107 protein-coding genes, 1 tRNA gene and 1 pseudogene (1 of these 109 running past the window's edge) are annotated in these 111,296 nt (G+C 65.5%); 53 read left to right on the top strand and 56 right to left on the bottom strand.

Annotated elements, in window-relative coordinates; all coding sequences use genetic code 11:
• The 6 genes from EYB42_RS04515 to miaA form a co-directional block, all read right to left on the bottom strand.
• Positions 1–1,493, bottom strand: partial view of a dipeptide ABC transporter ATP-binding protein gene (locus tag EYB42_RS04515; protein ID WP_135448656.1) — the 5' portion only. The gene continues 589 nt to the left of window position 1, outside the view; the window shows 1,493 of its 2,082 coding nt (coding positions 1–1,493); it begins with the start codon at positions 1,491–1,493; its stop codon lies off the left edge, out of view.
• 81 nt (positions 1,494–1,574) lie between these two features.
• Positions 1,575–2,738, bottom strand: coding sequence for an ABC transporter permease (locus tag EYB42_RS04510; protein ID WP_135448654.1), 1,164 nt, complete (start codon positions 2,736–2,738; stop codon positions 1,575–1,577).
• Positions 2,739–2,746: 8 nt separating this feature from the next.
• The gene (locus EYB42_RS04505; RefSeq protein WP_135448652.1) at positions 2,747–3,826 is read right to left on the bottom strand and encodes an ABC transporter permease; all 1,080 of its coding nucleotides are present in this window, start codon (positions 3,824–3,826) and stop codon (positions 2,747–2,749) included.
• A 113-nt stretch (positions 3,827–3,939) separates the two neighbouring features.
• Positions 3,940–5,574: an ABC transporter substrate-binding protein gene (locus tag EYB42_RS04500; RefSeq protein ID WP_135448650.1), complete on the bottom strand. Its 1,635-nt coding sequence runs from the start codon at positions 5,572–5,574 to the stop codon at positions 3,940–3,942.
• Positions 5,575–5,842: 268 nt separating this feature from the next.
• Positions 5,843–6,658: an AraC family transcriptional regulator gene (locus EYB42_RS04495; protein WP_135448648.1), complete on the bottom strand. Its 816-nt coding sequence runs from the start codon at positions 6,656–6,658 to the stop codon at positions 5,843–5,845.
• Positions 6,659–6,826: 168 nt separating this feature from the next.
• Complete coding sequence (miaA, locus tag EYB42_RS04490; protein ID WP_135448646.1) at positions 6,827–7,693, bottom strand: tRNA (adenosine(37)-N6)-dimethylallyltransferase MiaA; 867 nt, start codon at positions 7,691–7,693, stop codon at positions 6,827–6,829.
• Positions 7,694–7,773: 80 nt separating this feature from the next.
• Here miaA and pyrH point away from each other — a divergent pair, with 80 nt between their 5' ends.
• The 12 genes from pyrH (at position 7,774) to lpxB (ending at position 19,636) form a co-directional block, all read left to right on the top strand.
• Entirely contained in the window at positions 7,774–8,505 is a 732-nt protein-coding gene (gene pyrH, locus EYB42_RS04485) for a UMP kinase (protein WP_135448644.1), read from the top strand.
• A 103-nt stretch (positions 8,506–8,608) separates the two neighbouring features.
• On the top strand, positions 8,609–9,175 hold the full coding sequence (gene frr / locus EYB42_RS04480; protein WP_135448642.1) for a ribosome recycling factor: 567 nt from the start codon (positions 8,609–8,611) through the stop codon (positions 9,173–9,175).
• Between the two features lie 15 nt (positions 9,176–9,190).
• Positions 9,191–9,925: a polyprenyl diphosphate synthase gene (uppS, locus tag EYB42_RS04475; RefSeq protein WP_371685733.1), complete on the top strand. Its 735-nt coding sequence runs from the start codon at positions 9,191–9,193 to the stop codon at positions 9,923–9,925.
• Positions 9,922–10,734 carry a phosphatidate cytidylyltransferase gene (locus EYB42_RS04470; RefSeq protein ID WP_276605849.1) on the top strand — a complete coding sequence of 271 codons (813 nt, stop codon included), beginning with the start codon at positions 9,922–9,924 and terminating at the stop codon, positions 10,732–10,734. The genes uppS and EYB42_RS04470 overlap by 4 nt, the downstream gene beginning before the upstream one ends.
• A complete protein-coding gene (dxr, locus tag EYB42_RS04465) occupies positions 10,734–11,918 on the top strand; it encodes a 1-deoxy-D-xylulose-5-phosphate reductoisomerase (RefSeq protein WP_135448638.1) in 1,185 nt (394 codons plus the stop codon). Before EYB42_RS04470 ends, dxr begins: the two co-directional genes overlap by 1 nt.
• 2 nt (positions 11,919–11,920) lie before the next feature.
• Positions 11,921–13,246 (top strand): RIP metalloprotease RseP, encoded by a 1,326-nt coding sequence (gene rseP / locus EYB42_RS04460; RefSeq protein ID WP_135448636.1) that lies wholly within the window; start codon positions 11,921–11,923, stop codon positions 13,244–13,246.
• 156 nt (positions 13,247–13,402) lie between these two features.
• Positions 13,403–15,763 (top strand): outer membrane protein assembly factor BamA, encoded by a 2,361-nt coding sequence (gene bamA / locus EYB42_RS04455; protein WP_135448634.1) that lies wholly within the window; start codon positions 13,403–13,405, stop codon positions 15,761–15,763.
• 2 nt (positions 15,764–15,765) lie between these two features.
• Positions 15,766–16,308, top strand: a complete 543-nt coding sequence (locus EYB42_RS04450; RefSeq protein ID WP_135448632.1) for an OmpH family outer membrane protein — start codon at positions 15,766–15,768, stop codon at positions 16,306–16,308.
• Between the two features lie 92 nt (positions 16,309–16,400).
• The gene (fabZ, locus tag EYB42_RS04445; RefSeq protein WP_135448630.1) at positions 16,401–16,862 is read left to right on the top strand and encodes a 3-hydroxyacyl-ACP dehydratase FabZ; all 462 of its coding nucleotides are present in this window, start codon (positions 16,401–16,403) and stop codon (positions 16,860–16,862) included.
• Entirely contained in the window at positions 16,859–17,665 is an 807-nt protein-coding gene (gene lpxA, locus EYB42_RS04440) for an acyl-ACP--UDP-N-acetylglucosamine O-acyltransferase (RefSeq protein WP_135448628.1), read from the top strand. The genes fabZ and lpxA overlap by 4 nt, the downstream gene beginning before the upstream one ends.
• A complete protein-coding gene (locus EYB42_RS04435; protein WP_276605848.1) occupies positions 17,662–18,465 on the top strand; it encodes an LpxI family protein in 804 nt (267 codons plus the stop codon). The genes lpxA and EYB42_RS04435 overlap by 4 nt, the downstream gene beginning before the upstream one ends.
• Before the next feature lie 52 nt (positions 18,466–18,517).
• Positions 18,518–19,636, top strand: a complete 1,119-nt coding sequence (gene lpxB, locus EYB42_RS04430; RefSeq protein WP_135448783.1) for a lipid-A-disaccharide synthase — start codon at positions 18,518–18,520, stop codon at positions 19,634–19,636.
• Here lpxB and EYB42_RS04425 read toward each other — a convergent pair.
• Together EYB42_RS04425 and mnmA are read right to left on the bottom strand one after the other, a co-directional pair.
• Entirely contained in the window at positions 19,596–20,090 is a 495-nt protein-coding gene (locus tag EYB42_RS04425) for a DUF2059 domain-containing protein (protein ID WP_135448626.1), read from the bottom strand. The two genes, lpxB and EYB42_RS04425, sit on opposite strands and share 41 nt — an antisense overlap.
• Positions 20,087–21,232: a tRNA 2-thiouridine(34) synthase MnmA gene (mnmA, locus tag EYB42_RS04420; protein ID WP_135448624.1), complete on the bottom strand. Its 1,146-nt coding sequence runs from the start codon at positions 21,230–21,232 to the stop codon at positions 20,087–20,089. The genes EYB42_RS04425 and mnmA overlap by 4 nt, the downstream gene beginning before the upstream one ends.
• Positions 21,233–21,356: 124 nt before the next feature.
• On the opposite strand from mnmA, the gene sciP reads away from it, so the two are divergent.
• The 5 genes from sciP (at position 21,357) to EYB42_RS17695 (ending at position 26,996) form a co-directional block, all read left to right on the top strand.
• Positions 21,357–21,635, top strand: a complete 279-nt coding sequence (gene sciP, locus EYB42_RS04415; RefSeq protein ID WP_135448622.1) for a CtrA inhibitor SciP — start codon at positions 21,357–21,359, stop codon at positions 21,633–21,635.
• Between the two features lie 97 nt (positions 21,636–21,732).
• Complete coding sequence (gene ctrA / locus EYB42_RS04410) at positions 21,733–22,443, top strand: response regulator transcription factor CtrA (protein WP_135448620.1); 711 nt, start codon at positions 21,733–21,735, stop codon at positions 22,441–22,443.
• Positions 22,444–22,515: 72 nt separating this feature from the next.
• Positions 22,516–24,630 (top strand): NAD-dependent DNA ligase LigA, encoded by a 2,115-nt coding sequence (ligA, locus tag EYB42_RS04405; protein ID WP_135448618.1) that lies wholly within the window; start codon positions 22,516–22,518, stop codon positions 24,628–24,630.
• Positions 24,627–26,711: an ATP-dependent DNA helicase RecG gene (gene recG, locus EYB42_RS04400; protein WP_135448616.1), complete on the top strand. Its 2,085-nt coding sequence runs from the start codon at positions 24,627–24,629 to the stop codon at positions 26,709–26,711. Before ligA ends, recG begins: the two co-directional genes overlap by 4 nt.
• 162 nt (positions 26,712–26,873) lie before the next feature.
• Positions 26,874–26,996 carry a hypothetical protein gene (locus EYB42_RS17695; RefSeq protein ID WP_256371613.1) on the top strand — a complete coding sequence of 41 codons (123 nt, stop codon included), beginning with the start codon at positions 26,874–26,876 and terminating at the stop codon, positions 26,994–26,996.
• A 129-nt stretch (positions 26,997–27,125) separates the two neighbouring features.
• Here EYB42_RS17695 and EYB42_RS04395 read toward each other — a convergent pair whose 3' ends face one another.
• On the bottom strand, positions 27,126–27,569 hold the full coding sequence (locus EYB42_RS04395; RefSeq protein ID WP_135448614.1) for an iron-sulfur cluster assembly scaffold protein: 444 nt from the start codon (positions 27,567–27,569) through the stop codon (positions 27,126–27,128).
• A gap of 61 nt (positions 27,570–27,630) precedes the next feature.
• Between EYB42_RS04395 and hisI the strand changes: the two genes are divergently transcribed.
• Positions 27,631–27,990: a phosphoribosyl-AMP cyclohydrolase gene (gene hisI / locus EYB42_RS04390; protein ID WP_135448612.1), complete on the top strand. Its 360-nt coding sequence runs from the start codon at positions 27,631–27,633 to the stop codon at positions 27,988–27,990.
• Between the two features lie 45 nt (positions 27,991–28,035).
• On the opposite strand, the gene gluQRS is transcribed toward hisI, so the two are convergent.
• The 4 genes from gluQRS to gyrA all read right to left on the bottom strand — a co-directional run bounded on the left by gluQRS (position 28,036) and on the right by gyrA (position 33,273).
• Complete coding sequence (gluQRS, locus tag EYB42_RS04385; protein ID WP_135448610.1) at positions 28,036–28,875, bottom strand: tRNA glutamyl-Q(34) synthetase GluQRS; 840 nt, start codon at positions 28,873–28,875, stop codon at positions 28,036–28,038.
• On the bottom strand, positions 28,863–30,191 hold the full coding sequence (gene trmFO / locus EYB42_RS04380) for a methylenetetrahydrofolate--tRNA-(uracil(54)-C(5))-methyltransferase (FADH(2)-oxidizing) TrmFO (protein ID WP_135448608.1): 1,329 nt from the start codon (positions 30,189–30,191) through the stop codon (positions 28,863–28,865). The genes gluQRS and trmFO overlap by 13 nt, the downstream gene beginning before the upstream one ends.
• A 72-nt stretch (positions 30,192–30,263) precedes the next feature.
• Positions 30,264–30,575, bottom strand: coding sequence for a hypothetical protein (locus EYB42_RS04375; RefSeq protein ID WP_205909957.1), 312 nt, complete (start codon positions 30,573–30,575; stop codon positions 30,264–30,266).
• Positions 30,565–33,273: a DNA gyrase subunit A gene (gene gyrA, locus EYB42_RS04370; RefSeq protein WP_135448606.1), complete on the bottom strand. Its 2,709-nt coding sequence runs from the start codon at positions 33,271–33,273 to the stop codon at positions 30,565–30,567. Before gyrA ends, EYB42_RS04375 begins: the two co-directional genes overlap by 11 nt.
• Positions 33,274–33,462: 189 nt before the next feature.
• Between gyrA and EYB42_RS04365 the strand changes: the two genes are divergently transcribed.
• Both EYB42_RS04365 and EYB42_RS04360 read left to right on the top strand, forming a co-directional pair.
• Positions 33,463–33,732 carry an usg protein gene (locus EYB42_RS04365; RefSeq protein ID WP_135448604.1) on the top strand — a complete coding sequence of 90 codons (270 nt, stop codon included), beginning with the start codon at positions 33,463–33,465 and terminating at the stop codon, positions 33,730–33,732.
• Between the two features lie 65 nt (positions 33,733–33,797).
• A complete protein-coding gene (locus tag EYB42_RS04360; RefSeq protein WP_135448601.1) occupies positions 33,798–34,832 on the top strand; it encodes a lysine-2,3-aminomutase-like protein in 1,035 nt (344 codons plus the stop codon).
• An 81-nt stretch (positions 34,833–34,913) separates the two neighbouring features.
• Here EYB42_RS04360 and rocF read toward each other — a convergent pair whose 3' ends face one another.
• On the bottom strand, positions 34,914–35,837 hold the full coding sequence (rocF, locus tag EYB42_RS04355) for an arginase (RefSeq protein ID WP_135448599.1): 924 nt from the start codon (positions 35,835–35,837) through the stop codon (positions 34,914–34,916).
• A 180-nt stretch (positions 35,838–36,017) separates the two neighbouring features.
• Here rocF and EYB42_RS04350 point away from each other — a divergent pair, with 180 nt between their 5' ends.
• The 3 genes from EYB42_RS04350 to EYB42_RS04340 all read left to right on the top strand — a co-directional run bounded on the left by EYB42_RS04350 (position 36,018) and on the right by EYB42_RS04340 (position 39,298).
• Positions 36,018–37,988 carry a heme lyase CcmF/NrfE family subunit gene (locus EYB42_RS04350; protein WP_135448597.1) on the top strand — a complete coding sequence of 657 codons (1,971 nt, stop codon included), beginning with the start codon at positions 36,018–36,020 and terminating at the stop codon, positions 37,986–37,988.
• Entirely contained in the window at positions 37,985–38,458 is a 474-nt protein-coding gene (locus EYB42_RS04345; protein ID WP_135448595.1) for a cytochrome c-type biogenesis protein, read from the top strand. Before EYB42_RS04350 ends, EYB42_RS04345 begins: the two co-directional genes overlap by 4 nt.
• A gap of 66 nt (positions 38,459–38,524) precedes the next feature.
• The gene (locus tag EYB42_RS04340; RefSeq protein ID WP_135448593.1) at positions 38,525–39,298 is read left to right on the top strand and encodes an enoyl-CoA hydratase-related protein; all 774 of its coding nucleotides are present in this window, start codon (positions 38,525–38,527) and stop codon (positions 39,296–39,298) included.
• An 83-nt stretch (positions 39,299–39,381) separates the two neighbouring features.
• Here EYB42_RS04340 and ilvN read toward each other — a convergent pair whose 3' ends face one another.
• The 4 genes from ilvN to EYB42_RS04320 form a co-directional block, all read right to left on the bottom strand.
• A complete protein-coding gene (ilvN, locus tag EYB42_RS04335) occupies positions 39,382–39,942 on the bottom strand; it encodes an acetolactate synthase small subunit (protein WP_135448591.1) in 561 nt (186 codons plus the stop codon).
• 83 nt (positions 39,943–40,025) lie between these two features.
• Complete coding sequence (locus EYB42_RS04330; protein WP_135448589.1) at positions 40,026–41,261, bottom strand: glycosyltransferase family 87 protein; 1,236 nt, start codon at positions 41,259–41,261, stop codon at positions 40,026–40,028.
• 3 nt (positions 41,262–41,264) lie between these two features.
• The gene (locus EYB42_RS04325; RefSeq protein ID WP_135448586.1) at positions 41,265–43,010 is read right to left on the bottom strand and encodes an acetolactate synthase 3 large subunit; all 1,746 of its coding nucleotides are present in this window, start codon (positions 43,008–43,010) and stop codon (positions 41,265–41,267) included.
• A 312-nt stretch (positions 43,011–43,322) separates the two neighbouring features.
• Positions 43,323–44,231, bottom strand: a complete 909-nt coding sequence (locus tag EYB42_RS04320) for a calcium/sodium antiporter (RefSeq protein ID WP_135448584.1) — start codon at positions 44,229–44,231, stop codon at positions 43,323–43,325.
• A 618-nt stretch (positions 44,232–44,849) separates the two neighbouring features.
• On the opposite strand from EYB42_RS04320, the gene EYB42_RS04315 reads away from it, so the two are divergent.
• The gene (locus EYB42_RS04315; RefSeq protein ID WP_135448582.1) at positions 44,850–45,956 is read left to right on the top strand and encodes a TRAP transporter substrate-binding protein; all 1,107 of its coding nucleotides are present in this window, start codon (positions 44,850–44,852) and stop codon (positions 45,954–45,956) included.
• A gap of 73 nt (positions 45,957–46,029) precedes the next feature.
• Here EYB42_RS04315 and EYB42_RS04310 read toward each other — a convergent pair whose 3' ends face one another.
• The 4 genes from EYB42_RS04310 to EYB42_RS04295 all read right to left on the bottom strand — a co-directional run bounded on the left by EYB42_RS04310 (position 46,030) and on the right by EYB42_RS04295 (position 50,252).
• The gene (locus EYB42_RS04310; protein WP_135448580.1) at positions 46,030–47,868 is read right to left on the bottom strand and encodes a TRAP transporter large permease; all 1,839 of its coding nucleotides are present in this window, start codon (positions 47,866–47,868) and stop codon (positions 46,030–46,032) included.
• On the bottom strand, positions 47,865–48,470 hold the full coding sequence (locus EYB42_RS04305; protein WP_135448578.1) for a TRAP transporter small permease subunit: 606 nt from the start codon (positions 48,468–48,470) through the stop codon (positions 47,865–47,867). Before EYB42_RS04305 ends, EYB42_RS04310 begins: the two co-directional genes overlap by 4 nt.
• Positions 48,471–48,828: 358 nt before the next feature.
• Positions 48,829–49,656, bottom strand: coding sequence for an arginyltransferase (locus tag EYB42_RS04300; RefSeq protein ID WP_135448576.1), 828 nt, complete (start codon positions 49,654–49,656; stop codon positions 48,829–48,831).
• Positions 49,657–49,775: 119 nt separating this feature from the next.
• Positions 49,776–50,252 (bottom strand): DUF2852 domain-containing protein, encoded by a 477-nt coding sequence (locus EYB42_RS04295; RefSeq protein WP_371685732.1) that lies wholly within the window; start codon positions 50,250–50,252, stop codon positions 49,776–49,778.
• 284 nt (positions 50,253–50,536) lie between these two features.
• Here EYB42_RS04295 and EYB42_RS04290 point away from each other — a divergent pair, with 284 nt between their 5' ends.
• Together EYB42_RS04290 and EYB42_RS04285 are read left to right on the top strand one after the other, a co-directional pair.
• The gene (locus EYB42_RS04290) at positions 50,537–53,314 is read left to right on the top strand and encodes a [protein-PII] uridylyltransferase family protein (RefSeq protein ID WP_135448574.1); all 2,778 of its coding nucleotides are present in this window, start codon (positions 50,537–50,539) and stop codon (positions 53,312–53,314) included.
• Positions 53,301–53,576, top strand: a complete 276-nt coding sequence (locus tag EYB42_RS04285; protein ID WP_135448572.1) for a hypothetical protein — start codon at positions 53,301–53,303, stop codon at positions 53,574–53,576. Before EYB42_RS04290 ends, EYB42_RS04285 begins: the two co-directional genes overlap by 14 nt.
• A gap of 32 nt (positions 53,577–53,608) precedes the next feature.
• On the opposite strand, the gene EYB42_RS04280 is transcribed toward EYB42_RS04285, so the two are convergent.
• Together EYB42_RS04280 and edd are read right to left on the bottom strand one after the other, a co-directional pair.
• Positions 53,609–54,256: a bifunctional 4-hydroxy-2-oxoglutarate aldolase/2-dehydro-3-deoxy-phosphogluconate aldolase gene (locus EYB42_RS04280; protein WP_135448570.1), complete on the bottom strand. Its 648-nt coding sequence runs from the start codon at positions 54,254–54,256 to the stop codon at positions 53,609–53,611.
• 151 nt (positions 54,257–54,407) lie between these two features.
• Entirely contained in the window at positions 54,408–56,213 is a 1,806-nt protein-coding gene (gene edd / locus EYB42_RS04275) for a phosphogluconate dehydratase (protein ID WP_135448568.1), read from the bottom strand.
• Positions 56,214–56,346: 133 nt separating this feature from the next.
• Here edd and EYB42_RS04270 point away from each other — a divergent pair, with 133 nt between their 5' ends.
• Entirely contained in the window at positions 56,347–57,579 is a 1,233-nt protein-coding gene (locus tag EYB42_RS04270) for an RSP_2647 family RNA methyltransferase (protein ID WP_135448566.1), read from the top strand.
• 22 nt (positions 57,580–57,601) lie between these two features.
• Complete coding sequence (locus EYB42_RS04265) at positions 57,602–58,144, top strand: RSP_2648 family PIN domain-containing protein (RefSeq protein ID WP_135448780.1); 543 nt, start codon at positions 57,602–57,604, stop codon at positions 58,142–58,144.
• Positions 58,145–58,204: 60 nt separating this feature from the next.
• On the opposite strand, the gene EYB42_RS04260 is transcribed toward EYB42_RS04265, so the two are convergent.
• The 7 genes from EYB42_RS04260 to EYB42_RS04235 all read right to left on the bottom strand — a co-directional run bounded on the left by EYB42_RS04260 (position 58,205) and on the right by EYB42_RS04235 (position 63,779).
• A complete protein-coding gene (locus EYB42_RS04260; protein ID WP_135448564.1) occupies positions 58,205–58,888 on the bottom strand; it encodes a M48 family metallopeptidase in 684 nt (227 codons plus the stop codon).
• A gap of 13 nt (positions 58,889–58,901) precedes the next feature.
• Complete coding sequence (locus EYB42_RS04255; protein WP_135448562.1) at positions 58,902–59,516, bottom strand: DedA family protein; 615 nt, start codon at positions 59,514–59,516, stop codon at positions 58,902–58,904.
• Positions 59,513–59,866 (bottom strand): hypothetical protein, encoded by a 354-nt coding sequence (locus EYB42_RS04250; protein WP_135448560.1) that lies wholly within the window; start codon positions 59,864–59,866, stop codon positions 59,513–59,515. Before EYB42_RS04250 ends, EYB42_RS04255 begins: the two co-directional genes overlap by 4 nt.
• Complete coding sequence (locus EYB42_RS04245; protein ID WP_135448558.1) at positions 59,863–61,044, bottom strand: vWA domain-containing protein; 1,182 nt, start codon at positions 61,042–61,044, stop codon at positions 59,863–59,865. The genes EYB42_RS04250 and EYB42_RS04245 overlap by 4 nt, the downstream gene beginning before the upstream one ends.
• 136 nt (positions 61,045–61,180) lie before the next feature.
• Entirely contained in the window at positions 61,181–61,351 is a 171-nt protein-coding gene (locus EYB42_RS17255; protein ID WP_167850920.1) for a hypothetical protein, read from the bottom strand.
• A gap of 34 nt (positions 61,352–61,385) precedes the next feature.
• Complete coding sequence (locus EYB42_RS04240; protein ID WP_135448779.1) at positions 61,386–62,705, bottom strand: DUF2927 domain-containing protein; 1,320 nt, start codon at positions 62,703–62,705, stop codon at positions 61,386–61,388.
• Positions 62,706–62,939: 234 nt separating this feature from the next.
• Positions 62,940–63,779, bottom strand: a complete 840-nt coding sequence (locus EYB42_RS04235) for an AAA family ATPase (protein ID WP_135448556.1) — start codon at positions 63,777–63,779, stop codon at positions 62,940–62,942.
• A 171-nt stretch (positions 63,780–63,950) separates the two neighbouring features.
• Here EYB42_RS04235 and dksA point away from each other — a divergent pair, with 171 nt between their 5' ends.
• Positions 63,951–64,373, top strand: coding sequence for an RNA polymerase-binding protein DksA (gene dksA, locus EYB42_RS04230; protein WP_135448778.1), 423 nt, complete (start codon positions 63,951–63,953; stop codon positions 64,371–64,373).
• A gap of 76 nt (positions 64,374–64,449) precedes the next feature.
• Positions 64,450–65,646, top strand: a complete 1,197-nt coding sequence (locus EYB42_RS04225) for an FAD-dependent oxidoreductase (RefSeq protein WP_135448554.1) — start codon at positions 64,450–64,452, stop codon at positions 65,644–65,646.
• A gap of 42 nt (positions 65,647–65,688) precedes the next feature.
• Here the strand turns inward: EYB42_RS04225 and xth are convergent, their stop codons facing one another.
• From xth to EYB42_RS04210, 3 genes are all read right to left on the bottom strand, one after another.
• Positions 65,689–66,468, bottom strand: a complete 780-nt coding sequence (xth, locus tag EYB42_RS04220; protein ID WP_135448552.1) for an exodeoxyribonuclease III — start codon at positions 66,466–66,468, stop codon at positions 65,689–65,691.
• Positions 66,469–66,514: 46 nt separating this feature from the next.
• Complete coding sequence (locus tag EYB42_RS04215; protein ID WP_346763297.1) at positions 66,515–67,069, bottom strand: hypothetical protein; 555 nt, start codon at positions 67,067–67,069, stop codon at positions 66,515–66,517.
• A gap of 233 nt (positions 67,070–67,302) precedes the next feature.
• Complete coding sequence (locus EYB42_RS04210) at positions 67,303–67,629, bottom strand: HesB/IscA family protein (RefSeq protein WP_135448777.1); 327 nt, start codon at positions 67,627–67,629, stop codon at positions 67,303–67,305.
• Positions 67,630–67,705: 76 nt separating this feature from the next.
• Between EYB42_RS04210 and EYB42_RS04205 the strand changes: the two genes are divergently transcribed.
• Entirely contained in the window at positions 67,706–68,869 is a 1,164-nt protein-coding gene (locus EYB42_RS04205) for a deoxyguanosinetriphosphate triphosphohydrolase (protein ID WP_135448550.1), read from the top strand.
• Between the two features lie 38 nt (positions 68,870–68,907).
• Here EYB42_RS04205 and EYB42_RS04200 read toward each other — a convergent pair whose 3' ends face one another.
• Positions 68,908–69,372 carry a disulfide bond formation protein B gene (locus tag EYB42_RS04200; protein ID WP_135448776.1) on the bottom strand — a complete coding sequence of 155 codons (465 nt, stop codon included), beginning with the start codon at positions 69,370–69,372 and terminating at the stop codon, positions 68,908–68,910.
• Positions 69,373–69,549: 177 nt separating this feature from the next.
• On the opposite strand from EYB42_RS04200, the gene ypfJ reads away from it, so the two are divergent.
• From ypfJ to EYB42_RS17690, 4 genes are all read left to right on the top strand, one after another.
• On the top strand, positions 69,550–70,413 hold the full coding sequence (ypfJ, locus tag EYB42_RS04195) for a KPN_02809 family neutral zinc metallopeptidase (RefSeq protein ID WP_135448548.1): 864 nt from the start codon (positions 69,550–69,552) through the stop codon (positions 70,411–70,413).
• Between the two features lie 50 nt (positions 70,414–70,463).
• Positions 70,464–70,547 (top strand) — tRNA-Leu (locus EYB42_RS04190).
• 525 nt (positions 70,548–71,072) lie between these two features.
• Positions 71,073–71,669, top strand: coding sequence for a Hint domain-containing protein (locus EYB42_RS04185; RefSeq protein WP_346763296.1), 597 nt, complete (start codon positions 71,073–71,075; stop codon positions 71,667–71,669).
• A gap of 176 nt (positions 71,670–71,845) precedes the next feature.
• Positions 71,846–73,936, top strand: coding sequence for a Hint domain-containing protein (locus EYB42_RS17690; protein WP_135448544.1), 2,091 nt, complete (start codon positions 71,846–71,848; stop codon positions 73,934–73,936).
• Between the two features lie 3 nt (positions 73,937–73,939).
• Here EYB42_RS17690 and EYB42_RS04175 read toward each other — a convergent pair whose 3' ends face one another.
• The 7 genes from EYB42_RS04175 to EYB42_RS04145 form a co-directional block, all read right to left on the bottom strand.
• Positions 73,940–74,548 (bottom strand): nucleotidyltransferase family protein, encoded by a 609-nt coding sequence (locus EYB42_RS04175; RefSeq protein WP_135448542.1) that lies wholly within the window; start codon positions 74,546–74,548, stop codon positions 73,940–73,942.
• Between the two features lie 109 nt (positions 74,549–74,657).
• Complete coding sequence (locus EYB42_RS04170; RefSeq protein ID WP_135448540.1) at positions 74,658–77,081, bottom strand: GcvT family protein; 2,424 nt, start codon at positions 77,079–77,081, stop codon at positions 74,658–74,660.
• An 84-nt stretch (positions 77,082–77,165) separates the two neighbouring features.
• Positions 77,166–78,467: a branched-chain amino acid ABC transporter permease gene (locus EYB42_RS04165; protein WP_135448538.1), complete on the bottom strand. Its 1,302-nt coding sequence runs from the start codon at positions 78,465–78,467 to the stop codon at positions 77,166–77,168.
• The gene (locus tag EYB42_RS04160; protein WP_135448535.1) at positions 78,464–79,474 is read right to left on the bottom strand and encodes a branched-chain amino acid ABC transporter permease; all 1,011 of its coding nucleotides are present in this window, start codon (positions 79,472–79,474) and stop codon (positions 78,464–78,466) included. Before EYB42_RS04160 ends, EYB42_RS04165 begins: the two co-directional genes overlap by 4 nt.
• A gap of 53 nt (positions 79,475–79,527) precedes the next feature.
• Positions 79,528–80,238 carry an ABC transporter ATP-binding protein gene (locus EYB42_RS04155; RefSeq protein WP_135448533.1) on the bottom strand — a complete coding sequence of 237 codons (711 nt, stop codon included), beginning with the start codon at positions 80,236–80,238 and terminating at the stop codon, positions 79,528–79,530.
• Positions 80,231–81,022, bottom strand: a complete 792-nt coding sequence (locus tag EYB42_RS04150) for an ABC transporter ATP-binding protein (RefSeq protein WP_135448531.1) — start codon at positions 81,020–81,022, stop codon at positions 80,231–80,233. Before EYB42_RS04150 ends, EYB42_RS04155 begins: the two co-directional genes overlap by 8 nt.
• A 98-nt stretch (positions 81,023–81,120) precedes the next feature.
• Positions 81,121–82,317, bottom strand: a complete 1,197-nt coding sequence (locus EYB42_RS04145) for an ABC transporter substrate-binding protein (protein ID WP_135448529.1) — start codon at positions 82,315–82,317, stop codon at positions 81,121–81,123.
• Positions 82,318–82,494: 177 nt separating this feature from the next.
• Between EYB42_RS04145 and EYB42_RS04140 the strand changes: the two genes are divergently transcribed.
• Together EYB42_RS04140 and EYB42_RS04135 are read left to right on the top strand one after the other, a co-directional pair.
• Entirely contained in the window at positions 82,495–83,607 is a 1,113-nt protein-coding gene (locus tag EYB42_RS04140) for a PQQ-dependent sugar dehydrogenase (protein WP_135448526.1), read from the top strand.
• A 114-nt stretch (positions 83,608–83,721) separates the two neighbouring features.
• Positions 83,722–84,126 (top strand): DUF805 domain-containing protein, encoded by a 405-nt coding sequence (locus tag EYB42_RS04135; protein ID WP_135448524.1) that lies wholly within the window; start codon positions 83,722–83,724, stop codon positions 84,124–84,126.
• Positions 84,127–84,144: 18 nt separating this feature from the next.
• Here EYB42_RS04135 and EYB42_RS04130 read toward each other — a convergent pair whose 3' ends face one another.
• Positions 84,145–85,167: a GlxA family transcriptional regulator gene (locus tag EYB42_RS04130; protein WP_135448521.1), complete on the bottom strand. Its 1,023-nt coding sequence runs from the start codon at positions 85,165–85,167 to the stop codon at positions 84,145–84,147.
• Positions 85,168–85,323: 156 nt separating this feature from the next.
• On the opposite strand from EYB42_RS04130, the gene EYB42_RS04125 reads away from it, so the two are divergent.
• Positions 85,324–86,694, top strand: a complete 1,371-nt coding sequence (locus tag EYB42_RS04125) for a class II 3-deoxy-7-phosphoheptulonate synthase (protein ID WP_135448519.1) — start codon at positions 85,324–85,326, stop codon at positions 86,692–86,694.
• Positions 86,695–86,746: 52 nt separating this feature from the next.
• Here the strand turns inward: EYB42_RS04125 and EYB42_RS04120 are convergent, their stop codons facing one another.
• On the bottom strand, positions 86,747–87,277 hold the full coding sequence (locus tag EYB42_RS04120; protein ID WP_167850918.1) for a PAS domain-containing protein: 531 nt from the start codon (positions 87,275–87,277) through the stop codon (positions 86,747–86,749).
• A gap of 238 nt (positions 87,278–87,515) precedes the next feature.
• Between EYB42_RS04120 and EYB42_RS04115 the strand changes: the two genes are divergently transcribed.
• Genes EYB42_RS04115 through EYB42_RS04105 form a run of 3 tightly spaced genes read left to right on the top strand, consistent with a single transcriptional unit; the run spans position 87,516 to position 89,551 of the window.
• Positions 87,516–88,400: a YicC/YloC family endoribonuclease gene (locus tag EYB42_RS04115; protein ID WP_135448775.1), complete on the top strand. Its 885-nt coding sequence runs from the start codon at positions 87,516–87,518 to the stop codon at positions 88,398–88,400.
• A gap of 3 nt (positions 88,401–88,403) precedes the next feature.
• The gene (gene gmk / locus EYB42_RS04110) at positions 88,404–89,036 is read left to right on the top strand and encodes a guanylate kinase (protein WP_135448514.1); all 633 of its coding nucleotides are present in this window, start codon (positions 88,404–88,406) and stop codon (positions 89,034–89,036) included.
• Entirely contained in the window at positions 89,033–89,551 is a 519-nt protein-coding gene (locus EYB42_RS04105) for a gamma carbonic anhydrase family protein (protein ID WP_135448512.1), read from the top strand. Before gmk ends, EYB42_RS04105 begins: the two co-directional genes overlap by 4 nt.
• Before the next feature lie 3 nt (positions 89,552–89,554).
• Here EYB42_RS04105 and EYB42_RS04100 read toward each other — a convergent pair whose 3' ends face one another.
• The gene (locus EYB42_RS04100; RefSeq protein WP_135448510.1) at positions 89,555–89,905 is read right to left on the bottom strand and encodes a hypothetical protein; all 351 of its coding nucleotides are present in this window, start codon (positions 89,903–89,905) and stop codon (positions 89,555–89,557) included.
• Positions 89,906–90,084: 179 nt separating this feature from the next.
• On the opposite strand from EYB42_RS04100, the gene EYB42_RS04095 reads away from it, so the two are divergent.
• Positions 90,085–91,092, top strand: a complete 1,008-nt coding sequence (locus tag EYB42_RS04095) for a sensor histidine kinase (protein WP_135448508.1) — start codon at positions 90,085–90,087, stop codon at positions 91,090–91,092.
• Positions 91,093–91,449: 357 nt separating this feature from the next.
• Here EYB42_RS04095 and EYB42_RS04090 read toward each other — a convergent pair whose 3' ends face one another.
• The gene (locus EYB42_RS04090; protein ID WP_135448506.1) at positions 91,450–92,382 is read right to left on the bottom strand and encodes a nucleoside hydrolase; all 933 of its coding nucleotides are present in this window, start codon (positions 92,380–92,382) and stop codon (positions 91,450–91,452) included.
• 140 nt (positions 92,383–92,522) lie between these two features.
• On the opposite strand from EYB42_RS04090, the gene EYB42_RS04085 reads away from it, so the two are divergent.
• Positions 92,523–94,019 carry a S1 family peptidase gene (locus EYB42_RS04085; protein WP_135448505.1) on the top strand — a complete coding sequence of 499 codons (1,497 nt, stop codon included), beginning with the start codon at positions 92,523–92,525 and terminating at the stop codon, positions 94,017–94,019.
• On the opposite strand, the gene EYB42_RS04080 is transcribed toward EYB42_RS04085, so the two are convergent.
• The 3 genes from EYB42_RS04080 to EYB42_RS04070 all read right to left on the bottom strand — a co-directional run bounded on the left by EYB42_RS04080 (position 94,003) and on the right by EYB42_RS04070 (position 96,669).
• Positions 94,003–95,001 (bottom strand): Fe(3+) ABC transporter substrate-binding protein, encoded by a 999-nt coding sequence (locus tag EYB42_RS04080; protein ID WP_135448504.1) that lies wholly within the window; start codon positions 94,999–95,001, stop codon positions 94,003–94,005. The two genes, EYB42_RS04085 and EYB42_RS04080, sit on opposite strands and share 17 nt — an antisense overlap.
• Before the next feature lie 106 nt (positions 95,002–95,107).
• Complete coding sequence (gene mazG, locus EYB42_RS04075) at positions 95,108–95,911, bottom strand: nucleoside triphosphate pyrophosphohydrolase (RefSeq protein ID WP_276605847.1); 804 nt, start codon at positions 95,909–95,911, stop codon at positions 95,108–95,110.
• A 116-nt stretch (positions 95,912–96,027) separates the two neighbouring features.
• Positions 96,028–96,669: an outer membrane protein gene (locus EYB42_RS04070; RefSeq protein ID WP_135448503.1), complete on the bottom strand. Its 642-nt coding sequence runs from the start codon at positions 96,667–96,669 to the stop codon at positions 96,028–96,030.
• Between the two features lie 189 nt (positions 96,670–96,858).
• On the opposite strand from EYB42_RS04070, the gene EYB42_RS04065 reads away from it, so the two are divergent.
• A complete protein-coding gene (locus EYB42_RS04065) occupies positions 96,859–98,022 on the top strand; it encodes a M20 aminoacylase family protein (protein ID WP_135448502.1) in 1,164 nt (387 codons plus the stop codon).
• On the opposite strand, the gene EYB42_RS04060 is transcribed toward EYB42_RS04065, so the two are convergent.
• Entirely contained in the window at positions 98,007–98,396 is a 390-nt protein-coding gene (locus tag EYB42_RS04060; protein ID WP_135448500.1) for a hypothetical protein, read from the bottom strand. The genes EYB42_RS04065 and EYB42_RS04060 overlap by 16 nt on opposite strands.
• 71 nt (positions 98,397–98,467) lie before the next feature.
• Between EYB42_RS04060 and EYB42_RS04055 the strand changes: the two genes are divergently transcribed.
• The 8 genes from EYB42_RS04055 to EYB42_RS04025 all read left to right on the top strand — a co-directional run bounded on the left by EYB42_RS04055 (position 98,468) and on the right by EYB42_RS04025 (position 104,945).
• Positions 98,468–98,701: a hypothetical protein gene (locus tag EYB42_RS04055; protein ID WP_135448498.1), complete on the top strand. Its 234-nt coding sequence runs from the start codon at positions 98,468–98,470 to the stop codon at positions 98,699–98,701.
• Entirely contained in the window at positions 98,656–98,868 is a 213-nt protein-coding gene (locus tag EYB42_RS17805) for a DUF6636 domain-containing protein (RefSeq protein ID WP_394346483.1), read from the top strand. Before EYB42_RS04055 ends, EYB42_RS17805 begins: the two co-directional genes overlap by 46 nt.
• 229 nt (positions 98,869–99,097) lie before the next feature.
• Positions 99,098–100,501, top strand: a complete 1,404-nt coding sequence (locus EYB42_RS04050) for an aminotransferase (protein ID WP_240783957.1) — start codon at positions 99,098–99,100, stop codon at positions 100,499–100,501.
• Positions 100,502–100,602: 101 nt separating this feature from the next.
• Positions 100,603–101,568: an agmatinase gene (speB, locus tag EYB42_RS04045; protein WP_135448496.1), complete on the top strand. Its 966-nt coding sequence runs from the start codon at positions 100,603–100,605 to the stop codon at positions 101,566–101,568.
• Complete coding sequence (locus EYB42_RS04040; RefSeq protein ID WP_240783956.1) at positions 101,565–102,044, top strand: DUF1499 domain-containing protein; 480 nt, start codon at positions 101,565–101,567, stop codon at positions 102,042–102,044. The genes speB and EYB42_RS04040 overlap by 4 nt, the downstream gene beginning before the upstream one ends.
• A 124-nt stretch (positions 102,045–102,168) precedes the next feature.
• Positions 102,169–103,224: a peptide chain release factor 1 gene (gene prfA, locus EYB42_RS04035; RefSeq protein ID WP_135448494.1), complete on the top strand. Its 1,056-nt coding sequence runs from the start codon at positions 102,169–102,171 to the stop codon at positions 103,222–103,224.
• The gene (prmC, locus tag EYB42_RS04030) at positions 103,221–104,075 is read left to right on the top strand and encodes a peptide chain release factor N(5)-glutamine methyltransferase (RefSeq protein ID WP_135448492.1); all 855 of its coding nucleotides are present in this window, start codon (positions 103,221–103,223) and stop codon (positions 104,073–104,075) included. The genes prfA and prmC overlap by 4 nt, the downstream gene beginning before the upstream one ends.
• Before the next feature lie 180 nt (positions 104,076–104,255).
• Positions 104,256–104,945 carry a DUF4167 domain-containing protein gene (locus tag EYB42_RS04025; RefSeq protein ID WP_135448490.1) on the top strand — a complete coding sequence of 230 codons (690 nt, stop codon included), beginning with the start codon at positions 104,256–104,258 and terminating at the stop codon, positions 104,943–104,945.
• Between the two features lie 110 nt (positions 104,946–105,055).
• On the opposite strand, the gene EYB42_RS04020 is transcribed toward EYB42_RS04025, so the two are convergent.
• Genes EYB42_RS04020 through EYB42_RS04000 form a run of 5 tightly spaced genes read right to left on the bottom strand, consistent with a single transcriptional unit; the run spans position 105,056 to position 109,831 of the window.
• Positions 105,056–105,814, bottom strand: a complete 759-nt coding sequence (locus tag EYB42_RS04020; RefSeq protein ID WP_135448488.1) for an SDR family NAD(P)-dependent oxidoreductase — start codon at positions 105,812–105,814, stop codon at positions 105,056–105,058.
• Between the two features lie 17 nt (positions 105,815–105,831).
• Positions 105,832–106,647, bottom strand: a complete 816-nt coding sequence (locus EYB42_RS04015; protein WP_135448486.1) for an ABC transporter permease — start codon at positions 106,645–106,647, stop codon at positions 105,832–105,834.
• Between the two features lie 11 nt (positions 106,648–106,658).
• The gene (locus tag EYB42_RS04010) at positions 106,659–107,513 is read right to left on the bottom strand and encodes an ABC transporter permease (RefSeq protein WP_135448484.1); all 855 of its coding nucleotides are present in this window, start codon (positions 107,511–107,513) and stop codon (positions 106,659–106,661) included.
• A 4-nt stretch (positions 107,514–107,517) separates the two neighbouring features.
• Positions 107,518–108,678: an ABC transporter substrate-binding protein gene (locus EYB42_RS04005; RefSeq protein ID WP_135448482.1), complete on the bottom strand. Its 1,161-nt coding sequence runs from the start codon at positions 108,676–108,678 to the stop codon at positions 107,518–107,520.
• Between the two features lie 31 nt (positions 108,679–108,709).
• Positions 108,710–109,831 carry an ABC transporter ATP-binding protein gene (locus EYB42_RS04000; protein ID WP_135448480.1) on the bottom strand — a complete coding sequence of 374 codons (1,122 nt, stop codon included), beginning with the start codon at positions 109,829–109,831 and terminating at the stop codon, positions 108,710–108,712.
• A 99-nt stretch (positions 109,832–109,930) separates the two neighbouring features.
• Here EYB42_RS04000 and EYB42_RS03995 point away from each other — a divergent pair, with 99 nt between their 5' ends.
• Positions 109,931–110,722 (top strand): helix-turn-helix transcriptional regulator, encoded by a 792-nt coding sequence (locus tag EYB42_RS03995; RefSeq protein WP_135448478.1) that lies wholly within the window; start codon positions 109,931–109,933, stop codon positions 110,720–110,722.
• Between the two features lie 61 nt (positions 110,723–110,783).
• Here the strand turns inward: EYB42_RS03995 and EYB42_RS03990 are convergent.
• Positions 110,784–111,179, bottom strand: a pseudogene (locus EYB42_RS03990) (IS5 family transposase); the annotation flags it as partial.
• Between the last annotated feature and the right edge of the window lie 117 nt (positions 111,180–111,296).

The following is a 111,296-nucleotide window of genomic DNA, read 5'->3' as shown; positions in this document are numbered from 1 at the left end:
CGGGGCAGCTTCACAAGGTCGAGAAGCTCCAGCATGCGCTGGTGGCGTTCGGCATCGGACTTGCCGTACTTGAAGATCTCCAGCGCGCGGATGATCTGGCGGCCCACCGTCATCGAGGGGTTCAGCGTGTCGAACGGATTCTGGAAGACCATCTGCACCGAAGACACCGTGTCGGTATTGCGCTTCTGGATCGGGGTCGATTGCACATTCTCGTCAAACAGCATGATCGAGCCGGAGGTCGCGGTTTCCAGACCCATCAGCACCTTGGCGAAGGTGGACTTTCCGCAACCGGATTCGCCCACGATGGCCAGCGTTTCGCCTTCATGCGCCTCGAAGGACAGCGTTTCGTTGGCCTTGACGACCTTTCTTGCGCCGCCTCCGAAGGCGCCGGTCGAGACGGCGTAGTATTTCTTCAGATCCTGCATCTTCAGCACGACGCGACCGATCGGGGCCCGCTCCTTGACGTCGCGCTTTGCCGGCGGGGCGTCCCAGTCGATTTCCTGCCAGCGCAGGCAGCGGGTTTCGTGGCGGTCATCACCGGGGACGGGGAACATCGGCACATCGGCTGCGTCGCAACGGCCCTTCTGGAAATAGTCGCAGCGCGGCCCGAAGTTGCAGCCCGGCGGGCGTTCGTGAGGCAGGGGGAAATTCCCCGGAATGCTGATCAGGGGCCTTGCGTTCTTGTCGGCGCCGGGCAGGGGGATGGAGCGGAAAAGCGCCTGGGTGTAGGGGTGGCGCATCTTGTCGAAGACCTCGGTCACGCTGCCGGTCTCGACCGCCTCGCCGGAATACATCACGCAGATCCGGTCGCAGACATCCAGGACGAGGCCGAGGTTGTGGCTGATGAACAGCATCGATGTGCCGTATTTCTCGCCCAGTTCCTTGACCAGATCGACGATGCCTGCCTCGACCGTCACGTCAAGCGCGGTGGTGGGTTCGTCAAGGATCAGCAGCGCAGGCTTGGCCATCAGCGCCATGGCGATGACAATGCGCTGCTGCTGGCCGCCGGACAGCTGATGAGGGTAGGAATGGATGATCCGGTCAGGGTCGGGCAGGCGCACGTCGGCGACGATCTGGCGGGCAAGCTTCCAGGCCTCGTCCTTCGGCATGCCGGAGTGGATCATCGGCACCTCGGCCAGCTGCGCGCCGATCTTCATAGCCGGGTTCAGGCTGGCCATGGGTTCCTGATAGATCATCGCGATTTCCGAGCCGCGGATATGCCGCAGTTCCTCGTCGCTCATCCTGGTCAGATCGCGGCCCTTGAACCTGATGCTTCCGCCGGTGATGCGGCCGGTCTTGCCCAGTTCGCGCATCACGGCCAGCGCCACGGTGGATTTTCCGCAGCCGGATTCGCCCACCAGCCCCATCGCCTCGCCGGCCATGACGGTGCAGGAGAAATCCATCACCGCGGGGATTTCGCGCAGGCGGGTGAAGAAGGAAATCGAGAGATGGTCGATTTCCAGGATCGGTTGCGAGGGGTCCCAGTCAGGCATGGCATACTCCTGTGACGGGCGGCAGAGCGGGGGTTTCACACCCCCGCACCCCCGTGGGATATTTGAGCAGAGAGGAAGACATCAGTCCCTCAGGCTTTCTTCGCGCAGGCCATCGGCCAGAAGGTTCAGGCCAAGCACAAGGCTCATCAACGCCAGCGCGGGCACCAGGGCGGCGTGGGGGAACATGGAAAGGGTCTTGCGCCCGTCGTCGATGGTCGAGCCCCAGTCAGGGCTGTCGGGCGCGACACCGAGGCCGAAGAAGCCCAGCGTGCCCAGCAGGATCGTTGTATAGCCGATGCGCAGGCAGAAATCGACGATGAGGGGGCCGCGCGCGTTGGGAAGGATTTCCCACAGCATGATGTACCAGGGGCCCTCGCCCCGGGTCTGGCCGGCGGCGACGTAATCGCGGGATTTGAGATCCATCACGATGCCGCGCACGATGCGGAAGACAGTGGGGGCGTTGACGAAAACGACCGAGACGAAGACGTTCAGCATGTTGGGCGACATGGTCCAGACGCCCAGCGGGTCGGCGTTGAAGGCAAGGCCCGAATAGGCCCAGGCACCGATGATCAGCACCGCTCCGACATAGAGGTTGCGTTTCATCGGGTCGGTGAAGAAGCGCGCGTTCAGAAGCACCGTCAGGAAAATGATCGGGAACAGGAACAGCAGCGCCGCCAGCACCACCGGTATGCCGGTCTGGCGGATCTCGGGCGTCACGAGGAGGTAGAAGAGCAGGATCACCGGGAAGGCCAGGACGAGGTTGGCCAGGAAGGACAGACCCGTGTCCAGCCTGCCGCCGAAATAGCCCGCCGGAAGGCCAAGCGTGATCCCGACCATGAAGGCGAAAAGTGTGGCTGCGGGGGCGATCTTCAGCACCTCGCGCGCGCCCATCACCATGCGGCTGAACACGTCGCGCGCCAGATGGTCGCCGCCGAAGAGGAAGTGGCTGTATTGCCCCTCGGCCGCGTTGGCGAGAACGGTGCCCATAGGCTTGTTCTTCATGCCCGAGATCTGCAGATAGGGGTCGAAGGTGATGATGTGGTCGGCCAGAAGCGCCGTGAATACCCAAAACATCACGATGCCGAAACCGATCATCCCCACCGGACTGTCGAACAGTTTGCCGTAAAGCCCCAGCCTGCGCTTGAAGGCGATCGAGACGGCGAAGGTCACCACCAGCGCGATCCAGACCGGCAGGAACTGCGCGATCACGCGGCCAAGGATTGCGGTATAGGTCAGGTCTTCCATCTTGCCCCCTACGACAGCCGGATGCGCGGGTTCAGGAACACATAGCCGATGTCCGAGATCAGCTGGGTCACCAGCACCACGAACACCGCCACGACTGAACAGCCGAGCAGGAGGTTGATGTCGTTGTTGCCCGCGGCCTGAACCAGCGTCCAGCCGAAGCCCTTGTAGTTGAACAGGGTTTCCACGATGACGACACCGTTCAGAAGCCAGGGGAACTGCAGCATGATCACCGTGAAGGGTGCGATCAGCGCGTTTCTCAGCGCGTGTTTCAGCACCACCTGGCGGAAACTGGCACCCTTCAGCCGGGCCGTGCGGATGTATTGCGCGGTCATCACCTCGGTCATGCTCGCCCGCGTCATCCGGGCAATGTAGCCAATGCCGTAAAGCGCAATGGTCATCACCGGCAGCGTGAAGCTCCAGAAAGTGATGCGGTCGGGCGAGGCGGCGCCTTGGAACAGCACCTTGCCCTCGATCAGACCCCAGTCGGCCAGAAGCGGCGACAGGCCCGTGACCGGCGAGGCAAGGAGCGCGACCAGAATCACGCCCGAGACGTATTCCGGCGTCGCCGTGGTGGCGATGGAGAAAGTGGACAGCACGCGGTCGGTCCGGCTGCCCTCGCGCATTCCGGCCACCACCCCGATGATGAGGGATGAGGGGATCATCACGATCATCACCCAGAGCATCAGCCAGCCGGTTGCCGACAGCTTTTCGGCAAGGTTCGGCAGGACGGGGCCGCGGAAGAAGGTGGAATGTCCCCAGTTGCCCTGAAGGATGCCGCAATAGCGCGGCGCAGCGGTCGGGTCGGTGCCCGCGGCAAAGCAGCGGCCCCGGGGCACGCCCTTGTCATCGACCCGTGTCCAGCCGGGCACCACGCCCAGCCACTGGCCATAGCGCAGCAGCACCGATCCGCCGTGGCCATTCTGTTCGATCCAGGCGGCAACCGATTCGTCAGTCATCCGGACCGAGCCTTCGCTGCGGGCCAGTTTTTCCAGGTTCGGCGGCAGGTTGGTCAGGTAGAAGACGATAAATGTCAGGACAAAGGCCGTAAGGAGCATCAGTCCCAGGCGGCGGAGGATGAAGATGAGCATGTGTCTGGCTCTGCTCCCTGCGGGCTGGGCGGCCGACAGCGCGGGCGCACGGGCGGGAATGGGCTGGCCGGCGCGCCGGGCGCACCCGAAGGCGCGCCCGGCCGTTCACCGAATCAGGCGAGCGACCACTTGTAGTGCTGGTGCTCGTTCGAGGGGTGCCGCTCGACGTTCACGCCCGGCCGGGCATGGGCGAACAGCGAACGCCAGTAAGGCTGGATGATGTAGCCTTCGTCCTGAAGGATTGCTTCCAGCTTGGCCATCACCTCGCGGCGGGCGTCGGCATCTGCCAGGGCCAGCGCCTCGACCATGAGCGCGTCGAACTCGGGGTTCGCCATTCCCGTCTCGTTCCATGATCCTGTCGAGGTATACGCCAGCGACATGTTCTGCACTGCCAGCGGGCGGTGGTTCCAGGTCGTCGAGGAGAAGGGATACTTCTGCCAGTCGTTCCAGAAGGTCGAGCCCGGCATGACCGTGTGCTTGACGTTCAGCCCGGCATCCTTCAGCTGCGCAACCACGGCGGCGGTGGTCGCCGCCTCGAAGCCGTCGTCAAGCGAGATGATCTCGAATTCGGCATTGGCCAGACCGGCGGCCTCGATCGCTGGTTTCAGCCCAGCGGGGTTGATCACCTGCGGCGGCAGCTTGGCATATTCCGGGTGCACAGGGCAGGCATGGTGGTTTTCCGCCGTGGTGCCCAGGTTGTTGTAGCCCAGTTCCAGGACGACCGCCGGATCGACGGCCAGCTGGATCGCCTGGCGCACGGCCTTGTCCTTGTAGAGGTCGGACGTGGCCGAGTTCATCCGCACGACGATCGTTGCAGCCGTCACCACCTCAAGCTTGTTCCAGCCCAGAGCGTCGAGCTGTTCGATGAAGTCGCCGGTGGTTTCGTAGTTGCAGTCGATCTCGTCCGAACCGGCCAGCGCGACCATGGTCGAAGGGTCGGTGCCGAAGTCGATGTAGTGGATCTCGTCCAGGGGGGCGGTGCCGCCCCACCACTGATGGTTCGGTGCGCGCACCAGCACGGCCTTCTGGCCGACCGAAACTTCCTGCGGCACATAGGGGCCGGTGCCGATCGGGTTTTCGGCCGGATCCTGCCCGTCGATGAAGCTGGAATGCACCACGGCGCAGGGATAGTCGGCGACGTTGGGCACGATCGCCACGTCGGACTGCGAAAGGTTCAGCTGCACCGTGTAATCGTCAAGCTTGACCACGGCGCCCTCGCGCAGCTGCTTGGTCTCCGGGTCGGCAAGCGCCACGAAGCGGCTGGCGGTGGCGTTGCCTTCCACAGTGCCATCGGCCCAGCGGGCAAAGTTGCGCACAACGTCGTCTGCGGTGAAATCGTCGCCGTTGTTCCATTTCACGCCCTGACGGACCTTCAGCGTGTATTGGGTTGCGTCGGCATTGGCTTCCCAGCTTTCCAGCAGGCGCCCCTCGAAGGTTCCGTCGGCGTTGTACTGGATCAGGTATTCCAGCCAGCCGCGATAGATGTTGGAAATCTGCGGCCAGTCCGCCAGGCGCGGATCCTTGGTGCCTTTGACTTCCATCGCGCAGCGGATGATGCCGCCGATCTTCGGCTCTTGCGCCTTTGCCGGAGCCGAAAGCCCGATCAGACCGTAGGCGGCGGCGGCCGACACGCCAAGCGCGGTGGAACGGGTCAGGAATTCGCGCCGGCTGATCTTGCCGGCCCTGTACTCCTCGGCATGCATCAGGGCCCCCGGGTGCAGTCCGGCCTTGGCCTTGGTCGTGGTCATTTTGTGTCTCCCTGTAAGGTCTTTTTTAGGTTCTTGTTCCGGCCGCGACGGAACCCGTTCTGCCTCTGGCGACCATCTGACGGTCACCCAGGGCAGTGCTGCGTTCCCCGCGCCCCCGTCTGCCATTGCGCAACTTTTTGCGCCGCGCGTCAACGACTGCTTTCGTCGCATTGCACAACATTTGCGACATGAATCCGTCGAAAAACATTTGCCTGCTGTCGCAATCTGACAACACATGGGACCGGTTGCACCCGGAACGCAGGTCTGCTCAAGGCAATCGGCGGAAAGCGGTCGGCGACTTGCCCGTCAGGTGCTGGAAGGCGCGGGTGAAATAGGCCGGCGAATTGAAGCCCAACTGTTCGGCGATACGCGCCACGGGCAGCTTCGTCTCGGTCAAAAGCTTGCGTGCCTCGAAGATTCGCCGATCCTGCAGCAGGGCGATGGCGGGGCGGCCGCAGGCGATGTTGCAGCAGCGCGTAAGGTGCGTGGGCGTCACCCCCAGAGCGGCGGCAAAATCTGCCACGCCCATGCCGGTGCGGAAGTTCCGTTCCAGCAGCGCCGTGTAGCGTGCGACAAGGCGCCGGGTGGCATCAGGCCGGGCGGATTCGGGTTCGGCCTTCTTCGCCTGGCGTTCCAGCCATACGCCCAGAAGTCCCACATAGGCCTCGGCGGCACGGTCATTAGCGGGGGTATCGCTTTCCAGTTCCCGCAGGATCGAATCGAGCAGGACGTTCACTTCCTGCTGGGCGTGAACCTCGCGGATGCGCAGGTGCAGGGGCGCCTTCGGCAGGGTGACCTTTGGATCGCGCCCGAAGAAGACGGCCGTACCGAAGACCTGCGGCCCGGCCTCGAATCCGTGCATCACCCCGGCGGGGATGAAGATCGCGTTGTGCGCGGTGTATCCGCGCGTCACCCCGGAAATGGTGATGCGGCCCTGACCCTTGGTGAACCACAGCAGGCAGGGTTCGGAAAGCGAGCGCATTGCTTCGACCCGCCAGCGCCCGCCGGCGGCAAGGCGCGGGATGGCGACAAGACGCAACTGGGACACGGGGCGTTCGATCGGGACGGGCGCGGGCTTGTTCATGGCAACGGGTCCGGCGGTGGATGACCGCAAAAGTAAAGCAGCCGTCCGGGCACAACCCAAGCGAAATTCTGGGCAAGACGCTCAAGTTATCCACAGGTGTTGCAGGTTCCTGTGGGTAAGCCTGTGGATCGCCTTCAGTTCGCGTCAAGTTCGCCCCGCAACCCATGATCAGGGAAGGGAAAGAACCGTCCAGTCCTTCATGTTCGATCTGAACCATGTCCTTTGCCGCTTCGCATATTGCCGGCTGGCCAGAGCAGCAGCAGCGACGGCTTGCTCCAGCGTCAGGTGACCTTGCAGGTGCGCAATCAGCTCTGGCCCTCCGATCGCCTTCGACGACGGTCGGCGGGCATCCCAACCGGCCAGGTTCGCCCGCGCCTCGTCCAGGGCGCCGGCCGCCATCATCTGCGCAAAACGGCGGTCGATGCGGTCGTTCAACCATGTTGTTTCGGGCATCAGGACAAGGGCTTCGGCCGACCTTCGCGGCAGCAGGGGCGGTGGCGTCTCGTCCTGCCAGGAGGCCAGCCCCCGGCCTGTGGCCCGCCAGACCTCCCAGGCGCGCTGGACACGGACCCCGTTCAGCGGGTCGATCCGGGCGGCTGTTTCGGGGTCAAGCTCGGCCAGCAGCGCCGCCCGCCCCTCGGCGGCCATCCGCGCGTCGGCCTCGGCGCGTATCGCGCGCGGGATCTCGGGGATCTCGGCCAGCCCGCGGGTCAGCGCGGTGAAGTTCAGCCCCGTTCCGCCGACGATCACCACCGGTCTTGCGAGCAGCGGCTTCAGCTCGCGCAGCCAGTGGCCGACCGAATAGGGCTGATCGCGCGCAACATGGCCGTACAGCGCGTGGGGCAGGGCGCTTTCATCCGCGGGCGAGGGGCGTGCGGTCAGGATGCGCCAGTTGGCGTAGACCTGCAACGCATCGGCATTGACTATCGTTCGGCCGTCGCGCGCGGCAATTTCCATCGCCAGCGCAGACTTGCCGCTGGCGGTCGGCCCTGCGATCAGCACGGGAGCCTCGCGCGAAATCCGGTCGATCAACATCGGAACCCCGGTTGAACCCGCCGCGGTTTTGCGACATTTTGCGCGCCAGTCCAAACACAAAACGAAATGCAGGGGGCGCCATGTCCGACACAGCCGGGGCCGCGGTCAGATACAGCCGCGTGATGCTGAAGATCTCGGGCGAGGCGCTGATGGGCGACCAGGGCTATGGCCTGCATCCGCCGACGGTGAACCGGATCGCCGAAGAGGTGAAGTCGGTCCGCGACATGGGTGTGGAAATCTGCATGGTGATCGGCGGCGGCAACATCTTTCGCGGCCTGCAGGGCAGCGCTCAGGGGATGGAGCGGACGACGGCCGATTACATGGGGATGCTGGCCACGGTGATGAACGCGCTGGCCATGCAGTCGGCGCTGGAGGCGATGGGGGTCTTCACCCGCGTCATCTCGGCCATACCGATGGATCAGGTCTGCGAGCCCTACATCCGCCGCCGCGCCGTGCGGCATCTGGAAAAGAAGCGGGTGTGCATCTTCGCGGCCGGAACCGGGAACCCGTATTTCACCACGGACACGGCGGCAACGCTCAGGGCCAGCGAAATGGCCTGCCAGGCGATCTTCAAGGGCACCAAGGTCGATGGCGTTTATGACAAGGATCCGAAGAAGCACCCTGATGCACGGCGCTACGACCATGTGACCTACGACGAAGTGCTTGAGAAGCACCTGGGCGTCATGGATGCGACCGCGATCGCGCTGGCCCGCGACAATGACCTGCCGATCATCGTCTTTTCGCTGGACGAACCCGGCGGTTTCCGGGGAATTCTGGCCGGGCAGGGCACCTATACCCGCGTTCAGGGCTGAGGCCCGCCCCCGCCGCTTAGGCCTATTCCCCGGCCCGGTGGCTCTGCTATAAGCCGGAAGCCCCGATGCGCCCAGGGGGCCCACGAAGTGAAGGACATGACCCATGGCTCATGAAGAGATCGAGATCGACACCGACGACCTGCAGCGCCGGATGGATGGCGCCATGACTGCGCTGAAGCAGGAATTCGCCTCGCTGCGCACGGGTCGCGCCAGTGCCTCGATCGTCGATCCGATCCAGGTGGAAGCCTACGGTCAGATGACCCCGATCAACCAGCTTGGCACGGTGAACGTGCCCGAGCCGCGGATGGTGGTGATCAACGTCTGGGACAGGGCCCTGGTCGGCAAGGTGGAAAAGGCGATCCGCGAATCCGGGATCGGCATCAACCCGGTCACCGACGGGCCGCTGATCCGCCTGCCGATCCCGGAACTGAATGAGGAGCGCCGGCGCGAACTGTCGAAGGTCGCGGCGCAGTATGCCGAACAGGCCAAGATCGCCATCCGCAACGTCCGCCGCGACGGGATGGACCAGATCAAGAAGGCCAAGGCCCTGGGCATGAGCGAGGATGATCAGAAGATGTGGGTCGACGAGGTGCAGGAAATGACCGATCGCGCCATCGCCGCCGTAGACAAGGCGCTGGAGATCAAGCAGGCCGAAATCATGCAGGTCTGACGGAGGGACGGGCCGGTGTCGAAGGATCTGGCGGGCGAAGTCGGGCTGAGGCCGGTCAATCACCTTGCAATCATCATGGACGGCAACGGCCGCTGGGCCACTAACCGGGGCTGGCCGCGTCTTGTCGGTCATCGCCGCGGTGCGGAACGGGTGCGCGACATTGTCAAGGCTGCCCCCGACCTGGGCATCCGCTGGCTGACGCTGTACGCCTTCTCGACCGAGAACTGGAAGCGGTCGACCGAAGAAGTGCTTGGCCTGATGGCAATCTTCGCCCGCTACATCGAGCGCGAGGCCGAGCGCCTTGCCAAGGCGGGGGTCCGGGTCCGGTTCATCGGCGAACGCGGGCGCCTTGATCTGAAGCTGCAGCGCCTGATGGCCGGGATCGAGGCGCGCACGGCTGGCTGCGATCGGCTGAACCTGACCATCGCGGTCAACTACGGTGGCCGTGACGAGATTGTGCGCGCAGCGCGCAAGCTGGCCGAGCAGGTGGCGGCTGGCCTGCTGGATCCGCGCGATCTGACCGAAGGGGCCTTCGCCGGGGCGCTGGATACGGGCGGCCTGCCTGACCCCGACCTTGTGATCCGCACCAGCGGAGAGACAAGGACAAGCAATTTCCTGCCCTGGCAGGCGGCCTATGCCGAATACGAATTCACCGGCACGCTCTGGCCCGATTTCACGGCCGAGGAACTGGCCGGGATCATCGCGCGGTTCGGCAATCGCGAGCGGCGGTTCGGGGGCGTGCTGCGGTGAGTGGGGTGCCGGCGCCTTCCGGCCGATGGTCTGACCTGCGGACCCGAATCCTTTCGGCCATATTCATGGTGTCGGTCGGTGCGGTCGAGATCTGGCTGGGCGGCACTGCCTTTGCCGCTCTTGTCATCGTGCTGACGGCGCTGATGGTCTGGGAACTGGCAACCATCACGGCCCCCCTGCGACGCCGGACGCCGGTGACGCTGGCGGTGGCGACCGGTGGGGCGCTGGCGGCCGCACTGGTCCTGCGCAGCGAAGTGGCGGTGCTGTTCCTTGTGGCGCCGACGCTGATGCTGGTGCTGACCCCGCGCCGCGACCGTCGCCTTGCAGGGGGCTATGCGCTGGCGATCATGCTGGCGGGCTACGGCCTGGTCACCCTGCGCCAGGAGGCCGGAACAATCGCCATCCTGTGGCTTGTCGCGGTGGTCGTAGCCTCCGACGTTCTGGGCTATTTCGCCGGGCGTCTGCTGGGCGGGCCGAAGTTCTGGGAACGGATCAGCCCCAAGAAGACCTGGTCGGGCACGGCGGCGGGCTGGATCGGTGCCGGGCTGGTGGGGCTTGCCTTTTGGCAGGCCGGCTATGGTGGCTGGCCGCTGGTGCCCTTGTCGATGCTGGTGGCCTTTGCCGGGCAGATGGGCGACATCCTGGAAAGCTGGGTCAAGCGGCGCGCTGGGGTCAAGGATGCCTCGCGGCTGATTCCCGGACACGGCGGCGTACTGGACCGCTTTGATGCGCTGATCGGCGCCGTGGTTCTGGTGATGCTGCTGCAACTGGTCTTTCCGGTCACGCCGATGATCGGGGGGCCGGGCTGATGCGAAGCATTTCGATCTTCGGGGTCACGGGCTCGATCGGAGAGCAGACGGTGGATCTTGTCCGCCGCGCTGGGGGGGCCGAGGCCTACCGGGTGGTTGCACTGACCGGCGGGCGCAACATCGCGCGGCTGGCCGAACTGGCGCGAGAGCTGCGCGCCGAGGTCGCGGTCTGCGCCGACCCGTCGGGCCTTGCCGAACTGCGCGACAGGTTGGCAGGTTCGGGTGTGGCGGCGGCGGCCGGGGCCGAGGCGATCGCCGAAGCCGCCGACCGCCCGGCAGACTGGGTGATGAGCGCGATCGTCGGTGCGGCGGGACTGGTGCCCGGGTTCCGGGCGCTGCGTCACGGGAAAAGCCTGGCCCTCGCCAACAAGGAAAGTCTGGTGACCGCAGGGCCGTTGCTGATGGCCGAGGCAGAGGCGCGAGGCGCGCGCATCCTGCCGGTTGACAGCGAACATTCGGCGATCTTTCAGGCCCTTGCGGGCGAAGACATCGCGACGGTAGAGCGGATCATCCTGACCGCTTCGGGCGGTGCGCTGCGCGACTGGCCGTTGGAGGCCCTGGCACGCGCCACGGTGCAGGAGGCGCTGGCCCATCCCAACTGGGCCATGGGCCAGAGGATCACCATCGATTCGGCCAGCATGTTCAACAAGGCGCTCGAGGTGATCGAGACGCGCGAGTTCTTCGGGGTGGAACCCGAACGGGTCGAGGTCATCATCCACCCGGAATCGCTGATCCATTCCATGGTCGGCTTCCGTGACGGGGCCATCATGGCGCATATGGGCGCACCGGACATGCGCCATTCCATCGGCTATGCGCTGAACTGGCCGGTTCGGGCCGACCTGCCGGTCGCCCGGCTGGATCTGGCGCAGATCTCTACGCTCACCTTCCGCGCGCCCGACCTCACGCGATACCCGGCGCTGCACCTTGCGCGTGCGGTGATGGAACGGCGCGGGCTTGCAGGCGCGGCCTTCAATGCGGCGAAGGAAGTGGCCCTTGACCATTTCCTGGCCGGTGGAATCGGCTTCATGGACATGGCCGGGGTGGTCGAGGCTTCGCTGGATGCGCTGGAGCCCGACCTTGGCCGCACAAATGCGGCACCCGCCCTTGATGATATCCTGCAGATGGACCATCTGGCACGGACGAAGGCGGATGAAATCGCGCGCCGCAGGGCGGGTTCGAGGTAGGCATGGAAATCTTCGCGGCACTCGGCGGCACCGCCTGGACGGTGTTCTTTTTCATCGTTGCGCTGTCGATCATCGTCTTCGTCCATGAATACGGCCATTACATCGTCGGCCGATGGTCGGGCATACATGCCGAGGTGTTCTCGATCGGCTTCGGTCCCGTGCTCTTCAGCCACCGCGACCGCCGCGGCACGCGCTGGCAGATCGCGGCGATTCCCTTCGGCGGCTATGTGAAGTTCCTTGGCGATGCCGACGCATCGTCGGTGCGCCCTGTGAACATGCCCGGCCTGTCGCCGGCCGAACGGCGCCACACGATGGCGGGGGCGCCGCTCTGGGCGCGGTCTGCGACCGTGGCGGCGGGACCGGTGGCGAACTTCATCCTGACCTTCGTGTTGCTTGCCGGGATCCTGATGGTTGCCGGCCTGCCGCGGGAAGAACCGACGGTGGGCGAACTGCGCGCCCTTCCCTTCGGGGGAGCGGAGCTGCAGACAGGTGACGTCATCCTTGCCATCGAGGGACAGCCGACACCGGACTTGCCCAGCCTGGGCGCGCTGGCCGGGGTTCTTCCGGACAGGCAGACGGTGACCTACACCATCCGCCGCGGAGACCGCCAGATGGACGTCGGAGGTCCGCATCCCTTCCCGGCTGTCGTGGGGCAGGTGATCATCCGGTCGGCGGCCATGGACGCCGGCCTTCAGGCCGGGGATGTGATCCTGCGGGCCGGCGGGCAGGAGGTCACCACCTTCCGCCAGCTTCCCGACATCGTCGCCCAAAGCAAGGGTGCGCCGGTGCCGCTGACCGTCTGGCGCAATGGGCAGACCTTCGAACTGACACTGGTCCCGCGCATCCGCAGCGTGGCGGATGAAACCGGCGCCTTCGTCGAGCGCTATCAGATCGGGATTGCCTCTGGCATGGCCTTCGTTCCGGCCACGCGGTCGCCCGGCCTGATCGAATCGATGTCCCTGGCCGTGGCGCAGATGTGGGGCATGACTGTCACTACCTTTTCGGGGCTTTGGCACATCATCACCGGTGCCATAAGTTCCTGCAACTTTTCGGGTGCGATAGGTATTGCCGAGACGATGGGCGATGCGGCGCGCAACGGGACGGAAAGCTTTGTCGGCATGCTTGCCGTGCTTTCGCTGGGTATCGGCATCATCAACCTGTTTCCGATTCCGGTTCTGGATGGCGGACATCTGGTGTTTCACGCCTACGAAGCGGTCATGCGCCGCCCTCCGTCAGAGCGTGCGCTGCGCGTGCTGATGACGATCGGGCTGACCATTGTGCTGTCGCTGATGCTGTTCGCGCTAAGCCGCGATATCCTTTGCATGTAAGCCGCCGCACCGCCGCAGGGTCGGTTTTCCCTGATCCGATGGCGCGGCACAGCGGGCACAATATGTAGGAAAGTTATCCACAAGGACCGCAGGCTTTTGACAAAGCTTGCCTTTCCAGCTAGTCAGAAAAAAAACAGGAACGGGCGAGGACGCAGGATGCAAGGGACCTTCCGTACGACCAGGGAACGGTCATCCGGGACGCGTGCGCGCGCCCGTCTTCTGGCAACGGCGGTTTTTCTTGGCACCGCAACGCTTTCGGCCCCGTTCCTGATGCCGGCCTATGCTCAGGTCTTTTCCTTTTCGAACGTCGTGATCGAAGGGAACAGCCGGGTAGATGCCGCCACGATCCTCAACTATGCCGGAATCAGGCGTGGCGAACAGGTGTCGGCTTCCGCGCTGAACGATGCCTATCAGCGCATCGTGAACTCCGGCCTGTTCGAAACGGTCGAGCTGATCCCCCAGGGCTCCACCTTGCTGATCCGGGTCGTCGAATACCCGATCATCAACGTGATCAGCATCGAGGGGAACCGCCGCCTGAAGGACGAACGTCTTGCCGAGGTTATCAAGTCGCAACCTCGTCGTGTCTATTCCCCCAGCCAGGCCGAGGCCGATGCCGCAGCCATCGCGGAAGCCTATCGCGCAGCGGGACGACTGGCCGCCAGCGTGACGCCCAAGATCATCCGCCGCTCGGAAAACCGCGTGGATCTGGTCTTCGAGATCACCGAAGGCCGTGTGGTCGAGAACGAGCGGATCGATTTCGTCGGGAACCGTGCCTTCTCGGATCGGCGCTTGCGCCAGGTGTTGCAGACCAAGCAGGCGGGGCTTCTGCGTACCTTCATCCAGCGCGACAGTTTCGTGGCCGAGCGGCTGGAACTGGACAAGCGCCTGCTGACAGAATTCTACCTGTCGCGTGGGTTCATCGACTTTCAGATCCTGGACGCCAGCGCCGAACTGACGCGTGAACGGGATGCGACCTTCATCACCTTTACCGTGCGTGAAGGGTTGCCGCATACCATCGGCAAGGTCACCGTCGTATCCGAGGTTGAGGGGCTGGATGCGGCCGAATTTCAGGCGGTCACGCGGATCCGCACCGGGCAGACCTACAGCCCGCTGCTGATCGATAACAACGTGGCGCGGATGGAAACGCTGGCGCTGAAGAAAGGCCTCAATTTCATCCGTGTCGAACCGCGGATCACCCGTGACCAGCGCGGCCAGGCAGTTGACGTCGAATTCGCCATCGTTCGCGGCCAGCGTATCTTTGTCGAACGCATCGACATCGAAGGCAACCAGACCACGCTGGACGAGGTCATCCGCCGTCAGTTCCGCACCGTTGAGGGCGACCCCTTCAACCCGCGCGAGATCCGGCAGTCGGCCGAACGGATTCGCGCTCTGGGCTTCTTCTCGGACGCACAGGTGAACACCGAGCAGGGGTCCGGCCCGGATCAGGTGGTGGTGAATGTCGATGTCGAGGAACAGCCGACCGGCTCGCTCAGCTTCGGGGTCAGCTATTCGGTGGCCAACGGTACGGGGTTCAACATTGGGTTCTCGGAAACGAACTTCCTGGGCCGCGGCCAGCGCCTGTCGCTTAGCCTGAGTTCGGGGACGGACAATCAGAATTCAAGCTTCAGCTTCACCGAGCCTGCCTTCCTGGGGCGCGACCTCAGCTTCAGCCTGGGTGCCTATTACCGCACCTCGACCAGCGATTTCGCGGTCTACGATACGCGCAACATCGGCTTGACTGCCGGGCTTGGCTTCCCGATCGGGGAACAGTCTAGGCTGAACCTTCGCATGCGCTATTCGGATGACCTGCTGGAGAACTACACCGGCGATTCGCCGATCATCCAGAGTGAAGTTGACCTTGGCGCGCTGCGCACGCTGTCGCTGGGTTACAATTACGAGTATGATACTCGGATTACCGGCCTGAATCCGAAGGGTGGGGTTCTGCTGCGCTTTGGCCAAGATTTTGCGGGTCTTGCGGGCGATACAGAATATATCGAGACGACCGCGCTGGCCTTGGCCGAGACCAAGGTCTGGAACGAGGAAGTGACGATCCGTGCCGTGTTCGAGGGCGGGGCCATCACGACACTGGGTGACGGCACCAGCCGCGTGACTGAACGCTACTTCGGTGGCGGCAAGATCAGGGGCTTCGAACCCAAGGGGATCGGTCCGCGCGACCTTGGGGCTGACGATCAGGATGCCTTGGGCGGCAACATGTTCGCTGTGGCGCGCTTCGAGGCCGAATTCCCCCTTGGCCTGCCCGAGGAATATGGCATCACCGGCGGCGCCTTCTTCGATGTCGGTTCGGTCTGGAGCCTCGACAACGTGAACGGCACTCCTTCGCCTGACCAACCGGATGGCATCGTCGATGACAGCTTCAATCCGCGGGCGGTGGTCGGCCTTTCGGTGTTCTGGACAACGCCGATCGGTCCGCTGCGGTTCAACTTCAGCAAGGCGCTGAAGAAGGAAGACTACGACAGGGAACAGACCTTCGACCTGACGATCTCGACGAGGTTCTGACGATGCGGGCGTGGCGCGCCCTGTGCGCCGTTGTCGTCCTGCTTTTCCTTGGCCAGCCTGTGCATGCACAAGATGCGCCGATTCCGGGCGGCATCATCCTGACGCTGGATCAGGACCGGCTTTTCCTGGATTCGGCCTATGGCAAGGCAAGTGTCGAACGCGAACGCGCCGCCACCAAGGCGCTGGAAGCAGAGAACGCACGGATCGAGGCCGAACTTGTCGCCGAAGAGCAGGAACTGACCCGCAAGCGCGGCACCTTGCCTGCCGAGGAATTCTCGGCCCTCGCGGCCGAGTTCGATGCGAAGGTCGAACGCATTCGCGCCGAGCAGGATGAAAAGTCCCGCGATCTCGTTCGCGCCCGCGAGGCTGATCGTCAGGCGTTCCTGCGGGCGGCCATTCCCGCCCTGGCCGAGCTGATGGGCGAACTTGGCGCGGTGGCGATCCTGGACAAGAGTCAGGTGTTCCTGTCGCTGTCCGCGATCGACGTCACCGACGAGGCGATCGTGAAGGTCGATGCCGTGCTGCCGGCAGAGACCGCGCCCTGAACCGGCGGAAAACTTGTCACTTGCGACGCGAGTTGGTAGCTACGGCGAAAAGGCCGGGGACGACGGTCGCAAGGCAACGCAAGGGGACCAGTATGGATGCAGCCGCTACGACAACAGCCGATCTGGAGCTGATCCAGCGGATCATCCCGCATCGCTATCCCTTTCTGCTGATCGACAAGGTACGCGACATCGTGCTGAACGAAAGCTGCGTCGGCATAAAGTGCGTCACCCTGAACGAGCCGCAGTTCCAGGGCCACTTTCCGGGCATGCCCATCTTTCCCGGCGTGATGATCATCGAGGCTATGGCGCAGACGTCCGGCGTTCTGGTCGGGCTGTCGATGAACCTGGTGGACAAGGCGGCCAAGGTCTTCTTCATGGGCGTCGATGGTGTGAAGTTCCGCCGCAAGGTGGTGCCGGGCGACGTGATGGAGCTGCATGTGAAGGCGCTGCGCGGCGGTGGCCGCGTCTGGAAATTCGAAGGCAAGGCCTATGTCGAGGGCGAGCTGGCCTGCGAAGCGACCTTCATGGCGATGTTTGACGTTCCGAAAGAATGACCGTTCACCCCACAGCCCGCATCCACGCCTCGGCCGTGGTCGAGCCCGGCGCGGTGATCGGCGAGGGTTGCGAGATCGGCCCCTTTGCGGTGATCGGCCCCGAGGTGACGCTTGGCGCGCGCGTCACGGTCAAGAGCCACGCCGTCCTTACCGGCTGGACCGATATCGGCGAGGACAGCACGATCTTTCCCTTCGCCACGGTCGGCGAGGTGCCGCAGGACCTGAAATACCGTGGCGAACGTACGCGGCTGATCGTGGGCCGGCGCTGCCGGATCCGTGAGGGGGCAACGCTGAACACCGGGACCGAAGGTGGTGGCGGGGTGACGCGCGTCGGCGATGACGTGCTGATCATGACCGGCGCCCACGTCGGGCACGACGCCCAGATCGGCAACCGGGTGATCCTGGTGAATCATGTGGCGATCGCCGGCCATGTGGTGCTGGGTGACGATGTGATAGTCGGCGGGCTGTCCGGCATACACCAGTGGGTCCGGGTCGGGCAGGGTGCGATCATCGGGGCGGTGACGATGGTCACCAATGACGTCATACCCTACGGTCTGGTTCAGGCGCCGCGCGGCGAACTTGACGGGCTGAACCTGGTCGGGCTGAAGCGGCGCGGTGTGGACCGCTCCGAGATCACCGCGTTGCGCGCCGCCTATCAGACGCTGGCGCAGGAAGAGGGCAGCTTCCAGGACCGCGCCCGCAAGCTGGCCGAAGAGAGCGACAGCCCGCTTGTCCGTGAAATCGCCGACTTCATCCTGTCGAAGTCCGACCGCAGCTTCCTGACCCCGAAGGGCGGGCGGTGAGGACGGCGCTGATCGCGGGGCGCGGGCGCCTGCCGGCGGCGCTGGCGCAGGCGATGGCGGAACCACCTTTCGTCGCCGCGCCCGAGGGTTTCGTGCCCGCGGGTCTGGCAGCCGATCTGACCTTCCGCCTGGAGCGTCTGGTGCCTTTCCTGCGCGCGTTGGCCGATGCGGGCGTCAGCCGTGTGGTCCTTGCCGGCGCGGTCCAGCGCCCGCGTCTGGACCCTGCGCTGCTTGATCCGGCCACGGCCGAACTGCTGCCGCGGCTGATGCAGGCGATGCAGGCCGGCGACGACGCGACGCTGCGGGCGGTGCTGGAGATCTTCGACGAGTTCGGGTTTGCAGTGGCCGGGGTGGAAGAGGTGGCGCCGACGCTGTTGCCGGGCCCGGGGGTGCTTGCAGGAACCGTGACCCCGCGTGACGAGGCCGATGCAGCCCGCGCGGCAGAGATCGTGGCGGCCCTTGGCGCGGTTGATGTGGGGCAGGGCGCGGTGGTGGCCCAGGGCCTGTGCCTGGCGGTCGAGGCTTTGCCGGGAACCGATGCCATGCTGGCCGAGGTCGCGCGGATCGGGGCCTTGCGGCCAGATCCGGCGCGGGGGCGGGGCGTGTTCTACAAGGCGGCGAAACCGGGGCAGGACCGGCGGATCGACTTGCCCACGATCGGCCCCGACACGCTGCGGGCCGTTGCGGCGGCCGGGCTGGGCGGCGTGGCCTTTCAGGCGGGCTCGGTGATCTGCCTGGATCTTGCGGAGATGCGGCTTCTGGCCGGGGAGCTGGGCCTGTTCCTGTGGGCGCGCGCATGATGCGGGGCGGGATGGCGCGAAGAGTGAACGAAGTCCAACGATGAGCAGCCCGCTGAAGCTGTTCCTGATCGCGAGCGAACCTTCGGGCGACCGTCTGGGCGCGGCGCTGATGGCGGGGCTCAAGTCACTTGCGCCGGTGGAGTTCTCCGGGGTCGGTGGGCCGCTGATGCAGGCAGAGGGGATGCAAAGCCTGTTCCCGATGGAGGAGCTGTCGGTGATGGGCATCGCCGAGGTTCTGCCGAAATACCTGCACCTGAAACGCCGCATCCGCGAGGCAGCCCAGGCGGTGCTTTCCAGCGGGGCGGATGCGCTGGTCACCATCGACAGCCCGGATTTCTGCCTGCGCGTGGCGAAGATGGTCAAGACTGCACGCCCGGGCTTGCGCACCATCCACTATGTCGCGCCCTCGGTCTGGGCCTGGCGGCCGGGCCGGGCGCGGAAGATGGCGCGGGTGATCGACCATGTGCTGGCGCTTCTGCCCTTCGAGCCGCCCTACATGACCGCCGCCGGCATGACATGCGATTTCGTCGGCCACCCGGTGGTGGCCGAGCCGCTTGCCTCAGAGGCCGAACGCGCCGCCTTTGCGGGCGAGGGGCCGCTTCTTCTGGCCCTGCCGGGCTCTCGGAGGGGAGAGGTCGCGCGACTGGCGCCCGTCTTCGGCGAGGTCGTCGGGCGGCTGAAGGCGGCCCATCCGGCGCTGCGTGTCGTTCTGCCCACGGTGCGCGGTGTGGCGCCTTTGGTCAGGGATCTGACGGCGGGCTGGCCGGTCGTGCCCGAGATCATAGAGGATCCGGCTGCCAAGCGTGGCGCCTTTGCCGCAGCTGATGTGGCACTGGCGGCCTCGGGGACGGTGTCGCTGGAACTGGCTGCCAATGGCTGCCCCATGGTCATCGCCTATGACATGCATCCGCTGACGCTGTGGCTGATACGGCGGGCGGCGCTGATCGACACGGTCACGCTGGTCAACCTGGTCAGCGAGACACGGGCGGTGCCCGAATTCATCGGGCCGGACTGCCGGGCCGACAGAATTGCCCCGGCGCTGAAGGCGGTCCTGGCTGACCCGGCATCACAAAAGGCGGCGATGGCCCTGACGATGGAGCGGCTGGGGCGCGGGGGCGAGGCACCCGGCCTCAGGGCTGCGCGGTCGGTGCTGGCGGCGCTTCGTCGTTGATGATCGCCAGAACCTGCGGCATCAGCGCGCCGGTCCTGTCGTTGATCAACGCGATCACCCCCGGCTCTTGCGCAGCGGTCAGCTGCGGCAGCTTTGCCATGGCCGAGCGCCCCTCTGGCGTGGCGTAGAAGTCGCGCAGCGCGGTGATTTCGCCAAGGGTCATGATGTCGGCCATGATTTCGGCCTGATCGCGCATCAGCGCCATCATCGGGTCGGTGAACGTGCCCAGATACAGGGCCCGGATCGCCGCCACCTGTTCGTCGCTGAGCGTCTGCCCGGCGGCGGCGACCTGTTGCAGAATCGGCTGATACATCGTCTCGATCACCGCTGCCATGTCGAAACCCTGAAGCGCCAGATCGACATAGTCGCGCGCGACGGTCACCCGGGCGTCGCGCGTTTCGGCAGGGGCGGGCAGCGGCATGGCCAGAAGTGCGGCCAGGATCAGCAGTCTCACCGGGCCTGCCCTTTCCAGATCCAGCCCCCGCCGAAGATGCGGCTGCCTTCGGGGGCGTAGAACACGCAGGCCTGACCGGAGCTTACGCCGTCCTCGGGCGACAGCAGTTCCACCTCGGCGGTCGTGGGGCCGGTCGGACGGATGATCGCCTCGCTTGGCGGGCGGGTCGATCGGACCTTGACCTTCAGCTGCCATTCGGCGCGGCTGTCGAAAGGCGCATCGCCCAGCCAGTTGATTTCCCGGACGGGAATGATCCGGGTGGACAGCGCCGACTTGGGCCCGACGATCACGCGCCGCGTTTCGGGGTCGAGCTTCACCACATACAGCGGCTCGCCCAGACCGCCGATGCCCAGACCCTTGCGCTGGCCGATCGTGTAATGGATCACGCCGCGGTGCTGACCCAGCACATTGCCGTCGAGGTTCACGATCTCGCCCGGGTCGGCGGCGCCGGGGCGCAGCTTCTCGATCACCGCGGCATAGTTGCCGTTCGGCACGAAGCAGATGTCCTGGCTGTCGGGCTTGTCCGCGACCGGCAGCCCGTATTTTGCTGCCAGCGCCCGGGTCTCGGCCTTGGATTTCAGGTGGCCCAGCGGAAAGCGCAGATAGGCCAGCTGTTCCGGCGTGGTCGAGAACAGGAAATAGCTTTGGTCCCGCGCCGGGTCGGCCGCCTGGTGAAGTTCGGGTCCATGATCGCCCAGCTTGCGCTGGATGTAATGGCCGGTTGCCATGCAGTCGGCATCCAGATCCTTCGCCGTGGCCAGAAGATCCTTGAACTTCACCCGCTCGTTGCAGCGAATGCAGGGCACGGGGGTTGCGCCCGCCAGGTAGGCATCGGCGAATTCCTCGATCACCGCCTCGCGGAAGGTGTTCTCGTAGTCGAGGACATAGTGCGGAAACCCCATCGTCTCGGCCACGCGGCGCGCATCGTGGATGTCGCGGCCCGCGCAGCAGGCCCCTTTCTTCGCCAAGGCGGCCCCGTGATCGTAAAGCTGCAGTGTCACGCCGACGACATCATAGCCTTCTTCGGCCAACATGGCGGCGACGACGCTGGAATCGACGCCGCCCGACATGGCGACGACGACCCGCGTTTCGGACGGGGGCTTCGGCAGGCCGAGAGAATTGAGCGCCAGGTCGCGCGGCATGGGACAAATCCGGGGTCAGGGAATGTCAGGCAATATATGAAAATGCTCTGCACTCTCAATCCCCAGTTTCAGCATTGATTAAGCCTGTTCCGGCATCCTTCCTGTGCACGAAGGGGGATTGCCGATGTTTCTGAAACGTGTCGATGGTCCGCGGCAGGTCACCTTGCCTGACGGCAGCATCCTGACCCGGGCCGACCTGCCGCCTGCGGATACCCGGCGCTGGGTGGCCAGTCGCAAGGCGGTTGTGGTAAAGGCGGTAGTCCACGGTCTGCTTCCCCTGTCCGAGGCGCTGGAACGTTACGCCCTGTCCGAGGAAGAGTTCGCGCTATGGCGCGCGGCGGTCGAACGGCATGGCGACGCGGGGCTGAAGGTCACGTCGATCCAGAAATACAAACAACTTTAGATTGTTTTCTGCTCGCGCTCTGGCAAAGTAACCGTCGATTAACCAATGCCGCCCACAGTCGTTAACGATGACGGCACTGGAGCGGAGATTCCGATAAATGCGCATCCTGCTTGTGGAAGACGACCCGACGACTTCGAAAAGCATCGAGCTTATGCTGACACATGCCAACCTGAACGTCTATTGCACCGACATGGGCGAGGACGGGATCGATCTGGCAAAGCTTTACGATTACCATCTGATTCTTTTGGACCTGAACCTGCCGGACATGAGCGGGCATGAAGTGCTGCGTCAGGTGCGCCAAGCCCGGGTGGAAACGCCGATCCTGATCCTGTCGGGCGCGGATGACACGGAAAGCAAGTTGAAGGGCTTCGGCTTCGGTGCCGACGACTATCTGACCAAGCCCTTCCACCGCGAGGAACTGGTCGCCCGCATCCATGCAATCATCCGCCGGTCCAAGGGGCACAGCCAGTCCGTGATCCGCACGGGCAGGGTTGCGGTCAATCTTGATGCAAAGACCGTCGAGGTGGATGGCAAGGGCGTGCATCTGACCGGCAAGGAATACCAGATGCTTGAGCTGCTATCCCTGCGCAAGGGAACGACGCTGACCAAGGAGATGTTCCTGAACCACCTTTACGGCGGGATGGACGAGCCGGAGCTGAAGATCATTGATGTCTTCATCTGCAAGCTGCGCAAGAAACTGGCCGAGGCGACGGGTGGCGACAACTACATCGAAACCGTCTGGGGCCGCGGCTATGTGCTGCGCGACCCGGCTGCCGGAACCGGTGCAAGGCTTGCCGCCAGCGCCTGATCTTTACCTTGACCGCCCCCGGGCCTAACCTTCCGGCCGCATGGCATGGCGGGTGCGGATCGGGGGACGGCAATGAAGGAAAAGCCGGTCGAGGCGCTGACGGAACGTGAAGCAGCTGAAGAGCTTGCGCGTCTTGCGGCTGCGATTGCGGCGGCGAACCGGGCCTATCATACGCTTGATGCCCCCGAGATTTCGGATGCCGAGTATGACGCGCTGAAACGCCGCAATGCCGCCATCGAGGCGCGCTTTCCGGCGCTGAAGCGGGCGGATTCCCCCAGCGACCAGGTGGGCGCCGCCTTGGCCGAAGGCTTCGGTAAGGTCGTGCATCGGGTACGGATGCTGTCGCTGGAAAACGCCTTTTCTGCGGAAGAGGTGACCGAGTTCGACGAACGCGTGCGCAAGTTCCTGAACCATTCCGGAGCTTTGGCCTACACGGCCGAGCCGAAGATCGATGGCCTTTCGCTCAGCCTGCGTTACGAGGAGGGAGAGCTGGTCGTGGCTGCGACGCGCGGCGATGGCGAGGTGGGTGAGAATGTCACCGAAAACGCCCGCACGATTGCCGACATTCCCCGGCGCCTGACCGGCGCGCCCCGGGTGCTGGAGGTGCGGGGCGAGGTCTACATGTCGCATGCGGATTTCGCCGCCCTGAACGACAGGCAGGCTGCCGCGGGAGAAAAGACCTTTGCCAACCCGCGCAACGCCGCCGCCGGCAGTTTGCGCCAGCTTGACGCCCGGATCACCGCCAGCCGGCCGCTTAAGTTCTTCGCCTATTCCTGGGGCGAACTTTCGGAACCGCTTGCCAAGACGCAATTTACGGCAATTGCGCGGCTCAAGTCATTGGGATTTCCGACGAATCCCCTGACAGTCCTGTGTGATGGGCCAGAGGCGATGCTGGCCCACTACCGGCTGGTCGAGGCGCAGCGCGCGACTCTGGGCTATGACATCGACGGCGTCGTGTACAAGGTGGACGATCTCGCGCTTCAGGCGCGCTTGGGGTTCCGCTCTTCCACGCCGCGCTGGGCCCTGGCGCACAAGTTCCCGGCGGAACTGGCCTGGACCGAGCTTCTGGGCATCGACATTCAGGTTGGCCGTACCGGGGCCCTGTCGCCTGTGGCGCGGTTGCGGCCGGTGACGGTAGGTGGCGTGGTGGTGTCAAACGCCACGCTGCACAACGAGGATTACATCGCCGGTCGCGACAGCAAGGGTCAGCCGATCCGCGGCGGCAAGGATATCCGCGTGGGTGACTGGGTGCAGGTCTACCGCGCGGGCGACGTCATTCCGAAGGTCGCGGACGTGGATCTTTCGCGTAGAAAGAGCGACTCAAAACCTTTTGTTTTTCCAGATAGATGCCCGGAATGCGGCAGCCCCGCCCACCGTGAGGAGGGCGACAGTGTCCGCCGCTGCACCGGCGGGCTGATCTGCCCGGCGCAGGCTGTCGAGCGTCTCAAGCATTTCGTCAGCCGCGGCGCCTTCGATATCGAGGGGCTGGGGGCAAAGCAGGTCGAGATGTTCTTCAACGATCCGATCCTGCCCGTGAAGACCCCGGCAGACATCTTCACCCTTGCAGCAAGAGATGCCGCCAACCCCTTGCAGAAACTGAAGAACCGCGAAGGCTTCGGAGAGGTTTCCGTCGCCAAGCTGTTTGCCGCCATCGAGGCGCGGCGGACGATCCCGCTTGATCGGCTGATCTTCGCCCTCGGCATCCGGCATGTGGGCGAGGTGGCGGCCGGCCTTCTGGCGCGCCACTATGGCACCTGGGAAGCGTTCGAGACCGCCGTCACTCGTGCCGCGCCGGGCAACCCGGAGTGGCAGGAACTGACCTCGATCAACGGTATCGGTGCGGTGATGGCCCAAAGCCTGGCAGATGCCTTTCAGAACCCTGCCGAACGCGCGGCCATTGATGCGCTGGTCGCGCAACTGACGGTGCAGCCGGTCCAGGCCAGGGTTGCGACCGACAGCCCCGTGGCCGGAAAGACGGTTGTCTTCACCGGCACGCTGGAGAAGATGACCCGCGCCGAGGCCAAGGCGCGGGCAGAGGCGCTGGGGGCCAAGGTTGCCGGCAGCGTCAGTGCCAGGACCGACCTGGTGGTGGCCGGGCCCGGCGCCGGATCAAAGGCCAAAGAGGCCGAGCGCCTGGGGGTGCCGATCATCGACGAGGACGCCTGGCTGCGGCTGATCGGCGCATGACGCGGCCCGAGGCCCTGTTCCCGCTGTTTGCGGAACTTGAGACCCTGCCCGGCGTTGGCCCCAAGGCAGCGCAGGCCTTCAGGACGCTGGGGGTAGAGCGGCCCAAGGATCTGCTTTACCTGATGCCCCATTCGGTGGTGGACCGGGCGTTGCGCGCCTCGGTTCGTGATGTGACCCCGCCAGCCACGCTGACCGTCGAGGTAGAGGTCGGCCAGCATGTGCCGCCCCGCCGGAAGGGCGGGCCTTACCGGGTGCATGTCCGCGACCGGAAGCTGGAATTCACGCTCGTCTTCTTCCACGCCCGCACCGACTATCTGCAGAAGCTCTTGCCCACCGGCCAGCGGCGGCTGGTTTCGGGCAAGGTCGAGTTGTTCGACGGCATGGCGCAGATCGTGCATCCTGATCATGTGCTGCGACCCGACGAGGCAGACGAGATCCCGGCCTATGAGCCGGTCTATCCGCTGGCCGCCGGTCTGACGCAGAAGCTGGTGCAGAAGGCCGTGGCCGGCGCTTTGGCGCGCGTTCCGGACCTGGGCGAGTGGATCGATGCCGGACTCAAGTCGCGCGAAGGATGGCCGGACTGGACAAGGGCGCTGCACATGGTGCACGCGCCTGATGGCCCGGCCGGGCTGGCCCCGGATCATCCCGCGCGCCAGCGTCTGGCCTATGACGAATTGTTCGCGCATCAGCTGATGCTGTCGATCGCGCGGGCAAGGCTGCGGCGCGGCAAGGGAATCGAGACGCGCGGCGATGGGCATCTGCGGGCAAGGGTTCTGAAGAGCCTGCCCTATGCGCCCACCGGCGCGCAGGTCCGGGCCGTTGCCGAGATAGAGGCCGACATGGCCCGCCCAGTGCGCATGAACCGCCTGTTGCAGGGTGACGTGGGGGCGGGAAAGACGCTGGTTGCCTTCCAGGCGCTCTTGATCGCGGTCGAGGCTGGCGGGCAGGGCGTGATGATGGCGCCGACGGAAATTCTGGCGCGGCAACATTTCGAGGGGCTGGAGCCGCTGGCCCGCGCCGCCGGGGTGCGGCTGGAGCTGCTGACGGGCCGCGACCGGGGGGCAGAGCGGGCGGCAAAGCTGGCCGACCTGGCAGCGGGGCGGATTCCGATCCTGGTCGGCACGCATGCGGTCTTCCAGAAGGACGTGGCGTTCCATGATCTGCGGTTGGCGGTCGTGGACGAACAGCACCGCTTTGGTGTGGCGCAGCGGATGGAACTGGCCGCCAAGGGCAGGGCGGTGGATGTGCTGGTGATGACTGCTACCCCCATTCCGCGCAGCCTGGCCCTGGCCACGCATGGCGACATGGATGTGTCCGTGCTGGATGAAAAGCCTGCAGGGCGCAAGCCAATCCGCACCGCCATGGTCCCGGCCGAGCGGCTGGACGAGGTGGTGGACCATCTGCGCAAGGCCGTGGCAGAAGGACGGCAGGCCTATTGGGTTTGCCCGCTGGTCGAGGAATCCGAAGTGGTGGATTACGCCAGCGCGGAAGAGCGGTTCCGTTCGCTGCGCGCGGCCTTGGGCGACCGGGTGGGCCTGGTCCACGGCCAGATGCCTCCGGCCGAAAAGGACGCGGCCATGGCGCGCTTCGTGGCCGGTGAGACCTCGGTGCTGGTGGCGACCACGGTGATCGAGGTGGGGGTGAACGTGCCCAACGCGACGATCATGGTGATCGAACGGGCCGAGACCTTCGGCCTTGCGCAGCTGCACCAGTTGCGAGGCCGCGTCGGTCGGGGCGAGGCGCAGTCGACCTGCCTGCTGCTTTACCAGCCACCGCTGAGCGAAACCGGCCGGCGGCGGCTGAAAACGATCCGCGACACCGAGGACGGATTCCGCATCGCCGAGGAAGACCTTGCGATGCGGGGCGCCGGCGATCTGATCGGCACGGCACAATCCGGCCTGCCACGGTTCCGCGTGGCGGATCTGGAGCGCCAGGCGGGCCTGATGGGGCTTGCCCAGTCCGATGCGCGCAAGCTGTTGCACGACGACCCGGGGCTGTCCGGCCCGCGTGGCGAGGCAGCGCGGGCACTTTTGTGGCTGATGGATCAGGACCGGGCCCTGCGCCTGATCTCTGTCGGCTAGGGGGCGTTCATCCCACGCTTCCGCCTGGCCTTAGCGGGCTTAGGCCTTGGATACGCCGGACTGGAAGATCTTTTTTCCGAAATGTTCGCTAATGTTCTTAAAAAGTTCTTTACAGCCGCGATCAGGTGTGAGAACAATTCGGCAACTTTCATGGAGGACGCGATGAAAGACGCCATGAAGATGCTTATCGCCCAGCCCCCGCGCGGCGCTATGGAGGATGTGGCTGGTCTTGCCGCACTGTTCGTGCTGCTTATTGCCGTGCTGGCCTTCCCGGGCCTTGCCTGACCCTTTCTGCCCCGCGCTCTGCCCCCATGGGTGACGGCCTCGCCGCTGCCTGGCCAGCCGTCCGCCGTATCCAGATGCGCCACTAACGCCGCCATCCCCGGATGCGCGGCGTCTTTTTTCGGGGCTGGCCTAGGCTGCGGCCTGTGCGGCCTCTGCCGCCTCGCAGATCGCCTCCAGCGCCAGCAGGATCGAGGCGTGGCGGTTCTTGTAGTCGCGTGCCGGCAGCAGCACCTCGTAGCCGTCGAACGGTGCGGGCGGCACGGGGCCGTCTTCCTTCAGCATGGCCTTCAGCGCGTCGCGGGCGGCCTGAAGTTCGGGCAGCGTGCGGCCAATGGCGACCTGGCCGAGGATCGCCGCCGAGGCCTGGCCAAGGGCACAGGCCTTCACGTCCTGGGCAAATTCGGCGACACGCCCGTCGCGTAGCACGACGTCGGCCGTGACGGTCGAGCCGCAGAGCGGCGACCGGCGCCGGGCGCTGCCCTGCGGTTTCGTCAGACGTCCGTAATGCGGGATGTCAGCCGCCAGCGCCAGGATGCGGGCAGAGTATAGCTTGATCAGATCGCTGTCGCTCATGGAAATCCCCGGGCTGACCCCGTATGTAGACCCGCAACGCGCGCCTGCCAAGGAGAAGCCCATGCCCTTCGATCCGGCCACACTGAAGTATGATGCTGCGGGGCTGGTGCCTTGCGTGGCGCAGGACGCGGTTTCGGGCGAGGTGCTGATGGTCGCCTGGATGAACTCAGCCGCCGTCGCGCGCACCCTGGAGACGGGGCGGGTGACCTATTGGTCGCGCTCGCGCGCGGCCTTCTGGGTGAAGGGAGAAACCTCGGGGCATCATCAGCGGCTGGTCGAGCTGCGGGTGGACTGCGACCGCGACTGCCTCTTGGCGCTGGTCGAGCAGGAGGGGCCGGCCTGTCATACGAACCGGCGGTCCTGTTTCTACACGGCGGTCCGGGCGGGCGAGGAGGTCATCCTGTCCGAACCCATGGCCTGACGCCCCCCACCCCCATCTCCTCCCCACGAGGGGGAGGGGAGGCGCCTAGAGCCCGACCATGCGGCGGATGTCGGCGGGGGTGGCGCCTTCGGCCCGGAATTTCGAGATCGCGCGGGCATCGTCGCGCTTGGCCAGGCGCTTGCCCTGTTCGTCGCGGATCAGGCGGTGGTGGTGGTAAATCGGTGTCGGCAGGCCGAAGAGATGTTGCAGGATCACCTGGACGGGCGTGAAGTCGAACAGATCCTCGCCCCGGATGACATGGGTGATGCCCTGGTCGGCATCGTCGAAGGCGGAGGCGAGGAAGTAGGCGACGATGCCCTCTCCCTTCCGCGACAGGACCACATCGCCGATCTCGGCCAGCGCGCGGCCGGGGTCGATGCGGTGCCGCCCGGCATGGGCGGGGCCGGTTTCGGTGAAGGCGAGGTCGGCGCCCGAAAGCCGGTCGAGCGCGGCGGCGAGGTTCAGCCGCAGGGCGTCGCCCGGACGGCGGTCGGACATCGGGCGGCCGCGGCAGGTGCCGGGATAGACGGCGAAGGCCACGCCTTCCTGCGGGGCTGAAAGTGCCGCCCGGATGTCGGCGCGGGTGCAGCAGCAGGGATAGAGAAGTCCTGTATCGGCAAGGGCTTCGAGGCGGATGTTGTAGTCCTCGATCCTGGTGGACTGGCGCAGGATCGGGCCGTCCCAGGAAAGGCCGAGCCAGCGCAGATCCTCCTGGATCAGGGCGTCCCATTCGGGGCGGCAGCGGTCGAGGTCGGTATCCTCCATCCGCAACAGGAACCGGCCGCATTCGGCGCGGGCCATGTCATGGGCGAGGATCGCGGAAAAGGCGTGGCCGAGATGCAGCGGGCCGGTAGGGCTGGGGGCGAAGCGGGTTACGAAAGCCATTCCGTGAAAGCCTGCTTCGCCCGGTCGGTATAGGCCTTGTAGCGGTCGTGCCGCCCCCGCCGGCCGCCGCGCGCTTCGATCGGCGGGAAGAGGCCGAAGTTGACATTCATCGGCTGGAAGGTCTTCGCCTCGGCCCCGCCGGTGATGTGGGTCACCAGCGCCCCCATCGCGGTTTCCGGGGGAGGCGGGGGAAGCGTGCGCCCGAGCAGTTCATGCGCGGCCATGCGTCCGGCCAGCAGCCCCATGGCGGCGGATTCGACATAGCCCTCGACCCCGGTGATCTGGCCGGCAAAGCGGATATGCGGCCGCGACTTCAGCCGCATCTGTGTATCCAGCAGCGTGGGCGAATTGATGAAGGTGTTTCGATGGATTCCGCCGAGGCGGGCGAAGCTGGCGTTTTCCAGTCCTGGAATCATACGAAAAACAGTAGTTTGCGCGCCATACTTCATCTTCGTCTGGAAGCCGACCATGTTGTAGAGCGTGCCGAGCCGGTTGTCGCGGCGGAGCTGGACCACGGCATAGGGCTTTTCATCCGGGCGATGCGCGTTCGTCAGGCCCACGGGTTTCATCGGACCATGACGGAGCGTGTCGCGGCCGCGTTCGGCCATGACCTCGATCGGCAGGCAGCCGTCGAAGTAGCCGGCGGTCTCGCCTTCGTGGAACTCGGTCTTTTCGGCGGCGAGGAGGGCGTCGATGAAGGCCTCGTACTGGTCGCGGTTCATCGGACAGTTGATGTAGGCGCGGCGTTCATCCTCGGTCTCGCCCTTGTCGTAGCGCGACTGCATCCAGGCCACGGACATGTCGATCGTCTCGGCATAGACGATGGGGGCGATGGCGTCGAAGAAGGCCAGAGCCTCGGCCCCGGTCGCGCTGCGGATGCTTTCGGCAAGGGCCGGGCTGGTCAGCGGGCCGGTGGCGACGATCCAGCGACCGGCTGAAGGAAGTTCGGTAACTTCCGCATGTGACGTTGAAATCAGGGGGTGAGACTTCAGCCGCTCGGTGACGGCGCGGGCGAAGGGTTCGCGGTCCACCGCCAGCGCCCCGCCAGCGGGCAGGCGGTGGCGGTCGGCCATCTCCATCACCAGACTGCCGGCCTGGCGCATTTCCCAGTGGATCAGCCCCACGGCATTGCGTTCGTGGTCGTCCGACCGGAAGGAGTTCGAGCACACCATTTCGGCGAAATCGCCGGTCCGGTGGGCGAAGGTGGCGACCTTGGGGCGCATCTCGTGGATGACGACGGGCACGCCGAGATTCGCGGCAGCCCAGGCGGCCTCGGATCCGGCCATGCCGCCGCCGATGATGTGCAGGGGTTCCATGCGGGCGGGTGTAGCTGCGCGGGGCAGGCGTTGCAAGCAGGGGCGCTGCCCCTCTGGGCCCTTCGGGCCCATTCACCCCGGGATATTTGGGAACGGAAGAAGGGCATGGCGTTCGGCGCGTGTGAAGGCCAGCGGGTCCTGGGCCGGGCGTCCAAGGGTGGCGGCCTTGAGAAAGAAGCCGGGCGCGGGAAGGCCGTCGGGCGAAAGGCGCTGGCGGAGGACGGCGGCGCGGAAGGGGCGGCCGGCTGCTGCGTCTTCCTCCATCAGTCTTTCTAGCGCGTTTGTCAGCTCTTCCATGCGCAGGCCGAGGTCGCGGGCAAGTTTGCCATAGGTGATGGTCTGCCCCGCGGCGGCGAGCGCCGCGAGGCGGGCCTCAAGCGTCATCACCCTGATCGGCGACGCGGGCGACAGAGACAACCTCTTCATCCGCGGCGATGGAAAAGACCTTGACCCCTCCGGCGCTGCGCGAGCGGAAGCTGATCTGGTCCACGGGCACGCGGATCGACTGGCCGGTCGAGGTGGCGAGCATGATCTGGTCGGAGAGTTCGACCGGGAAGGAGGCGACGATCCGCCCGCCGCGGGGGCCAGGGGAGATGGCCTTGACGCCCATCCCGCCGCGGCCCCGGACCGGGTAGTCGTGGCTGGACGAGAGTTTCCCCGAACCGCCCTTGGTGACGGTGAGGATCAGATCCTCGGCCGCCGACATCTCGGCATAGCGTTCGGGGGAAAGCTGGCCCGCGGCGACGATCTCTTCCTCGTCGTCGGCGGTATCCTCCTCGGTCACGCCGGCCATCAGGCGGCGCTGTTTCAGATAGGCGGCGCGTTCCTCGGGCGTGGCCTCGAAATGGCGGATGATCGACATGCTGACCACATGGTCGCCCTCGGCCAGGCGGATGCCGCGCACGCCGGTCGATTCGCGCGAGCGGAAGACGCGGATTTCCGTGGTCGGGAAGCGGATGGCGCGACCGCCTTCGGTGACGAGCATCACGTCATCGTTCTCGTCGGCGATGGCAGCGTTCACGAGGCTTACGCCTTCGGGCAGCTTCATCGCGATCTTGCCGTTGCGCATCACGTTGGTGAAGTCGGAGAGATCGTTCTGCCGCACGTCGCCGTCCGACGTGGCGAAGACGATCTGAAGCTTGCCCCAGTCCTCTTCGGGCACGTCCACCGGCATCAGCGCTGCGATGGTGATGCCGCTCTGGATCGGCAGAATGTTGACCAGGGCCTTGCCCTTCGCGGTGCGCCCCGCAAGCGGCAGGCGCCAGCATTTCAGCTTGTAGACCATGCCGTCGGTGGTGAAGAACAGAAGCGGCGTGTGGGTGTTGGCGACGAAGAGCGTGGTGACCACGTCGTCGTCCTTGGTCTGCATGCTGGCGAGGCCCTTGCCGCCGCGGTTCTGGGCGCGGAATTCGGCCAAGGGCGTGCGCTTGATGTAGCCGCCCGAGGTGATGGTCACCACCATGTCCTCGCGCTCGATCAGATCCTCGTCCTCCATGTCGCCGGACCAGTCGGCAATCTCGGTCCTTCGGGGAACGGCGAAGAGGGCCTTCACCTCGCGCAGTTCGTCCGAGATGATGCCCATGATCCGGTCGCGCGAGGAAAGTATGTCGAGGAAGTCCTTGATTTTCGACGCCAATTCTTCAAGCTCGTCGGTGACTTCCTTCACCCCCATCGCTGTCAGCCGCTGAAGCCGCAGGTCGAGGATCGCGCGCGCCTGGGCCTCGGACAGGTTGTAGGTGCCGTCGTCGTTCACCTTGTGGCTGGGGTCGTCGATCAGGTGGATGTAGTCGGCGATGTCATGGGCGGGCCAGCGGCGGGTCATCAGCCGGTCGCGCGCCTCGGCCGGGTCGGCAGAGGCGCGGATCGTTGCCACCACCTCGTCCACGTTCGACACAGCAACCGCGAGGCCGCAAAGGATATGGCTGCGCTCGCGCGCCTTGCGGAGTTCAAAGGCGGTGCGGCGCGCAACGACTTCCTCGCGGAAAGTAATGAAATGGCTGAGGAAATCGCGAAGGGTCAGCTGTTCGGGCCGGCCGCCGTTCAGGGCCAGCATGTTGCAGCCGAAGCTGACCTGCATGGTTGAGAACCGGAAGAGCTGATTCAGCACCACGTCGGGCGTCGCGTCGCGCTTCAGCTCGATCACGACGCGCACGCCGACACGGTCGGATTCGTCCGCAATGCCGGCGATGCCCTCGATCTTCTTCTCGCGCACGAGTTCGGCGATCTTCTCGATCATCGCGGCCTTGTTCACCTGGTAGGGTATCTCGTCCACGACAATGGCCCAGCGGTCCTTGCGGATCTCCTCGACATGGGTCCTTGCGCGGATGATGACGCTGCCGCGCCCTTCCAGATAGGCCTTGCGCGCGCCGGAGCGGCCGAGGATCACCCCGCCGGTCGGGAAATCGGGGGCGGGGATGATCTCCATCAGCTGCTCGGTAGAGATGTCGGGGTTTTCGATCAGCGCGAGCGTGCCGTCGATCACCTCGCCCAGGTTGTGCGGCGGGATGTTGGTGGCCATGCCCACCGCGATGCCGCCCGCGCCGTTGACGAGCATGTTCGGGAAACGCGCCGGAAGGACGGTGGGTTCCTTGTCCTTGCCGTCGTAATTGTCCTGGAAATCGACGGTGTCCTTGTCGATGTCGGCCAGAAGAAAGGCGGCCGGCTTGTCCATCCGCACTTCGGTGTAGCGCATGGCTGCGGCATTGTCCCCGTCCATGCTTCCGAAATTTCCTTGCCCATCAAGGAGTTTCAGCGACATGCTGAAGGGCTGCGCCATGCGTACGAGGGCATCGTAGATCGCGCTGTCGCCGTGCGGGTGATATTTCCCCATCGTGTCGCCGACAGGTCTGGCCGACTTGCGGTAGGGCTTGTCATGCGTGTTGCCGCTTTCGTGCATCGCAAACAGGATGCGCCGATGGACGGGCTTCAACCCGTCGCGCAGGTCGGGGATCGCACGGCTGACGATCACGCTCATCGCGTAATCGAGGTAGGCCGTCTTCATTTCGGCGGCGATGTCGATCTGGGGGCCGTGATGCTCCGGGCGTTCTGCTTTGTTTTCAGTGTCTTCCGGGATATCGGCCATGTGGCGCGCGCCTTCCGTGCGGTCTCAAGATCTAGCAGGCGGAACGATACACCATTCAAGCTGTGGGGTGCAATGGCGGGCTGGCCGGTGCTGGCAGCCGGAAGTGGTGAGTGACAACATATTGTTTTCATTGATTTTTGAACCAGCTTTGTCATGATTCCGTCATGTGCCACGGGAAAGGAGGCATGCATGACCGGGCGCGAGACGGAACTGATGCTGAAGGGCTATGGGCTGACAACGGCCGAACTTTTCTACCGGATGCCGGATTATCGCAGTGTTCTCAACAGCTTCATCTGGCAGGAGTATGATCTTGCGCCGGATTATCCCGCGCTCTTCAGGTTCATCGAATTCTGGCAGGAAAAGATCGAGGGGCCGCTTCATTCGGTTCGCTTCACGCACAGGAAGCTGATCGCGCCGGGCGAATGGCGCAACGTTGTGGGCGAGTTCCGGCTGCATTAGGCAGGACACGCCCTGCGCCCGGCAGGGCCTTGCAGGCGGGGCGGACCGGGGGTAGGTCGCCAGTCATGACCAAGACCGGCCCGATCCCCGCTGCCCTTGTCAGCCTTGACGCCCTGGAGCGTGCCGGGCTTGCCGACCCTGCCGACCGATCAACACTGGAGGCGGTGGCGGAAGAGTTCCGGGTACGGATCAGCCCCGCAATGGCTGCCGTGGGCAGTGCCGGGGTCAGGGCGCAATTCGTGCCCGATGTGCGCGAGTTGCGTGTTGTTCCGGAAGAGCTGGCCGACCCGATCGGCGACGGTGCGCACAGCCCGGTTGCGGGGCTGACGCATCGCTATTCCGACCGTGCGATCCTGCACGCGACGCAGACCTGCGAGGTTTACTGCCGCTTCTGCTTCCGGCGGGAAACTGTGGGCGAGACCGGACATCTGGCCGAGGCAGAGTTCGGTCGGGTGCTGGAGTATCTGCGTTCGACCCCTGCGGTGCGCGAGGTGATCTTCACCGGTGGCGATCCGCTTGTCCTGTCGGCGCGGCGGCTTGCGTCGATGCTTGACCGGCTTGAGGGCCTTGGGACACTGGAGGTGCTGCGCTTTCACACCCGTGTGCCGGTCGTTGCGCCAGAGAAGGTGACCGAGGCGCTTGTCGCGGTGCTGGACCGCGCGCTGCCGGTCTGGCTGGTGATCCACACCAACCACCCGGACGAGATCACGCCCGGGGCAGCGGCGGCGCTGCGGCGGCTCAGCCGCGCCGGGGTGCCCCTTCTGTCGCAGACCGTGCTCCTGAAGGGCGTGAATGCCGATGTCGACACGCTGGAGGCGCTGTTCCGGGCGCTGATTCGGAACCGCGTGAAGCCCTATTATCTGCACCATCCCGACCTTGCGAAGGGAACCGGGCATTTCCGGGTCACGCTGGAAGAGGGGCAGGCAATCGTGGCGGCCCTGCGCGGGCGGCTGACGGGGATTGCGCAGCCGGTCTATGTGCTGGACATCCCGGGCGGGCACGGCAAGGTGCCGGTCGGCCCCGGCTATCTGCGCCGCGCGCAAGAACACTGGATCGTCACCGATCCGCAAGGGTGTGATCACGTCTACCGCGACCTTTAGTACACCCCTTATCGTTTACTTGCTGGCGCTGTTCGCTGGCGGTCGGCCTGGGGAAGACTGCCAGCACCGGCTGGATGAGCGTCACTTGGCGCGGGTCGGGCGGTCGAACACCTTCTTGCCCATCAGGCTGCCCACCAGATCCACCATCAGCCGCGCCGTCATCCCGCGGTCGTCGAGGAACGGGTTCAGTTCCACAAGGTCAAGGCTGGTCACAAGCCCGCTTTCGTGCAGAAGCTCCATCACGAGATGTGCCTCGCGGAACGTCGTGCCGCCAGGAACGGTGGTGCCGACGGCCGGGGCGATCGAGGGGTCGAGGAAGTCAACGTCGAGGCTGACGTGCAGCATGCCTGCCTCTCTGCGCACGAGGTCCAGGAATTCGCGCAGCGGGGCCACAAGACCGCGCTCGTCGATTACCCGCATGTCGTTGACCTGGATGTCGCGTTCAAGCATCGCGGCCTTTTCGGCCGGATCGACGGACCGGATACCGAACATGCAGATGCGGTGCGCCGGGACGGGTGCGGGAAAGGGCGGAAAGGCGTCAAACCCCTCACGCCCGTTGATATAGGCCAGCGGTGTGCCGTGCAGATTGCCGCTGGTGGTGGTCAGGGGCGTATGGAAATCGGAATGCGCGTCTAGCCAGAGCAGGAACAGCGGCCTGTTCTGGCGCCGGGCAAAGGCTGCGGCGCCTGCGACCGACCCGAGCGCCAGCGAATGATCGCCGCCCATGATGATTGGGAAGCCGCCCTCGGACAGGGCGTCATCCACGCGGTCCATCAGGATTTCCGTCCAGCCAACGGTTTCAGCCAGGGAATGGACAACAGGGTTCGGGCAGGTCACCTCGGGCAACTCTGGCAGGGACAGGTCGCCCCAGTCCTCGACCCCGTGGCCCTCGGCGGCGATCTCGCGCGCAAGGCCGGCTACGCGGTAGGCTGCGGGCCCCATCAGGCAGCCGGGGCGTCGTTGCCCGGTATCGATGGGCGCACCGATCAGGATGGTTCTGGGCATGGGGGCCTCCGTCTGTTCCTTCCTCGGTGTAACGGGCCGGATCCGCCGGTGGCAACGGTCAATCCGGCGACATTGACGGGGCGTCACGGGCGAAGTGCCAGGCTGGCGCGGCGAAGGGGCGCAGGGGATTTCCCCCTTCGCCCCAAGCGCCTATGATGAGACAAACACAGGGGGCGAACCGTGATCGTCGAATTCGGGCATTTCGCGCTGATCCTGGCGCTGATGGTGGCGCTGGTGCAATCGACGCTGCCGCTTTGGGGCGCGCAGCGGGGCGACGCGCGGCTGATGGCGCTGGCGGAACCGGCTGCGCTGATGCAGCTGGTTCTGGTCGCGGTGTCCTTTGCGGTGCTGACATGGGCCTTCGTCGTTTCGGATTTCTCGCTGGCAGTGGTGGTCGCCAATTCGCATACCGACAAGCCCATGCTCTACAAGGTAGCGGGCGTGTGGGGTAACCATGAAGGCTCGTTGCTTTTGTGGGTGCTGATCCTGGCCGTGTATGGCGCGGCTGTGGCGCTGTTCGGCGGCAATCTGCCGGCCAGGCTGAAGGCGCGGGTGCTGGCGGTACAGGGCATGATCGGGGTCGCGTTCCTGCTGTTCATGCTGCTTACCTCTAACCCGTTCTGGCGCCTGGCGGCGCCGCCGCTGAACGGACAGGATCTGAACCCGCTGTTGCAGGATCCCGGGCTCGCCTTCCATCCGCCCTTCCTTTACCTGGGTTATGTCGGCCTGAGCATCGCCTACAGCTTTGCCGTAGCCGCCCTGATCGAAGGCCGGGTCGATGCCGCCTGGGGGCGCTGGGTGCGCCCCTGGACGCTGGCAGCGTGGATCTTCCTGACCATCGGCATCGCGCTGGGGTCGTGGTGGGCCTACTACGAACTTGGCTGGGGGGGCTTCTGGTTCTGGGATCCGGTGGAAAACGCCAGTTTCATGCCTTGGCTTCTGGCTGCCGCGCTTCTGCATTCTGCGATCGTGGTGGAAAAGCGCGAAAGCCTGAAGGCCTGGACGATCCTGCTGGCAATCATGGCCTTCGGGTTCAGTCTGATCGGCACCTTCATCGTGCGATCGGGTGTCATCACATCCGTCCACGCCTTTGCCAATGACCCGGAGCGGGGCGTGTTCATCCTGATGATACTGGCGGTCTTTACCGGCGGAGCGTTGATGCTGTTCGCCCTGCGGGCGGGGGTGATGGAGGCGAAGGGCGTCTTTGCCCTGGTCAGCCGTGAAAGCGCGCTGGTGGCGAACAACATCATTCTTGCGGTTTCCGCCTTTGTCGTCTTCATCGGGACAATCTGGCCTTTGGTTGCGGAACTGTTGCTGGGGCGCACCCTGAGCGTGGGCGAGCCCTTCTTCAACGCGGCCTTTACCCCCTTCATGGTGGCACTGGCGGTGATCCTGCCGCCGGGGGCGATGCTGGCGTGGAAACGCGGGGCGCTCGGGCGCAGCCTGCGGGCCCTGTTGCCCGCACTGGTCCTGGCCCTGGCGCTTGGGGCGTTGGCCTGGGCAATGCAGACGAACCGGACGGCGCTGGGGCCGATCGGGGTGGTCCTGGGCGCGTGGGTTCTGTTCGGTGCGCTGACCGACCTTTGGTCGCGGACCGGGCGCGAGGGGGTCGGCACGCGGATGGCGCGTCTGACGCGTCTGCCGCGCGCCGACTGGGGCAAGGCGGTGGCGCATGGCGGCCTGGGAATTACGATCTTCGCGGTGTCGGCAATGTTGGCCTGGAAGATCGAGGATATCCGCGTGGTGCAGGTCGGCGAGACCTTCCCCCTCGGCACCTACGAGGTGCGCCTCGATGACGTGCGTGAGGTCGAGGGGCCGAACTATGTGTCCACCATGGGCTTCATGACGGTGACCCGCAATGGTGCGCTGGTCGCCAGGTTGCAGCCAGAGAAGCGGGTCTATCCGGTGGCCGGGATGCCCACGACCGAGGCCGCCATAGATTACGGCTTGCTGCGCGACGTCTATCTGGTGCTGGGCGACCGGCAGCAGTCGGGTGGCTGGGCCGTGCGGAGCTATATCGAGCCCTTCGCCAACTGGCTGTGGGCCGGCTCGATCCTGATGGCGCTGGGGGGGCTGCTCAGCCTGTCCGACCGGCGCTACCGCGTGGCGGCCGGGGCGCGGAAGGTTCCGCTCGGGGTTCCTGCGGAATGATCGCGGCTTTCAACCGGTGGTGGGCGGGGTGTGCAGGCTGCGCCCTGGCGCTGCTGCTGCTGGCGACCCCGGCCCGTGCGGTTCAGCCCGACGAGATGCTGGCCGACCCGGTGCTCGAGGCGCGGGCGCGGGCGATCAGCCGCGAGATCCGCTGCCCGGTCTGTCAGGGCGAATCGATCGACGATTCGAACGCACCGATCAGCCGCGACCTGCGGATCATCATCCGCGAAAGGCTGGTGGCCGGCGATACCGACCGCGAGGTGGTGGATTACATCGTCGCCCGATACGGCGAGTTCGTCCTGTTCAATCCCCGGCCCGAAGGATCGAACCTGATCCTGTGGCTGGCGGGGCCGGTCCTGTTCCTGGTCGGGGTCGGGGTGGCGGTCACAGCGGCGCGCCGGCGCAAGGCCCCGGAGGCCACGCTGAGCGAGGCTGAAGAGGCGCGCCTGCGCGAACTCCTGAAGGAGTGACGCGGCGTTGGGGCTTTGGCCTGGCGCGCGCTGAGGCTAGCCTTTCTCCAGCGACAGGAGGGGCGCATGGCTTATGACTGGATCACGGTGACCGAGGATGCGGGCGTGACATGGATCACGCTGAACCGGCCCGAGGTGATGAACGCGCTGAATCGTGGGCTGCGACGCGAACTGACCATCGCACTGCGGCTGGGGCATCGTGGCCGGGTGATCGTACTGACCGGGGCGGGGCGGGCCTTCTGTTCCGGTCAGGATCTGACCGACGCGACCGGTCTGGAGGATGCCGGGTTCGAGGCCACGCTGAACGACGAATATGTTCCGATGATCCGGGCGATAACCGAGGCTCCGGTTCCCGTGATCGCTGCGGTCAACGGGGTTGCGGCAGGGGCGGGGGCCAATCTGGCGCTGGCCTGCGATCTGGTGATCGCGGCGGAAAGCGCGAGCTTCATTCAGGCCTTCACCCGGATCGGGCTGATCCCGGATGCGGGGGGCACCAGCTTCCTGCCGCGCCGGGTAGGCTTGCAGCGCGCGATGGGGGCTGCACTGCTGGCCGAGCCAGTGCCCGCGCGGCAGGCCGCCGACTGGGGGATGATCTGGGAGGCGGTACCGGACGCGCGGTTCACAGAGGTGGTGGCGGCGCGGGCGGCTAAGCTCTCCTCCGGGCCGACGTTGGCCTATGCCGCGTTGAAGCAGGCCCTGCGCGGCAGCTTCGATCAGCCGCTGGAGGCACAGCTGGCACTGGAAGCGCGCTTGCAGGGGGCCTGCGGGGCAAGCGATGATTTCCGCGAAGGGGTGGCGGCCTTTCTGGAAAAGCGCCCGCCACGATTCACGGGGGCATAAGCGCCACTCATCGCTTCCTTTCGGCCGCTCTTCGCCGGGGGGCGGCAGCGAAGAGCGACGGGACGGAGCGATGATCGCCCCGGTCAGACCCCGCGGGCCAGCGCGGCCACGCCGGTGCGGGCGATTTCCACCAGGCCCAGCGGGCGCATCAGTTCGACGAAGGCGTCGATCTTCTCGGGCGTGCCGGTCATCTCGAAAACGAAGCTTTCCAAAGTCGAATCGACCACGTTCGCCCTGAAGATCTCGGCCAGGCGCAGGGCTTCGATCCGGTGTTCGCCCTTGCCCCTGACCTTGACCAGGGCAAGTTCGCGCTGGACGCTTGGGCCTTCCACGGTCAGGTCATGCACGGCATGCACCGGCACCATGCGGGACAGCTGCGCCTCGATCTGGTCGATGACAGCCGGGGTTCCGCGCGTCACGATGGTGATCCGCGACCGGTGCCCGGTGTGATCCACCTCTGCCACCGTCAGGCTGTCGATGTTGTAGCCACGGCCCGAAAACAGGCCGATGACGCGCGCCAGGACGCCCGGTTCGTTTTCCACGATCACTGCAAGGGTGTGGCTTTCCTCGACCTCGCTCAAGGCCGAGCGGAGGTCATAGGCCGAGTGGCTGGACGAGCCCTTCTTGATGTTCAGTGCGGACATGATTGCCTTCTGTTCTGTTGCGCTGTCCCGGGTCGTCGGTAACAGCCGTAGGTTCCATTTTCGGGCCCGACCCCCTGCAAGGTTCAGACCGGACGAGCGGGCGCGCGCCTCGCCGAGGCGAGGTGCGCAAGACACAGGATCAGACAGACGCCAAGAAGCGGGGTCAGAACGACAGCTCCCAGAAGCGATTGATCAACCAGTTTCAGGAAGACATTCATCGCCAGCAGTCCACCGCCAAGCCACAGCGCAACAAAGACCGCAAGCGGCAGCGGCGCAGCCTTCAGAAGTCCGGCGCGCATCAGGAAAAGGGCGATGCCCGCCATCAGCGCCGCTTCGTAATACCACATGTAAACCGACGACAGCAGCATTGCCGTCAGAAGGCCGGCCACCTTGGCATCGAAGCTGATGTTCCGGGACCGCCACAGCAGAAGGACGCAGACCGCGCAGGCCGCCGTGATGGCCCATTGCAGGCGCAGCGCAAGCCGGGGTTCGACCCCCGACATGGTCAGCAACGACAGCGGACCAACCATCAGCTCGACGCCGGCGATGCTTTGCAGCATCACCGCGCCCTGTTCGGCAATGGCCTGTGCCAACAGCGGCCAGTAGCCCGTGCCATACACCAGGGTCGGCAGGCCCGCGACCAGGGCTGCAGTCACGGCGGCCGCAACGATGCTGCGCCAGGCGCCCGCCCCAAGCAGAGCAAACGGGATCATCAGCCCCAGTTGCGGCTTCAGCGTGAGGCAGCCGATGCAGATGCCGGCCAGAACCCACCGCTGTGCACGCAGCGCCGCAAGGGCCGCAAGCAGGCCGGCCATCCAGAAAAGGCTGTTCTGGCCGATCATCAGCGCGGGCAGAAAGGCTGGCGCAAAGGTCAGCGCCATCCAGAGCGGCGTGACTCCTGCCACGAATGGCCGAAACGCCAGCGCCATGCAGATGAGCGAAAGCGCCGTCGAAAGGATGAGAGCATGGGCAAAGCTGAAGGCGCCGAGCGGGGCGATCAGCAGCAGATAGCCCGGTGGATATAGCCAGGGCATCCGTGCATCGGTCTTGGTGGCATGCAGGGCATTCAGCTGATCCTGATCGAATGCGGCCAGCCCGTCGCCCGAAAGTGCAAGCTGCGCGGCCGCCCAGAACACCTTGAAGTCGATCGCCAGCGCCGGCTGTTCCGGTGTGCCCGTCGTTGTCAGCGCCGAGGTCAGAACGGCCAGGACGAAGGTCATGGTCAGCAGCACCGACACCGCGGCGAACCAGAACCCGCCCCGGCCGGCGAAAACCGCCAGCCGGGCGTCCGCAGCCTGACGCGAGGCGGCATCCTGCATGGGTCAGACCAGCACTGCGCCCGACCGGAAGGCCTCGGCATCGGCCGACAGCAGCATCTCGTTGTGCGGCTTCCCGCTGGGGATCATCGGGAAGCAGTTCTCGTGCTTTTCCACCAGGCAGTCGAAGATCACCGGGCCGTCGTGGCGGATCATTTCCATGATCGCGTCATCCAGATCCTTCGGGTCGTCGCACTTGATGCCCTTGCAACCGAAGGCCTCGGCCAGTTTCACGAAATCGGGCAGGCTTTCGCTCCAGGACGAGGAATAGCGTTCGCCATGCAGCAGCTCCTGCCACTGGCGCACCATGCCAAGTCGTTCGTTGTTCAGGATGAACTGTTTCACCGGCGCGCGGAACTGCATGGCGGTGCCCATTTCCTGCATGTTCATCAGCCAGGATGCCTCGCCCGCGACGTTGATGACCAGCGCGTCGGGATGTGCGATCTGCACGCCGATGCTTGCCGGCAGGCCGTAGCCCATGGTGCCTAGGCCGCCGGACGTCATCCAGCGGTTCGGCTCCTCGAAGCCCAGGAACTGGGCGGCCCACATCTGGTGCTGGCCGACCTCGGTGCAGATGTAGCGGTCCATCCCCTTGGTCAGGGCCTCCAGCCGTTCCAGCGCATACTGAGGCTTGATCGTGGTGCTAGAGGGCTTGTAGCTCAGGCACTTGACCGCGCGCCACTCGTCGATCTGCTTCCACCACTTGGCCAGCCCGCGCTGGTCGGTGCGCGAGCCGCGGGCGCGCCACTGGCGCAGCAGTTCCTCCAGCACCTTCGTCACGTCGCCGACGATCGGCACATCGACATGGATGACCTTGTTGATCGAGGAGGGATCGATGTCGATATGCGCCTTCTTCGAGCGAGGAGAGAAGTCCTTGACGCGGCCGGTGATGCGGTCGTCGAACCGTGCGCCGATGTTGATCATCAGGTCGCAGCCGTGCATGGCAAGGTTGGCCTCATAAAGGCCATGCATACCCAGCATGCCGATCCAGTTCTTTCCACTGGCGGGGTAGGCGCCAAGGCCCATCAGGGTAGAGGTCACCGGAAAACCGGTTTCCGTCGCCAGTTCGCGCAGAAGCTGGCTGGCACGGGGGCCAGAGTTGATGACCCCGCCGCCGGTATAGAGGATCGGGCGTTCAGCCTGCTCCATCAGCTCTACCAGCCGGGCGATCTGGGCCGGATCGCCCTCGGTCCGAGGCTGGTAGTGGCTGACTTTCGCCTTCTCGGCGGGCGTGTATTCCGCGGTGGCGAACTGCACATCCTTGGGGATGTCGATCAGAACCGGGCCGGGGCGGCCGTGGGTGGCGACGTGAAAGGCTTGATGGATGGTTTCCGAGAGTTTCGCGGTGTCCTTCACCAGCCAGTTCATCTTGGTGCAGGGGCGGGTGATGCCCACCGTGTCTGCCTCCTGGAAGCCGTCGGTGCCGATCATGAAAGTCGGCACCTGTCCGGTCAGGACAACGATCGGGATCGAATCCATCAGCGCGTCGGTCAGGCCCGTGACAGCGTTCGTGGCCCCGGGCCCCGAGGTCACCAGCGCCACCCCCGGCTTGCCGGTGGACCGCGCATAGCCTTCCGCCATGTGCACCGCGCCCTGTTCGTGGCGCACCAGGATGTGGCGGATGTCGTTTTGCAGGAACAGCTCGTCATAGATCGGAAGCACCGCGCCGCCCGGGTAGCCGAAGACGACCTCGACGCCCTGATCCTTCAGCGCCTGGACCACCATCTTCGCACCGGTCATCTGCTTCGACATCTTTCGCGTCTCCTTACCGCAACAAAAAGCCCCCGGAAGTTTCCTTCGGGGGCGCATGGGAACCGTTATGGTCAACCGTCACCGGCCCATGCGCGTCCTTCCTACGATGACAAGAAGTCTGGCCATCGGCCCATCCCCTTCACGTTCGGTCGGAACAGTAGGGCGCGGTATGCCGGGCGTCAACGGGATTTGCAATACGAAAATGTCGCATTGGCAGGGCATTCTTGAACGAAAGTTACGATCTGACTGGTCGGGGCGCAACTTTCTCCAAGGCGCCGCCCCGCAGGCCCATCGGGCGGCCGCAGGGCGGGGTCAGGCCATGGCCCAGAGATAGCCGCCATACAGTGCCAGCAGGATCACCCCGGCGATCCGCGGCAAGCCGTTCAGCAGGATGGCGGCCACCGCCAGACCGACGGCGACGGCGGTCGCCACGGGCATGTCGATCACCGCAAAGCGCGGATCGACGGGAATGGGGGTGATCAGGGCGGTGATGCCGATGATCGAGAAGATGTTGAAGATGTTCGACCCGATCACGTTGCCGACCGCAATCTCTGTCTGGCGGCGCAGGGCGGCAATCACGCTGGTCGCAAGTTCGGGCAGCGAAGTCCCGACAGCGACGATCGTCAGGCCGATCACGGCCTCCGGGACGCCGAAAGTCTTGGCGATGATGACAGCATTATCTACCAGTAGCCGCGCCCCGATCACCAGCACGACAAGCCCGCCCAGCGTGAAACCCCACGCCAGAAGCTGGTTTTCGACCGGCGCATCTTCATCGGCGTCGATCTTGCCGTATAGGAAGGCCACCGCCAGGAAGGCCAAGAGGCCCAGCACGAGGATTGCCCCGTAAAGTCGGGTGATCTCGGATCCGGAGAGCATGGCCCAGAAGATCGCCGTCGCCGCCAGCATGAAGGCCAGATCGCGCCAAAGCCGGCGAGCGGGGATGAAGAGCGGCGCGATGGCGGCCGAGACGCCCAGGATCAGCAGGATGTTGGCGATGTTGGAACCCACGACGTTGCCGATGGCAATGCCGGGCTGGCCTGCCAGGGCCGCCTGGACCGACACCAGAAGTTCGGGTGCCGATGTGCCGAAGCCGACGATGGTCAGGCCGATCAGCATCGGAGAAAAGTTGAAATGCCGCGCAACCGATGAGGCGCCCCGCACTAGGCCCTCGCCTCCGACAAACAGCATGACAAGGCCGAGCGAGAACAGAAGATAGGTCAAGATGGCTCCCCGATTTCCGTTTGGGGGGAGGTTTGGTCGCGGTCGCGTGATTGCAAGGGGGCGGTTGCGGAAAATCGCACGCGTCCGTGATCGTGCGGCGGCTCTGTGCCTATTGCGCCGCTTGAGAGACCGCGTTCCCGCTGTTGCCGTCCGGACTGCCGACCGGGGGCGCCCGGAAATGTACGCAATCCGTGACTGCCGGCCGCAGTCCTTCGGCCCCGAGGCGCCCGAGCCGCCCCCCTGTGGCTGCAGTCTGCGATCCCGGCATGTCCAAGGGACAAGGGCCCTGTTTCATTCCGGTGCTGCGCGGCCACGATTGAAGGTGACGGCCAGACACGCCCGAACCCAGGGTAGAGCCTGTCACCGGGCGATTCCCGGCCTGTCATGAGCGCTCTGCCTGACAAATGGGCAGTCTGGCGGGCCAAGGCCAGGGCACCCTTGCGATTGTAGCGCAATCATCGGGCATGGCATGCGCCACGGCGGTAAGCTTTTCTGACCAGAAGCAGCCGACCGGCGCAGTTTTGGGTTCTCATCTTGCACGGGCTTCTTTAGCGTCTATCTCACACATGCGTGGTGGGGCCAGCAGCCCCCCGGCGCGCCAACAGTGGAGGAGATTGCATGGATCGTCGCTCGTTTCTGACCAAGGCTTCCGTCGGCGGGGTGGCCGCTGCCGGTGCGGCTGTGCTGGCCGCGCCCGCCATCGCCCAGGATATGCCGACCGTGACCTGGCGGGTCACGTCGTCCTTCCCGAAGTCGCTCGACACCATCTTCGGGGCGGCCGAGGTCATGTCGAAGTATGTCTCGGAAGCGACGGACGGCAAGTTCACGCTTCAGGTCTTTCCGGCCGGCGAACTGGTCCCGGGGCTCGAGGCTGCGGATGCCGTCGCCAATGGCACGGTCGAGGCCTGCCACACGGTGCCCTACTACTACTGGGGCAAGGATCCGACCTATGCGCTGGGTGCCGCGGTACCCTTCGGGCTGAACGCCCGGATGATGAACGCCTGGTTCTACTATGGCGGCGGCATCGACATGATGAACGAATTCTACGCCACGCAGAACCTGATCGCCTTCCCCGCCGGCAACACCGGGGTGCAGATGGCCGGCTGGTATCGCAAGGAGATCAACAGCCTGGCCGATCTTCAGGGTCTGAAGATGCGGATCGGAGGCTTTGCCGGCAAGGTGATCGAGAAGATCGGTGTCGTGCCGCAGCAGATCGCGGGCGGCGACATCTATCCGTCGCTGGAAAAGGGCACCATCGACGCCGCCGAATGGGTCGGCCCCTATGACGACGAGAAGCTGGGCTTCTACAAGGTTGCGCCCTACTATTACTATCCCGGCTGGTGGGAAGGCGGCCCGGCGATCGCGACCATGATCAACCTGGCCAAGTGGAACGAGCTGCCGAAATCATACCAGGCGCTGCTGAAGGCAGCCTGCGCAGTGGCCAACCTGGACATGCTGGCCAGCTACGACTGGAAGAACCCCACGGCGCTGAAGTCGCTCGTGGCGAACGGCGCCCAGCTGCGGCCCCTGCCGCAAGACGTGCTGTCGGCGGCCTTCGACGCGGCAAATGCCACCTATGCCGAGGTCTCGGCCACCAACGAGACCTTCAAGAAGATCAAGGAAAGCCAGGATGCGTTCCGCCGGGATGCTTACCTGAACGCCCAGATCGCCGAATACAACTACGACGTATTCATGATGACGCAGCAGCAGGCAGGCAAGCTGTAGTCCCCTGCCGATCGACAAAGGGATAGCCCCGGGGAGTGTCTCTCCGGGGCTTTTCTGTTCCGCCTTGCGGCCCTCAGGGGGTGACCACGGGTGGGCCTAGCTGCGGTGCGCCCGGCAGGCCTGGCAAGGCGCCGGGGGCTGGCGGCGCGGCGTCGGGTGCGGGCTCGGGGGTGGGCGTGCCGAAGTTCGGGGTGCCCAGGTTCGGGGCCCCGAGATTGGGTGCTCCGATCGAGGGCGCCCCTGGCAGTCCCGGCAGGCCGCCCGGGGCAGGCGGGGCGCTGGTGCCGCCAGGCGCCATAGGCTGGAAGCCCGGCACGGTGATCTGCACGGTCGATGGGTCCACCACCGGCCCCTTGTAGTGCATCACCATCTGCGGGAAGGCCACCACGGCCAGGATCATCAGCAGCTGGATGACAATGAAGGGGATGGCGCCCCGGTAGATCTCTCCCGTCCTGATCCCATCCATCTTCCTGCCGGTGATCTTGTCGATGTAGGGCACCCGGGCTGCGACGGACCGCAGGTAGAACAGCGCAAAGCCGAAGGGTGGAGTCAGGAAGCTGGTCTGCAGGTTTACCCCGATGATGACGCCCAGCCAGATCAGGTCGATCCCCAGCGTCTGCGCCGGGGCGATCAACAGCGGGATCAGGATGAAGGCGATCTCGAAGAAGTCGAGGAAGAAGCCCAGCACGAAGATGATGAGGTTCACCACCACGAGGAAGCCGTACTGCCCCCCCGGCACGGCAGTCAGCAGTTCTTCCACCCAGATATGCCCGTTGACGCCGTAGAAAGTCAGCGAGAATACCCGCGCGCCGATCAGCACGAACAGGACGAAGGCCGAAAGCCGCGTCGTGGCGGCCAGCGCCGATTGCACCATGGGAAAGTTGAAGCGCCGCTTGGCGAAGGCCAGGATCATCGCGCCGACCGCGCCCATGGCGCCGCCCTCGGTCGGGGTGGCCAGGCCGATGAAGATCGTGCCAAGCACCAGGAAGATCAGCGCAAGCGGCGGGATCAGCACCATGATCACCTGCTGTGCAAGCCGCGACAGCAGGTCAAGGCCCAGATAGCGGTCGATCAGCGCATATATGTAGACCGCCACTGTCCCGACTGCCGCGCCGGCCACGTCGGCATTGGCACCCCAGGCATCATAGTAAAGGTAGTGCGCCCCGTAGCCGATGGCCGCGCCTGCGACAAGCGCGACCAGAAGCGAGGTCACGCCGCCGCCCAGCGTCCGCGCCTCGGGCGGGAGCGCCGGCACCTTGTGCGGCTGGAAGATCGCGATCATCGCCACATAGCCCAGATACATGCCGGTCAGCACCAGCCCCGGCACAAGCGCGCCGCGATACATGTCGCCGACCGACCGGCCCAGCTGATCGGCCAGAATGATAAGCACCAGCGAGGGCGGGATGATCTGTGCCAGCGTGCCCGAGGCCGCAATCACCCCGGTTGCCGTGCGCCGGTCATAGCCATAGCGCAGCATGATCGGCAGCGAGATCAGACCCATGGCGATCACGCTTGCCGCGACGACCCCGGTCGTGGCCGCCAAGAGCGCGCCGACGAGGACCACGGCAAAGGCGAGGCCCCCGCGGATCGGCCCAAAAAGTTGGCCGATCGTGTCCAGCAGATCCTCGGCCATGCCGCTTCGTTCCAGGATGATCCCCATGAAGGTGAAGAAGGGGATGGCCAGCAATGTCTCGTTCGAGATGATGCCCCACAATCGTTGCGGCATTGTGCCCAGAAGCGGCCAGTCCAGCGTGATCTCGCCGTTGGAATAGGGGGCAAGCCAGACGCCGATCACGAAGAAGATCAGCCCGTTCGCCGCCAGCGAGAAGGCCACGGGGTAGCCCATCAGCAGGAAGAAGACCAGGCTGACGAAGATGATCGGCGCCATGTTGTGGGCGATGAGCTCGATCATTTGCGCACCTCGCCGGCATGGGCCTGCACGTCGGCCTTGATTTCCTCCACCTCTTGCAGCGCGTGATCCTGCGCCGAGACGAAGGGATGGGGATCCTCGATCAGCCCGCGCATGACGGCAATCTTCTTGATGATCTCGGCAAGGGCCTGGGCTGCCAGCATCACGAACCCTGCAAGAAGGATCGCGCGCGCCGGCCAGATGATCAGCCCGCCCGCGTTGGTCGAGACCTGCCCCGACCGCCAGGCCTGCATCGTGTAGGGCCAGAGATACCAGGCCATCAGCGCGGCGAAGGGAAGAAGGAAGAAGATGTGGCCGAGAAGGTCGATCCAGTGCTGCGTCCGGCGCGAGCGCGTGGCGTAGAAGACGTCGATGCGGATGTGCTCGTTCTGCTGCAGGGTGTAGGCGGCCGCGCCCATGAAGGCCGCGCCGAACAGATACCACTGCAATTCCAGCCAGGCGTTGGATGACAGGTTGAAGAACTTGCGGCTGACCGCATTGCCCGCACTGACGAGAACCGCCAGCAGGATCAGCCACATGACACCCTTTCCTATGAACGCGTTCACGCGGTCGATTCCGCGCGAAATGGCAAGCAAGGCCTGCATCCGGCTAAGTCCTCCCCTGGATGGCCACCGGTTGATCCGGCAGGCCTTGTGTTCAGTCCGGCCTGGTCTGGCAAGCCAGTCGGGCCAGTTACAGTAGGTCGCAGCGACGGGTCAATCCCGACCCTTCGCATTCCGAAAACGTCATGGCGCCCGTCCCATGCCCGCAGGATGAAGCGGGCCACCGGGTCACGCAAGCCCCGGTTGGTCAGATGGGGTGGGCGCGGGCCGGACCAAGTCCGCGCGTCTGGTGCATTGGTGCGTTCCCCTGGTCACCCTGAGGCCCGGCTTTCGGAATGGATCAGGATCATGGCGTGGCAGCCGGGCAGGGCCATCGCCAGGTCGGCATGGCGCGCCGTCATCAGGTGCGGGTATCGGGCAGGCTGATCCGCGCGACCTGTTCTGCGATGGGGTCCACCGAAAGTGGATGCAGGTCGGCGGTATGGTCCTCGGGGTTGCCGACGGGCTGCCAGACACCGCCCTTGTAGATTTCCAGCGCCGAGAAGCCGGCCTTGTAACCCATCTTGCGGCTGCCCGGCACCCAGTAACCCAGATAGACGTATGGCAACCCCGCCTCGCGCGCGATGGCAACGTGGTCAAGAATGACGTAGGTGCCCAGCGACAGGTCAGAGAGGTCGGGGTCGTAGAAGCTGTAGACCATGCTGAGGCCGTCATCAAAGACATCGGTCAGACAGACGGCGGCGAGGGGCCGCGAGCGTTCGCCCTCGGCCGGGGGGCGGGTATATTCGATCACGCGGCTCTTGATCGGGGTTTCCTCGATCATCGCGGCGAATTCGAAGATGTCCATGTCGGCCATGCCGCCGTCGGCATGGCGGTGGTCCAGATAGCGGCGGAACAGGGAGAACTGGTCCTCGGTCGCCCAGGGGCTGGTGGCATTGCGGCGCAGATCGGCATTCCGCCGGAGGATCCGCCGCTGGGTGCGCGATGGCTGGAAATCGGCCACCCGGATGCGCGCGGAAAGGCAGGCGGAACATTCGGCGCATGAGGGGCGGTAAAGCACGTTCTGGCTGCGACGGAAGCCCTGTTTCGACAACGTGTCATTCAGTTTCTGCGCATGTTCGCCTTGCAGCGCGGTGAACAGCTTCCGTTCCATCCTGCCCGGCAGATAGGGGCAGGGCTGCGGAGCCGTCACATAGAACTGGGGCGCAAGGGGCAGCGTGTGTCGCATGAGAACTGGAGAAGGCAAGGCGAACCGAGCCTAGCAAGCCTCGCGCCATCCGCCAAGCATGTAGTGCAGCGGCTTGCGCCGGACTGCCCCGCCCCGATTGCGGGGCAGGGCAAAGGGCCTCAGTACTCGCCGCGGCGCGTTCCGGGGTCAGGAGGTGGTGCATCGGCCCCGGTCGCATCTTGCGCGTCGGTGGTGCGGGCACGCTCCTCCATGAAGGCATCGAATTCGGCCTTGTCCTTGGAATTGCGCAGCCGCTGGAGGAAGGTCTCGAAGGCCTCCTGCTCTTCTTCCAGCCGGCGCAGCGCCTCTGCCTTGTAGCTGTCGAAGGCGTGGTTGCCGGTGGGCTGGCCCGCACGCATCGCGTGGCGCCCCCAGGCATGGTCGCGGTGGCGGCGCTGGCCGCAGGAACGTGCGAACATCTGTTTTCCCCAGATCATGTAGGCAAGAAGCGCAAGGCCTACCGGCCAGAACAGGACGAAGCCCAGGACCATTGCGGCGATCCAGGCCCATTTGCCGCGCTCGTCCAGCCAGTCCTCGCCACGGCGCAGCGCAGAGCGGATCCCGCCAGGCCGGGCGGTGTCGGTGGTGGTCATCATCGGCGGGTCTCCTCTTGGAATGTGAATTGAATTCACATCGCGAAGATGTGGCCTGATGAAGGGTGCTTCAAGGGGCAATGTGAAAGATTTTGACATTGCTCGGGTGGTCTGACGGGATGGCGCCGGCATGGGCGCTTCACCCTGCCGGGTGCCTTGCCGGCGGCGAAACAGCGCCCTGCCTTGGCGTTGCCCGGGCCTGCCTGCCGGATCCTTCCAAGGATTTTTCAGCCCGCGGCATCGGCAGCCGTTGACCCCCCGCCGGGTTGCCGCGCAAGGTCTGCGCCATGACCCTTGCCGCCCGCATCACCCGCACGCCCATCGCCTTCGATCCCACCGCAGCATCCCACCTGCGCGCCAGTCTGCCCGACCTCGGCCCCGAGGTCATGGAGCTTGTGTCCGCAACCGCCGGGTGCAGCCCCTATCTGCGCGGGCTGATGGAGCGCGAAGCCGGATGGATGCCCGAGGCCGTGGCTGATCCCGAGGCGGCCCTCGCGGCCGTGCTGGCCGCGCCAGAGGCTGCGGCGCTTGATGCCCTGCCGGACGCACTGCGGCAGGCCAAGCGGCGCGTGGCGTTGCTGGTTGCGCTGTGCGATCTGGGCGGCGTCTGGCCGCTGGAGCAGGTGACCGGGGCGCTGACCACGCTTGCCGACCGGGCGGTGCATCTGGCGCTGACCCGCCTGGTGGCCGATGAGATCCGCCGCGGCAGGCTGCCCGGTGCCACGCCCGACGCTGTGCCGACCGCAGGCGGGATGGTGGCGCTGGCCATGGGCAAGATGGGCGCGGGAGAGCTGAACTATTCCTCGGACATCGACCTGATCTGCCTGTTCGACGAAACCCTCTATCCCGGCGAGGAACATGAGGCGCGCGCAAGCTTCATAAAGGTCGTGCGCCGCATGACGGCGATCCTGTCGGATGTGGCCGACGGCTATGTGTTCCGCACCGATCTTCGGTTGCGCCCCGATGCCAGCGTGACGCCGGTCTGCCTGTCGATGGCCGCCGCCGAAGCCTATTACGAGGCCGAGGGCCGCACCTGGGAACGCGCTGCCTACATCAAGGCTCGCCCCTGTGGGGGCGACCTTGCGGCGGGCGAGAGGTTCCTGAAGGCGCTAACCCCCTTCGTCTGGCGCAAGCATCTGGATTTCGTGGCAATCCAGGATGCCCATGACATGCGCCTTCGCATCCGTGACCACCGGGGCCTGCACGGGCCGATCACGGTGGAGGGCCACAACATGAAACTTGGCGCCGGCGGCATCCGCGAGATCGAGTTCTTCACCCAGACCCGCCAGCTGATTGCCGGGGGCCGCGACCCTGACCTGCGCGATCGCACCACGGTCGGGGGGCTCGCCGCGCTGGCCGCCAAGGGCTGGGTGCCACCCGATGTCGCCAAGGAGCTGACCCAGCTTTACCGTGCCCACCGCGAGGTGGAGCATCGGCTGCAGATGGTGAACGACGCCCAGACCCATTCCCTGCCGACCACCCCCGAAGGCGTGGCCCGCATTGCTGCCTTCTGCGGCCAGACAGAGGCCGAATTTCGCCGCGACCTGCTGGACCGGCTGCACCGGACCGACCGGCTGACCGAAGGCTTCTTCTCTCCCGCCGATATCGAGGAGGGGCCGGAACTTTCCGAAACCGCGCGCGAGATCACGCGGCGCTGGGAAGGCTACCCGGCGCTGAGAACGGACCGCGCGCAGACGATCTTCCGCCGGTTGCGGCCCCGCTTCCTGAAGGGGCTGGCCCGGGCCGCGAACCCCGACGAGGCGCTGGCGGCACTGGACGGATTTCTCGCCAGGCTGCCCGCAGGCGTGCAGCTTTTCGCGCTGTTCGAGGCGAACCCGACGCTGATCGATCTGATCATCGACATCGCAGGATCGGCACCCGGGCTGGCGCAGTATCTGGCGCGCAATGCCTCGGTGCTTGATGGGGTGATCGGCGGCAGTTTCTGGGACACCTGGCCCGGCGTGGCGGGCCTTCGGGCAGAACTGGCCCGACGCCTGGCCCTGGCTTCTGATTACGAGGCTAGGCTCGATGCGGCACGGCGCTGGATGAAGGAATGGCATTTCCGGGTGGGTGTCCATCATCTGCGCGGGCTGATCGACGGGTTCGAGGCGGGCAAGCAGTATGCTGACCTTGCCGAGGCCGTGGTCGCATCCATCTGGGACGAGGTTGTGGCGGATTTCGCCCGCAAGCACGGCGCAATGCCGGGGCGAGGGGCGGTGGTTCTGGGCATGGGCAGCATGGGGGCGGCACGGTTGAACGCGGGGTCCGATCTCGACCTGATCGTGATCTACGACGCCCAGGGGGCCGAGGGCTCGGACGGGCCGCGCCCGCTGGCCACGCGGCCCTATTTTGCGCGTCTGACCCAGGCGCTGGTCACGGCACTGACCGCGCAGATGCCCGAGGGGCGGCTTTACGAGGTGGACATGCGGCTGCGGCCCTCGGGCCGGGCGGGTCCGGTGGCGACCAGCCTGCAAAGTTTCACCACCTATCAGGAGACCGAGGCCTGGACGTGGGAGCATCTGGCCTTGACCCGTGCGCGGGTTCTGGCGGGCGAGCCGGCGCTGGCGGACGAGGTAGAGGATTTTCGACGTGCGCTGCTGCGGCGCAAGGGGCAGGGGGCCGCCGTGCGCGCCGATGTGGCCAAGATGCGGGCGCGGCTTGCGGCGGCAAAACCGGCGCAGGGGCCCTGGGACGCCAAGAACGGGCCGGGCCGGATCATGGACATCGAACTGGCCGCCCAGACCGTGGCGCTGATCGCCGGCAGCCCGGCACGCAGTGTCGAACGGCAGATCGCGGCGGGAAAGGGCATCGGACTGCCGGAGTCCGACGCGCAAGCGCTTCTTTCGGCCTACAGGCTTCTGTGGCGGCTGCATGCGGCGGCGCGGCTGCTGTCCGACCGGACGCTTGACTGGGATGCCCTTGGCGAAGGCGCGCGGGCCTTTGTGCTGCGCGAGACCGGCGCGCAGGATGGCGCGGCCCTGGCGCGGCAGCTTGCAGCAGCGGTGACAGCGGCCGCGGCCGCCGTGGAACATGTGGTGGGGGAGACAGGCGATGGACTTGGCTGAGGCCGATCCGAAGGGGCTGGTGCGGGAAAGCTACCGGATAGAGGGGATCACGGCAGGAGAGTGCCGGTCGATCTTCATGGACTGGGCGCTGTCGATCCCGGCGGGTGCCCCTGTGGTCGAGGCGGTGCGGGTGCTGATTGCGGCCTATGGTGTCGGCGCGCCGGACCATCCGATGACCGAAGTGCTGCATCAGGCCCTTGCGGCACCCGAAACCCCACGTCGCAAGGGCGGTCGGGCGGCACGGCAGATGATCCGGGACTGAGCCGGCGCCTGCCCCGTCCAGCGCGGTTCCGGTCAAGAGCTGCGGGGCAGGGCGGAGGCCTCGCGGGCAAGCATGGTGATCGCCGCCCAGTCGCCCTGCGCCATCGCCTCTTTCGGGGCGACCCAGCTGCCGCCGACGCAGAGGATGTTCTTCAGACCCAGATAGTCGGGCGCGATCTTCAGGCTGATCCCCCCGGTAGGGCAGAAGCTGACCTGCGGAATGGGTGCGCCGATTGCCTTCAGATATGCCGCGCCGCCCGCCTGCTCTGCGGGGAAGAACTTCTGCACCGAATATCCCACTTCCAGCAGGGCCATGATCTCGGATGCCGTCGCCGCACCGGGCAGAAGCGGCAGGCCTTCGTCCTGGCAGGCGGCGATCAGGCGGTCGGTTGCGCCCGGCGATACACCGAAGGTCGCACCAGCGGCCTTCGCGGCCTTTACATCGGCAGGGGTCAGCAGGGTGCCGGCCCCGACCACGCCGCCTGGCACTTCGGCCATGGCACGGATCGCGTCGAGCGCGCAGGGCGTGCGCAGCGTCACCTCCAGCGCTGGCAGGCCACCGGCAATCAGCGCCTCGGCCAGGGGGCGGGCGTGGGCGAGATCGTCGATCACCAGAACCGGCACGACCGGAGCCAGACGGCAGATCTCGGCGGCCTTCAGCGATTGTTCTGCGGGGGTCATCGGTTCCCTTTCTGCGCCGATCGGCGCGGGTGGCAAGTCAGGGTGCCGTCGGCGGAAGCATTCTGGCAAGCAGCAATCCGGGTGCGCAATGCTGTCATGCTCGTTTCCAGGTACTCCTGCCAACAGCGAGGGGGTAGGCGGGCCCGGGGCGTCAGTTGACGGTCGATGCCCCGGTGTCGGCAGATCCGACGTTGCGGCGGAAAGCAGCGAAAAGCTCGCGGCCGATCCCGTATTCGTTGGCCGAAAGATCGGCGGTGACAGGCGCGCGGCTGTCAAAATCGGGGACAAGGGCGGTCAGCGTACCCGCTACGGCATCTAGCCGCACCATGTCGCCATCGCGCAATTTCGCCAGTGGTCCGCCCGCCGCCGCCTCGGGTGCAACGTGGATCGCCGCCGGCACCTTGCCCGAGGCGCCCGACATCCGCCCGTCTGTCACCAGCGCCACCTTCAGGCCCCGGTCCTGAAGGACCGACAGCGTTGGTGTCAGCGAATGCAGTTCCGGCATCCCGTTTGCCTTGGGCCCCTGGAAACGGACGACCACCACTGTATCCGAGGTGAACTCTCCCGCCTTGAAGGCGGCCTTCACCGCCTCCTGGCTATGGAAGATGCGCGCCGGGGCTTCGACGACGTGGCGCTCGGGTGCCACGGCCGAGACCTTGATCACGCCGCGGCCGAGGTTGCCGGTCAGCAGTTTCAGCCCACCCGAAGGTGCAAAGGGATCGGACGCGGGGCGGACGACCTTGTCATTCAGGCTTGCCTTCGGTCCGTCGCGCCAGACGAGGCGGCCCCCATCCAGCACCGGTTCCTGCCGGTAGGCGGACAGACCATCGCCCGCGATGGTCTTGGCGTCGGGGTGCAGCAGGCCCGCGTCCAGAAGCTGGCCGATCAGGAACTGCAAGCCACCGGCCGCGTGGAAATGGTTCACGTCGGCCAGACCGTTCGGATAGACCTTGGCCATCAGCGGCACGGCTTCGCTGAGGTCGGCAAAGTCCTGAAGATCGAGGATGACGCCCGAGGCGCGGGCCATGGCGGGCAGGTGCAGCACGAGGTTCGTGGAGCCGCCCGTCGCCATCAGCCCGACGATCCCGTTCACATAGGCGCGCTCGTCCAGGATCTCGCCCACCGGGCGGAAGTCGTTGCCAAGCGCGGTGATCGCGGCGGCCCGTTCGACCGCCGCCGCGGTCAGCGCCTCGCGCAGGGGGGTTCCGGGGTTGACGAAGCTCGCGCCGGGCAGGTGCAGGCCCATCACCTCCATCAGCATCTGGTTGGTGTTCGCGGTGCCGTAGAAGGTGCAGGTGCCGGGGCCGTGGTAGCTGGCCATCTCGGCGGCCATCAGCTCTTCGCGTGTGGCGCGGCCTTCCGCATAGGCGTTGCGGACGGCGGATTTCTGGTCGTTCGGGATGCCCGAGGTCATCGGCCCGGCCGGAACAAAGACGGCAGGCACATGGCCGAAGGTGGCCGCCGCCATGATCAGGCCCGGCACGATCTTGTCGCAGACACCCAGATAGAGGGCTGCATCAAAACAGTTGTGGCTCATCGCCACGCCTGCTGCCAGGGCGATCACGTCGCGCGAAAAGAGCGACAGCTCCATGCCCGGCTGGCCCTGGGTGACCCCGTCGCACATGGCCGGCACCCCGCCCGCGACCTGCACCGTCACGCCTGCCTTCCTGGCCGCCGCCCGGATCAGGTCGGGATAGCGTTCGAAGGGCTGGTGCGCCGAGAGCATGTCGTTGTAGGCCGTCACGATACCGAGGTTCGGCACCTTGGCCTCTGCCAGTGCTGCCTTGGTCTCGCCCATGGCGGCATAGGCATGGGCCTGATTACCGCAGCTCAGATGTGCCCGCACCGGCCCGTTCGAGATCGCCTTGCCCATCCGTTCCAGATAAGCGTCGCGCGTGGCTTCTGACCGGGCGCGGATGCGGTCGGTGACGCGGGCGATGGTCGGATTCAGGGGCATAGGATCCTCCGGCGGCTGGCTGTCGGGGATATAGCAACTGCTGTTAGCGCTAACAAGACCATTGCGCGCCACAAGGCTTACGCAGCGCAGCTTCCGCCTTCCGGTGGGCGCGCGAACCGGCTATGGGAACGGTATGACCGACGATAACCTGAACCCGCCCCCTCTGCAAACCGGTCGTCGTGCGACCGTCCGCCTGAAGCCCCGGGCAGAGGCGAGGGCGATCCGCCACGGGTTTCCCTGGGTCTATGCTGACGAACTGGTGACCGATCGGCGAACGCAGGCCTTGCCGCCCGGGACGCTGGCGGTTCTGGAAGACGGCGACCGGCGCACGCTGGGCCTTGTCACCGTCAACACGCGGTCGAAGATCATCGCCCGGGTGCTGGACCGCGACCCCGAGGCCGTGGTGGACCGGGCGTGGTTCCAGGCGCGGCTGGTCCGGGCGCTGGCGTTGCGCGAACATCTGTTCGACGCACCCTTCTACCGGTTGGTTCATGCCGAGGCGGACGGTCTGCCCGGTGTCATCATCGACCGGTTCGGTGATGTCGCCGTGGTCCAGCCCAACGCCGCCTGGGCAGAAACCGCGCTGTCGGACATTGTCGCTGCCCTTGTTGCAGTCACGGGCGTCCGCACCGTCGTCAAGAACGGACAGGGCAGGGCACGGGGGCTGGAAGGCCTGGCCGAGGAGCTTGCGGTCGTGCATGGCCCCGTGCCACAAGGCCCGGTCCCGGTGCCGATGAACGGGGCGCTCTACATGGCCGACGTGATGGGTGGGCAGAAGACGGGCCTGTTCTTCGATCAGCGTCCGAACCATGCCTTTGCGGCCCGCCTGGCCCGCGGCGCGCGGGTGCTGGACGTGTTCAGCCACGTCGGCGGCTTTGCGCTTGCGGCGCTGGCCGCAGGTGCCTCCTCGGCCCTCGCGGTGGATGCCTCTGCGGCCGCCCTGGGCCTCGCGGGGCAGGGGGCCGCGGCAGCCGGCTTTGCCGACCGACTGTCAACCCGCCAGGGCGATGCCTTCGAGGTTCTGGAGGCGCTGGGCGCAGAGGGCGCGCGTTTCGATCTGGTGATCTGCGACCCGCCGGCCTTCGCGCCCGCCAAGCCGGCGCTGGAAGCGGGCCTTCGGGCCTATGAACGCATCGCCCGGCTGGCTGCACCGTTGGTCGCCCCGGGGGGATTTCTGGTGCTGTGTTCCTGCAGCCATGCCGCTGATCTGACCGCCTTCCGCAACGCCAGCGCGCGCGGCATCGGGCGCGGCGGGCGTCGGGCGCAGATCATCCACACCGGCTTTGCCGGCCCCGACCACCCGGTTCTGCCGCAACTGGCGGAATCCTCTTACCTCAAGGCGCTGTTCTTCCGGCTGGATGGCTAGTATGGGCGCTGCCGCCCCCCCGATCAGGGCCGTGCTGGACGCCTGTGTGCTTTACCCGACCGTGCTGCGGGAACTGTTTCAAGGCGCTGCCGAGGCCGGCCTGTTCCAGCCGGTCTTTTCCGAGCGCATCCTGCGGGAATGGGTGCTGGCAACGGCAAAGCTTGGTCCCGCTGCCTCTGCGCTGGCTGCGGGCGAGGCTGCGGTCCTTCGCGCAGCGTTTCCGCGCGCGGTGGTGCGCGAGCACCCCGAGATCGAGGCCCGGCTTCTGCTGCCGGACCCGGACGACCGGCATGTGCTGGCTACCGCCATTGCCAGCGGGGCCGATGCCATCGTAACCTTCAACGCGCAGGATTTTCCGGGCCACGTCCTTGCGGCCGAGGGCGTCGTGCGCCGTGACCCGGATGGCTTTCTGTGGGAGCTGCATTCCCGCCACCCCGAGGTCATGGCGCGCATCGTCGATTGCGTCCGAGCAAAGGCCGAGGCGATCTCGGGCCAGCCGGTGGGGCTGAAGCCGCTGCTGAAGCGCGCGCGGCTTTTCCGGTTGGCCAAGGCACTGGGGGCCTGACCTTTGCCGGCATCGTGCGGGTCGGCCCGCTTCGGGGGCAGGCGCAGGGCGCGACTGGCCCTATCCCAGCCAGCGTGCCTCGTTCGCCTCGATCGCGGCGATGCGTTCTGCGGTCTTGGGGTGGCTCAGCAACCAGGCGGGGATGCCCTCGGCCCGGTTCTGGGTCAGGGCGTCCAGCTTGCGGAACAGCGACTTCTGCGGCCCTGTCCCGATTCCGGCCTTGATCAGCAGCGCGCTGGCATAGGCATCGGCTTCGAATTCGTCACGGCGGCTGAGCCGCGCCATCAGGGCTGTCGAGATCAGGTTTGCGATCCAGATGCCGACAAAGGGCAGGAACCGGTTCAGCAGCGCCGAAAGCATCACGAAGACCGCGTTCTGGCCGGTGAAATCGATCATCCGCCGCCGCATGTGGCCCAGGGCGACATGCCCCATCTCATGCGCGATGACCGAGGCCAGTTCCTCGGCCGTGACCTCGCCGCGCGCCTTGCGGTTCAGGAACCCGCGCGTCAGGTAGATCTGCCCGTCGGGCGATGCCAGCCCGTTCACCGCATCGATCTCGAAGACGTTCACCCGGATGCCGGGCAGGCCCATTGCCGCCGCCATCCGGTTGGCCAGCCGAATGATCGACGGGTCTGTCAGAGGGCGCGAGTTGGCCTCGAGTGTCTTCCTCGTGCGCCAGACCGAAAAGCGCAGCATCGCCAGCGCATAGACGGCCACCAGGATCAGGGGAAGGAACTTGCTCATCAGCCGGATATAGTCAGTGCCCGGGTCCGCGCAATGCGGCCCTTCCGGCAGCGGTGTTGAACAGCCAGTAACCCAGTGCAACCACCGCGCCCGCCCCCCCGATCATGCCCAGAAGCGATCCGACCATGTCGCTTGCCGCCGCGATGTTGCCGCCGAAGGCAAAGCCCGCGCCGACATACAGGCCGGCCCAGGTGACTTCGCCCGCGACGCCGGCTACCGTGAAGCGGCGCCAGCCATAGCGGGTGCTTCCTGCGATCACGTTCACATAGGGTCCAAGCGGACTGAGCAGCCAGCGCGAAAGGAACACGGCCAGCGTGCCGCGCCGGTCCATCAGGTCGTCTGCCCTTGCCAGCAGCTTGTCGCGCGCCGGGTCGGCGCGTAGCCGCCCCAGCACCAAGGCGCCAAAGCCGCGCCCCAGCCAGTAGCCAAGCTGATCGCCCGCGACGGCACCGCAGGCGGCGGCCAGGATCGCCTGCGAAAGTGCAAGTTCGCCCGCGGCAACGAAGCCCCCGGCAGCAAGCATCAGGACCGAGGCCGGAATAGGCAGGGCGAGGCAGGACAGGAAGGTGGTCACGGCCAGAAGCCACAGCCCGTACTGCGGAACCTGCGCCAGCAGCCAGTCGGTCATTCCGTGGTTCCGGCTGAGCGCAGGCGGGCAATAGCTGCCTCTACCTCGGCGATCACCTGTTCCACCGGCACGCCGCGATCTTCGGCGATTTCCGACAGGGGCAGCGGATGACCCCTGACCTGGGGCGGAGGCAGGCCTGCCGCCGCATCCAGATCGCGCGGGTTCAGCCCCCAGGAACGGGCGACATAGCCCACGGTCATCCAGGGCTCGACGGGCATTTCGCGGTGGGTCGCCCAGTAGATGGTGAAGACGGTGAAACGCCCCGCAAAGAACAGCGTCACCGCACAGGCCAGCAGGAAGGCCGAGGTCAGCCAGGGCCGCGCGCGCCAGAGGGTCAACAGTCGGTTCATCGCAGCTCCCTGATCCCGCGGGCCAGGCCGTCCAGGGTCATCGGCACCATGCGGTTCTCGAAGATGTCCCGGATCAGCGCAGTCGAACGCGTATGACCCCATTCCGCCTCGGCCACCGGGTTGATCCACAGGTGGAACGGCCATTGCGCGCGGATTCGTCGCAGCCAGACCTCGCCCGCTTCGCGATTCCAGTGTTCGTTTGCCCCGCCAGGATGGGTGATCTCGTAGGGGCTCATTGCGGCGTCACCCACGACGATCAGCCGCCAATCGGGGCCATAGGTGCGGATCACGTCCCAGGTGGGGGTCTGCGCGTCCCAGCGGCGGCGGTTGTCGCGCCACAGTCCCTCGTAGACGCAGTTGTGGAAATAGAAGACCTCCAGATGCCGGAACTCGGCCTTGGCGGCGGCGAACAGCTCCTCCATCACCCGGACATGGGGGTCCATCGACCCGCCGATGTCGAGGAACAAGAGCACCTTCACCGCATTGCGCCGCTCGGGCCGGGTCTGCACGTCCAGCCAGCCCTGCGCCGCCGTGGCGCGGATCGTGCCATCGAGGTCCAGCTCCTCGGTCGCTCCCTCGCGCGCCCAGCGGCGCAAACGGCGCAGCGCCAGCTTCATCGTCCGCGTGCCGATCTCGGCATCGCCGTCGAGGTTGCGGAACTCGCGCCGGTCCCAGACCTTGACCGCGCGGCGGTGCCGGCTTTCCTCCTGCCCGATGCGCACGCCTTCGGGGTTGTAGCCCCAGGCGCCGAAGGGGCTGGTGCCGGCCGTGCCGATCCATTTCGACCCGCCCTGATGCCGGCCCTTCTGTTCGGCCAGGCGCTGGTGCAGCGTCTGCATCAGCTTCTCGAACCCGCCCATCGCCTGTATGGCGGCCCGCTCCTCGGCCGACAGATGCCGCTCGGCCAGCTTCTCCAGCCAGTCGTGCGGCAGGTCCAGGGCCTTCAGCACCTGATCCGCGCCGATCGCCTCCAGCCCGGCGAAGCTGCGCGCAAAGGCGCGGTCGAAACAGTCGATGTGGCGTTCGTCCTTGACCATGGCGGCGCGGGCCAGGTGATAGAAGCCCTCCGGGTCATGGGTTGCAAGGCCCGCAGCCATGGCCTCGAGAAAGGTCAGGAACTCGCGCACCGTGACAGGCACCCCCTCTTCCCGCAACGACTGGAAGAACGGGAGGAACATCGCGTCAACCGGCTGCGTCGGGAATGGCAGAACCGACTTCCTTCAGGAAATCGGGCCCGAGCCTGTGAAGGCTGTGTCGCAGAGCCTTTGAAACTTCCGCCGTTGCCGGATTGGTCCGCATCGCGTCCATCGCCGGTCAGCCCCGGACCATGCGATCGACGCCAAGTGTCACGAACAGTCCGATCAGACCGAACAGAATGGCATAGACCGCTGCATATTGTGCGATGTCGGCGACGCCCCCGCCGCGCCGCCTGGCCTGCCAGCCGCCGCCCAAAGCCCCTAGAACCAGACCCGCGATCACGAACATTCCGCCCCTTTCCCGGGACGAGCCGTGCGTCCCCTCAGCCTTTCTCCGCCCGGTCGGCCACGGCGGCGATATCGCGCGTTCGGGCCCTGACCATGGTTTCGGAACCGAACCCATAGCGCGCGAACGGCTGGGTGTCGAGCCGCAGCACCGCCGCCGCGGCTGCGTCACCCCGCCGCTCCAGCGCTTCGGCCTTTATCAGCATGAGGGTCGCCAGAAGCGCGGGGTTCTGCTGGGTGCGGACCTGCGCGATCGCACGGTCGGCCAGACGGATGGCATAGTCGGCCCGTCCCCCCGCCAGGGCCATGGCGGCAAGCTGCATGTCGATGTGCGCCAGATGCACGTCGCCCCCCGGCAGCCGGGCATAGATTGCCGCAGCTTGCCTGAAGGCCTCCAGCGCCCGGGCGGGGTCGCTGCCTGCTGCCAGGCGGCCCACGGCGAAATGGCTGAAGGCGGTCCGGCTGTCCTGCCATCCCGACCGCAAGGCAATCGCAAGCGCGCGCTCTGCCGCCGCCAGCCGTGTCCGCGGGGCACCCTTGCCGCCAAGCGCAGTCTCGATCGCCTGGGTCCAGTCGCGCGGCGGGCCGGCGGGAACCAGGCCTGGCACCCCGAAAAGGCGCAGCGCCACCTCGTCACGGCCCATGCCCGACCGGATCAGCGGCGAATAGGTCAGCCGCAGGATCTGCATGTCGAAGCCGGTCAGAACCGAGTGGAAATTGTCGTCGTTGAACACGCTGTCCGGCAGCCGGTACAGGTCGTTCAGCGGCCCCAGCGCCTGGGCCAGTTCCTCGTGCAGGCAGTCGCGCACCTCTTGCGGGCTGGTATCGGAGGGGATGAAGACCGCCACCCGTTCGCGGCGCGTGACCAGTGCCCAGTCCACCGCTTCCGAGCCGCGCTTGCGGCGATATTCTGCCAGCGAGGCGACGTTGGGAACCACGAAACACGCGGCCTGCGGCGCCAGCCGACGCAGGTCCGCCCGGCGGGCGAATTCGACCGTGATCGTCGCGGGTCCGCTGGCTGGGGATATGTCGATCCCGGCTTCGCTGCGCAGCCGTCCGATCAGCGCGGCAAGGTCGGCAGGCGCCGTCGGCGGAACCTGACCCGTCAGTGCCACGCTGACCGGGCCCTCGAATCTGGTGAAGACCTGAAGCTGCCGCCCGCTTTCCATGGCGAAGGTCAGCTCGATGAAGTCCCGTGCAAGGGGCGAACTACCCCCTGCCGCAACCGGAAACGGCGAGAGCGAAAGGCTGCCGAAGCCGACCCCGGTTTCGTCCGCAGGGCCGTTCTTGGACACCTGCGCCGGCGGGGCGCAGGCCGCAAGCGCGGACAGGACAAGGGCAAGGCAGGACAGTCGCATCAACTGGACCACGATTTGGCGGTGCCCCGACAGACGGGGCAAGTTCAGTGTCCAACCCTGCCTGGGCCAGAGTCAACGGGCGGAAAACCGGTGTTTTCAAAACACTATACCTCGCGGCTAAAGTTTTGGGGAAGGCCAGATCTATCCGCCGGCATTCACGCGATGTTACAGCAAAACCCGAGGTCTCCCGCGATCCGCGCAGGGGCCTTTCCACATCGTTGCGCGACGATTCGGCTAGCGCTGTGCCCTTGCCATGAAGGCCAGCCTTTCGAACAGCTGCACGTCCTGCTCGTTCTTCAGCAGTGCCCCGTAAAGCCGGGGCAGGGCTGTGCGTGCATCATTGCGCAGATCCTCGGGTGCAAGATCCTCGGCCAGCAGAAGGCGCAGCCAGTCAAGCACTTCCGAGGTCGATGGCTTCTTTTTCAGCCCCGGCACCTCGCGGATCTCGAAGAAACGGGTCAAGGCCTCGCTCAGCAGCCTTTCCTTGATGTCGGGGAAATGCACCCTGACGATGGCCGCAAGCGTCTCGGCGTCGGGGAAGCGGATGTAGTGGAAGAAGCAGCGGCGCAGAAAGGCATCCGGCAACTCTTTCTCGTTGTTCGAGGTGATGATGACCACCGGCCGCTGCCGGGCGCGCACCGTCTCGCCGGTTTCGTAGACGTGAAACTCCATCCGGTCGAGTTCCTGCAACAGGTCGTTCGGAAACTCGATGTCGGCCTTGTCGATCTCGTCGATCAGCAGCACCACCCGGCCCTCGGCCTCGAACGCCTGCCACAGCTTGCCCTTGCGGATGTAGTTGCGCACGTCGTTCACGCGCTTGTCGCCCAGCTGACTGTCGCGCAGGCGGCTGACGGCGTCGTATTCGTAAAGCCCCTGCTGAGCCCGGGTCGTCGATTTCACATGCCATTCGATCAGCGGCAGTCCCATGACCTGCGCAACCTGCCGCGCCAGTTCCGTCTTGCCCGTCCCCGGTTCGCCCTTGACCAGAAGCGGCCTTTGCAGCGTGACGGCAGCATTCACGGCCATGACCAGGTCATCGGTGGCAACGTAGGACGAGGTCGAGGAAAATTTCATCGCCGTTTCAAGATCCTGTCTGGCAGAATTTCACAAACCCTACCTGTGCCCAGAAAATGTCGCAACCGCTAGTGACAATCTTCATGGCATGGGCTACATGCGCCCCAACAGGAGCGCGCCATGACAGAAGCCCACCTGTCGGAGCGGTCCGGCACGAAGGAGAGAGGTTCGATGAAGGCTGAAGTTTTCCTGCCTGACGACTATCGTCCCGCCGAGGACGAGCCCTTCATGAACGAGCGGCAGCTTGAGTATTTTCGGCGCAAGCTTCTGACCTGGAAACAGGAGCTTCTGGAACAGTCTGCAGAAACAATCGACAGTCTGCAGGAATCGGCCCGCAACGTGCCCGACATTGCCGATCGCGCCTCCGAGGAAACTGACCGCGCGCTGGAACTGCGCACCCGCGACCGCCAGCGCAAGCTGGTCGCCAAGATCGACGCCGCGCTGCGCCGGATCGAGAACGGCGAATTCGGCTATTGCGAGGTGACCGGTGAGCCGATCAGCCTGAAGCGGCTTGATGCCCGGCCGATCGCCACGATGACGCTGGAAGCCCAGGAACGGCACGAGCGGCGCGAGAAGGTGCACCGTGACGACTGACGCCTGCCCGGCGCATTGAATTGTTTTCGACGCCGGGCCATTGGTCCGGCGTTGTCACTTTGGAAAGGCATCCTGCATGAGCCTGATCGGACAATCCGTCACTGTGATCGGCGCGGGAGTTGCGGGATTGGCCGTTGCGCGCGCGCTGGCGCTGCGCGGGGCATCAGTCACCGTGCTGGAGCAGGCCGACGCGATCCGCGAGGTGGGGGCGGGTTTGCAGATCTCGCCCAATGGTGCGGCAGTGCTGCGGGCGCTGGGCCTGCAGGAGGCTCTGGATGCAGTCTCGATCCGGGCCCAGGCGGTGCGCCTGGTCGATGGCCCTACCGGGGAAGAGGTCACGCGGCTGGATCTGGCCAGGCTGCGGCCCGGCCAGGGCTACCACTTCCTGCACCGCGCCGATCTGATCACGCTGCTGTTGCGCGGCGCGCAAGAGGCGGGGGTGACCCTGCGGCTTCTGTCGCGGGTGCAGTCGGTCGAACTGGCCGGGCGGCCTTCGGTGACGCTTGAGGGCGGCGAGACATTGCAGCCCGCGCTGCTGATCGGTGCCGACGGGCTGCATTCGAAGGTGCGGCCGGCGTTGAACGGGGCGGAACAGCCGTTCTTTACCGGTCAGGTTGCCTGGCGGGCGGTCATTCCGTGTGAACAGGATGCGGCCCCGGTGGTCGAGGTTCACATGGGCCCGGGGCGCCACCTGGTCAGCTATCCGCTGCGCGGCGGGACACTGCGCAATATCGTTGCGGTCGAGGAACGCGCGAAATGGGCCGAGGAAAGCTGGACCCTGCGCGACGACAGCATGGACATGCGCCTGGCCTTCGCGGGATTTTCGCCGCGGGTCAGGGGCTGGCTTGATCAGGTGCAGGATCCCTGGCTCTGGGGCCTGTTCCGCCACCGGGTTGCCGCAATCTGGGGTCGGGCGATGGGGCAGGGCGGCGTCGCGATCCTGGGCGATGCCGCGCATCCGACGCTTCCCTTCCTGGCGCAGGGCGCCAGCATGGGCCTTGAGGATGCCTGGGTTCTGGCAGATACGCTGGCCCGCCACGATACGGTCGCTGCGGCGCTGGCCGCCTATCAGTCCGTCCGGAAGCCCCGGACCACAAGGATCGTTGCCGCAGCCAGTGCCAATGCCCGGGCCTATCACCTATCCGGCCTGCCGCGTCTTGTCGGTCATGCCGGTCTGCGCGTGCTTGGCCGCCTGTTCCCCGACGCGATGCTGTCGCGCTTTGACTGGCTGTATGACCATGACGTGACGCTGGCGGCCGGAGACGTGTCCTGAGCATTCGCTGCCCCCGTGGTGCCGGGCTGCGCGCGCGGCCGGTCAGGCCGCCAGCCGCACCCAGACCGGCACGTGATCGCTGGGTTTCTCGGTTCCGCGCAGGGCCTTGTCCACGCCTGCCTCTTCCAGACGGTCGGCGACCTGTGGGGAAAGCAGCACATGGTCGATGCGGATGCCGTTGTTCCGCTCCCACGCGCCGGCCTGATAGTCCCAGAAGGTATAGACGCCGGGGCCGGGCATCCGGGCCCGAACCGCATCGGTGAGCCCAAGGTTCACGATCCGGCGCAGGGCCGCCCGACTTTCCGGCAGGAAAAGTGCATCCGTCGCCCAGGCCTCGGGTCTGGCAGCATCCTCTGCCTGCGGGATGACGTTGTAATCGCCAAGAAACACGGCGTGTTCCTCTGCCGCCAACACCTCGCGCACCCGCGCTTCCATGCGCGCCATCCAGGAAAGCTTGTAATCGAACTTTGGTCCGGGTGCCGGATTGCCGTTCGGCAGATACAGGCCGCAGATCCGCAGCGGCCGCCCCCCTTCTACCACCGCCTCGATCCAGCGCGCCTGATCGTCGGTATCGTCACCGGGCAGGCTGCGCCGCAGGTCGGACAAGGGCAGTTTCGACAGGATCGCCACGCCGTTGAACGACTTCTGGCCGTGCGTTTCCACCCGGTAACCCAGCGCCTCCAGCGGCGCGCGCGGGAAGGCTTCGTCCACCGACTTGATCTCCTGCAGGCAGACCACGTCCGGCGCGGCTTCGGCCAGCCACGCCGTCAGCGCATCGAGCCGTGCCTTGATCCCGTTGATGTTGAACGTCGCAAGTTTCATGAGATCCCCCCGCCTTTGCCCATCTAGGCCCGGCCGGGCGCGAGGATCAAGCCGTCTGGCGCAGGGCTGGCCGTGCGGCGTGCAACCACAGAGCATCCAACCGGTCAAGCGCCAGGGGATCGAAACGGTCTTGCGCTTCCCAGTAGCGGCCCGACGGGACAAGGTAGCCAAGCTCTGCCTCCAGCGCCAGCGCACGATCGGCCGTCCGTCCGCAGAATTCCCGCACCCGGGCATGGGCCGCCGCAGCGCGAGGCACACGGGGAAAGATCAGACGCGACGGCCCCGCCGACAGGGTCACGATGGCACAGCCTTGCATCGCCGCCAGCACCATAAGCCGCGCCGACTTTGCCTCTAGCGAGCGCAGGGTGATGTCAGGCCGCAAGGGATCGGACGTGCCCACGCCATAGAAATGTGTCGGCCCCGAAGCCGGATAGTGCATGTCACAGCCAAAGACAGCAATGACCGCAGGCTGCAGCGCGTGAAGTGCCCAATACCCGGTGGTGAAAGCCATTGTTGCGCCAGCGTAAACAAAGCCGCCATAGACATTCTGGGCCGGCACAAAGTCGTTCTCGGTGATCACGGTCTGTCCAGGACCGGCCATCGGGCGACGCTCTTCGGGAAAGTCCCAGGGATAGACCGCGAAATCCCAGTCAGGCCGCAGGCGTCACGCATTGTTTATTGCCACGACCCGATCAAAGGGTTCGCGCGGCCAACCGACCGACTCCGCCGCCATGGGCGCCGAGCCAAGCATCAGGACCACTGTCATTCCATCCCCCGTTTCCTTGCATGGGGGAGGTAAGCCGCAAGCGAAGGCCGGCCAGCGGAATCTGGTCTTCAGATCGAAAAGGACGTGCCGCAACCACAGCTTGAGGTGGCGTTCGGGTTCTGTACCACGAATCGCGCGCCGATCAGTTCTTCGGTGAAGTCTATGATCGCATTGCGAAGGAAGGGCAGGCTGATCTGGTCGATCAGCACCCGCTGGCCATCCTTTTCCAGCACCAGATCATCCGGCGCCGGGTCGTCCAGCCAGATCGAATACTGGAAACCCGAACAACCGCCGCCGTCCACTGCAACACGCAGCGGCCTCACCTCACCGGTCAGTTCGGCAATTTCGGCCAGCCGGGCGAAGGCCCGGTCCGTCACCTTCGGAGGAAGCGTCAGTTCCATGGCTGTTCCCGTATCCATGCGCGCATGCGCCGAATATATGAAAGGCAACCAACCCGGACAAGGACAGCCCATGCTCGCCCCCTTTGCCTGCCTGCCCGAGGCCAGCCGCGGCCGTCTCTGGCCCGAACGGCTGTCCTCCTTTCGCTCGCCCTACCAGCGCGACCGCGACCGGATCATCCATTCCTCGGCCTTTCGCAGGCTGAAGCACAAGACCCAGGTGTTCGTGGAACACGAGGGTGACTATTACCGCACCCGCCTGACCCATACGATCGAGGTTACGCAGGTCGCCCGCACGATCGCCGGGGTGCTGGGCCTGAACACCGACCTCGCCGAGGCGGTGGCGCTGGCCCATGACCTTGGCCATACACCCTTCGGCCATACCGGCGAGGACGCGATGGAGCGGCTGATGGCACCCTATGGCGGCTTCGACCACAACGCCCAGGCGCTGCGGATCGTGACGCGGCTCGAACGGCACTACGCCGATTTCGACGGATTGAACCTCAGCTGGGAAACCCTTGAAGGCATTGCCAAACACAATGGGCCCGTCACCGGCCCCAACGCCGACCGCAAGCATGACGGCCCGCTGCCCTATGCCCTGGCCGAGGTCAACGCCCAGTGGGATCTGGAGCTTGACACCCATGCCAGCGCCGAGGCCCAGGTCGCCGCCATCGCCGACGACGTGGCCTATTCGCACCATGACCTGCACGACGGCCTGCGCTCGGGCCTCTTCACCGAGGCCGACTTGATGGACCTGCCCGTCACCGGCCCGGCTTTCGAGGAGGTGGACCGCCTCTATCCGGGGCTGGAGAAAATGCGCCGCCGGCACGAGGCGCTGCGCCGCGTCTTCGGCCGCATGGTCGAGGACGTGATCGCCGTGGCCCAGAACCGGCTGGCCAGCGCGCAGCCGAAATCGGTGGACGAGATCCGCCAGATGGGCACGACGATCATCCGCTTCTCCAAACCGCTTTACCAGGAGCTTAAGGCGGTGCGCAGCTTCCTGTTCCACCGAATGTATCGCGCCCCCAGCGTGATGGCGGTCCGGGCCGAGGTGACGCGGGTCGTCGAAGACCTGTTCCCGCTGTTTCTGCGCCGGCCCGAACTGCTGCCACCCGAATGGCAGGCTGATGTCGCGGCTGCGTCCGACGAAACGCAGCTTGCCCGCGTGGTGGCGGACTATGTTGCCGGCATGACCGACCGTTTCGCCATTCAGGAACACCAGCGGCTCTGCGGCTGAACGCAAGGCACTGGAAGCGCGCGCTAGGGATGGCGCGTTCAGCCCCGGCGCAGGGCCGCCACAAGCCACAGCCCGGCCAGAAGCACAGAGACGATGACGTTCCAGCCTGCCATCGAGATGCCGAACATCTCCCACGCGATGGCGTCGCAGCGCACGGGCTGGGCCACATCGGCCGCCGGGTTCAGCAGGTCGGCTGTCGAGATTCCGGTGATGGACCCTGCGGTGCAGGTGGCCAGCCCCTCCCACCAGCCCTGCTCGACGCCGACATGGAAGACGCCGATTCCGGCCGTGGTCAGCGCCGCCAGCGCCCCAAGCCACAGCAGCCATCGCCAGCCCGTCGCCAGCGCCACGATCCCGATCAGGACGGCGGCAGCATGGGGCCAGCGTTGCCAAAGGCAAAGCTGGCACGGCGCCAACCCGCCGATGTACTGAAAGGCGAAAGCCCCCGCCAGCAGGCCAGCCGAACCAAGCAAGGCCAGCCATGTCAGGGTCTTGCGGGTCAGCGGCATGCTTCGGGCCTTCCATTTGGTCTTGTCGCGGCCCGACCATACGCCGTGCGCGGGCCGGGGGGAAGTCACGCTTCAGCGGGCTGCAATCGCGCTTTGCGCCGGCGAGCTTTCGCAATACACTTTTGCGGGGCGGACATCCCGGCTCCGGGGACTTGCGTGCGGAGGGAACCCATGGACTGGAGAGGCCGCCGCGGCAGTTCCAACATCGAGGACCGGCGCCAGCAGCGCGGCGGCGGTGTCGCCCGGGCGGGCGGTATCGGCGGGGCAGGGGCCATCGTGGTGATCCTGCTTGCGCTGTTGCTTGGCGTCGATCCCGGCCAGTTCCTTGGGCCCGAAGGTCTTCAGACCCAGTCCCGTGCCAGCGCACCGGCCGAACTGACCGACGCTGACCAGGCCGAGGGCGACTTCGTTTCGGTCGTGCTGGCCGATACCGAGGAAATCTGGGCAAGGCTGTTCCAGGATCAGCTCGGGCGCACCTATCGCCCCGCGACGCTGGTTCTGTTCAAGGAGGCAACCCGTTCGGCCTGCGGTGGCGCGTCCGAGGCAACCGGACCCTTCTACTGCCCGGCAGACCGCAAGGTCTATCTCGACACGGCCTTCTTCACGACGCTGCATCAGCGCCTTGGCGCCGGTGGCGACTTTGCCGCGGCCTATGTCGTTGCCCACGAGATCGGCCACCACATACAGAACGAGCTTGGGATCCTGGGCCAGGCCAACCAGGTCCGCCAGCAGGTCGCCGAGGCAGAGTCCAACGCGATTTCGGTGCGCATCGAGTTGCAGGCAGATTGCCTGTCGGGCATCTGGGCGCGCGAGGCGGCCCAGAGTCTTGGTGTGGTTGATGCCGGGGATCTGGAGGAGGCGGTAAACGCCGCCCGGCAGATCGGGGACGATACGCTGCAAAGGAATGCCGGCCGTCGCCCGATGCCGCATACCTTCACCCATGGCACGTCGGAACAGCGCGCCCGGTGGTTCATGATCGGGCTCAAGTCCGGGAAAATGGCCGACTGCGACACGTTTGGCGCCACACGGCTGTGACGGGCGCGCATTGACGACCGGGGCAGGAGGCACTAGACGGAACTTCGGTGGCCCGAGTGGCGGAATGGTAGACGCAGCGGATTCAAAATCCGTCGCCGCAAGGCATGCGAGTTCGAGTCTCGCCTCGGGCACCAGCTTTCTGCATGTGCTGAGTGCTTGATTCGGCAGCGTAATTGCTGTTGGGTCGTCAGTCTGCGCGATTGACGGGAAACCGGTCCCGAACGGGAAACACTGCCAGCGCCGTTTCGTTCCCGAGCAGCGAAAAACCACCCAAGTTGGCTTTCGTGTCATGGTTGTTGTGTTGGGCCTTCCAGTCTGGGCGCGGCTGTCGCGCCACCTTGGACGACCGCGCAAGCAAAAGGCAGGAAATCCAAATATTTGGTTGATCGGTCCATCCGCGCAGTCCACCGGCCTCGGGTTGCCTTTGGTCAAGGTGTCGATCGTCCCGTTTCCGGCTTTTCATCCATAGGCAGAATCCCGGTCCGGTCCACCCGGACCGGTCCCGAATTTTCCCTTTGTGGCAAGGGAGTTGCGCGCTATTTGTGCGGCCGGAAGGTAGCGCCTCGTCACGGGGCGGAATGGCAAATGGTGGGGATGGCATGGACCGGCAGGATGGACAGCCCTTGAACAGGCGGGCGGATGCAGCGTGTGGCCAGCGCGTGGCGCGCACGACACCCTGCTTCACGCCGGGCACCCTGATCACCACCCATCGCGGCGAAATCCCGGTTGAACATCTGGCCGTCGGCGATCGCGTCGTCACCCGCGACAACGGGATCCAGACCGTGCGCTGGGTCGGCAAATCGCAGATGTTCCTGCAGGATTTTCAGGCCGAACCGCATCTTCTGCCGATCTTCATCCGGCAGGGTTCGCTGGGCAGGGGGCTGCCCGAGCGTGACATGATGGTGTCGCCCAATCACCGCATCCTGGTGGCGAATGAGAAGACTGCCCTGCGCTTTGCCGATCGCGAGGTTCTGGTAGCCGCGAAGCACCTGACCACGCAGGGCGTCCATACGGTCCAGTCCAGTGGCACGACATACATCCATTTCATGTGCGACCGGCATGAGGTCGTGCTGGCCGACGGGATCTGGACGGAAAGTTTCCAGCCTGACGACCAGTCGCTGGGGGGCATGGGAAATGCCCAGCGGCTTGAGATCTTCGAGCTTTTCCCCGAGCTGAAGACCGAAGAGGGCCGCGCTGCCTATGCCTCTGCCCGGCCGACCATGACCACGACCGAAGGGACCGTGATCGCGGTTTAATCCGTCAGCAGCAAGACAGGCCCCTTCGGACCAGAAGCATCAACATCTTCACCATTTCTTTCCCGAACTGGGGGAAAGCAGGGCCCAACTGGCGCCCAAAACCCGTCTGAACGTGTCCCGCCTGGGCCACGTTCCGGCGGGTGGACGAGCGGTATATCGTAAGACGGCAGACAACGATGGCGAACATTATCGGTTCAGGCGGCAATGACGTACTAGGCCCAAGTGCGGGCAACGAGCAGGACACGCTTTACGGTCTTGGTGGCGACGACACGCTTTATGGTGGCGGCGGCACTGACCTGCTTTACGGTGGAACCGGGAACGACCTGCTGTATGGCGGCGCCGGAGCCGACAGTCTTTACGGCGACGAAGGCAACGATACGCTTTATGGCGACGGCCAGAACGACACTCTCTACGGCGGCGACGGCGACGACTGGCTGATCGGCGGCGGAGGAAATGACCAGATCTTCGGCGGAGCCGGCCTCGACATCGTCGATTACGGTACGGCAACCTCCGGCATCACCTACAATTTCAGCACCTCCACGATCGGGGTTGATGGCACAGACACGCTGTTGGGGATCGAGGGGATCAACCTCGGCAGTGGCAATGACAGCGTCACCGGCAATGCCGAAGACAACGTGATGTTCGGAAATGCCGGAAACGACACGCTTTATGGCGGTCTGGGGGCGGATTCACTGTATGGCGGCACGGGAAACGACGTGCTGGCTGGCGGGGGCGGCAACGACCTGCTGGATGGCGGCAACGGCAATGACCTGATTTATGGCGATGCCGACGACGACATCCTTTACGGTGGCGCGGGGAACGATCTGCTTTATGGCGGCACCGGAAATGACCGGCTTTACGCTGGCCCCGGCACAGACACGCTATACGGCGACGCCGGAAATGACGTTCTCGTTGCTGGTCCGAACGGCAATTTCCTGTTCGGGGGCACAGGTGACGACACCCTGGTTTCGGGCGCGGGCGCGGATTCGCTCAACGGCGGCCAGGGGATGGATTTTGTCGACTACTCTGCCTCTGGCGCTGGGGTCACGGTGGACCTTGCGGCCGGCACCGGCGCCGGGGGCCATGCCGCGGGTGACAGTCTGGGCGGTATCGACGGGATCTACGGATCAGCCTTCGACGACGTGCTTTACGGCTTTGACAACCAGGGCACGGGCGGCGGCGATATCTACACCAACATCTTCTATGGTGGCGCCGGCAACGACCTGATGTATGGCCGCGGCGGGGACGATATCCTCTACGGCGGTGCGGATCGCGACACGATCTACGGTGGCAGCGGGAATGACACCGTCGATGGCGGAGACGGCAACGACCTGCTGTATGGCGACACCGGCAATGATGTCGTCCGTGGCGGCGCGGGCAACGACACCATCTTCGGCGGTGCCGGCGTGGACACGCTGTATGGCGGCAGCGACCGAGACACCTTCGTCTTTCAGGTCGGGGATGCCGCCATCGGCGAAGTGGTCGTCGGGGGCGAGGGGGGCGACGACTTCGACATACTCGACCTGTCGGCCTATGGCGCGGCCTTCGGGTGGAGCCGCGTTGTCATCCAGTATACCAATGACGACCCAACGACCGAATCCGGCACTGTCACGCTTTATGCGGCGGATGGCGTCACGATCCTGGGGACCATCAATTTCAGCGAGATCGAACAGATCATCCCGTGCTTCACGATCGGCACGCTGATCGCCACGCCGGATGGGCTGCGTCCCGTCGAAAGCCTGCGGGTGGGTGATCTGGTCCTGACGCGGGACCATGGCCCGCAACCGCTGCTCTGGGTCGGGCGCCGAAAGCTGGCGCGCGCAGAGCTGCTAGCGCAGCCCGACCTCCAACCCGTGCTGATCGCCCGAGATGCCCTAGGACCGCAGGCGCCTGCCCGTGACATGCTGGTGTCGCCGCAGCATCGCATCCTGATCGAGGGCGCGCGGGCCGAACTGCTGTTCGCAGAGCCCGAGGTGCTGGTGCCAGCACGGCATCTTGAAGGCAGCGTCAATGCGAAGCGGGTCGTGCCGGATACGGGGGTGACCTACATTCACCTCCTGTTCCATCGGCACGAGATCGTGCAGTCCGATGGCCTGTGGACCGAAAGCTTCCAGCCGGCCGTGCGGATGCTTTCCGCGATGGACAAGGCCGTCCGCGCCGAGATCGTTGCCCTATTCCCCGAAATCGATACTGTCGGTGTCGCCTTCGAGGGGGCCCGCCTTTCGATCAAGGCGCATGAGGCACGGGTTCTGTTCGCGGCCGAATAGTCCTCAGCCCTGGGCGGCACGCCAGGCGGCCCAATCCTCGGGGGTGTCTAGATCCAGCAGAGCCATCCGGTCGGGCAGGGGAATGACCCTGATACGGCCCTGGCTCTGGCGCAGGACGGAACGTCCGCCTTCGTCGCCGGTCACCCGCGCCAGTTCAGGCCAGAGATCGCGTGGAAATATGGCTGGGTGGCCGGGCTGGCCATCCAGGGTTCCACCCCGGATGATCAGGTCGGGATCGGCCCGAAAGCGCGCGATCAGATCGGCCAGCACGGCAGTCGTGAAACCGGGCATGTCGGCGGGCAGAATCATCACCCCGTCCTCGGGCCCCGCATCCGGTTCAACTGCCGCCATCCCGCGCACCAGCGACCGCGACATGCCCAGAGCGGCGTCAGGCACCTCGACGATCCGAACCGGCAGGTCGGCAAGAACTTTCCGGCGGGCGGTCGCGCCGGATGGCAGGGCGACCGTGACAGGGGCGCCGGTGCCAAGCGCCCCGCGCGCCACATGGCGAAGAAGTGGCTGATGCCCGACCGGCAAAAGCAGCTTGTCGCCTCCCCGCATCCGCGAGGATGCTCCGGCCGCAAGGATCAGGATGTGCACGACGGCTGCCATTGCCGCAGGCTCATGCCGGCGAACGCCCCTGTCAAGCAGCACATGGGCAGGTGCGGGTATCGACTGCCAAGGCCGGCAACAACCCGCCGGAACAGTGGAAGAGCGCCCGCTATCCCCGCATCCGCGCGCCGTCACCATCCCACAGCGGGGCAAGGTGCACCAGGGCTTGTCGGCGTTCGCCAAGGATCTCGATCTCGCAGGCCAGCCCGTCCTGCACGCGGTCGGCGGGCAGGAAACCCATGGCGACGGATTTCCCCGTCCAGTGGCTGAAACCGCCGCTGGTGCAGAAGCCGACAACGCTGCCGTCCAGCCAGATCGGTTCCCATGCCACCACATCGGCATCGGTGGCATCGACGATGAAGCTGACCAGGCGGCGCTTCGGCCCCCTGGCCTTTTCGGCGAGGGCCGCGGCCTTTCCGATCCATTCTGCCGGCTTGTTCCAGCGAATGAAGCGGTCAAGTCCGGTCTCGGCGGGGGTGTAATCGGGGCTGAATTCGCGGCCCCAGCTGCCGAACCATTTGTCCAGGCGCAGCGACATCATCGCACGCATCCCGAAGGGACGCAGGCCCAGATCCTTCCCGGCCTCGGTCAGCACGTCCCAGAGATGGCGGACGGACATGTGGTCGGTGAAGATCTCATACCCCAAGTCTCCGGTATAGCTGACGCGCTGGACGATGCAGTTGGCCATGCCAACGGTCATCCGCTTCACGTCCATGAAGCGGAAGGCATCGGGCGACACGTCGCTGCGGGTGACGCGCGACAGCAGTTCGCGCGCCTTCGGCCCGGCGATCTGGAAGCCGGAACGCGCGTCCGAGATGTTTTCCACACCCACCCCGTCCATCGCATTCTGTTCGAACCAGCGTTCGTGCCAGCCCTGGGCGCCATAGCTGGCGGTAAGCTGGAATTCGGTTTCCGACAGGCACGAGACGGTGAAATCGCCGATGATCTTGCCGCTGTGGGCCAGCATCGGGGTCAGGCTCAGCCGCCCGGGCTGCGGGATCAGCCCGGCCATGATCCGGTCAAGCCAGTCCCGCGCCTTCGGGCCGGTCACGCGATACTTGCCGAAGTTCTGCACCTCGTTGATGCCCACGCCCTCGCGCACGGCCAGCACCTCCTGACGCGTCGCCTCCCAGGCGTTCGACCGCTTGAAGCTGGGCGTCTCATAGCGGGGCTCGCCCGGCAGGGCGTGGTAGTTCACAACCTCCAGCCCGTATTGCTGGCCCCAGACCGCGTTCATCCGGTCGAACACGTCATACATCGGCGTGGTGCGGAAGGGGCGGGCGGCGGGGCGTTCCTCGTTCGGATAGCTGACCGAGAAGCGCATCTGATAGTTCTCGATCACCTTCGGCACGGTGTAGCCGGGGCTGGTCCAGTTCCCGAAGCGCGCGACGTCAAAGCCGCGCGGGTCGCGTTCCACCTCGCCGTGGATCATCCATTGCGCCAGCGCCAGGCCCATGCCCCCGCCCTGGCTGAACCCTGCCATCACCGCGCAGGCCGACCAGTAGTTGCGCAGGCCCGGCACCGGGCCGATCAGCGGGTTTCCGTCCGGGGCAAAGGTGAAGGGTCCATGGATCACCCGCTTGACGCCACTGCGCTCCAGCACAGGGAAGCGGCGGTAGGCGAAGGCGACGCTGTCCTCGATCTTGTCGAACTGCTCGTTCAAGAGCTCGTGACCGAAGTTCCAGGGCGTGCCGTCCACGGCCCAGGGTTCGCACGGTTTTTCGTAGAAGCCGATGCAGAGGCCGCGGCCTTCCTGCCGCAGATAGCTTTCCCCGCCGGGATCCATCACATGCGGAAATTCGCGGCCCTGCTTGAGGATATCCATGATCTCGGGGATGTCATCTGTGACCAGATATTGGTGCGCCATCGGCAACAATGGCAAGTAAACACCTGCCATTGCCCCCACTTCACGTGCCCAGAGCCCTGCGGCATTCACCAGATGTTCGCAATGGATGGTGCCCTTTTCGGTCACGACCTCCCAGCCGTCCCGCGTGGGGTTCGTCGCCAGCACGCGGTTATGCAGCACGATCTCGGCCCCGCCCATGCGTGCGGCCTTCGCATAGGCATGCGTGGTGCCCGAGGGGTCGAGGTGGCCGTCCAGCGGGTCATAAAGAGCGCCAAGGATGCCGTCGAGGTTCACCAGCCCGTCGGTAAGCTTTGCGATCTCCTCCGGCCCAAGGATTTCGGTATCCAGACCCATGTAGCGGTGCTTGGCGCGCTCGGCCTTCAGCATTTCGAACCTGGCCTGGTTGTCGGCCAAGGTAATGCCGCCGACATGGTGCAGCCCGCAGGACATGCCGGTGATTTCCTCAAGCTCCTTGTAAAGCCGGATCGTGTAACCCTGAAGCGCGGCCATGTTGGTGTCGCCGTTCAGGGTATGAAAGCCGCCGGCCGCGTGCCAGGTGGAACCCGAGGTCAGGTCCGACCGTTCGATCAGCATCACGTCTGACCAGCCGAGCTTGGTCAGGTGATACAACACAGAACAGCCGACGACCCCGCCGCCGATCACGACCACGCGCGAATGGGTTTTCATGGACGACTCCCTACCTGTCCCGCGCAATCTGGCCGGGGCAGTTCAGGCGATCATGCGGTTTTGCGACAAATAATGTCGCAGTTGTCACTTCTCGGGGATCAGCCCGCGTGGAGAAAACCGCAGGACCAGAAGCAGGATCACACCAAGCGTCAGAAGGCGGATATTTTCGGCCGATCCGACCAGATGCGCCTTCAAAGCCCCATCGGGCAGGCCCGCGGTAACCAGACCCATGATGTTCGGCCCCAGGAATTCGACCGCGAAATACAGCCAGCCGACCAGCAGCCCGCCAAGGACCGTTCCCCAGTTGTTGCCGGATCCACCGACAATCACCATCACCCAGATCAGGAAGGTAAAGCGCAGCGGCTGATAGCTGCCCGGGGTCAGCGCGCCTTCCATCGACGTGGCCATGGCGCCGGCAAAGCCGATCACGGCAGAACCCAGGATAAAGACCTGCAAGTGCCGGCGTGTCACATCCTTGCCCATGGCGGCGGCGGCAACCTCGTTGTCGCGGATGGCACGCATCATCCGGCCCCATGGGCTATTCAGGGCCCGTTCGAAGGCCCAGATGATTGCCCCCAGAACCAGTATGAACAAGCCCGCATAAAGAAGCTTGACCACGATCGTCGAGGCGGCGACCGGGTTCCAGCCCCAGTCGGCCACAAAGGCCAGGAAACCTGGTTGCTGCTGCAGGTCCACTTCCAGCGGCACGGGCCAAGGGCGCGGCAGCTGGGTGACGTTCTTCACCCCGCGGGCAAGCCAGTCCTCGTTCTTGATGACCGAGACGATGATCTCGGCAATGCCGAGGGTGGCGATGGCCAGATAGTCCGACCGAAGGCCAAGTGCAGTCTTGCCGATGGCCCAGGCAACAGCCGCGGCGAGCAAGCCGCCGACCGGCCAGGCGACCAGCGAGGGAAGGCCAAGCCCGCCAAGGTTACCGGCGAACTGAGGGTTCACCGCCTCGACCGCCGCGACATTCGGGTCGAAGATCGCACGGAACAGGAAGAAGCCACCGATCAGGATCGCGGCGACGGAAAGGGACCGCACCCGCCCGCGCGGCAGCAGTCTCCACGCGACGATCGCAGCCGCCACAGACAGCGCGCCCAGAACCAGCGCCAGAAGAATGCCAAGGCCGCCCGCCTGCCAGTTCTCGACGTTGGGCCGGGCCGAAACCAGCACGACGGCCAGACCGCCAAGGGCGGTGAAGCCCATGGTGCCCACCGAAAACAGCCCCGCATAGCCCCACTGCATGTTCACGCCCATGGCCGCGATCGTGGCCAGTAGCGCGAAGTTCAGGATCGACAGCGACGTATTCCAGCTGTTCATGAAGCCGGTCAGCACATAAAGGGCCGCGACGGCGGCAAACAGCGCCAGATTGCGCGCGCTCATAGCGATTTCCCCTTGAACAGGCCGGTCGGCATGAACAGAAGCACGATGATCAGGATGGTGAAGCTGACCGCGAACTTGTAGTCGGTGGACATCAGCTGCAGCAGCCCGTCCGGCGCCATGCTTTCGGGCAGGGCATAAGTGACGATCTTCTTCCACGCATTGGTCAGCAGCAGCTCGGAAAAGGCGATGACGAACCCGCCCGCGATCGCACCCAGAGGGCTGCCCAGCCCGCCGACGATCGCCGCCGCGAAGATCGGCAGCAGAAGCTGGAAATAGGTGAAGGGCTTGAAGCTCTTGTCCAGTCCGTAAAGGACGCCCGCGATGGTTGCCAGCGCGGCAGCGATGAGCCAGGTCACCGCCACGACCCGGTCGGGGTTGATGCCCGACAAGAGCGCCAGATCCTCGTTGTCGGAAAAGGCGCGCATCGACTTGCCGGTGCGGGTCTTCTGCAGGAACCAGAACAGCAGCGCCACGACGATCACTGCCGTCACCACGGTCACCGCCTGGGTGGTGCGTATCGCCAAGGGCTCGGCAAGGCCGGTGGCTTCGCGAAATTCTTGCGCGCTGATCACGAAGCGGGCGCCATCGGCAAAGTTCTGGTCGTTCACCCCGATGATCAGTCGGACGATGCCGTTCATCACGAACATCACGCCCAGCGAGACGATGACCACGATGGTCGGGCTTGCCTTCTGACGGCGGTAGAAGCGGTAGACAACCCGATCGGTTGCCAGCACGAAGGCAGCGGTTGCGGCGATGCCGACGGGCAGGGCAAGCAGGGCGGTGGGCAGCGGCCCGAAGGTCACGCCCGCGCCTTGAAGTGCCCAGGTCACGAGGATCGTGACCATGGTTCCGAAGGCCATCGTGTCGCCGTGGGCAAAGTTGGAAAACCGCAGGATGCCGTAGATCAGCGTCACACCCAGCGCCCCAAGCGCCAGCTGCGCCCCGTAGGCGAGCCCCGGGATGAAGACGAAGTTCAGGAAGGCGACGAGGGCGTTTAAAAGATCCATCTTGTCACTGCATCCGTGATCTGGGGCGGTTCGGTGGGCAGGTTCGGGTCATGTCAGCCGCCCAGGAAGCTGCGGCGCACTTCCGGGTCGGCCATCAGGGCCTTGCCGGTGTCGGTGAAGCGGTTGGCACCCTGCACCAGAACATAACCCTTGTCTGCGATCTCGAGCGCCTGGCGGGCGTTCTGTTCGACCATCAGGATGGAAATGCCGGTCCGGGCGACCTCGATGATGCGGTCGAACAGCTCGTCCATCACGATGGGGCTGACGCCGGCAGTCGGTTCGTCCAGCATCAGAACCTTGGGCTGGGTCATCAGCGCGCGACCCACGGCCACCTGCTGGCGCTGGCCGCCAGACAGTTCCCCCGCCGCCTGATAGCGTTTGGTCTTCAGGATCGGGAACAGTTCATAGACCTGCTCCATCGTCGTCCGAATGTCGTCGCGGCGCAGGAAGGCGCCCATTTCCAGGTTCTCCTCGACCGTCATCGAGGTGAAGATGTTGTGCGTCTGCGGCACGAAGGCCATGCCCTTGGCCACGCGTGCCTGGGGCGAAAGTTGGGTGATGTCCTCGCCGTCCAGCCGGACATGGCCCGCACGCAGTTTCAGCATGCCGAAGACGGCCTTCATCGCGGTGGACTTGCCCGCCCCGTTGGGGCCGACGATCACTGCGATTTCACCCCTTTCGACCGCAATTGTGCAGCCATGCAGGATATCGACCGCGCCATAGCCGCCGGTCATCGCCTCGCCGATCAGGAAGGGCTCAGACATGGAAGCCCTCCGCCTTGGCCTTGTTCTTCAACCCGGTGCCCAGATAGGCCTCGATCACGCGCTCGTCGCTTTTCACCTCGTCCACGGTGCCCTCGGCCAGAACCTTGCCTTCGGCCATCACGATCACCGGGTTGCAGAGACGCGCGATGAAGTCCATGTCGTGTTCGATCACGCAGAAGGTATAGCCGCGTTCCCTGTTCAGCCGCACGATGGCATCGCCGATCGTGTTCAGAAGCGTCCGGTTCACGCCAGCACCGACCTCGTCCAGGAAGACGATCTTGGCGTCCACCATCATCGTCCGCCCCAGCTCCAGCAACTTCTTCTGCCCGCCCGAGATGTTGGCGGCCTTCTGGTCGGCCAGATGGCTGATCGTCAGGAACTCCAGCACCTCGTCGGCCTTTTCGCGCAGCCGCTTTTCTTCGGCCGCAATGGTGCCCCGCCGGAACCAGGTGTTGAAGATCGTCTCGCCCGTCTGATTGGGCGGCACCATCATCAGGTTTTCGCGCACCGTCATCGACCCGAACTCGTGCGCGATCTGGAAGGTGCGCAGCAGGCCCTTGTGGAACAGCACATGCGGGGGCAGGCCGGTGATGTCCTCGCCGTCCATCAGCACCCGGCCCGAGGTCGGCGGCAGGCGTCCGGCAATCACGTTGAACAGGGTGGTCTTGCCCGCGCCGTTCGGTCCGATCAGTCCGGTGATCGAGCCGGTCCTGATGGTCAGCGACGCCCCGTCAACGGCACGAAAGCCCCCGAAGTGCCGGTGAAGGTCTTCGACTACGATCATCCATTTCCCCCAAGGCCCCGCCTCTGTTCGGGCGGGTTCATAAGCAGCGGCCCGGGGACATGCCCGGGCCGCGCTGGTCTGTCAACCGGTTTTCCGTATCAGCGGAAACCGACGGTCTCGTTCTTGCCGTTCCGGACCTCGATCACCCGGTAGCGGCCTGCGCTTTCGCCGGGCCCGATCAGGTGCACGGCGGTCGCGCCCTCGTAGTCGATGGGCGTCCCGGCCGCGATCAGATCCAGTGCCTTGGCCAGTTCGCCCGGATAGATCTTTTCGCCAGTGCCATCGGCCGGACCGTTGGCCACTTCCATGACCTTGTCCTTGTAGACCTTCGGATCGGTCGAGCCCGCCGCCGCCATGGCCAGCGCGATCAGGGCAGCCGCGTCATAGCTTTCCGGCGCATAGGCCGAGGTTCCGTCGAAGCCGGCCGCCTTGGCCATCTCCTCGAACGTCGCGGCACCGGCCGAATCCGAGCCCGCGATCTGGCCCCAAGAGCCGTCCAGCGCCGGCCCGATCGCCTGGGGCAGGCTGTCGCCGATCATGCCGCCCGGCAGGCCGAAGGTCGAGAAGGCACCGGTGTCCAGCGCGGCCTGGATGATGCCCTTGCCGCCCTGGTCCAGATAGCCCGCGACAACCAGCAGGTCGCCGCCGGCCGAGGCCAGCGCCGCAACTTCAGCCGAATAGTCGGCCTTTCCGTCCTCGTGCGCGGCGTTGATCGTGACCGTGCCGCCCTTGGCGGTGAAGGAATTGGCAATGGCTTCGGCCAGACCCTTGCCGTAGTCGTTGTTGGTGTAAGTCAGCGCGATCGACTTGATGCCCTTTTCGACCAGCATTTCGGCCATGACTTCGCCTTCGCGCGCATCCGACGGCGCGGTGCGGAAGAACAGGCCATCATCCTCGGCCGTGGTCAGCGCGGGCGAGGTGGCCGAGGGCGAGATCATGACCATGCCGTTCGGGCGAGCGACGTTCTGCAGAACGGCACCCGTCACGCCCGAACAGTCGGCGCCGACGATGCCCTTGACCATGTCCGAGGTGACCAGACGTTCGGCTGCGGCCGTGCCGGCCTGGGCATCGCCGCAGGTGCTGTCGCCGCGCACCGGCACCATCGTTGAGCCGCCGAGGAACTTGCCCGAATCCGACACTTCCTTCATCGCCATCTCGGCCGCCGCCGCCATGGCGGGGGCGAGGGATTCGATGGGGCCGGTGAAGCCGATCAGGATGCCGACCTTGACCTCTTCGGCCGCGGCGGCCCCGGCAAGCGCGGTGGCCGCTGCCGACGCCAGAAGCAGTTTTTTCATTGTTGTCTCCCTAATTGGATCGCAATCCTGCGGAAGACCCTAGTAGGCCAAAATCGAAAAGAAAAGCGGTTTGACGGGTCTTTCGGGGCACCAATCCCAACCAAGCCGTGACCTGTGGTGAGTGGACGTTTACCGCCATGCGACCTAGGTCCAGGGGAAGCAACCGAAAGGAGAACCATGCGCCGCGCCCTTGCCCTGACCACGCTGGTGGCTTTTGCCGGTCACGCCCTGGCCCAGGACATTCTGGACACGTCAGCCGGCCCGATGTCCGTCATCCCGGTTGCGACCGGATTGCAGGAGCCATGGGCCATCGGCTTCCTGCCCGGCGGGGCTTTCCTCGTGACCGAAAGGGACGGGGTGCTGAAATACTTCGCGGCTGCGGGGGGCGAAGCGGTTACGGTCGAGGGGGGGCCCGAGGTTGCAGCCGAAGGGCAGGGCGGTCTGCTAGACCTGATGGTGCCGCGCGATTTTCCTGTCAGCCGAGAGGTCTGGCTCAGCTATTCCGCACCGCGCGACGCAGGGGCGGTCACTGCCGTGGGGCGCGGGATCCTGTCCGAGGACGGCAGCCGCCTGGTTGGCTTCGAGCAGGTCTTTGCCATTCCCGAAGGCGCAAGTGGGGGGCGGCACTTCGGCTCGCGCCTCGTGGAGGCGCCGGACGGGTCGATCTTCATGACTGTGGGTGACCGTGGCACCGGGCCCGGGGGACTGGAAGCGCAGGACCCGATGCGCGGTGAAGGCAAGGTGATCCATCTTGCCCGCGATGGCCAGCCCGCAACCGTATTGCCCGCTGCCCTGCCCGGTGTCTACAGCCTTGGCCACCGCAACGCGCAAGGTGCCGCGCTGGATCTGCAGGGTCGGCTGTGGACCGTCGAACACGGTGCGCGCGGGGGCGACGAGCTGAACGCGCCGGCACCCGGCAGGAACTATGGTTGGCCGGTCATCACCTATGGGGTCAATTACAACGGGCAGCCGATCGGCGCCGGCACGGAACGGGACGGCATGGAACAGCCCGTGCATTTCTGGGATCCTTCGATCGCGCCGTCGGGCCTGATGATCTATTCCGGCGCGCTGGTGCCGGAATGGCGTGGCGACATCTTCTTCGGTTCGCTGAACAGCGATTTTCTGGGCCGGCTTGACCCCGACACGCCGGCTGTCACCGGCTATGCCGAGGAACGGCTTGCGGGCGAGGCCACGCTTCGCGTGCGCGACGTGCGCGAGGCGCCGGACGGTTCGATCTGGTTCCTTTCGGTTCTGAACGGTGCGGCCTACAGGCTTACCCCGGCAGACTGAAGACCGCGGCCGCATGGCCCTGGGGCATCGTTCCGGAAGGAAAGGATTTGAATTCCAGGCTGACCTTGCGAAAATGCAAGGCGTTTTCAATCGCATGGAACATTTGAGGCGCGGATGAATTTTGCCAAAGCTGTCAGCAATGTATATCGCAATTACTTCAACTTCAGCGGTCGGGCCCAGCGGTCCGAGTACTGGTGGTTCTTTCTGTTCTCCGTCATCGTCTCGTTCATCATCATGGTCGTCGAGACTGCCTTGGGTCTTGGCCAGGGGGCCATGATGCGCGGCGGTGGCGGGTTCGAGGCAAGCTACAACGGCGGCCCGCTGTCGATGCTGTGGTCTCTGGTCAACCTGATCCCGGCGCTGGCCCTTTCCGTTCGGCGGCTGCACGATACCGACCGGTCGGGCTGGTGGCTGTTGATCGGCCTTGTGCCGCTGATCGGGATCATCGTCCTGATCGTGTTCTTCGCCAGCAAGGGCTACCCCGGCGCGAACCGGTTCGGCGACGATCCGCGCGCCTGACAGGCCCGGAGCAGCCGTTCAGATCGACAGACGTGCCGGTGCCCCGCCGGGGAGCCCCTGGGTGCCGCGTTCACGATAGGGTGTGGTGTGATAATGGCTGCGGTAGCATTTCGAGAAATGCGAAGGGCTGGCAAAACCGCAGGCCAGCGCCACGTTGATCACGCTCATGTCGGTCTGCATCAGCAGGTTTCGCGCCTTCTGCAGCCGCAGTTCCATGTAATAGCGTTTGGGGCTGCGGTTCAGATAGCGGCGGAACAGCCGTTCCAGCTGGCGCGTGGACATGCCCACTTCCTCGGCCAGATCGGCGGGTGACATCGGATCCTCGATGTTGCCCTCCATCATCTGGATGACCTGGCTGAGTTTCGGGTGTCGCACACCGATCCTGGTCGGGATCGACAGGCGCTGGGTGTCCTGATCGGTGCGGATCGTGGAATAGATCAGCTGGTCGGCGACCGTGTTCGCCAGATCCTCGCCATGGTCGGCGGCAATGACCTTCAGCATCAGGTCGATGGACGAGGTGCCCCCCGCAGTGGTCCAGCGGTTGCCGTCCATGACGAAGACTGACTTGGTCAGCTTGACCGCCTCGAACTCCTCAAGGAAGCCGTCCTGGTTTTCCCAGTGGATCGTGGCCTTCTTTCCGTCCAGCAGGCCGGCCTTGGCGACGGCATAGGCCCCGGTGCACAGCCCCCCGATGGTTGCCCCCCGCCGCGCCTCGCGCCGAAGCCAGTTGATGATGCCCCGGGTCGTCGCCTTCTGCACATCGACACCGCCGCAGACCAGCACGATGTCGTCACGCTCGATCTCGTCCAGCCCCATGTCCAGCTTGAAGGCCGCGCCGTTCGAACAGGTGGCATATTCCCCGCCTTCGCCAGCCAGAACCCAGCGGTAAAGTTCCTGCCCCGAAACGCGGTTCGCGATGCGCAGGGGCTCGATCGCACCGGCAAAGGACAGCATGGTGAAACGGTCGAGAAGCAGAAAGACGAAACGCCGGGGCGTTGCTTCCTTGGCGATTGGAGTGGCTTTGCGCGGAAGATTCGACATCTTGCGACCTGAACGTGTCGTTTGCATGCTACGGAACCGCAAATTCCGGGCAGCCGCAAGGGCCGAAACGGGCAGTTTTCGCCCAATCTCCCTTTGCCAAGGCGGAAACGGTTGCGTATACCGCAGGCCGATCTGCCGATGACTGGAGTAGGACCGATGACCAAGGGATGGACGAAAGCCGCCTGGCGCGCGAAGCCGCGGGTCCAGATGCCGGATTATCCCGATCAGGGTGCACTGAACGCGGTCGAGGCCCAGCTGGCGAAGTATCCCCCGCTTGTCTTCGCCGGCGAGGCGCGGCGGCTGAAGAAGCAGCTTGCACTTGCGGCCGAGGGCAAGGCCTTCCTTCTGCAGGGTGGCGACTGCGCCGAAAGCTTTGCGGAATTCAGCGCCGACAACATACGCGATACCTTCCGGGTGATGCTGCAGATGGCGGTGGTGCTGACCTATGCCGCCAAGGTGCCGGTCATCAAGGTCGGCCGCATGGCCGGCCAGTTCGCCAAGCCGCGCAGCGCCCCGACCGAGGTCATCAACGGTGTGGAGCTGCCTAGCTACAAGGGCGACATCATCAACGGATTCGAGCCCACGCCCGAGGCGCGCATCCCCGACCCGGCGCGGATGTTGCAGGCCTATACCCAGGCGGCGGCCAGCCTGAACCTGCTGCGCGCCTTCAGCACCGGCGGTTTTGCCGACATCCACCGGGTGCATTCCTGGACGCTGGGCTTTGCCGAACATGACAAGGCCGAACGCTATCGGGAAATGGCCAACCGCATCTCTGATGCGCTGGATTTCATGAATGCGGCCGGGGTCAACAGCGACACCGCGCAAGAGCTGGCGCGCGTCGATTTCTATACCAGCCACGAGGCGCTGCTCCTGGAATACGAAGAGGCGCTGTGCCGGGTGGATTCGATCACGGGTCAGCCGGTCGCGGGCTCGGGCCACATGATCTGGATCGGCGATCGCACACGGCAGCCCGACGGGGCGCATGTCGAATTCTGCCGCGGCGTGCTGAACCCGATCGGGCTGAAATGCGGCCCCACCACCACGGCCGAGGATCTGAAGGTGCTGATGGCCAAGCTGAACCCGGAGAACGAGCCGGGCCGGCTGACGCTGATCGCGCGCTTTGGCGCGGGCAAGGTGGGTGACCATCTGCCGCGGCTGATCAAGACCGTGCGCGAGGAAGGCGCGAACGTCGTCTGGTCCTGCGACCCGATGCATGGCAACACGATCAAATCCTCGACAGGCTACAAGACCCGGCCCTTCGACAGCGTCCTGCGCGAGGTGCGCGAGTTCTTCGCCATCCACAAGGCCGAAGGCACGGTGCCGGGCGGGGTGCATTTCGAGATGACCGGCAAGGACGTGACCGAATGCACTGGTGGCCTGCGCGCCGTGTCGGACGAGAACCTGGCCGACCGCTATCATACCGCCTGCGACCCGCGGCTCAATGCCAGCCAATCGCTGGAATTGGCCTTCCTGGTGGCTGAAGAACTGTGCTCGCAGCGCGAGGCCGACCGGCGCGTGGCGCTTTAGCCACCGTAACGGGCACGGCGTCGCGGCGGCGGGGGCCACCTTGCCGCCGCAGTCATTCGTCTGAGCAGTGAACCAGCTTCAGGTAGCGGCGGCTTGGGGTGGCCCCAATCCCGACAGTTTCCGACGCCGAAGTGCGTGGCACGACGGGTAGTTCCGCGATCCGGCGCAGGATGCGGAACCTTGACCTTGGTGGCACCAGGTTGCTGCCAAGGCACCCCAGCACCAGCCGTTTTTCGGGGCCATCGGTCAGGGGCAATAGCAGCAGCTGCGCGACGGGCTGCACACAGCACCTGTCCAATGTCAGGACCAGCGTGGCCAACCTTCTGTCTGCTGCAACGCATTCGACCACTTCGGCCAGGGTTTCCCGGGCCTCGGCGGAAAAAAGACAGCACAGGGGAAGGCCGCGCAGGTCCGCTCCGGCGATGCTGGCCAGCGTCGAGCCGGCGAAACGTAGATGCGCAATCCCCTTGCCGAGGGGTTCGGCAAGGAACACACGGTTCAGCACGCCGGCCAGTCTGCGCGCGTCCAGTTGCGCACGGTCCAGGACATAGCCGGGCTTGCGCAGGTTTTTCCAGCAGGCCAAGACATCCGCGGGACCGGGAATCAACTGCAATGCCCTGCTTGGATGGGGCGGGTGGAAACGACCCCGGTCAGGAAACCTTGCATCCATCGCATACCTTGCCGAACGGACCTTGCGACTTGCGGCCCATCCGTGGCCACGCCATGAAGACAAGCTACGGCGGATCGCCAAGAATCGGACGAAAATCTAATCAAATGGTAAATACCGGGCCTCTCGGGGCTGAAAGGACCGCATGATTTCGATGACAGGCTTTGCCGCAAGGCGCGGCACCGGGGCGGGCCACGCCTGGGTCTGGGACCTGCGTTCGGTCAACGGCAAGGGGCTGGATCTGCGCCTGCGCCTTCCTGACTGGATCGACGGGCTGGAACTGGCAGTCCGTGCGGAATTGCAGAAGGCTGTGCCGCGCGGAAATGTCACCCTGACGTTGAAGGTCATGCAGGACGGCGGCGGCGATGATGGCGTTTTCCGGCTGAACCGGCGCCAGCTGGCGGCGGCTCTGGCGGCCCTGGGCGAAGTGGAAGCAGCCGCGGTGGCGGCAGGTGTCACCCTGCGCCAGCCGACGGCGACCGATGTGCTGACGCTGCGCGGCGTCCTGGACCAGAGCAGCGAAACCCAGGACACCGCCCCCCTGCGCGCCGCGATCCTGGCCGACCTTCCGGGCCTGCTTGCCGACTTTGCAGCAATGCGCGCGACCGAAGGTGCGGCACTGGCCGCCGTTCTTGCCGCGCAACTTGACCGGATCGAGGCCCTGACCGCCGAAGCGCAGCGCGAGGCCGTCGCGCGGTCGGCGGTCCAGGCCGACACGCTGCGCGAGGCGGTTGCCCGCGTGATGGCGGCGACCGACGCGGTGGACGCGGGCCGGCTGGCTCAGGAACTGGCGATGCTGGCCGTGAAGACCGACGTGACCGAGGAGCTGGATCGCCTGTCGGCCCATGTCGCCGCAGCCCGCGCCCATCTTACCGAAACCGCCCCGGTGGGCCGCAAGCTGGATTTCCTGATGCAGGAATTCATGCGCGAAGCGAACACGCTGTGTTCCAAGGCGCAGTCTCTGGCGCTGACCCGGATCGGCCTTGACCTGAAAACCGTCATCGATCAGATGCGCGAACAGGTGCAGAATGTGGAATGACCAATGACGCGGCGCGGGCTGCTTCTCATCCTTTCCTCGCCCTCGGGCGCCGGCAAATCGACGCTCAGCCGGATGCTGATGGCCTGGGATCCGACGATGCGCTTTTCGGTCTCGGCCACGACGCGCCCCCCCCGTCCGGGCGAGGTGGACGGGCGGGAATACTATTTCCGCTCGCGCGAGGAATTCGAGGCCATGGTGAAGGCCGGCGAGATGCTGGAACACGCCGAGGTCTTCGGAAACCTGTACGGCTCGCCAAAGGGCCCGGTGCTGGCGGCGATGGAAGCGGGCACCGATACCGTCTTCGACATTGACTGGCAGGGTGGCCAGCAGATCAAGCAGGCCATGCGCGGCGATGTCGTGTCGATCTTCATCCTGCCGCCGTCCATTGCCGAACTGGAACGGCGACTGCGGACCCGCGCCCAGGACAGCGACGAGGTCATCCGCGGTCGCATGGCCAAAAGCCGCGACGAGATAAGCCACTGGGCGGAGTACGACTATGTGCTGGTCAACGATGATCTCGAGGCAACCTTCGACAAGCTCAAGACCATCCTGACGGCGGAACGCCTGAAACGCGAACGCCAGCCGGACCTGTCGGCCTTTGTCCGCTCGTTGAACGAGGAGTTCGAGGCCCGATGATCTATGCGCTTGACGGCATCTCTCCGCAGATCGACCCGACAGCCTGGGTGGCGCCGGATGCCAACCTGATCGGTCGCGTCGTCCTGGAGGCAGAGGCCTCGGTCTGGTTCGGTGTGACGATCCGTGGCGACAATGAGGAAATCCGCGTGGGCCGCGGCTCGAACGTGCAGGAGAACTGTGTCCTGCACACAGACATGGGCTATCCGCTGGTTATCGGCACCGATTGTACCATCGGACACAAGGCCATGCTGCATGGATGCATGATCGGCGACGGCAGCCTGATCGGGATGGGGGCGACGATCCTGAATGGCGCTCGGATCGGCCGTGGCTGTCTGATCGGCGCTTGCGCACTGGTGACCGAAGGCAAGGAAATACCTGACGGGTCGCTGGTCATGGGCGCGCCGGGCAAGGTGGTGCGCGTTCTGGACCAGGCTGCGCGTGACCGCCTTCTGCTGTCAGCGGCTGGCTATCGGGCCAATGCTGCCCGTTACCGCCAGGGGCTGCGCCCGGCCTGAGGTTCAGCCCTCTTCCACCATTTCCAGCGTGATGCCTTGCCGGACGGCATGGCTGCGCAACTCGCGCAGGACGATCTGCCGGTTGGGCAGCTTGGGCGCCACGATGCGCAGCACGCGGCGATAGCCCGCCGATCCAAGTGTTTCGATTATTTCCAGGGCATCGAAATCGTCGCAGAACAGCGGCGCAACCACCAGTTCCAGCGTATCGGGCAGCGGCAGGTGTTCGGCCAGTTGCGCATACGGGATAGACGCGGCTTCATCGGGCCGGAGCAAGCCTTCCGGGAAGGTCGCCTGGGGAATGCCGATCACCAGGCATCTCAACCTCTGCGACATCGTTAGCTCCACCTCCGTCATGAGGGGCGCCGGGCAAGCGTCTGGATCGCCTGGAGTTTCCACCGGTGCCGACCTTCGATCCGGGCAAAGGCCGGCAGCGAACTAATTCACTTACAGTGCAGAAAGATTACCGCTATTTCCTGACCTGGCAAGACGCGTGAGGCAAAAAGTTGACCCGGCTGGCCGGGCAGGGGCGCGGGATGGATTGGGACAGGGTGCTTGCAGGGCTGCCGATGCCGGCGATGCTGGTGGAGCGCGAGGACCGGGTCGAAGCCGGGAACGGCCCGCTCATCGCCCTTCTGGGCGACGGAGTCGTCGGTCGCAACCCCGCCATGGCCGTGCGGGCGCCTTCGGTGCTGGCCGCGATCGGCGCCGTCACGCGGCAGGGTGGCGTGCAGGAGGCCCGCATGACCCTGCGGCGCGACGGGCAGGAGCAGGTGTTCCAGGTCACCGTGTCGGATCAGGGCGAGGGCCACGTGTTGTGCGTCTTTCGCGATGTCAGCGAGGAGGAGAAGGCCGGAGAGATGCGGCGCGACTTCGTGGCCAATGTCTCTCATGAGTTGCGCACCCCTCTGACCGCGCTGATGGGCTTCATCGAGACGCTGAAGAATGCCGCGCGCGACGATCCCAAGGCGCGCGACATGTTTCTGGGCATCATGGAGCACGAGGCGGGGCGCATGAACCGGTTGGTTCGCGACCTGTTGCAGCTTTCGCGCGTCGAGGCGGAAGAGCGGGTCCGTCCCCGCGACAGGGTGGAACTGAAGCCGCTTCTGGAAAACGTGATCGGATCCCTGAACGGGGTGGCCGAGCGGTCGCGCGCGCGGGTGGAGTTGGCGGGTGATCCGTTGACCGTGCCGGGGGATGCCGACCAGCTGACGCAGGTCTTCACCAATCTGATCGAGAATGCGCTGAAATACGGAAGGGAAGGGCAGGTCGTGCGGATCACGCTCAGCCCCGAGGACACCGTCCGCGGCCCGGCGATCCGCGTCGATGTCGCGGACGAAGGCGAAGGCATCGACCCGATCCACATCCCGCGCCTGACCGAACGGTTCTACCGTGTCGACAGCCACCGCAGCCGCGAGATGGGCGGAACGGGCCTGGGCCTTGCCATCGTCAAGCACATCGTCAGCCGCCACCGCGGCTGGCTGCGGATCGAAAGCGAGAAGGGCGAGGGCAGCCGGTTCTCGGTGGTGCTGCCGCTGGGTTGAGGCGGCGGGGCAGCAAGATCCGATCTGTCCAGGTTGGGCAAATGCGGATCATCGACGGCCCCGCAAGATGCCCTAAGGCTGCGCCGTAGGTTGCGCTTCCGCGCAGCTTTACGGACGGCCGCTGTTCAGTGTCTGGGCAGCGCCGCGTGCTGATCAACGCAGCGGTGCGGAAGCGCACCCAACGCCAGGATCTGCGATGCAGAGCCAGAAATAGCCACGCGGACCCTCGCCTTGTGCAATGGATGGTCCGTGGCGGATGCCCGGAGCTTTGGTCGGCACTACCGAGACCGCGACGTGTCGAGGTGTCATCATGTCGGGTCAACCCGGAGAAACCGGAGCTTTGGCCCGGGTGTCCCCTCACAACCTCCCCAACCGCTCCGTCAGCAGCCGGTAGAACCCCTCCCGGTCCACGCCGCCCATGAAGAGCGCGTTGGGCGCGCGGTCGGTCACGCGCCACCAGTCGGCGACGGTCATGCCGAGGGTGAGGGGGCTTTGCGTTTCGATTTCCACGTTGATGTGCCGGCCGGTGAAGAGGGCGGGTTCCAGCAGATAGGCGATCACGCAGGGGTCGTGCAGGGGGGCGCCTTCGCTGCCGTATTTGGCGGTGTCGAAGCGTTCGAAGAAATCGGTCCAGCTGGCCACCGCCTGGCCGACGGGCGTGCCGAGGGACCGCATCCCCTCGACCCAGGCACGGCTGGTCAGCGCCTTGTGGGTGACGTCAAGCGGCATGACCACCAGCGGAACGCCGGATCGGAACACGATGTCGGCGGCTTCGGGATCGACGTAGATGTTGAATTCTGCCGCCGGGGTGATGTTGCCGCCTTCGAAGCAGCCGCCGCCCATCAGGACGATCTCGGCCACACGCGAAACGATATCCGGGGCGCGCTGGAAGGCGGTGGCGATGTTCGTCAGCGGGCCAAGCGGGCAGAGGGTGATCGTGCCGGGGGCATGGGCGCGCAGCGTGTCGATCAGGAAATCGACGGCGTGTTCGGGTTGCAGCGGATGCGTTGGGTCGGGCAGGGCGATACCGTCAAGCCCTGTCTTGCCGTGGACATGTTCGGCAGTGACGAGTTTGCGCTTCAGCGGTGCCTCGCAACCGGCATAGACCGGGGTGTCCTTTCGGGCAAGTTCGACGACGGTGCGCCCGTTCTTCTGGGTCAGCGGCAGGGGCACGTTGCCGGCAACGGCGGTGATGCCCAGAACCTCGAGCTCGGGAGAGGCGAGGGCGAGCAGGATGGCGACGGCGTCGTCCTGGCCGGGGTCGGTATCGATGATGATCTTGCGGGGCATGGGTGTGACTCCTTTGCCGGGAATAAGGCGACATGGAAGAAAATTTGTCCAGATGGTCAGGAAATCGCGAGGGACATTGATCCTTGACCCGTGGGGGATTCCGCCGCTCCTATCGGGGAAGGCAACCCCGGAGCCAGCCCATGCGCCCAATGATCCTGGTGCTGCTGCTTTTCGCGCCTGTCATCGCGTGGCCCTATACGGTCGAGCAGATGCTTGCGCCATTCGACGCCTGTGTGCTGACCGCACAGGAAAAGCGGCTGCTGCAGACCGGACTGGCCTTCTCCGGGCATTACAACGGGATGATCGACGGTGACTGGGGCGAAGGAAGCCAGCGCGCCCTGGAACGCCATGTGCAAACCCTGACCGGCGAGACAGTGGTGACAAACATGGCCGTGTTGCTCGTTACCCTGGAAACCTTTGCGTTGATCGAGGAAGAGGGATGGGAGCGGCAGCACAATTCGACACTCGACATGTCCTTCCTGGTGCCGACGCAGGCGCTGATGGCAGGGGCGCCGTCCGATACCTTTGCCAACATGACGGTACGGGGCCGTTCGATCGGCTATTCGCTGACGGTGCGCGACGGGCCGGAGACAGCGGGGTTCCATGACTATGCCTTGCGGCAGGCGGTGGGCGTGCCCTACATCCTGCGCCGGCCGCTGGTATGGGTCACGTCCGTGCGGATGGCCACGGGCATAAGCCTTTACACCCGTTCGGATTTCCGGCGGGGGCGCTGGTCCACGATCATGGTGTCGGCCCGCGACGACGACGCCGGCGCCTTTGCCGCGATCACCGGCAGCATCGCGCCGGGTCATGCGCCCGCGATCGGAATTTCTCCCGGACGACTGTCTGCCGGCATCGAGACGCTGGCCCGTGTGCTGGCAGAAGATGAAGGGAAAGAAGCGCCATGGTTGCGCCGCCCGCCGGGCGAGGCAGGCGGCATGACGGCCTCGACGCCAGCCCCGGCAATGGGGTTCGGGTCAGGGTTCGTCGTGTCGTCTGCGGGCCACGTTCTGACCAACCGGCATGTCGTGAACGGTTGCCGGCGGGTGGCGGTCGATGGCCGACCGGCCGCACTGATAGCCGAGGACCGGACCTTCGACCTTGCGCTCTTGCGGGTCGAGGAGTTGTCAGGGGTGGCCCCTGCGGTGTTTGCGCTGGAACCGGCGCGCCTGAATTCGGATGTCACGGTGGCAGGCTTTCCGCTGCCCGACCTGCTGGGCGGGCTGAACGTCACGCGGGGGGCGGTGACCAGCCTGAAGGGTGTTGGTGGCGACGGGATCAACATGCAGATCTCGGCGCCCGTGCAGCCGGGCAACTCGGGCGGGCCGGTGCTGAATGCGGCGGGGCAGGTGGTCGGCGTCGTGGTGGCCAAGCTGGATGCCGGGGCCTGGCACGGCTTTACGACGATATTCCGCAGAACGTCAATTTCGCAATCCGGTGCGAGATCGCCAAGCTGTTCCTCGCGCAGAATGGCGTCGATCCGCTGGTCGAGATGGCCGGAATCCCCGTCGCGCCGGAAGATCTGGCCGAGACGGCCGCAGCCTTCACCCGCCTTGTTGCCTGCAACTGAAGGGGATGCGCCCCGGGCTGCGACCGGGGCGCCATTGGCAAGTCAACAGATCAGCCGTCGAAGTTGACCGTTTCCATGATCTTCAACGCCGCAGCGCGGGCCTTGGCGATCTGGTCCAGGGGCGTCGGGTCGGCCGTGAAATCGCCCCAGGACGCGACCAATGCCGAGCGTTCGACGCCGGGTTTCACCGGATATTCGTTGTTGGTTTCGGCATAGATCTTCTGCGCGGTATCGCCCGCCAGCCATTCCATGAACTTCAGCGCGTCTTCCTTGTTCGGGGCGGATTTGGTCATTGCCACGCCAGAGATGTTCAGATGCGTGCCGCCATTCTCGAAGACCGGGAAGGTCACGTTCACCGCCTCGGCCGCCGCGCGTTGTTCGGGATCCGCCATCATCTGGCCGATGTAATAGGTGTTGCCGATCGCGATGTCGCATTCGCCGGCGGCAATGGCCTTGACTTGGTCACGGTCGCCGCCATCGGGCTTGCGCGCGAGGTTGGCCTTCAGACCCTCGGCCCATTTCGTGGCCTCTTCCTCGCCGTGATGCACGATGTAGGCGCCCAGCAGCGCGATGTTGTAATCATTCAGCCCGGACCGCGAGCAGAGCCTACCCTTCCACTTCTCCGTGGCCAGATCCTCGTAGGTGGTGATCTCCTTCGGATCCACCCGGTCCTTCGAGGCATATACGATCCGCGCGCGTGCGGTCAGCCCGAACCAGTGGTCAATCGGGTCGCGCAGGGTCTCGGGGATGTTGGCCTCCAGCACCTCGGATTGCACAGGCTGGGTCACCCCGGCATCCACGATCTGCATCAGGCGGGCGATGTCCACCGTCAGCACCAGATCGGCGGGCGAACGGTTGCCCTCGGCCACCAGCCGTTCGGCCATGCCCTTGTCCACGAAGGCCACGTTGACCTTGATCCCCGTCTCCGCCGTGAAGGCATCGACCAGCGGCTGGATCAGTTCCGGCTGCCGGTGGGAATAGACGTTGATTTCCTGAGCCAGAAGGGGCGTGGAGCAGGCGAGAAGTGCCAGGGTCGAAAGACGAAGCATGGCTGAGTCCTTTTGTCGGGTTTATGCGGCGGTTAAATCCGACTGTTTTACTTGGGTCAAGAGGCCGAGTGATTTTGTCGGCATTTTTCCGCAATGGCCAGCGGCATCAGCCCTGCCGCTTGTTCTCGGCCTTGGCACGGTTCCATAGCGCGTCCATCTCCTCCAGCGTGCTGTCGGCAGGGCGGCGTCCAGATTCAGCCAGCCAGTCCTCGATCCGGGCGAAGCGGCGGGTGAACTTGGCATTGGCAGCGCGCAGCGCGGCCTCGGGGTCCACCTTCAGGTGGCGGGCCAGGTTGGCCATGACGAACAGAAGGTCGCCGATCTCCTCGGTCAGGGCCTCGTGGGAAAGGCTGTCTCGGGCTTCGACCACCTCGCGCGCCTCTTCGATCAGCTTGTCCAGCACTTCGGCAGTCGAAGGCCAGTCGAAGCCGACGCGGGCGGCGCGGTTCTGCAATTTCAACGCGCGGGTGAGGGCGGGCAGGGCGAGCGCCACGCCATCCAGCGTGCGGGCGGCCCCGCGTTCGCGGGCCTTCTGCGCCTCCCAGTCGCGGGTCTGCTGTTCGGCGGTCTTGTCGCGGCTTTCGGAGCCGAAGACATGCGGGTGGCGGGCGATCATCTTGTCGGAGATCGCGGCCACCACATCGGCGAAGGTGAAATGTCCGGCCTCGGCGGCCATCTGCGCGTGATAGACCACCTGTAACAGGAGATCGCCCAGTTCACCCTTCAGTTCGCCCCAGGCCTGCCGCTCGATCGCATCGGCCACCTCGTGCGCCTCTTCCAGCGTGTAGGGGGCGATGGTGGCGAAGCTTTGTTCGATGTCCCAGGGGCAGCCTGTCTGCGGGTCGCGCAAGCGCGCCATGATGGCCAGAAGGCGGTCGATGCCGGAGGGGGGGAGAGTTTCGGTGGTCAAGGGATGCCTGCTGTTTCGTCCGGGCGCAGTCTAGGGATTTCGCGCAAGCTGTCACGCTTCGCCTGCGGCCGGAATCCAACGGCGGGGGGTCCCCCTGATGCAAGGGTCAGCGCCAGTCAGAAGCGCAGCCCGACGCGCAGCGAGAGCGTGTCAAGATCGACGTCAACCGCCCGGTCCGGCGATGTGAGGTCGGTGCCCGCGTTTCGCATCAGATATTCGAGGCCGATCGTCAGTCTGTCGGATGCCGCCAGGTCGATGCCGAGGCCATAGCTTGCCCCGCGAGCCGTGAATCCTTCGTCGCCCGGCGCAGTGAAATGGACCTGCGAATAGCCGAGCAGGCCATACACCAGAACCCGGTCGGACGAAAAACCCAGCCTGCCCTTCAGATCGATGGCACGATTGATTTTTGCGTCCGGCTCGATCGCAAAGCCGGTGTCCTTCAGGCTGGAAACTGACAGTTCAGCGCCGTAGACCAGCACACCCTGCTGGAAAAGATAGCCGGCATGCACTGAAGCCACTCTGCCGTCTGTCATTTTGGTGGTCGTGGATGGCAGCTCCGGCTGGATGGATTCACCCAAGGCATAGTCGGCCGAAGTCTTGCCGTAGCCCAGACCTGCATAGGCGCCCGACCAGTCAAGAGTTGTGGGTGGTGCGGACACAGTAGGTGGCGGCTCAGACGCGATCGTAACCGGACCACCTGCAAAGGCGGGTGCAGGTCCGGTAATGGCACAGAACAGGTAAGTCAGCAGAACGCGCATCCCGGAGACCCCTTCGTGCAAGGCGATGCTGCGAAGTCTACAGTCAGCGTGGCTCTACTGTAAACCGAAGTGTCGCAAGGCAGGGTGGATGCGGCGCTTATGCCTGCAGGACAGAGGTGCCGGCGTTTCGCCGATTGCGGGCCAAGCGGTTTTGCGATTTGATCAAACGGAACATCGAAGGAGTTATCAATGCCCGTCCTGAACCGCATCGCCTCTTATGCCGACGACATGAAAGCGTGGCGGCGCCATCTGCACAGGCATCCGGAACTTGCGTTCGATTGCCACGAGACGGCGGCCTTCATCGTGGAGCGTCTGCGCGAGATGGGGGTGGACGAGATCCATCAGGGCATTGCCAAGACCGGGATCGTTGCGCTGATCAGGGGGCGGGCGGACGGCCCGGTGATCGGCCTGCGCGCCGACATGGATGCGCTGCCGATCCAGGAGATGACCGGGGCGGAACATGCCAGCACCGTGCCGGGCAAGATGCATGCCTGCGGCCACGACGGACATGTGACGATGCTGCTGGGCGCGGCGAAGTATCTGGCCGAGACGCGGAATTTCGCGGGCACCGTTGCGCTGATCTTCCAGCCGGCCGAAGAAGACGGCGGCGGAGGCCAGGTGATGGTGCAGGAAGGGGTGATGGATCGGTTCGGCATCACGCAGGTCTATGGCATCCACAATGCGCCCAACGTGCCCTTCGGGCATTTCACCACCACGCCCGGGCCCTTGATGGCCAGCGTGGACACGGCCTTCGTCTACATCACAGGCAAGGGCGGGCATGGCGCCACGCCGCATGAATGCGTCGATCCGGTGGTGGCGGTCGTCGGCATGGTGCAGGCGGTGCAGACGATCATTCCACGCAATGTGCATGCCCTGGACGAGGCGGTGATCTCGGTCACGCAGATCCACACCGGGACGGCATCGAACATCATCCCGGAAGAGGCGATGTTCTGCGCCACGATCCGCTGCTTCAAGCCGGATGTGCGAGCGCTCTTGAAGAAGCGCTTCCACGAGATCGTAGAGGGCCACGCGGCGGCCTACGGCGTCAAGGCGCGGATCGACTACGACTGGGGCTATCCGGCGACGATCAACCACGAGGACCAGACCGAATTCGCCGCCGAGGTGGCGCGAGAGGTTGCCGGACCCGATGCCGTGGATGCGCGGGCCAACCGCGAGATGGGGTCGGAGGATTTCAGCTACATGCTGGAGGCGCGGCCGGGGGCCTATCTGTTCCTGGGCACCGGGCCCGGGGCGGGGCTGCACCATCCTGCCTATGACTTCAACGACGAGGTGGCGCCGGTCGGAGCGAGTTTCTTTGCCCGTCTGGTGGAGCGGGCTCAGCCCCTGCGCTGACGGTGCAGCGCCGGGATCAGGCCAAAGCCGATCTGACCGGCCAGGCCAAGCGCGCCGGGCGGGGTGGCGAGGTCGGACAGGAACCTGGCGGGCGTCTGGCCGAAGGCGAGGGCCAGGGAAAGTTCGGCCAGCATCAGCAGGACGAAGGCCAGCCCGCCCAGGGCCAGCCGCTCACGCAGCGCCATCGGCCAGCGCCTCAGCACACGTCCGGCGACCAGCCATGACAGGGCTAGGACCAGTGGCACTTCCAGCGCCACGGCAAGAAGCGGCCCGGTCTGGGGGGCAACCAGCGTGACACGCAGCGCGCCGAGGACGAAAGCCACGGCGAAGACCGCGGCAAAGTAGCTGACAGCGGCTGCGACGATACTTGGCATGGGACGTGCAGGCTGGCGGGATGCGGGTGGCAGCAGTAGGCTTGCGGTGCATTTCACAAATGCAGTTTCACATGAAATCCCTTGCCTGTCTTGTGCTTGTCGCCGGCCCGGCTGTGGCCGAGGAACATGTCGGCTTCCGGTCCCCCACCGGCAACATCCATTGCGCAATCCACGCCTGGGTCGGCGGGGCCGAGGCGCGCTGTGACCTGATGGAACTGACGCCATCCCACCGCAAGCGCCCGGCGGGCTGCGATCTGAGGTGGGGGATTTCTTCCATGTCGGGGCAAGGGGCGCGGCCGGCCTGACATGCCATGGTGACACGGTGATCGACCGGCACAATCCGGTGCTTGGCTACGGGGAGGCGGTATCTTTAGGCGGCATCTCCTGCGTCTCGGCCCGGACAGGAATGGCCTGCACCAATGCGGAAGGCCACGGCTTCAGCGTATCGCGAGGGCGGCAGAAGCTGTGCTGATCCGACTATACCAGGCGCAGGGCGCGGCATAGCCGCATGGAGGCGGCCAGGAGAACTTGCCCGAATCGGCGATCGGCCCAAGGCGACAGTGGCTGCATGGTCCTAATGGGGCCACATCAACCTTTGGACACCATATCTTGGCTCACCGCAACCTTTGGGGCCCGCTTGGGACTGGCCCGATTTTGATCAAAGTGCTATTATTCAAACGTGTAACAGCCGGGAGTGAACCATGACCGTCCTAGCCATGAACTCGCCTTCGCCGACCGATCTGTGGGAGATGGACCGGGCGCATGTGCTGCATCCCTGGACGAATTTCGGCCCATTCGAAAAGGAGGGTTCGCTGGTTCTGACGCGGGGCGAGGGCTGTTACCTGTGGGACGCCGAAGGGCGGCGCTATCTGGACGCGGTGGGGGGGCTGTGGTGCACCAACATCGGGCTGGGGCGGAAGGAGATGGCGCAGGCCATCGCCGAGCAGGCCGAGCGGCTGGCCTTCACCAACACCTTCGTCGATGTGACGAACGACCCTTCGGCGCTCTTGGCCGCGAAGCTGGCGGAACTGGCGCCGGGCGACCTGAACCGGGTGATGTTCACTACCGGCGGCTCGACCGCGGTGGATACGGCGGTGCGGGCGGTGGCCTATTACCAGACCTGCATGGGCCGACCCGGCAAGACCGACATCGTCGCGCGGGACTACAGCTATCACGGATCAACCTACCTGGCGCAGTCGGTCGGCAAGCGGCCGGGCGACCGGGTGCCGCAGTTCCGCTACAAGGAGGACGGGATCCATCACCTGTCGGTCCCGAACCCCTATCGTCGCCCCGAGGGCATGACAGAGGCGGAGTTCTGCGACGCTCTGGTGGCCGAGTTCGAGGCGCTGATCGACCGGGTCGGGGCGGACCGGATCGGCGGCTTCATCGCCGAGCCCATTCAGGCGAGCGGTGGGGTGATCGTGCCGCCTGACGGCTATCTGAAGCGGATGTGGGAAATCTGCCGGCGCCATGACATCCTGTTCATCGCCGACGAGGTGGTGACGTCTTTCGGCCGCCTTGGCCACTGGTTCTCGTCCTGGGAGATGTTCGGCGTGCAGCCCGACATGATCTGCACCGCCAAGGGGCTGACTTCGGGCTATGTGCCCTTGGGCGCGCTGATCGTCAGCGACCGGATGTGGGACGCCATGGCGCAGGACGGCAGCCGCTGGTTCACCGCCGGCTTCACCTATTCCGGCCATCCGGTCGCCTGCGCCGCAGGGCTGAAGAACATCGAGATCATGGAGCGCGAGGGCCTTCTGGCGCAGGCGGACAAGGTCGGCCGCTATTTCGAGGACCGCATGGCGCCCCTGGCCGACCTGCCGCTGATCGGCGACGTGCGCGGGCGGAGGCTCATGCTCTGCGTGGAAAGCGTGGCCGACAAGGCGACCAAGGTGGTGCTGCCGGAGGCCGCGAACGAATCCAAGCGCATCTCGAACGCGGCCGAGGCGATGGGCCTTCTGGTCCGCCCGATGGGGCATCTGAACGTGATGTCGCCGCCCCTGGTTATCACCGAGGCCCAGATCGACTTCGTGGCCGAGACACTGGAACGTGCCATCCGCCAGGTGACGGACGAACTGGTGCGCGAGGGCTTCCGGCTGGGGTGATTTGATCAAAGGCTTGACAACCGGGCGGGGCAGAGGTTTCCTGCCCTTCCCGGATCCGCGCGTCTCCGCTGAACGACTGCGCTGCAAGACCCGAGACCATCATGGCCCTTGAAGACGCCAAGACGCAGGTCGATACTGCGTTCACCCGCCCCACGCAGCGGGGTTATGCCTTTGAAAACGCCTTCGGCGGCGCGACATCCTTCCTGCGCCGGACATACACGAAGGACCTGACCGGGGTCGATCTGGCGATCACCGGCGTGCCCTTCGACCAGGCGGTGACACATCGCGCCGGCACCCGCTTTGGCCCCCGGGCGATCCGCGAGGCATCGTCGCTGCAACCCTACGATCCGCCCTATGGCTGGCCGACGAACCCGCTGGAAGAGATGAACATCATCGACTACGGCGATCTGGCCTTCGACTATGCAAAGGTCGCCGATTTCCCTGACCGACTGACTGACCACATCCGCACCATCCTGAAGGCAGGGGCGGGCACGGTCACGCTGGGGGGCGACCACTACATCACCTATCCGATCCTGAAGGCCTATGCCGAAAGGTTCGGCCCCCTTGGCGTGATTCACTTCGACGCCCATTCAGACCTGTGGCCCGACGATGACCTCACCCGGATCGACCACGGGACGATGCTGTACAAGGCGGTCAAGACCGGGCTGGTCGATCCCAAACGGTCGGTGCAGATCGGCATCCGCACCACGACCGAAGATTACTTGGGCCTGCACGTCATCGACGCGCGCGAGGTGCACGAAAAGGGTGTGGCCCATGCCGTTGCGCTGGCACGGGACATCGTGGACGAAAGGCCGGTCTATCTGACCTTCGACATCGACTGCCTTGACCCCTCGGTTGCACCGGGCACGGGCACGCCGGTCTGGGGCGGTCTGCACAGCTGGCAGGCGGCGGCGATGCTGCGCGACCTTGCCGGGATCAACCTGGTCGGTGGCGATGTGGTCGAGGTTTCGCCACCCTATGACACGACCGGGGCGACTGCCATCGCGGGGGCGCATGTGGCCTACGAGCTGATCTGCCTTTATCACTGGGCACGGACGCAAAGATGAAAGGGTGGGGCATGGCGGTTCCGTGGCTGGTCCTGGCGACGCTGGTCGCTGGGGGGGCCTACGTCCGTCTTGCCCCGTCGGACCCCTCAGTCTGGCACATCGACCCGTCGATGGCCTTGCCCGCCGGGGGGCTGCCGGTCACGCGCCCAGGTCAGGCGCCGCAGATTGCCACGACGCAGAACACGGCCGTCGTGCGAGTCGAGATGCCGGGATCAGCGCCCGAGGTTCTGGCGCGCCTGGACGCAATAGCGCTGGCCACGCCGCGCACCACCCGGCTTGCCGGTAGCCCGGAACAAGGGCGGATCACGTGGATCACCCGCTCTGCACTTTGGGGCTTTCCCGACTACACCACAGCGCAGGCGGCGACCCCGCAGGAGGGTAGCACCGAAGTAACCCTGTTAGCCCGCTCGCGCTTTGGAAAGAGCGACCTGGGGGTTAATGCGGCGCGGTTGCGTGAATGGCTGTCGCGCCTTTGATCTGATTTCCAGAGCGAACATCCTGTCGGGCGGTCAAGTGGTTCGGGCAGAACCGGACGTCTGGCGTGCAACCCCGCAGGTCTGCCCCCTTGACCGCCCCCCGCTTCCGCGCCAAACCGCGCCCATGGTTCCCTTGGACAAACTTGCCCAGATCGTCGAGCGTTTCGAGTTTCTCGAGGCGCAACTGAACGCAGGCGCCGCCCCGGCCGAGATCGCCCGGATCAGCCGTGAATACACCGAGCTGAAGCCCGTGGTCGAACAGATTCGGGCCTATCGCCAGGCGCTGGCCGATCTGGCTGAGGCCGAAGCGATGCTTGCCGACCCGGAGATGAAGGCCCTTGCGGAAGAGGAACTTCCGCGCCTCCGGTCGCGCCTGCCCGAGATGGAGCAGGCGCTGCGGCTGGCGCTTCTGCCGAAGGATGCCGCCGATGCCCGCCCCGCTATCCTGGAAATCCGCCCGGGCACCGGGGGCGAGGAGGCGGCGCTGTTCGCGGCCGACCTTGCGCGGATGTATCAGCGCTATGCCGAACGCATGGGCTGGCGCTGGGAGGTGCTGGAGCAACAGACATCCGATCTGGGTGGGTTGAAGGAACTGGTCGCGCTGGTCTCGGGCGACGGGGTCTATGCCCGGCTGAAATATGAAAGCGGCGTCCACCGGGTGCAGCGGGTGCCGGAAACCGAGGCGGGCGGGCGTATCCATACCTCGGCCGCCACCGTGGCGGTGCTGCCCGAGGCCGAAGAGGTGGATATCGACATTCCGGCCTCGGACATCCGCATCGACACCATGCGGTCCAGCGGCGCGGGCGGTCAGCACGTCAACACCACCGATTCGGCTGTCAGAATCACCCACATTCCCACCGGAATTGTGGTGACCTCGTCCGAGAAATCGCAGCACCGGAACCGCGAGATCGCCATGCAGGTGTTGCGGTCGCGGCTTTACGAAGCGGAACGGGAACGGCTGCATGCCGAACGCTCGGCCGACCGGAAAAGCCAGGTGGGAACCGGCGACCGCAGCGAGCGGATCCGCACCTACAACTTCCCGCAAGGCCGGATGACCGACCACAGGATCAACCTGACGCTTTATGCCCTGCCGCAGATCATGGGCGGGGATCTGGGCGAGGTGATTGACGCGCTGGTGGCCCATGATCAGGCCGAACGGTTGGCGGAGATGGAGGCGTGACAGCGGCCGAGGCGTTGCGCTCGGCCGTGCCCCGGCTGGCCGCAGCGGGGGTAGAGGACGCGGGCCGCGATGCACGGTTGTTGCTGGCCCATGCGCTGGCCGTGTCGCCCGACCGCCTGACCCTGCACCTGCCCGACGAGATGACCGCGCCGCAAGCGCGGGCATACGAGGAGGCACTGCTTGCGCGCATCGCTCGCCAGCCGGTTGCGCAGATCACCGGGCGCAGGCTGTTCTGGGGCCTGCCGTTCCGCGTCACCCGTGACACTCTGGACCCCCGCCCCGAGACCGAGGTGCTGGTCGCCGAGGCGTTGTCCCGCCCCTTTCGCAGAATTCTCGACCTTGGCACCGGGACCGGCTGCATCCTTCTGTCTTGCCTCAGCGAAACCCCCGATGCCCAGGGATTGGGTGTCGATGTTTCCGAGGCTGCGCTTGCGGTTGCGATGGAAAATTCACGCAACCTTGGCCTGTCCGACCGGGCGCGGTTCCTGCGGTCGGACTGGTTTTCCGCCGTTGATGGGGTCTTCGACCTGATCGTGGCCAACCCGCCCTACGTCGCCCAGGCCGAGATGGAGGGGCTTTCCCCCGAGGTGCGCGACTGGGAGCCGCATCTCGCGCTGACCCCCGGTGGCGATGGACTGGATGCCTACCGCACCATCGCAGGCGGCGCGGTGGCAAGACTCATGGCGGGCGGGCGTATTCTGGTCGAGATCGGGCCGACACAGGGGCAGGCGGTGGCCGCACTGTTCCGCGAGGCTGGGCTTACGGATGTGCGAATCCTGACTGACCTCGACGGACGCGACCGCGTGGTGGCGGCAGAAAAGCCCGTTGGCAACCGTTGCATCGCTGCCTGAGCGCCGCCGAATTCGCAAGGCGGTTGAATTTATCGCTTGTCAGCCGCCGTGGCCTGTGATTACTGGACCCAAGCTTCGGGCGGGGTCGAACCTGCCCCAGCCCAATGCCGGCCTTGCTGACTTCATTCAGGCTGCCCGTGGCGGGCAGCGGTCGCGGGCCAAAGCCATCAAAAGGACAAGATGCGCTCTTCCAAGAAACGCTCGCGTTCCAACCAGAACCGCCCGCGCAGCCTCGGCAACATTGTCAACCGCGTCTTCGATTCCTCGGGTCCTGAGGGCAAGGTGCGCGGCACGCCGCAGCAGATCATCGAAAAATACCAGATGCTCGCCCGCGATGCGCAGCTGTCGAACGACCGGGTTTCGGCCGAGAATTTCCTGCAGCATGCCGAACATTACACGCGCATGCTGGCCGAGGCGATGCGCGAGATGGCGGCCGAGCAAGAGGCGCGCCAGCAGCAGGCCCAAAGCAACGGCGGGCAGCATGGCGGCCAGAACGGGGGGCACGGCTTCCGCGCCGACCGTCAGGGCGACGGTCGTGATCGGGGCGATCGCTGCGAAAGGCGTCAGGATTTTGCCCGCGAGTTTCGCGATGATCGCGATTCCGGCGGTGCAGACCAGCCGCGCGTGGTGGATGTGATCGACCTTGGCAGCGACGAAGGCAGCAGCCTGATCGAAACGCCCGAGTCTGCACCGCGCCCCCGTGCCGAACCTGCCGAGCCCGTGGCCGAGGCGCGGGCCGAGTCCGCTGTTGCCGAAACGCGCGAGGAGCGCAGCCAGAACCGCCGCCCGCGGGGACCGCGCAAGCCCAAGTCGGAAGGCAAGTCCGAAAGCAAGTCGGACGGCGAGCCGCCTAAAGAAGCGGCCGAATAGCCCAAACAGCCGGCACAGGAATGACAAGGCCCCGAAGTCGGGGCCTTTCGTCTGTCTGTCGGGTCTGGTTGAGACCGCGCCTGGCGTCCATCTTATGCCCTTCCGTCCGCCTAAAGGCATTCCGCGCCGTCGATGACCAGGGCATGGCCGGTCATGAAGGCCGACTGGTCCGAGGCAAGAAAGACGATCCCGTGGGCGATTTCTTCCGGCGTGCCCCAGCGACCCATCGGGATGGCTTGGGCGACGTAATCCTCCAGCGCGCGGCGGCCGCCCATCTGGCGTTCGAAACCGTCGTTGAACGGGGTGTCAACGAAGCCGGGACACAGCGCATTGCAGCGAACATTGTGGCGTGCGTAGTCCACCGCCATCTGCCGCGTCATGGCAATCACAGCATGCTTTGTCGTCGCATAGGCGATCATCCCGCGGTCATACTGCACGCCCGAGTTCGACGACGTGATGATGATAGAGCCCTTGCCCTGCGCCTTCATCACCGGCATGGCCGCCCGTGCCGCCACGAAATGTGATCGCACGTTCAGCCGCCAGGAGGCATCCATCTGCTCGGGCGTCACCTCTTCCAGCCGTCCCGGAATCTGGATGCCGGCATGCGAATGCAGGATGTCCAGCCGCCCGTGCCGGGCTGCCGTGCCAGCAATCTCTGCCGAAAGCATGTCGTCGTCGTTGACATCCAGCGCCAGCGCCTCGGCCCGGCCGCCGCTTTGCGCGATCTCTTCGGCGACGACGCGCGCCCGGTCGCCGTCTCGGTCGGTCACAATGACAAGCGCACCCTCGGCGGCCATGGCAAGGGCCCCGGCCCGGCCGATGCCGGAACCGCCCCCAGTCACGAAGGCCACGCGATCCTGAAGAAGCATCCGGGAACTCCCTGGCATCATGCCGCCTTGCGTCCGCGTTGCAGGATGGCCTGCGCTGCGATCAGCATGACCAGCGAGACGGCAAGCACCATCGTGCCGATCGCGTTGATTTCCGGCGTGACGCCGCGGCGGATCGAGGAAAAGACATAGACCGGCAGCGTGGTCTGCGACCCGGCCACGAAGAAAGCGATGATGAAGTCATCGAAGCTGAAGGTGAAGGCAAGAAGGAACCCCGCAAGGATGCCGGGGAAGATCTGCGGCAGTGTCACCTGGCGGAAGGTGCCCCACGGCGTAGCGCCAAGGTCGGCCGAAGCCTCGATCAGGCTGCGGTCCATGCCGGCCATCCGGGCCCGCACGATGATGATGACCAGCGCCATGGTGAACAGCCCGTGCGCCGCGATCAGCGAGCCATAGCCCAGCGACAGCTGCGGTGCCTTCCCGGCCAAGGGCCACAGCGCCTCGATCAGAGGGTTCAGCCAGCCGAAAAGCGTGACCAACGCAATCAGCGTGGCGATGCCGATCACGATCCCCGGCACCATGACCGCGATGTAGATCAGCGCGTCAAAGGCCATGCGCACCCGCCCCCTGACCGATTGCAGGGCTAGGGCTGCCATGGTTCCGAAGAGGGTTGCCAGCAGCGCCGAAGCAAGGGCCACGGTCAGGCTGGTCTGCAGCGCGTCCATCACGAAGGGGTTGGACAGCGCCTTGCCGTACCACTGGGTCGAAAAGCCCTGGAACTGTGCCGCGTGGCGTCCGGCATTGAAGCTGAACAGTGCGATCACCCCGATCGGGATGTAGAGGAACAGATAGACGGCAAGGGCGTAAAGTCTCATACCGCAGGCCCCTACATCAAGGACACGTCGTCGCGCCCGCCGGCCCAGCGGCGAGTGAAACGCATGTAGGCAAGAACCGTGATCAGCATCACAAGCACAAGCGCCACGGCGACAGCAGACCCGAAGGGCCAGTTGCGCGACTGCAGGAACAGGTCCACCAGCGCATTGCCGATGAAGAACACCTTGCCCCCGCCCAGCATCGCCGGGATCAGGAATTCACCCATCAGCAGGATGAAGACCAGCATGCAGCCAGTGGCCACGCCAGGCATGGACAGTGGCAGAGTGACCTGCAGAAAGCTGCGCCACGGTGGGCTGCCAAGGTCGGACGAGGCCTCCAGCAGGCGTTTGTCCAGGCGTTCCAGGGCGACGTAGATCGGAAAGACCATCAGCGGCAGGTAGCCGTAGACGATCCCCACCAGCACCGCGAAGGGCGTGTTGATCAGCCGGGGATTGCCAAGCCCGAGGGCGTTCAGAAGCGCCGGGATGCCCTGGCCACCCAGAAGATAGATCCAGGCATAGCTGCGGATCAGAATCGAGGTCCAGAACGGCACGATCACCAGGATCAGCAGGACCGTCCTCCACCGCGGCGAGGTCTTCAGCGCAAGGAAATAGGCCAGGGGATAGGCGATCAGCAGGCAGATCAGCGTGCCGAGGGGCGCCAGGATGAGCGTGTTCTTGAAGGCGGCCCAGCGGCTGCCGAGGTTCAGGAAATTGTCGAAGGTGAAGGCGGGCGCATAACCGCCCGCCGCCCCCCGTTCGCCGAAGGAATAGACAAATACGACGATCAGCGGCAGGACCAGCATGCACAGGAACCATGCCCCGGCGGGGGCAAGGAAAAGCCATGTGCGAAGGGCCTGCCGCTGCATGGTCTTACGCGGACTTGAAGCGCGCCATCAGCTCGGCGCGGTTGGGGTCTGTCAGCGTGACGGCCGCGCCGAATTCCAGCGCGTCCAGCAGTTCCTGCGCCGGATACATGATCGGGTCGTTCAGCATCTCGGGCGGCAGGATGGCGTTCACGCGGGCATCCGCCACCGGATAGCCGTGGAACATCACCTCTTTCGCGTTCACCTCGGGCGTGAGCAGGTAATTGATCAGCGCATAGGCCGCATCGCGGTGCGGGGCACCCTTCGGAATGGCGAAGAAGTCGGACCACAGTTCGCCGCCTTCCTTCCCAAGCACATAGTCGATCTCCGGCATGTCGCGGTGCAGCTGCAACCCGTCGCCTGTCCAGGCGATCGACATCCAGGCATCGCCCGACCTCATCGAGGGCTGATAGTCCGAGTTGATGCCGAAGAGGTGGGGCTTGACCTCAAGGAGCAGCCTTTCGGCATCGGCCAGCTCCTTCGGATCGATCGAGTTGAAGGAATAGCCGAAATATTTCAGCGCATTGCCGATGGTGGTCAGCTGATAGTCATGCACCATCGTCCGGCCCGAGAATTCGGCCTTTGTCATGTCCCAGAATTCCTTCCAGGTCGTCGGCTTGGGCAGGTCGCCCAGCATGCTGGTGTTGACCACGAATCCGGTGGTGCCCCAGTTGCGCGGCACGGCATAGACCACGCCGTTCACGGTGCCTGCTTCCGCAAAGCGGGCGTCAAAGCTGGCGGGGTCGTAATTCGGCAGCTTGGACAGGTCGAGGGGTTCGATCAGGTCTTCCTCGACATAGGTCGAGATCGTGTAGTTGGTGGGCACGAACACATCCCAGCCCGAACCGCCAGCCTGAAGCTTGGCCAGCATCTCCTCGTTCGAGCCGAAGACGTTCAGATCGACAGCCGCGCCGGTTTCGGCGGTGAAGGCCTCGAAATTGGCAGGATCGTGATAGTTGGGCCAGCTGGCTACCACCACGCGGTCGCCGATCGAGCCCTGGGCCCGGGCGGCCGAGCGCAGGCCCGGCATCGCGGCACCCAGCACGCTGGTCGCCACCCCCAGACCGGTCACGCCCAGGAAGTGCCGCCGCGTGACCGAGCCCTTCTTGTAGCGATAGAGCTCGGCCATGAATTTCTCGCGCGAGATGAAGTCATTCCGGTCTGTCATCGTCATTCTCCCAGTTGGTTCCTGTTGTCCTTCAGTCATCCTCGAGGATCAGCGCCGCCCCTTCGGACCATGATGCAAAGGCCTGATCGCCCGGTTCGAACCCGCCTTCGCTGGCTTCTGCCTGGCGTGACACGAGCACGAGGAATTCGCCCAGATCGCCATTTCGGACGAGATACTCGGTATGTTCGCCCAGGAAGATGCGGTTGACCACCGTGACCGGAAGGGCGTGGCCGGCGGGTTTGCGGGTAAGGGCAATCTGCTCGGGCCGCAGGCTCGCGCTGGCACGCTGGCCTGCGGCAATCCCGACCGGGGCAAGTCCCGCGATCACGTGTCCCCCCGCAGCGGCAAGTTCCGTCCGGCCGGCAGAGACTGCCGTGACGGTGCCGGGAAAGAAGTTGGACTTTCCCACGAAATCCGCCACATAGCGGCTGGCGGGCCGGTCGTACAATTCGCGCGGGCTGCCCACCTGCACGATCCGCCCGCTGCGCATGATGCAGATCCGGTCGGACATCGAGAGTGCCTCCTCCTGGTCGTGGGTGACAAGGATGAAGGTAATGCCAAGCTGGCGCTGCAGGGTCTGAAGCTCGATCTGCATGTCGCGGCGCAGCTTCTTGTCCAGCGCGGCCATCGGTTCGTCCAGCAGCAGAAGCTTGGGCTGGTTGACAATGGCGCGGGCCAGCGCCACGCGCTGCTGCTGGCCGCCCGACATTTCCCATATGCGGCGCGGTCCGAAGCCGGGCAGGCGCACCGTTTCCAGCGCCCGTTCGACGGCGCGGGAGATTTCGTCCTCGGGCGGGCGGGGGCGGCGCTGGCGCAAGCCATAGGCGATGTTCTGCGCCACGGTCAGATGCGGGAACAGCGCATAGTGCTGAAAGACCATGTTCACCGGCCGCTGGTGCGGCGGCACGTCATTGACGCGCTGCCCGTCCAGCAGGATGTCACCCGAGGTCGGGCTTTCGAACCCCGCCAGCATCCGCAGCGCCGTCGTCTTGCCGCAGCCCGACGGGCCCAGGAACGACAGGAACTCGCCCCGGCGGATCGCCAGGTTCAGGCCCTCGGCCGCGACGACGGCGCCGTAGTGCTTGCTTGCATCGCGAAGCTCGGCGATCGGGGCGTCCCTCTCCTCCGAGGCAGGTTTCAGTTTGCTTTCCATCACGCCGAGTATATGCCTTTAGATGTGGTTCAGCGTAGAAACGATGCCGAAGGATGTATATACCACAAATGGCATATCGGAATGCTGAGGGGGCGCGAAATGGATAGGGCGAGTCTGCTGTCACGAACCGGCGCAATGATCGCGGCGATCGGCGGGGACCGCTTCGCCCCCGCTCTTACCGGCCTATTGCAGGCCATGGCGCCCTATACCTATACGGTGGTCTTCGGCTACCGGGGGCAGGACCGGCCGCTTGATCTGTATGACGATTTTCCGGCCACCAAGCGACAGGTGTTCGTGACCGACTATCAGGAAGGTCCCTATCTGCTGGACCCCTTCTACCTTGCCGCGACGCGGCCTGTAGAGGCGGGCTTGTACCGGATGCGCGATCTGGCGCCCGACCGCTTCTATCAGGGCGAATATTTCCGCAACTACTACATCCAGACGGGGCTGGCTGAGGAGATCGGCTATTTCATCGATATACCCGGGGGGGCCATGGTCGTGCTGTCGCTGATGCGCGATGAAAGGCCATTTACCTTGCGCGAGATGAAGGCACTGGAAGACGTGCGCCCGGTCGTCGAGGCCTCGATCCGGCGCCATTGGGCCGATCTGCCTGCGCGGTTCGGTGCTGTGTCGCAGGGAGCGGATGGCCCTGCCATGCGGACCGAGATCGAAAGGTCGTTCCAGAGTTTCGGCGACGGTGTCTTGACCGCGCGCGAGCGGGAAATAGTCGAGCACACGCTGAAGGGCCACTCGGCCGAAGCGGTCGGCCGGATCCTGGGCATTTCGCCGGGCACGGTCCGGATTCACCGCCGCAACATCTATGCGAAATTGCGCATCAGTTCGCAGGGAGAACTGTTCTCGCGCTTCATCCAGACGCTGGGGCGGATCTAGTTAAGCGTCCCAGTATACATGGCAACTGCATGACGTCCTAGGGTCAGGACTCGTTCTCCATTCATAGCCAGAACATGACGGTTGCGGCGAGTGCGACGGCTGAGAGGAAGACCTTTGGGCAGCGGTCATAGCGGGTGGCAACCCTGCGCCAGTCTTTCAGCCGACCGAACATGATCTCGATCCGGTTGCGTCGTTTGTAGCGTCGCTTGTCGTGATTGATGGGTTTGCCGCGCGACTTCCTGCCCGGGATGCAGGGCTTTATCCCCTTGTCTTTCAACGCATCTCTGAACCAGTCGGCGTCATAGCCCCGGTCGGCCAACAGCCATTCTGCCTTTGGCAAACTACCCAGCAGCGCCGCCGCACCTGTGTAGTCGCTGACCTGGCCTGCGGTCATGAAGAAGCGGATCGGACGACCTTCGGCGTCGGTGACGGCATGCAGCTTGGTGTTCATGCCGCCTTACCTCTTTTCAATGCGCCCATGTCGGTGGGAAGCTGCTTGGGCGCAGGCGATGCGGGTATGGCTGTCATGCTGGCTGTTCCCGATGGCTCGGAGGGCTGGGCCGCCCGCATCGCC

The organism is Tabrizicola caldifontis, from assembly GCF_004762095.1.
In the GTDB taxonomy this organism is placed as follows: Bacteria; Pseudomonadota; Alphaproteobacteria; order Rhodobacterales; family Rhodobacteraceae; genus Tabrizicola; species Tabrizicola caldifontis.
This window is presented reverse-complemented; position numbering and strand designations above follow the sequence as displayed.

What these genes read in the sequence shown, in the direction of transcription:
- EYB42_RS04510 (WP_135448654.1), bottom strand. Translation starts at nt 2,738, where the DNA reads ATGGAAGACCTGACCTATACCGCAATCCTTGGCCGCGTGATCGCGCAG.
- EYB42_RS04505 (WP_135448652.1), bottom strand. Translation starts at nt 3,826, where the DNA reads ATGCTCATCTTCATCCTCCGCCGCCTGGGACTGATGCTCCTTACGGCC.
- EYB42_RS04500 (WP_135448650.1), bottom strand. Translation starts at nt 5,574, where the DNA reads ATGACCACGACCAAGGCCAAGGCCGGACTGCACCCGGGGGCCCTGATG.
- EYB42_RS04495 (WP_135448648.1), bottom strand. Translation starts at nt 6,658, where the DNA reads ATGAACAAGCCCGCGCCCGTCCCGATCGAACGCCCCGTGTCCCAGTTG.
- miaA (WP_135448646.1), bottom strand. Translation starts at nt 7,693, where the DNA reads ATGTTGATCGACCGGATTTCGCGCGAGGCTCCCGTGCTGATCGCAGGG.
- pyrH (WP_135448644.1), top strand. Translation starts at nt 7,774, where the DNA reads ATGTCCGACACAGCCGGGGCCGCGGTCAGATACAGCCGCGTGATGCTG.
- frr (WP_135448642.1), top strand. Translation starts at nt 8,609, where the DNA reads ATGGCTCATGAAGAGATCGAGATCGACACCGACGACCTGCAGCGCCGG.
- dxr (WP_135448638.1), top strand. Translation starts at nt 10,734, where the DNA reads ATGCGAAGCATTTCGATCTTCGGGGTCACGGGCTCGATCGGAGAGCAG.
- rseP (WP_135448636.1), top strand. Translation starts at nt 11,921, where the DNA reads ATGGAAATCTTCGCGGCACTCGGCGGCACCGCCTGGACGGTGTTCTTT.
- bamA (WP_135448634.1), top strand. Translation starts at nt 13,403, where the DNA reads ATGCAAGGGACCTTCCGTACGACCAGGGAACGGTCATCCGGGACGCGT.
- EYB42_RS04450 (WP_135448632.1), top strand. Translation starts at nt 15,766, where the DNA reads ATGCGGGCGTGGCGCGCCCTGTGCGCCGTTGTCGTCCTGCTTTTCCTT.
- fabZ (WP_135448630.1), top strand. Translation starts at nt 16,401, where the DNA reads ATGGATGCAGCCGCTACGACAACAGCCGATCTGGAGCTGATCCAGCGG.
- lpxA (WP_135448628.1), top strand. Translation starts at nt 16,859, where the DNA reads ATGACCGTTCACCCCACAGCCCGCATCCACGCCTCGGCCGTGGTCGAG.
- mnmA (WP_135448624.1), bottom strand. Translation starts at nt 21,232, where the DNA reads ATGCCGCGCGACCTGGCGCTCAATTCTCTCGGCCTGCCGAAGCCCCCG.
- sciP (WP_135448622.1), top strand. Translation starts at nt 21,357, where the DNA reads ATGTTTCTGAAACGTGTCGATGGTCCGCGGCAGGTCACCTTGCCTGAC.
- ctrA (WP_135448620.1), top strand. Translation starts at nt 21,733, where the DNA reads ATGCGCATCCTGCTTGTGGAAGACGACCCGACGACTTCGAAAAGCATC.
- ligA (WP_135448618.1), top strand. Translation starts at nt 22,516, where the DNA reads ATGAAGGAAAAGCCGGTCGAGGCGCTGACGGAACGTGAAGCAGCTGAA.
- recG (WP_135448616.1), top strand. Translation starts at nt 24,627, where the DNA reads ATGACGCGGCCCGAGGCCCTGTTCCCGCTGTTTGCGGAACTTGAGACC.
- EYB42_RS17695 (WP_256371613.1), top strand. Translation starts at nt 26,874, where the DNA reads ATGAAAGACGCCATGAAGATGCTTATCGCCCAGCCCCCGCGCGGCGCT.
- EYB42_RS04395 (WP_135448614.1), bottom strand. Translation starts at nt 27,569, where the DNA reads ATGAGCGACAGCGATCTGATCAAGCTATACTCTGCCCGCATCCTGGCG.
- hisI (WP_135448612.1), top strand. Translation starts at nt 27,631, where the DNA reads ATGCCCTTCGATCCGGCCACACTGAAGTATGATGCTGCGGGGCTGGTG.
- gluQRS (WP_135448610.1), bottom strand. Translation starts at nt 28,875, where the DNA reads ATGGCTTTCGTAACCCGCTTCGCCCCCAGCCCTACCGGCCCGCTGCAT.
- trmFO (WP_135448608.1), bottom strand. Translation starts at nt 30,191, where the DNA reads ATGGAACCCCTGCACATCATCGGCGGCGGCATGGCCGGATCCGAGGCC.
- EYB42_RS04375 (WP_205909957.1), bottom strand. Translation starts at nt 30,575, where the DNA reads ATGACGCTTGAGGCCCGCCTCGCGGCGCTCGCCGCCGCGGGGCAGACC.
- gyrA (WP_135448606.1), bottom strand. Translation starts at nt 33,273, where the DNA reads ATGGCCGATATCCCGGAAGACACTGAAAACAAAGCAGAACGCCCGGAG.
- EYB42_RS04365 (WP_135448604.1), top strand. Translation starts at nt 33,463, where the DNA reads ATGACCGGGCGCGAGACGGAACTGATGCTGAAGGGCTATGGGCTGACA.
- EYB42_RS04360 (WP_135448601.1), top strand. Translation starts at nt 33,798, where the DNA reads ATGACCAAGACCGGCCCGATCCCCGCTGCCCTTGTCAGCCTTGACGCC.
- rocF (WP_135448599.1), bottom strand. Translation starts at nt 35,837, where the DNA reads ATGCCCAGAACCATCCTGATCGGTGCGCCCATCGATACCGGGCAACGA.
- EYB42_RS04345 (WP_135448595.1), top strand. Translation starts at nt 37,985, where the DNA reads ATGATCGCGGCTTTCAACCGGTGGTGGGCGGGGTGTGCAGGCTGCGCC.
- EYB42_RS04340 (WP_135448593.1), top strand. Translation starts at nt 38,525, where the DNA reads ATGGCTTATGACTGGATCACGGTGACCGAGGATGCGGGCGTGACATGG.
- ilvN (WP_135448591.1), bottom strand. Translation starts at nt 39,942, where the DNA reads ATGTCCGCACTGAACATCAAGAAGGGCTCGTCCAGCCACTCGGCCTAT.
- EYB42_RS04330 (WP_135448589.1), bottom strand. Translation starts at nt 41,261, where the DNA reads ATGCAGGATGCCGCCTCGCGTCAGGCTGCGGACGCCCGGCTGGCGGTT.
- EYB42_RS04325 (WP_135448586.1), bottom strand. Translation starts at nt 43,010, where the DNA reads ATGTCGAAGCAGATGACCGGTGCGAAGATGGTGGTCCAGGCGCTGAAG.
- EYB42_RS04315 (WP_135448582.1), top strand. Translation starts at nt 44,850, where the DNA reads ATGGATCGTCGCTCGTTTCTGACCAAGGCTTCCGTCGGCGGGGTGGCC.
- EYB42_RS04310 (WP_135448580.1), bottom strand. Translation starts at nt 47,868, where the DNA reads ATGATCGAGCTCATCGCCCACAACATGGCGCCGATCATCTTCGTCAGC.
- EYB42_RS04305 (WP_135448578.1), bottom strand. Translation starts at nt 48,470, where the DNA reads ATGCAGGCCTTGCTTGCCATTTCGCGCGGAATCGACCGCGTGAACGCG.
- EYB42_RS04300 (WP_135448576.1), bottom strand. Translation starts at nt 49,656, where the DNA reads ATGCGACACACGCTGCCCCTTGCGCCCCAGTTCTATGTGACGGCTCCG.
- EYB42_RS04295 (WP_371685732.1), bottom strand. Translation starts at nt 50,252, where the DNA reads ATGATGACCACCACCGACACCGCCCGGCCTGGCGGGATCCGCTCTGCG.
- EYB42_RS04290 (WP_135448574.1), top strand. Translation starts at nt 50,537, where the DNA reads ATGACCCTTGCCGCCCGCATCACCCGCACGCCCATCGCCTTCGATCCC.
- EYB42_RS04285 (WP_135448572.1), top strand. Translation starts at nt 53,301, where the DNA reads ATGGACTTGGCTGAGGCCGATCCGAAGGGGCTGGTGCGGGAAAGCTAC.
- EYB42_RS04280 (WP_135448570.1), bottom strand. Translation starts at nt 54,256, where the DNA reads ATGACCCCCGCAGAACAATCGCTGAAGGCCGCCGAGATCTGCCGTCTG.
- edd (WP_135448568.1), bottom strand. Translation starts at nt 56,213, where the DNA reads ATGCCCCTGAATCCGACCATCGCCCGCGTCACCGACCGCATCCGCGCC.
- EYB42_RS04270 (WP_135448566.1), top strand. Translation starts at nt 56,347, where the DNA reads ATGACCGACGATAACCTGAACCCGCCCCCTCTGCAAACCGGTCGTCGT.
- EYB42_RS04260 (WP_135448564.1), bottom strand. Translation starts at nt 58,888, where the DNA reads ATGAGCAAGTTCCTTCCCCTGATCCTGGTGGCCGTCTATGCGCTGGCG.
- EYB42_RS04255 (WP_135448562.1), bottom strand. Translation starts at nt 59,516, where the DNA reads ATGACCGACTGGCTGCTGGCGCAGGTTCCGCAGTACGGGCTGTGGCTT.
- EYB42_RS04250 (WP_135448560.1), bottom strand. Translation starts at nt 59,866, where the DNA reads ATGAACCGACTGTTGACCCTCTGGCGCGCGCGGCCCTGGCTGACCTCG.
- EYB42_RS04245 (WP_135448558.1), bottom strand. Translation starts at nt 61,044, where the DNA reads ATGTTCCTCCCGTTCTTCCAGTCGTTGCGGGAAGAGGGGGTGCCTGTC.
- EYB42_RS17255 (WP_167850920.1), bottom strand. Translation starts at nt 61,351, where the DNA reads ATGTTCGTGATCGCGGGTCTGGTTCTAGGGGCTTTGGGCGGCGGCTGG.
- EYB42_RS04240 (WP_135448779.1), bottom strand. Translation starts at nt 62,705, where the DNA reads ATGCGACTGTCCTGCCTTGCCCTTGTCCTGTCCGCGCTTGCGGCCTGC.
- EYB42_RS04235 (WP_135448556.1), bottom strand. Translation starts at nt 63,779, where the DNA reads ATGAAATTTTCCTCGACCTCGTCCTACGTTGCCACCGATGACCTGGTC.
- dksA (WP_135448778.1), top strand. Translation starts at nt 63,951, where the DNA reads ATGAAGGCTGAAGTTTTCCTGCCTGACGACTATCGTCCCGCCGAGGAC.
- EYB42_RS04225 (WP_135448554.1), top strand. Translation starts at nt 64,450, where the DNA reads ATGAGCCTGATCGGACAATCCGTCACTGTGATCGGCGCGGGAGTTGCG.
- xth (WP_135448552.1), bottom strand. Translation starts at nt 66,468, where the DNA reads ATGAAACTTGCGACGTTCAACATCAACGGGATCAAGGCACGGCTCGAT.
- EYB42_RS04215 (WP_346763297.1), bottom strand. Translation starts at nt 67,069, where the DNA reads ATGGCCGGTCCTGGACAGACCGTGATCACCGAGAACGACTTTGTGCCG.
- EYB42_RS04205 (WP_135448550.1), top strand. Translation starts at nt 67,706, where the DNA reads ATGCTCGCCCCCTTTGCCTGCCTGCCCGAGGCCAGCCGCGGCCGTCTC.
- ypfJ (WP_135448548.1), top strand. Translation starts at nt 69,550, where the DNA reads ATGGACTGGAGAGGCCGCCGCGGCAGTTCCAACATCGAGGACCGGCGC.
- EYB42_RS17690 (WP_135448544.1), top strand. Translation starts at nt 71,846, where the DNA reads ATGGCGAACATTATCGGTTCAGGCGGCAATGACGTACTAGGCCCAAGT.
- EYB42_RS04175 (WP_135448542.1), bottom strand. Translation starts at nt 74,548, where the DNA reads ATGGCAGCCGTCGTGCACATCCTGATCCTTGCGGCCGGAGCATCCTCG.
- EYB42_RS04170 (WP_135448540.1), bottom strand. Translation starts at nt 77,081, where the DNA reads ATGAAAACCCATTCGCGCGTGGTCGTGATCGGCGGCGGGGTCGTCGGC.
- EYB42_RS04165 (WP_135448538.1), bottom strand. Translation starts at nt 78,467, where the DNA reads ATGAGCGCGCGCAATCTGGCGCTGTTTGCCGCCGTCGCGGCCCTTTAT.
- EYB42_RS04160 (WP_135448535.1), bottom strand. Translation starts at nt 79,474, where the DNA reads ATGGATCTTTTAAACGCCCTCGTCGCCTTCCTGAACTTCGTCTTCATC.
- EYB42_RS04155 (WP_135448533.1), bottom strand. Translation starts at nt 80,238, where the DNA reads ATGTCTGAGCCCTTCCTGATCGGCGAGGCGATGACCGGCGGCTATGGC.
- EYB42_RS04150 (WP_135448531.1), bottom strand. Translation starts at nt 81,022, where the DNA reads ATGATCGTAGTCGAAGACCTTCACCGGCACTTCGGGGGCTTTCGTGCC.
- EYB42_RS04145 (WP_135448529.1), bottom strand. Translation starts at nt 82,317, where the DNA reads ATGAAAAAACTGCTTCTGGCGTCGGCAGCGGCCACCGCGCTTGCCGGG.
- EYB42_RS04140 (WP_135448526.1), top strand. Translation starts at nt 82,495, where the DNA reads ATGCGCCGCGCCCTTGCCCTGACCACGCTGGTGGCTTTTGCCGGTCAC.
- EYB42_RS04135 (WP_135448524.1), top strand. Translation starts at nt 83,722, where the DNA reads ATGAATTTTGCCAAAGCTGTCAGCAATGTATATCGCAATTACTTCAAC.
- EYB42_RS04130 (WP_135448521.1), bottom strand. Translation starts at nt 85,167, where the DNA reads ATGTCGAATCTTCCGCGCAAAGCCACTCCAATCGCCAAGGAAGCAACG.
- EYB42_RS04125 (WP_135448519.1), top strand. Translation starts at nt 85,324, where the DNA reads ATGACCAAGGGATGGACGAAAGCCGCCTGGCGCGCGAAGCCGCGGGTC.
- EYB42_RS04115 (WP_135448775.1), top strand. Translation starts at nt 87,516, where the DNA reads ATGACAGGCTTTGCCGCAAGGCGCGGCACCGGGGCGGGCCACGCCTGG.
- gmk (WP_135448514.1), top strand. Translation starts at nt 88,404, where the DNA reads ATGACGCGGCGCGGGCTGCTTCTCATCCTTTCCTCGCCCTCGGGCGCC.
- EYB42_RS04105 (WP_135448512.1), top strand. Translation starts at nt 89,033, where the DNA reads ATGATCTATGCGCTTGACGGCATCTCTCCGCAGATCGACCCGACAGCC.
- EYB42_RS04100 (WP_135448510.1), bottom strand. Translation starts at nt 89,905, where the DNA reads ATGACGGAGGTGGAGCTAACGATGTCGCAGAGGTTGAGATGCCTGGTG.
- EYB42_RS04095 (WP_135448508.1), top strand. Translation starts at nt 90,085, where the DNA reads ATGGATTGGGACAGGGTGCTTGCAGGGCTGCCGATGCCGGCGATGCTG.
- EYB42_RS04090 (WP_135448506.1), bottom strand. Translation starts at nt 92,382, where the DNA reads ATGCCCCGCAAGATCATCATCGATACCGACCCCGGCCAGGACGACGCC.
- EYB42_RS04085 (WP_135448505.1), top strand. Translation starts at nt 92,523, where the DNA reads ATGCGCCCAATGATCCTGGTGCTGCTGCTTTTCGCGCCTGTCATCGCG.
- EYB42_RS04080 (WP_135448504.1), bottom strand. Translation starts at nt 95,001, where the DNA reads ATGCTTCGTCTTTCGACCCTGGCACTTCTCGCCTGCTCCACGCCCCTT.
- EYB42_RS04070 (WP_135448503.1), bottom strand. Translation starts at nt 96,669, where the DNA reads ATGCGCGTTCTGCTGACTTACCTGTTCTGTGCCATTACCGGACCTGCA.
- EYB42_RS04065 (WP_135448502.1), top strand. Translation starts at nt 96,859, where the DNA reads ATGCCCGTCCTGAACCGCATCGCCTCTTATGCCGACGACATGAAAGCG.
- EYB42_RS04060 (WP_135448500.1), bottom strand. Translation starts at nt 98,396, where the DNA reads ATGCCAAGTATCGTCGCAGCCGCTGTCAGCTACTTTGCCGCGGTCTTC.
- EYB42_RS04055 (WP_135448498.1), top strand. Translation starts at nt 98,468, where the DNA reads ATGAAATCCCTTGCCTGTCTTGTGCTTGTCGCCGGCCCGGCTGTGGCC.
- EYB42_RS04050 (WP_240783957.1), top strand. Translation starts at nt 99,098, where the DNA reads ATGACCGTCCTAGCCATGAACTCGCCTTCGCCGACCGATCTGTGGGAG.
- speB (WP_135448496.1), top strand. Translation starts at nt 100,603, where the DNA reads ATGGCCCTTGAAGACGCCAAGACGCAGGTCGATACTGCGTTCACCCGC.
- EYB42_RS04040 (WP_240783956.1), top strand. Translation starts at nt 101,565, where the DNA reads ATGAAAGGGTGGGGCATGGCGGTTCCGTGGCTGGTCCTGGCGACGCTG.
- prfA (WP_135448494.1), top strand. Translation starts at nt 102,169, where the DNA reads ATGGTTCCCTTGGACAAACTTGCCCAGATCGTCGAGCGTTTCGAGTTT.
- EYB42_RS04025 (WP_135448490.1), top strand. Translation starts at nt 104,256, where the DNA reads ATGCGCTCTTCCAAGAAACGCTCGCGTTCCAACCAGAACCGCCCGCGC.
- EYB42_RS04020 (WP_135448488.1), bottom strand. Translation starts at nt 105,814, where the DNA reads ATGCTTCTTCAGGATCGCGTGGCCTTCGTGACTGGGGGCGGTTCCGGC.
- EYB42_RS04015 (WP_135448486.1), bottom strand. Translation starts at nt 106,647, where the DNA reads ATGAGACTTTACGCCCTTGCCGTCTATCTGTTCCTCTACATCCCGATC.
- EYB42_RS04010 (WP_135448484.1), bottom strand. Translation starts at nt 107,513, where the DNA reads ATGCAGCGGCAGGCCCTTCGCACATGGCTTTTCCTTGCCCCCGCCGGG.
- EYB42_RS04005 (WP_135448482.1), bottom strand. Translation starts at nt 108,678, where the DNA reads ATGACAGACCGGAATGACTTCATCTCGCGCGAGAAATTCATGGCCGAG.
- EYB42_RS04000 (WP_135448480.1), bottom strand. Translation starts at nt 109,831, where the DNA reads ATGGAAAGCAAACTGAAACCTGCCTCGGAGGAGAGGGACGCCCCGATC.
- EYB42_RS03995 (WP_135448478.1), top strand. Translation starts at nt 109,931, where the DNA reads ATGGATAGGGCGAGTCTGCTGTCACGAACCGGCGCAATGATCGCGGCG.